The sequence below is a fragment of the Nostoc sp. C96 genome, assembly GCF_059384975.1.
This window is the reverse complement of record NZ_CM182020.1, coordinates 425,172-540,514: the sequence shown is the minus strand read 5'-3', so window position 1 is coordinate 540,514 and position 115,343 is coordinate 425,172. Positions and strand designations below refer to the sequence as shown.

109 protein-coding genes, 1 tRNA gene and 1 pseudogene (2 of these 111 cut by a window edge) are annotated in these 115,343 nt (G+C 40.4%); 54 read left to right on the top strand and 57 right to left on the bottom strand.

Annotation, left to right across the window (positions count from 1 at the left end):
* A protein-coding gene (locus tag AC504W_RS02365; protein ID WP_494876039.1) for a GTP-binding protein crosses the window boundary here: on the top strand, positions 1–890 show its 3' portion. The gene continues 559 nt to the left of window position 1, outside the view; only the last 890 of its 1,449 coding nucleotides appear in the window; its start codon lies beyond the left edge, outside the window; it ends in the stop codon at positions 888–890.
* Positions 891–1,294: 404 nt separating this feature from the next.
* On the opposite strand, the gene AC504W_RS02360 is transcribed toward AC504W_RS02365, so the two are convergent.
* Entirely contained in the window at positions 1,295–3,154 is a 1,860-nt protein-coding gene (locus tag AC504W_RS02360) for a DUF1565 domain-containing protein (RefSeq protein WP_494876038.1), read from the bottom strand.
* Positions 3,155–3,430: 276 nt separating this feature from the next.
* Between AC504W_RS02360 and AC504W_RS02355 the strand changes: the two genes are divergently transcribed.
* The gene (locus tag AC504W_RS02355) at positions 3,431–4,546 is read left to right on the top strand and encodes a thiamine phosphate synthase (RefSeq protein WP_096584299.1); all 1,116 of its coding nucleotides are present in this window, start codon (positions 3,431–3,433) and stop codon (positions 4,544–4,546) included.
* A 104-nt stretch (positions 4,547–4,650) separates the two neighbouring features.
* Positions 4,651–4,863, top strand: a complete 213-nt coding sequence (gene thiS / locus AC504W_RS02350; RefSeq protein ID WP_494876037.1) for a sulfur carrier protein ThiS — start codon at positions 4,651–4,653, stop codon at positions 4,861–4,863.
* Here thiS and AC504W_RS02345 read toward each other — a convergent pair.
* On the bottom strand, positions 4,860–6,071 hold the full coding sequence (locus AC504W_RS02345) for a glycosyltransferase family 4 protein (protein WP_494876035.1): 1,212 nt from the start codon (positions 6,069–6,071) through the stop codon (positions 4,860–4,862). The genes thiS and AC504W_RS02345 overlap by 4 nt on opposite strands.
* An 878-nt stretch (positions 6,072–6,949) precedes the next feature.
* On the opposite strand from AC504W_RS02345, the gene AC504W_RS02340 reads away from it, so the two are divergent.
* Both AC504W_RS02340 and AC504W_RS02335 read left to right on the top strand, forming a co-directional pair.
* Positions 6,950–7,108 (top strand): hypothetical protein, encoded by a 159-nt coding sequence (locus AC504W_RS02340; protein WP_494876034.1) that lies wholly within the window; start codon positions 6,950–6,952, stop codon positions 7,106–7,108.
* Positions 7,109–7,420: 312 nt separating this feature from the next.
* Positions 7,421–8,401, top strand: coding sequence for a DUF1517 domain-containing protein (locus tag AC504W_RS02335; protein WP_494876033.1), 981 nt, complete (start codon positions 7,421–7,423; stop codon positions 8,399–8,401).
* An 80-nt stretch (positions 8,402–8,481) separates the two neighbouring features.
* On the opposite strand, the gene AC504W_RS02330 is transcribed toward AC504W_RS02335, so the two are convergent.
* Entirely contained in the window at positions 8,482–10,128 is a 1,647-nt protein-coding gene (locus AC504W_RS02330) for a mechanosensitive ion channel (protein ID WP_494876032.1), read from the bottom strand.
* Between the two features lie 295 nt (positions 10,129–10,423).
* Here AC504W_RS02330 and AC504W_RS02325 point away from each other — a divergent pair, with 295 nt between their 5' ends.
* The 3 genes from AC504W_RS02325 to AC504W_RS02315 all read left to right on the top strand — a co-directional run bounded on the left by AC504W_RS02325 (position 10,424) and on the right by AC504W_RS02315 (position 11,573).
* Complete coding sequence (locus AC504W_RS02325) at positions 10,424–10,876, top strand: SRPBCC family protein (RefSeq protein ID WP_494876031.1); 453 nt, start codon at positions 10,424–10,426, stop codon at positions 10,874–10,876.
* Positions 10,877–11,074: 198 nt separating this feature from the next.
* Complete coding sequence (locus AC504W_RS02320) at positions 11,075–11,320, top strand: hypothetical protein (RefSeq protein WP_015113319.1); 246 nt, start codon at positions 11,075–11,077, stop codon at positions 11,318–11,320.
* Complete coding sequence (locus AC504W_RS02315; RefSeq protein ID WP_494876030.1) at positions 11,301–11,573, top strand: hypothetical protein; 273 nt, start codon at positions 11,301–11,303, stop codon at positions 11,571–11,573. Before AC504W_RS02320 ends, AC504W_RS02315 begins: the two co-directional genes overlap by 20 nt.
* Before the next feature lie 245 nt (positions 11,574–11,818).
* On the opposite strand, the gene AC504W_RS02310 is transcribed toward AC504W_RS02315, so the two are convergent.
* Together AC504W_RS02310 and ileS are read right to left on the bottom strand one after the other, a co-directional pair.
* Entirely contained in the window at positions 11,819–12,007 is a 189-nt protein-coding gene (locus AC504W_RS02310; protein WP_494876029.1) for a hypothetical protein, read from the bottom strand.
* Between the two features lie 513 nt (positions 12,008–12,520).
* Positions 12,521–15,403 (bottom strand): isoleucine--tRNA ligase, encoded by a 2,883-nt coding sequence (gene ileS / locus AC504W_RS02305; RefSeq protein ID WP_494876028.1) that lies wholly within the window; start codon positions 15,401–15,403, stop codon positions 12,521–12,523.
* Between the two features lie 179 nt (positions 15,404–15,582).
* Here ileS and AC504W_RS02300 point away from each other — a divergent pair, with 179 nt between their 5' ends.
* From AC504W_RS02300 to AC504W_RS02290, 3 genes are all read left to right on the top strand, one after another.
* Positions 15,583–15,858 carry a DUF6883 domain-containing protein gene (locus AC504W_RS02300; protein WP_494876027.1) on the top strand — a complete coding sequence of 92 codons (276 nt, stop codon included), beginning with the start codon at positions 15,583–15,585 and terminating at the stop codon, positions 15,856–15,858.
* Positions 15,859–15,934: 76 nt separating this feature from the next.
* The gene (locus tag AC504W_RS02295; protein WP_494876026.1) at positions 15,935–16,183 is read left to right on the top strand and encodes a DUF4926 domain-containing protein; all 249 of its coding nucleotides are present in this window, start codon (positions 15,935–15,937) and stop codon (positions 16,181–16,183) included.
* Positions 16,184–16,206: 23 nt separating this feature from the next.
* On the top strand, positions 16,207–16,341 hold the full coding sequence (locus AC504W_RS02290; protein WP_494876025.1) for a hypothetical protein: 135 nt from the start codon (positions 16,207–16,209) through the stop codon (positions 16,339–16,341).
* Between the two features lie 91 nt (positions 16,342–16,432).
* On the opposite strand, the gene AC504W_RS02285 is transcribed toward AC504W_RS02290, so the two are convergent.
* The gene (locus tag AC504W_RS02285; RefSeq protein ID WP_494876023.1) at positions 16,433–17,125 is read right to left on the bottom strand and encodes a Ycf66 family protein; all 693 of its coding nucleotides are present in this window, start codon (positions 17,123–17,125) and stop codon (positions 16,433–16,435) included.
* Between the two features lie 334 nt (positions 17,126–17,459).
* Here AC504W_RS02285 and gnd point away from each other — a divergent pair, with 334 nt between their 5' ends.
* Positions 17,460–18,890 (top strand): NADP-dependent phosphogluconate dehydrogenase, encoded by a 1,431-nt coding sequence (gnd, locus tag AC504W_RS02280; protein WP_494876021.1) that lies wholly within the window; start codon positions 17,460–17,462, stop codon positions 18,888–18,890.
* 110 nt (positions 18,891–19,000) lie between these two features.
* Here the strand turns inward: gnd and AC504W_RS02275 are convergent.
* From AC504W_RS02275 to hisF, 3 genes are all read right to left on the bottom strand, one after another.
* Positions 19,001–19,073, bottom strand: a tRNA-Ala gene (locus tag AC504W_RS02275).
* Positions 19,074–19,169: 96 nt separating this feature from the next.
* Positions 19,170–19,361, bottom strand: a complete 192-nt coding sequence (locus AC504W_RS02270; RefSeq protein WP_015113328.1) for a hypothetical protein — start codon at positions 19,359–19,361, stop codon at positions 19,170–19,172.
* Between the two features lie 104 nt (positions 19,362–19,465).
* Positions 19,466–20,239, bottom strand: a complete 774-nt coding sequence (gene hisF / locus AC504W_RS02265; protein WP_494876020.1) for an imidazole glycerol phosphate synthase subunit HisF — start codon at positions 20,237–20,239, stop codon at positions 19,466–19,468.
* Positions 20,240–20,395: 156 nt separating this feature from the next.
* Between hisF and ruvB the strand changes: the two genes are divergently transcribed.
* Positions 20,396–21,496, top strand: coding sequence for a Holliday junction branch migration DNA helicase RuvB (ruvB, locus tag AC504W_RS02260; RefSeq protein ID WP_494876019.1), 1,101 nt, complete (start codon positions 20,396–20,398; stop codon positions 21,494–21,496).
* Positions 21,497–21,682: 186 nt separating this feature from the next.
* Entirely contained in the window at positions 21,683–21,847 is a 165-nt protein-coding gene (locus AC504W_RS02255; protein ID WP_494876018.1) for a DUF4351 domain-containing protein, read from the top strand.
* Here the strand turns inward: AC504W_RS02255 and AC504W_RS02250 are convergent.
* The gene (locus AC504W_RS02250; protein WP_494876016.1) at positions 21,844–21,966 is read right to left on the bottom strand and encodes a hypothetical protein; all 123 of its coding nucleotides are present in this window, start codon (positions 21,964–21,966) and stop codon (positions 21,844–21,846) included. The two genes, AC504W_RS02255 and AC504W_RS02250, sit on opposite strands and share 4 nt — an antisense overlap.
* Positions 21,967–21,978: 12 nt before the next feature.
* Between AC504W_RS02250 and AC504W_RS02245 the strand changes: the two genes are divergently transcribed.
* Positions 21,979–22,785, top strand: coding sequence for a tetratricopeptide repeat protein (locus tag AC504W_RS02245; protein WP_494879524.1), 807 nt, complete (start codon positions 21,979–21,981; stop codon positions 22,783–22,785).
* A gap of 165 nt (positions 22,786–22,950) precedes the next feature.
* Here the strand turns inward: AC504W_RS02245 and AC504W_RS02240 are convergent, their stop codons facing one another.
* Positions 22,951–23,739, bottom strand: a complete 789-nt coding sequence (locus tag AC504W_RS02240) for a TIGR01548 family HAD-type hydrolase (protein ID WP_494876014.1) — start codon at positions 23,737–23,739, stop codon at positions 22,951–22,953.
* Between the two features lie 198 nt (positions 23,740–23,937).
* On the opposite strand from AC504W_RS02240, the gene AC504W_RS02235 reads away from it, so the two are divergent.
* Positions 23,938–24,237, top strand: a complete 300-nt coding sequence (locus AC504W_RS02235) for a 30S ribosomal protein PSRP-3 (RefSeq protein WP_015113334.1) — start codon at positions 23,938–23,940, stop codon at positions 24,235–24,237.
* A gap of 379 nt (positions 24,238–24,616) precedes the next feature.
* Positions 24,617–25,405 carry a hypothetical protein gene (locus tag AC504W_RS02230; protein WP_494876012.1) on the top strand — a complete coding sequence of 263 codons (789 nt, stop codon included), beginning with the start codon at positions 24,617–24,619 and terminating at the stop codon, positions 25,403–25,405.
* 43 nt (positions 25,406–25,448) lie between these two features.
* Here AC504W_RS02230 and psb29 read toward each other — a convergent pair whose 3' ends face one another.
* A complete protein-coding gene (psb29, locus tag AC504W_RS02225) occupies positions 25,449–26,156 on the bottom strand; it encodes a photosystem II biogenesis protein Psp29 (protein WP_494876010.1) in 708 nt (235 codons plus the stop codon).
* Positions 26,157–26,481: 325 nt separating this feature from the next.
* Between psb29 and AC504W_RS02220 the strand changes: the two genes are divergently transcribed.
* On the top strand, positions 26,482–27,099 hold the full coding sequence (locus AC504W_RS02220; RefSeq protein ID WP_096584356.1) for a chromophore lyase CpcT/CpeT: 618 nt from the start codon (positions 26,482–26,484) through the stop codon (positions 27,097–27,099).
* A gap of 83 nt (positions 27,100–27,182) precedes the next feature.
* On the opposite strand, the gene AC504W_RS02215 is transcribed toward AC504W_RS02220, so the two are convergent.
* Both AC504W_RS02215 and hemF read right to left on the bottom strand, forming a co-directional pair.
* Complete coding sequence (locus AC504W_RS02215) at positions 27,183–27,551, bottom strand: STAS domain-containing protein (RefSeq protein WP_015136575.1); 369 nt, start codon at positions 27,549–27,551, stop codon at positions 27,183–27,185.
* Between the two features lie 401 nt (positions 27,552–27,952).
* A complete protein-coding gene (gene hemF, locus AC504W_RS02210) occupies positions 27,953–28,996 on the bottom strand; it encodes an oxygen-dependent coproporphyrinogen oxidase (RefSeq protein WP_494876008.1) in 1,044 nt (347 codons plus the stop codon).
* Positions 28,997–29,437: 441 nt separating this feature from the next.
* Between hemF and AC504W_RS02205 the strand changes: the two genes are divergently transcribed.
* The 8 genes from AC504W_RS02205 (at position 29,438) to AC504W_RS02170 (ending at position 39,146) form a co-directional block, all read left to right on the top strand.
* On the top strand, positions 29,438–29,962 hold the full coding sequence (locus AC504W_RS02205) for an SRPBCC family protein (RefSeq protein ID WP_096584362.1): 525 nt from the start codon (positions 29,438–29,440) through the stop codon (positions 29,960–29,962).
* Between the two features lie 175 nt (positions 29,963–30,137).
* Positions 30,138–31,211, top strand: coding sequence for an Mrp/NBP35 family ATP-binding protein (locus tag AC504W_RS02200; protein WP_494876007.1), 1,074 nt, complete (start codon positions 30,138–30,140; stop codon positions 31,209–31,211).
* A gap of 275 nt (positions 31,212–31,486) precedes the next feature.
* Positions 31,487–32,869, top strand: a complete 1,383-nt coding sequence (gene rodA / locus AC504W_RS02195) for a rod shape-determining protein RodA (protein ID WP_494876006.1) — start codon at positions 31,487–31,489, stop codon at positions 32,867–32,869.
* A 113-nt stretch (positions 32,870–32,982) separates the two neighbouring features.
* Positions 32,983–33,183, top strand: coding sequence for an NAD(P)H dehydrogenase subunit NdhS (locus tag AC504W_RS02190; protein ID WP_096584371.1), 201 nt, complete (start codon positions 32,983–32,985; stop codon positions 33,181–33,183).
* Positions 33,184–33,369: 186 nt separating this feature from the next.
* Positions 33,370–34,026 (top strand): HAS-barrel domain-containing protein, encoded by a 657-nt coding sequence (locus AC504W_RS02185; protein ID WP_096584374.1) that lies wholly within the window; start codon positions 33,370–33,372, stop codon positions 34,024–34,026.
* 146 nt (positions 34,027–34,172) lie between these two features.
* A complete protein-coding gene (locus AC504W_RS02180; RefSeq protein WP_494876004.1) occupies positions 34,173–36,308 on the top strand; it encodes a cation:proton antiporter domain-containing protein in 2,136 nt (711 codons plus the stop codon).
* Positions 36,309–36,654: 346 nt separating this feature from the next.
* Positions 36,655–37,590, top strand: coding sequence for a UDP-glucuronic acid decarboxylase family protein (locus AC504W_RS02175; RefSeq protein WP_096584380.1), 936 nt, complete (start codon positions 36,655–36,657; stop codon positions 37,588–37,590).
* 164 nt (positions 37,591–37,754) lie between these two features.
* Positions 37,755–39,146 (top strand): UDP-glucose dehydrogenase family protein, encoded by a 1,392-nt coding sequence (locus AC504W_RS02170; RefSeq protein ID WP_494876003.1) that lies wholly within the window; start codon positions 37,755–37,757, stop codon positions 39,144–39,146.
* A gap of 73 nt (positions 39,147–39,219) precedes the next feature.
* Here AC504W_RS02170 and AC504W_RS02165 read toward each other — a convergent pair whose 3' ends face one another.
* On the bottom strand, positions 39,220–40,947 hold the full coding sequence (locus tag AC504W_RS02165) for a fasciclin domain-containing protein (protein WP_494876001.1): 1,728 nt from the start codon (positions 40,945–40,947) through the stop codon (positions 39,220–39,222).
* A 608-nt stretch (positions 40,948–41,555) separates the two neighbouring features.
* Between AC504W_RS02165 and AC504W_RS02160 the strand changes: the two genes are divergently transcribed.
* The 4 genes from AC504W_RS02160 (at position 41,556) to AC504W_RS02145 (ending at position 45,475) form a co-directional block, all read left to right on the top strand.
* Positions 41,556–42,329, top strand: coding sequence for an MlaE family ABC transporter permease (locus AC504W_RS02160; protein ID WP_494875999.1), 774 nt, complete (start codon positions 41,556–41,558; stop codon positions 42,327–42,329).
* Between the two features lie 155 nt (positions 42,330–42,484).
* Positions 42,485–43,216 (top strand): hypothetical protein, encoded by a 732-nt coding sequence (locus tag AC504W_RS02155; protein ID WP_494878533.1) that lies wholly within the window; start codon positions 42,485–42,487, stop codon positions 43,214–43,216.
* Positions 43,217–43,528: 312 nt separating this feature from the next.
* Entirely contained in the window at positions 43,529–44,296 is a 768-nt protein-coding gene (locus AC504W_RS02150; protein WP_494875998.1) for a DUF1350 family protein, read from the top strand.
* 42 nt (positions 44,297–44,338) lie between these two features.
* The gene (locus AC504W_RS02145) at positions 44,339–45,475 is read left to right on the top strand and encodes a PP2C family protein-serine/threonine phosphatase (RefSeq protein WP_103125835.1); all 1,137 of its coding nucleotides are present in this window, start codon (positions 44,339–44,341) and stop codon (positions 45,473–45,475) included.
* Here AC504W_RS02145 and AC504W_RS02140 read toward each other — a convergent pair whose 3' ends face one another.
* From AC504W_RS02140 to AC504W_RS02125, 4 genes are all read right to left on the bottom strand, one after another.
* Positions 45,476–45,802 carry an STAS domain-containing protein gene (locus AC504W_RS02140; RefSeq protein ID WP_096585757.1) on the bottom strand — a complete coding sequence of 109 codons (327 nt, stop codon included), beginning with the start codon at positions 45,800–45,802 and terminating at the stop codon, positions 45,476–45,478. It abuts the gene before it with no gap.
* Between the two features lie 504 nt (positions 45,803–46,306).
* Positions 46,307–46,969 carry a nucleotide exchange factor GrpE gene (gene grpE / locus AC504W_RS02135; protein ID WP_494875997.1) on the bottom strand — a complete coding sequence of 221 codons (663 nt, stop codon included), beginning with the start codon at positions 46,967–46,969 and terminating at the stop codon, positions 46,307–46,309.
* A 77-nt stretch (positions 46,970–47,046) separates the two neighbouring features.
* Complete coding sequence (locus AC504W_RS02130) at positions 47,047–47,538, bottom strand: Dps family protein (protein ID WP_494875996.1); 492 nt, start codon at positions 47,536–47,538, stop codon at positions 47,047–47,049.
* A gap of 103 nt (positions 47,539–47,641) precedes the next feature.
* A complete protein-coding gene (locus tag AC504W_RS02125) occupies positions 47,642–47,905 on the bottom strand; it encodes a ParB N-terminal domain-containing protein (protein ID WP_015113358.1) in 264 nt (87 codons plus the stop codon).
* A gap of 115 nt (positions 47,906–48,020) precedes the next feature.
* Here AC504W_RS02125 and AC504W_RS02120 point away from each other — a divergent pair, with 115 nt between their 5' ends.
* Positions 48,021–49,688: a SpoIID/LytB domain-containing protein gene (locus tag AC504W_RS02120; protein ID WP_494875995.1), complete on the top strand. Its 1,668-nt coding sequence runs from the start codon at positions 48,021–48,023 to the stop codon at positions 49,686–49,688.
* 203 nt (positions 49,689–49,891) lie between these two features.
* Here AC504W_RS02120 and AC504W_RS02115 read toward each other — a convergent pair whose 3' ends face one another.
* On the bottom strand, positions 49,892–50,191 hold the full coding sequence (locus tag AC504W_RS02115; protein WP_494875993.1) for a ferredoxin: 300 nt from the start codon (positions 50,189–50,191) through the stop codon (positions 49,892–49,894).
* A 296-nt stretch (positions 50,192–50,487) separates the two neighbouring features.
* Between AC504W_RS02115 and AC504W_RS02110 the strand changes: the two genes are divergently transcribed.
* From AC504W_RS02110 to AC504W_RS02100, 3 genes are all read left to right on the top strand, one after another.
* The gene (locus tag AC504W_RS02110) at positions 50,488–51,462 is read left to right on the top strand and encodes a Gfo/Idh/MocA family protein (protein ID WP_494875992.1); all 975 of its coding nucleotides are present in this window, start codon (positions 50,488–50,490) and stop codon (positions 51,460–51,462) included.
* Between the two features lie 5 nt (positions 51,463–51,467).
* The gene (map, locus tag AC504W_RS02105) at positions 51,468–52,253 is read left to right on the top strand and encodes a type I methionyl aminopeptidase (protein WP_494875991.1); all 786 of its coding nucleotides are present in this window, start codon (positions 51,468–51,470) and stop codon (positions 52,251–52,253) included.
* Between the two features lie 139 nt (positions 52,254–52,392).
* Positions 52,393–52,956, top strand: a complete 564-nt coding sequence (locus tag AC504W_RS02100; protein WP_494875990.1) for a hypothetical protein — start codon at positions 52,393–52,395, stop codon at positions 52,954–52,956.
* Positions 52,957–53,193: 237 nt separating this feature from the next.
* On the opposite strand, the gene AC504W_RS02095 is transcribed toward AC504W_RS02100, so the two are convergent.
* Positions 53,194–53,493, bottom strand: a complete 300-nt coding sequence (locus tag AC504W_RS02095; RefSeq protein ID WP_494875989.1) for a hypothetical protein — start codon at positions 53,491–53,493, stop codon at positions 53,194–53,196.
* 362 nt (positions 53,494–53,855) lie between these two features.
* Here AC504W_RS02095 and pruA point away from each other — a divergent pair, with 362 nt between their 5' ends.
* Positions 53,856–56,834, top strand: a complete 2,979-nt coding sequence (gene pruA, locus AC504W_RS02090; protein WP_494875988.1) for an L-glutamate gamma-semialdehyde dehydrogenase — start codon at positions 53,856–53,858, stop codon at positions 56,832–56,834.
* A gap of 303 nt (positions 56,835–57,137) precedes the next feature.
* Here pruA and AC504W_RS02085 read toward each other — a convergent pair whose 3' ends face one another.
* Positions 57,138–59,591 carry an ATP-dependent helicase gene (locus AC504W_RS02085; protein WP_494875986.1) on the bottom strand — a complete coding sequence of 818 codons (2,454 nt, stop codon included), beginning with the start codon at positions 59,589–59,591 and terminating at the stop codon, positions 57,138–57,140.
* A gap of 212 nt (positions 59,592–59,803) precedes the next feature.
* Between AC504W_RS02085 and AC504W_RS02080 the strand changes: the two genes are divergently transcribed.
* On the top strand, positions 59,804–61,459 hold the full coding sequence (locus AC504W_RS02080; protein WP_494875983.1) for a glycosyltransferase family 39 protein: 1,656 nt from the start codon (positions 59,804–59,806) through the stop codon (positions 61,457–61,459).
* Positions 61,460–61,539: 80 nt separating this feature from the next.
* On the opposite strand, the gene AC504W_RS02075 is transcribed toward AC504W_RS02080, so the two are convergent.
* Positions 61,540–62,625, bottom strand: coding sequence for a RuBisCO accumulation factor 1 (locus AC504W_RS02075; RefSeq protein ID WP_494875982.1), 1,086 nt, complete (start codon positions 62,623–62,625; stop codon positions 61,540–61,542).
* Positions 62,626–62,867: 242 nt separating this feature from the next.
* Here AC504W_RS02075 and AC504W_RS02070 point away from each other — a divergent pair, with 242 nt between their 5' ends.
* The 3 genes from AC504W_RS02070 (at position 62,868) to AC504W_RS02060 (ending at position 65,945) form a co-directional block, all read left to right on the top strand.
* Positions 62,868–63,824, top strand: a complete 957-nt coding sequence (locus AC504W_RS02070) for a response regulator (protein WP_494875981.1) — start codon at positions 62,868–62,870, stop codon at positions 63,822–63,824.
* 80 nt (positions 63,825–63,904) lie between these two features.
* Entirely contained in the window at positions 63,905–64,597 is a 693-nt protein-coding gene (ubiE, locus tag AC504W_RS02065; RefSeq protein WP_494875979.1) for a bifunctional demethylmenaquinone methyltransferase/2-methoxy-6-polyprenyl-1,4-benzoquinol methylase UbiE, read from the top strand.
* Positions 64,598–64,709: 112 nt separating this feature from the next.
* The gene (locus AC504W_RS02060) at positions 64,710–65,945 is read left to right on the top strand and encodes a DUF445 domain-containing protein (RefSeq protein WP_096584435.1); all 1,236 of its coding nucleotides are present in this window, start codon (positions 64,710–64,712) and stop codon (positions 65,943–65,945) included.
* 64 nt (positions 65,946–66,009) lie between these two features.
* On the opposite strand, the gene AC504W_RS02055 is transcribed toward AC504W_RS02060, so the two are convergent.
* From AC504W_RS02055 to topA, 7 genes and pseudogenes are all read right to left on the bottom strand, one after another.
* Positions 66,010–66,834 (bottom strand): hypothetical protein, encoded by an 825-nt coding sequence (locus tag AC504W_RS02055; RefSeq protein ID WP_494875977.1) that lies wholly within the window; start codon positions 66,832–66,834, stop codon positions 66,010–66,012.
* An 89-nt stretch (positions 66,835–66,923) separates the two neighbouring features.
* Positions 66,924–67,500, bottom strand: a pseudogene (locus AC504W_RS02050) (Uma2 family endonuclease).
* A gap of 78 nt (positions 67,501–67,578) precedes the next feature.
* The gene (locus tag AC504W_RS02045; protein ID WP_494875976.1) at positions 67,579–70,290 is read right to left on the bottom strand and encodes an HD family phosphohydrolase; all 2,712 of its coding nucleotides are present in this window, start codon (positions 70,288–70,290) and stop codon (positions 67,579–67,581) included.
* Between the two features lie 202 nt (positions 70,291–70,492).
* Positions 70,493–71,431, bottom strand: a complete 939-nt coding sequence (locus tag AC504W_RS02040) for an ADP-ribosylglycohydrolase family protein (protein WP_494875975.1) — start codon at positions 71,429–71,431, stop codon at positions 70,493–70,495.
* Positions 71,432–71,563: 132 nt separating this feature from the next.
* Positions 71,564–72,016 (bottom strand): type II 3-dehydroquinate dehydratase, encoded by a 453-nt coding sequence (gene aroQ / locus AC504W_RS02035; protein ID WP_494878531.1) that lies wholly within the window; start codon positions 72,014–72,016, stop codon positions 71,564–71,566.
* 24 nt (positions 72,017–72,040) lie between these two features.
* On the bottom strand, positions 72,041–72,178 hold the full coding sequence (locus AC504W_RS02030; RefSeq protein WP_015113375.1) for a hypothetical protein: 138 nt from the start codon (positions 72,176–72,178) through the stop codon (positions 72,041–72,043).
* Positions 72,179–72,498: 320 nt separating this feature from the next.
* Positions 72,499–75,153, bottom strand: coding sequence for a type I DNA topoisomerase (topA, locus tag AC504W_RS02025; RefSeq protein WP_494875974.1), 2,655 nt, complete (start codon positions 75,151–75,153; stop codon positions 72,499–72,501).
* A gap of 438 nt (positions 75,154–75,591) precedes the next feature.
* On the opposite strand from topA, the gene AC504W_RS02020 reads away from it, so the two are divergent.
* The 3 genes from AC504W_RS02020 (at position 75,592) to AC504W_RS02010 (ending at position 77,942) form a co-directional block, all read left to right on the top strand.
* Entirely contained in the window at positions 75,592–75,885 is a 294-nt protein-coding gene (locus AC504W_RS02020; protein ID WP_494875973.1) for a DUF8820 family protein, read from the top strand.
* Entirely contained in the window at positions 75,872–76,942 is a 1,071-nt protein-coding gene (locus AC504W_RS02015) for a DUF6745 domain-containing protein (RefSeq protein ID WP_494879521.1), read from the top strand. Before AC504W_RS02020 ends, AC504W_RS02015 begins: the two co-directional genes overlap by 14 nt.
* 94 nt (positions 76,943–77,036) lie before the next feature.
* A complete protein-coding gene (locus AC504W_RS02010; RefSeq protein ID WP_494875970.1) occupies positions 77,037–77,942 on the top strand; it encodes a DNA-methyltransferase in 906 nt (301 codons plus the stop codon).
* Between the two features lie 43 nt (positions 77,943–77,985).
* Here AC504W_RS02010 and AC504W_RS02005 read toward each other — a convergent pair whose 3' ends face one another.
* Positions 77,986–78,198, bottom strand: coding sequence for a hypothetical protein (locus AC504W_RS02005; RefSeq protein ID WP_015113380.1), 213 nt, complete (start codon positions 78,196–78,198; stop codon positions 77,986–77,988).
* Positions 78,199–78,872: 674 nt separating this feature from the next.
* On the opposite strand from AC504W_RS02005, the gene AC504W_RS02000 reads away from it, so the two are divergent.
* Together AC504W_RS02000 and AC504W_RS01995 are read left to right on the top strand one after the other, a co-directional pair.
* Positions 78,873–80,015, top strand: a complete 1,143-nt coding sequence (locus AC504W_RS02000; RefSeq protein ID WP_494875969.1) for an SGNH/GDSL hydrolase family protein — start codon at positions 78,873–78,875, stop codon at positions 80,013–80,015.
* Positions 80,016–80,020: 5 nt separating this feature from the next.
* Positions 80,021–80,383 (top strand): DUF4864 domain-containing protein, encoded by a 363-nt coding sequence (locus AC504W_RS01995; RefSeq protein WP_494875968.1) that lies wholly within the window; start codon positions 80,021–80,023, stop codon positions 80,381–80,383.
* A 25-nt stretch (positions 80,384–80,408) separates the two neighbouring features.
* Here the strand turns inward: AC504W_RS01995 and larE are convergent, their stop codons facing one another.
* Positions 80,409–81,239, bottom strand: a complete 831-nt coding sequence (gene larE / locus AC504W_RS01990) for an ATP-dependent sacrificial sulfur transferase LarE (RefSeq protein ID WP_494875967.1) — start codon at positions 81,237–81,239, stop codon at positions 80,409–80,411.
* Between the two features lie 71 nt (positions 81,240–81,310).
* Positions 81,311–83,113: a hybrid histidine kinase/response regulator HrmK gene (hrmK, locus tag AC504W_RS01985; protein ID WP_494875966.1), complete on the bottom strand. Its 1,803-nt coding sequence runs from the start codon at positions 83,111–83,113 to the stop codon at positions 81,311–81,313.
* Between the two features lie 190 nt (positions 83,114–83,303).
* Between hrmK and AC504W_RS01980 the strand changes: the two genes are divergently transcribed.
* Positions 83,304–84,170 (top strand): branched-chain amino acid ABC transporter permease, encoded by an 867-nt coding sequence (locus AC504W_RS01980; protein ID WP_096584466.1) that lies wholly within the window; start codon positions 83,304–83,306, stop codon positions 84,168–84,170.
* A 20-nt stretch (positions 84,171–84,190) separates the two neighbouring features.
* Here the strand turns inward: AC504W_RS01980 and AC504W_RS01975 are convergent, their stop codons facing one another.
* Positions 84,191–84,328 carry a photosystem I protein PsaX gene (locus tag AC504W_RS01975; protein WP_096584468.1) on the bottom strand — a complete coding sequence of 46 codons (138 nt, stop codon included), beginning with the start codon at positions 84,326–84,328 and terminating at the stop codon, positions 84,191–84,193.
* Positions 84,329–84,470: 142 nt separating this feature from the next.
* Positions 84,471–85,376, bottom strand: a complete 906-nt coding sequence (gene lipA, locus AC504W_RS01970) for a lipoyl synthase (RefSeq protein ID WP_494875965.1) — start codon at positions 85,374–85,376, stop codon at positions 84,471–84,473.
* Positions 85,377–85,710: 334 nt separating this feature from the next.
* On the opposite strand from lipA, the gene AC504W_RS01965 reads away from it, so the two are divergent.
* From AC504W_RS01965 to AC504W_RS01925, 9 genes are all read left to right on the top strand, one after another.
* Positions 85,711–86,361: a response regulator gene (locus AC504W_RS01965; RefSeq protein ID WP_494875964.1), complete on the top strand. Its 651-nt coding sequence runs from the start codon at positions 85,711–85,713 to the stop codon at positions 86,359–86,361.
* A 535-nt stretch (positions 86,362–86,896) separates the two neighbouring features.
* Positions 86,897–92,521, top strand: coding sequence for a trifunctional serine/threonine-protein kinase/ATP-binding protein/sensor histidine kinase (locus AC504W_RS01960; RefSeq protein ID WP_494875963.1), 5,625 nt, complete (start codon positions 86,897–86,899; stop codon positions 92,519–92,521).
* A gap of 28 nt (positions 92,522–92,549) precedes the next feature.
* Positions 92,550–93,701 carry a DNA cytosine methyltransferase gene (locus AC504W_RS01955; RefSeq protein WP_494875962.1) on the top strand — a complete coding sequence of 384 codons (1,152 nt, stop codon included), beginning with the start codon at positions 92,550–92,552 and terminating at the stop codon, positions 93,699–93,701.
* Between the two features lie 179 nt (positions 93,702–93,880).
* Positions 93,881–94,561: a deoxyribose-phosphate aldolase gene (gene deoC / locus AC504W_RS01950; RefSeq protein ID WP_494875960.1), complete on the top strand. Its 681-nt coding sequence runs from the start codon at positions 93,881–93,883 to the stop codon at positions 94,559–94,561.
* Between the two features lie 128 nt (positions 94,562–94,689).
* Entirely contained in the window at positions 94,690–95,601 is a 912-nt protein-coding gene (gene recO, locus AC504W_RS01945) for a DNA repair protein RecO (RefSeq protein ID WP_096584480.1), read from the top strand.
* The gene (locus AC504W_RS01940; protein ID WP_494878529.1) at positions 95,588–97,171 is read left to right on the top strand and encodes an MFS transporter; all 1,584 of its coding nucleotides are present in this window, start codon (positions 95,588–95,590) and stop codon (positions 97,169–97,171) included. Before recO ends, AC504W_RS01940 begins: the two co-directional genes overlap by 14 nt.
* A 338-nt stretch (positions 97,172–97,509) precedes the next feature.
* Positions 97,510–98,658, top strand: coding sequence for a glycosyltransferase family 4 protein (locus AC504W_RS01935; RefSeq protein ID WP_494875959.1), 1,149 nt, complete (start codon positions 97,510–97,512; stop codon positions 98,656–98,658).
* A gap of 102 nt (positions 98,659–98,760) precedes the next feature.
* The gene (locus tag AC504W_RS01930; protein WP_494875958.1) at positions 98,761–98,928 is read left to right on the top strand and encodes a hypothetical protein; all 168 of its coding nucleotides are present in this window, start codon (positions 98,761–98,763) and stop codon (positions 98,926–98,928) included.
* A gap of 66 nt (positions 98,929–98,994) precedes the next feature.
* Positions 98,995–99,336, top strand: a complete 342-nt coding sequence (locus AC504W_RS01925; protein ID WP_494875957.1) for a hypothetical protein — start codon at positions 98,995–98,997, stop codon at positions 99,334–99,336.
* Positions 99,337–99,364: 28 nt separating this feature from the next.
* On the opposite strand, the gene AC504W_RS01920 is transcribed toward AC504W_RS01925, so the two are convergent.
* The 22 genes from AC504W_RS01920 to rplO all read right to left on the bottom strand — a co-directional run.
* Entirely contained in the window at positions 99,365–99,601 is a 237-nt protein-coding gene (locus tag AC504W_RS01920) for a hypothetical protein (RefSeq protein ID WP_494875956.1), read from the bottom strand.
* Positions 99,598–100,029 carry a putative toxin-antitoxin system toxin component, PIN family gene (locus tag AC504W_RS01915; RefSeq protein WP_494875955.1) on the bottom strand — a complete coding sequence of 144 codons (432 nt, stop codon included), beginning with the start codon at positions 100,027–100,029 and terminating at the stop codon, positions 99,598–99,600. Before AC504W_RS01915 ends, AC504W_RS01920 begins: the two co-directional genes overlap by 4 nt.
* Before the next feature lie 10 nt (positions 100,030–100,039).
* Positions 100,040–100,822, bottom strand: coding sequence for a peptidase (locus AC504W_RS01910; RefSeq protein WP_494875954.1), 783 nt, complete (start codon positions 100,820–100,822; stop codon positions 100,040–100,042).
* A 10-nt stretch (positions 100,823–100,832) separates the two neighbouring features.
* Positions 100,833–101,066, bottom strand: a complete 234-nt coding sequence (gene secG / locus AC504W_RS01905; protein ID WP_494875952.1) for a preprotein translocase subunit SecG — start codon at positions 101,064–101,066, stop codon at positions 100,833–100,835.
* Positions 101,067–101,243: 177 nt separating this feature from the next.
* Positions 101,244–102,842, bottom strand: coding sequence for a 2,3-bisphosphoglycerate-independent phosphoglycerate mutase (gene gpmI, locus AC504W_RS01900; protein ID WP_494875951.1), 1,599 nt, complete (start codon positions 102,840–102,842; stop codon positions 101,244–101,246).
* Between the two features lie 213 nt (positions 102,843–103,055).
* A complete protein-coding gene (locus tag AC504W_RS01895) occupies positions 103,056–104,750 on the bottom strand; it encodes an ABC-F family ATP-binding cassette domain-containing protein (protein WP_494875950.1) in 1,695 nt (564 codons plus the stop codon).
* 133 nt (positions 104,751–104,883) lie between these two features.
* Positions 104,884–105,699, bottom strand: coding sequence for an Rpn family recombination-promoting nuclease/putative transposase (locus AC504W_RS01890; RefSeq protein WP_494875949.1), 816 nt, complete (start codon positions 105,697–105,699; stop codon positions 104,884–104,886).
* Between the two features lie 34 nt (positions 105,700–105,733).
* Positions 105,734–106,234 (bottom strand): hypothetical protein, encoded by a 501-nt coding sequence (locus tag AC504W_RS01885; protein WP_494875948.1) that lies wholly within the window; start codon positions 106,232–106,234, stop codon positions 105,734–105,736.
* Positions 106,235–106,395: 161 nt separating this feature from the next.
* Positions 106,396–107,496, bottom strand: a complete 1,101-nt coding sequence (gene prfA, locus AC504W_RS01880; protein ID WP_494875947.1) for a peptide chain release factor 1 — start codon at positions 107,494–107,496, stop codon at positions 106,396–106,398.
* A gap of 96 nt (positions 107,497–107,592) precedes the next feature.
* Complete coding sequence (rpmE, locus tag AC504W_RS01875; protein WP_096584508.1) at positions 107,593–107,832, bottom strand: 50S ribosomal protein L31; 240 nt, start codon at positions 107,830–107,832, stop codon at positions 107,593–107,595.
* Between the two features lie 218 nt (positions 107,833–108,050).
* Entirely contained in the window at positions 108,051–108,467 is a 417-nt protein-coding gene (gene rpsI, locus AC504W_RS01870; protein ID WP_096584511.1) for a 30S ribosomal protein S9, read from the bottom strand.
* Positions 108,467–108,922 carry a 50S ribosomal protein L13 gene (rplM, locus tag AC504W_RS01865; protein WP_096584514.1) on the bottom strand — a complete coding sequence of 152 codons (456 nt, stop codon included), beginning with the start codon at positions 108,920–108,922 and terminating at the stop codon, positions 108,467–108,469. The genes rpsI and rplM overlap by 1 nt, the downstream gene beginning before the upstream one ends.
* A gap of 64 nt (positions 108,923–108,986) precedes the next feature.
* Complete coding sequence (gene truA, locus AC504W_RS01860) at positions 108,987–109,808, bottom strand: tRNA pseudouridine(38-40) synthase TruA (protein ID WP_494875946.1); 822 nt, start codon at positions 109,806–109,808, stop codon at positions 108,987–108,989.
* A gap of 60 nt (positions 109,809–109,868) precedes the next feature.
* A complete protein-coding gene (rplQ, locus tag AC504W_RS01855) occupies positions 109,869–110,219 on the bottom strand; it encodes a 50S ribosomal protein L17 (RefSeq protein WP_096584519.1) in 351 nt (116 codons plus the stop codon).
* A 33-nt stretch (positions 110,220–110,252) separates the two neighbouring features.
* Positions 110,253–111,200, bottom strand: coding sequence for a DNA-directed RNA polymerase subunit alpha (locus AC504W_RS01850; RefSeq protein WP_015113408.1), 948 nt, complete (start codon positions 111,198–111,200; stop codon positions 110,253–110,255).
* Positions 111,201–111,516: 316 nt separating this feature from the next.
* The gene (gene rpsK, locus AC504W_RS01845) at positions 111,517–111,912 is read right to left on the bottom strand and encodes a 30S ribosomal protein S11 (RefSeq protein ID WP_015113409.1); all 396 of its coding nucleotides are present in this window, start codon (positions 111,910–111,912) and stop codon (positions 111,517–111,519) included.
* Positions 111,913–111,966: 54 nt separating this feature from the next.
* Positions 111,967–112,347, bottom strand: a complete 381-nt coding sequence (gene rpsM / locus AC504W_RS01840; protein ID WP_096584522.1) for a 30S ribosomal protein S13 — start codon at positions 112,345–112,347, stop codon at positions 111,967–111,969.
* Between the two features lie 125 nt (positions 112,348–112,472).
* Complete coding sequence (gene rpmJ / locus AC504W_RS01835; RefSeq protein ID WP_015113411.1) at positions 112,473–112,586, bottom strand: 50S ribosomal protein L36; 114 nt, start codon at positions 112,584–112,586, stop codon at positions 112,473–112,475.
* A 135-nt stretch (positions 112,587–112,721) separates the two neighbouring features.
* On the bottom strand, positions 112,722–112,946 hold the full coding sequence (gene infA, locus AC504W_RS01830) for a translation initiation factor IF-1 (RefSeq protein WP_006276978.1): 225 nt from the start codon (positions 112,944–112,946) through the stop codon (positions 112,722–112,724).
* Between the two features lie 202 nt (positions 112,947–113,148).
* Positions 113,149–113,703 (bottom strand): adenylate kinase, encoded by a 555-nt coding sequence (locus tag AC504W_RS01825; RefSeq protein ID WP_103125860.1) that lies wholly within the window; start codon positions 113,701–113,703, stop codon positions 113,149–113,151.
* Positions 113,703–115,016 (bottom strand): preprotein translocase subunit SecY, encoded by a 1,314-nt coding sequence (gene secY, locus AC504W_RS01820; RefSeq protein ID WP_096584527.1) that lies wholly within the window; start codon positions 115,014–115,016, stop codon positions 113,703–113,705. Before secY ends, AC504W_RS01825 begins: the two co-directional genes overlap by 1 nt.
* Before the next feature lie 70 nt (positions 115,017–115,086).
* Positions 115,087–115,343: the 3' portion of a 50S ribosomal protein L15 gene (rplO, locus tag AC504W_RS01815; protein WP_015113414.1), read on the bottom strand. Its footprint extends 190 nt past the window's final position; 257 of the gene's 447 nt are visible here — the last part of the coding sequence; its start codon lies off the right edge, out of view; its stop codon occupies positions 115,087–115,089.

Below are 115,343 nucleotides of genomic sequence, written 5' to 3'. Positions count from 1 at the left end.
AAATCGAACACCAAGCCCTTTCTCAGTTGCGAGAAGCTGGGAAACCGATAATTTTGGTGTTTAACAAAGTAGACCAATATCCCGCAGCCGATCGCCTAGCAATTTATGAAAAAATTCGAGATGAAAGGGTCAAGGAATTACTCACGCCTTTAGAAATCGTCATGTCAGCCGCCTCACCATTGGTCAAGACAGCGGTAATTCGCCCTGATGGTAGTAGAGGCTTGCAGATGCGGACTGGGAATGCCCAAGTAGAAGAATTGAAGCTGAAAATATTAGAGATTTTGCAGCGTGAGGGTAAAGCTTTAGTCGCCCTTAATTCAATGTTGTATGCAGATACAGTCAATGAGCAACTGGTACAACGCAAACTCTTGATTCGGGAACAGAATGCCAATCAGTTGATTTGGAAAGCTGTGATGGCTAAAGCACTGGCGATCGCTCTCAATCCAGTCACGATAGTAGATATACTGAGTAGCATAGTGATTGATATTGCTTTAATTTTAGGTTTATCCAAACTCTACGCTATGCCGATGACCGAAGCTGGTGCTGTCAGATTACTGCAAAAAATTGCCCTGAGTATGGGCGGTATTGGTGTCAGTGAATTACTCGCCAACTTGGGTTTAAGTGGTTTGAAAACCCTACTTGGCATTTCTGCACCAGTTACAGCAGGCGTTACCCTTGCGCCTTACGTCACAGTTGCATTGACCCAAGCTGGTGTAGCTGGTGTATCTTCTTACGGCATTGGTCAAGTTACTAAAGCTTATTTAGCCAATGGCGCAACTTGGGGGCCAGAAGGGCCAAAAGCAGTCATTAGTAAAATTTTGGCTAACCTTGATGAAGCCTCTATTCTCAACCGCATTAAAGATGAGTTGCAATTGAAGTTGAAAGTATAACAAAGGGCAGGGAGCAGGGAGCAGGGGGAAGAAGAGTTTTGTCTTTCTGCACAGGTATGCTGAATCATAACTGATTTGCCGGACATGATATGAGTCGTTCATAGAACTTTTATTGCCTAATGATGTCCTTACCACCTTGTCTATAGCTACATAGTAAAATCAGGACTCATCGACTTATACCAACTTTGCACTCCTCTGCGCTTATACCGTTTCACGAAAAAAATGATACAAATTTATGGGTTTTTCATTCTTTCCCCCTGCTCCCTGCCCCCTGCGGTTTATTTGTATCAAACTTAAAGTGAAATGGTATTACCTTTGCGCCACTTTGCGTAGAAATTTTAACCATTAATTCGCCACAAATTGATGAAATCAGGTGGATATTGCCCACCCTAAAGTTATTGAGTTTAATTCAAAGGCTCAATAATAGTTCGCAAACCATTGCTGGTGAGATTTTTTAACATCTCATCAGCGTTAGAGCGATTGCTAAATACTCCTGCTTGCATAACTTTGCGCCCTTGCCAGATGGTAGAAAATGCACCTGGGGCAACATATCGCACTAATTCCTGTTCTTGTTCGTTTGCTACTTCGACAATGACGCGGTAACGTATGCCACTGACAGGTTGTAAATAACTTTGAGTGTAAGCAGTTGTATCCGTTTGAGGAACTGGGACTTTTCGCAGGTTACGCGTATCGCCAAGGGGAACATTGCCGTTGGGAACTGGTAAAAGGGCTGCGCTACCTGGAGAAATCAAGGCTGATGCTTGACCTCGACTGGGTAATGTTGTACTTGGTGTTTGTATAGAGTCGGGTGCAGCAAATTCAATGGTGTTAGGTTCAATCTGCACGTAATTGAACTGTCGGGATGATGGTTGCTGGACTGGTAGGGTTGTAATTTTAGCTGTGGGAGTAACTTGAGTGTTGGTTGGTGGTTGTTGTCCAACTAAGCTGCTGGGTATCGGGAAGCCGCCAGGGGGAGGAGTTAATTTTTGTTGTGGAGATTTCTTGGGCGTAATGGGTTTTGTCGGTAATGTGGCGACAGGATTAGGTGCTGGAGGAACTTCGGTGGCAGAAAAGGTAATTTCTTGATTAGTAGGGATTGCCGAGATAACTGTGTTTGGTGTAGTTGGTGGAGGGTTATCAGTAATAGCAGCAGTTTGAGCGTTAAAATCTACTTTACCTGCGATGCGGTTATCAATTAAAGTATTGCCTGTAGCTGCGATCGCTTCTTTGGCCGCACTAGCGTTAATATCATAGCGAGTATTATTGCGAAATTCGTTACCACCAGCTTCTGTAATAGTACCTAAATCTGGCATCGCTTGGGCGATCGCCACTAAACCATCTTCTTGACTACCTGCAATTAAATTATTGCGAACAATTGGACGCGCCTTTCCTTGGACTAAAATTCCCGAACGATTGTTTTGAATTTGATTACCTATAACTACAGGTGCGGCATTTTGGGTGATATTTACCCCATAACCTGTTTCTTGAAAAATATTTTCCTGTACCTTAGCCTGAGAACTACCACTGAGGGTAATACCGTTGGCTCCATTACGATAAAAATAATTTTTACTAATTATCGGTGTGCCATTACCACTGACAGCCACACCATCTTGGGTATTTCCTGTAAATGTATTGTTGGAAATGACGGGGTTGCTTGATTCTATCCACAAACCATAACCGCGGGGATTAGCATTGGTGACTGTCACCCCAGTTAACTCAGCTTGGTTTGCAGCCACAATCGTCACATTCTGCCCACCATAGCTACGACTTAGATATGTACCACCACCTTGAATCGTAATTCCACTGCCTTTGTTACTTGCATCACCTTGAATGGTAATTCCAGAGCGTAGTATTAAGGGGAACATTTCTCCAGTTTCGGCACTGTAATTACCAGGTGCCAGCATAATTACTGTATTGCCTGAAGAAACTCGTATTGCTTGAGTAATAGTTTTAAAAGGAGTGCGATCGCTGCCATTACCTGTAGTGTCATCCCCGATACTTGGGTTGACAAATAGGACATTAACCTGAGAAAGTGTTCTTTCACCAAGGGGCATCGGATCTGGTATAGATGGCATCTGAGCAACAGCGCTACTGTTGATTGCCAGCAAAGTTAAGCCTGCCAATCCCATACCAAGCACATACAGCATAAATGAATAACTAAAAGCTATAGGTATACCTAACTCCAGAGATGGATGCGGTTGATTAAGGGTTACTCGCTTAAGCGCCAGTCGCCGATGTTGACCAGACACATTGGGGGAAGCCATTTTTACAATACTCCTGAGAAATAACAATAAAGTCTTATACCCTTAGACAGTATTATGTCGATAATGTTACCCACAATATTGACCGATTGGCTATTTTGAAGACAAAGTAATTAATGAAGAGATTATCAAAGGTGAAAGGTAAAGGCTGAAATATGAAATTACCCTCCGGGAAGCTTACCCAAAGAGTATCTACATACTTCATACTTCACACTTCATACTTTTATGTTCTTCAGACCTCTTGCTTAGTAAATTAACGATGCTAAAAATATTGCATATATGAAAGAGGCTGACTATTATGAAAGCACTAATGGAGTTGTGGTAATGGTCGAGCCGTATAGCCAAAAAGAGCAAATACAGCAAGTTGTTTACCGCATATTAGATGCTAATTTAGACCGCACTCGTGAAGGCTTACGCATCATTGAGGAGTGGTGTCGTTTTGGGTTGAATAATGTCCAGTTAGCAGGGGAATGCAAATACCTACGACAAGAGTTAGCTAAATGGCATACGGCGGAAATCCGGGCGGCGCGAGATACAGTAGGAGATATCGGTACTGAATTATCCCATCCTCAAGAAGAACAACGTTCTGGGATTAAGTCGTTATTGCAAGCTAACTTTTGCCGTGTCCAAGAAGCATTGCGAGTATTGGAAGAATACGGTAAGCTGCATAACTTAAACATGGGCAAAGCTTTTAAGCAGATGCGCTATCGGGTTTACACCCTAGAAAGCAATTTGATGGGTTATCAGCGTCATCAATTATTGTGGCGATCGCATTTATATTTAGTCACATCCCCATCAGATACTTTGTTAGCTACGGTGGAATCTGCACTCAAAGGCGGATTAACCTTATTGCAGTATCGGGATAAAAACGCCGATGACACTGTACGGCTAGAACAAGCCACTAAACTCCGGCAACTATGTCATGCTTACGGCGCTTTGTTTATTATGAACGATCGCGTAGATTTAGCTTTAGCCATAGATGCCGATGGCGTACATCTGGGACAACAGGATATGCCAATCGCTATGGCGCGACAATTATTGGGGCCACAGAAGATAATTGGTCGTTCCACCACTAATTCTGAAGAAATGCAAAAAGCCATTACCGACGGTGCAGATTATATCGGTGTCGGCCCGATTTATGAAACTCCCACGAAAGCAGGTAAGGCCGCAGCCGGCTTAGAATATGTCCGGTACGCTGCTCAAAATAGTCCTATACCTTGGTTTGCCATTGGCGGCATTGATGCCAATAATATCAATGATGTCATTGATGCGGGAGCCGAAAGGGTGGCGGTGGTGCGATCGCTCATGCAAGCGGAACAGCCTACTTTAGTTACCCAATACTTGCTATCTCAGCTAAATCGAGTCAAACCACAACAAGAAAGCATTCAAAATTGAGTGGGGAGTCAATGGTCAATAGTCAATAGTCAATAGTCAATAGTCACTAGGAGTCAATCAGATAATATTTCATACTTCATACTTCATAGTTCATACTTGATTTTATGTCCGAGCAAATTACCCTTCAGGTAAATGGAGAAACCCGCGTTTGTTTCTCTCCATCGTTGTTACCTGATTTATTACAGCAGTTGGGTTTTAACCCGCGCTTGGTGGCGGTGGAGTATAACGGGGAAATTTTGCATCGCCAATTTTGGTCACAAACTATAGTACAGCCAGGCGATCGCTTGGAAGTTGTCACCATTGTTGGCGGTGGTTAATTTTCTTGATAAAGCATCCGGTGAAGAGTTTTGCGCCTTGCTAATTCTTTACCCTTGCGACCAAGTTGTTCGCGCAATTGCTGGTCTTGACACAAGCGTTTAAAGGCTTGAAAAACTTCATAGCCAGATTTAGGGTTAACTAATAGACCGTTCTCTTCGTGACTCACGACCTCAATTACAGAACCTAAACGCGAAGCAATTACAGGCTTACCAAAGTAACTTGCTTCTAAATATGTCACACCAAAACCATCAATAAATCTCGCTTTGGGATCATGCAAAGTCAGCATGGCAAAGATATCACAAGCCGCATAGTAACCTGCTAACTCGTTGTCAGGTACTTGGCCAGCAAAGTGTACCCGCTGGTCTACGCGCAAACGTTGCGCTAGAGTTTTCAGTTGTGACTCACAAGCACCTTGACCACAGAGTATGTAGTGAACATCTATCCCAATAGTTAGCAATAATGGCAGATTCTCAATCACCCGTTCAAAGCTTTTATGTTTTACCAGTTGTCCAACTGAAAGAATGACAATTGCTGTTGGGGGAATATTGTAAGTTTGACGCACTTTCATGCGTAAATCATCGAGATTGCTGTGGTTTGTCCCGACACTAAATTTCTCAGGTCTAACTACAGGATGAATTACATGGGTAGGAGTTTGCAGGCGGAACGCGTTTCTGAGGTAATCTCTGGTAAAGGCGCTGTTACAAACAATTCCTGTGGCGCGTGACAATGTTAATTTAAACAGCGATCGCCACACTGGGTTGCCTAAAACAGGGCGAATATCATGACCATGCAAATAAATAAAAAAGCGGATAGGTAACAGATAGCTTAATAATAATAGGGCAGGAAATTCGTAAGTGTGTCCCCATTCTATATAACGATAGTGATAACGAAAATAGAGTTTGACTGCTAATACAAATGACCAAACTAGATTTATCAAAGGGTTGAGAATATTTCCCCAAAATCCTCCTAGCCAGTATTGTGAGCTTGGCCAGCGATAAATAGGAAACTGTTGAGTCTCATCAAATTTTTTATCACCTGCACAACTAGCAGTTAAAACAATAATTCGTTCGGGATCTTGAAGACAACGATTGTAGAGATATTCACTAATAACCGCTTCTTTTGGTAAGAATAGACGCGATATAACTAAAATATCGGGACATGATGTTTTTTCTCTAATGTTTGTTGTGAGTTGAGAAATATGTTCCATGTTAACTTTGGTAACTTTAAGTAAAAAAGTTTGTGATTTTGCATACTAAAGTTAAGTAAAAAAGCCGCTTATAAGTTAGCTCTAACCCATGATATTCCCCAACTCGTAAGCGCTCTTGCTTTTTAAGATTAATGTCAGCCAGATTTATCCTCATTCTGAATATCCCAGCACAATTGATTGCTTAACAGCAGTTATAATCACCAATAACTTACTGAAGTTGAACAAGGTGAAAACCACTACTGTAAGTTGTTTTGGTAACAAATTTGCTTTGATAATTCTGCTTAAGCTTGTTGTTATTTCCACTATATGTGGAATCTCAATTTATTTCTATCTTGCCATTAGGTAAATTATGAGTTATGTATCTAATTTTCCCTTTAAGTATATTTTAGCTAAACGAGATTGGCACAAGCACAGCGTCATCTACTTGTAGCAGTTTGTACTGGATAATTTTGGTATTCTATAACCTAATATTTGCTGATTTATCGTTGAGCTAAATTCAAAATTTGGATGGAGATCAACGTTAAATAGCTATAATTTTTGTCAAAGTGGTGTTTACAAATTTTAATTAAATTAGACTGATACAAGATATTAGCATTCCAAATTACCACTCTCTAGTTCTAGGCTGTGAGAAACATTATTCTCAATTCTGTTGGTTTTGAGTGAATGTATTAACAAGCCTTAAAAAATATTTTAAAACATTAAAAATAGAGATTGGCTTGTTATTTGTGTGAAGTGTTTGTTAATTATAGATTTTGGTAACAATTGACTCTATTTAGACAATTTCTCTTTAGGCAATAGCCAAAAAAATTGCGCCCAGAAGCTACAGAAAGTCAGAAAAATCTTGGTATGTGATAGTTTAGCTGAGATTATGGCTGATAATGAGCCAAAATGCCACAGAGTTTTTCAATCAAAACTATAGATATTTAGCCAGCGAACCTGACAAAGAGATTTTTTGTGTTGATGGTGTGGGAATAAGTATAGTCTTCGTTACAAATAATTCAATTGAAAATCTGTGCGATCGCAGTAGTTTGTCTTAACTGGAGAATTAAATTCTGCCGTCTACCTGTAGCCTGATTTGACGGCAATTATTAATTGATCCCAAAGTTCCTACTATCAAGCATAAGTTCCAAGGTACGGTAATCTACTACAGAAATCCCCCCTCCGTCTGCTGTGTACCTGGGATAAGTCGCGGTAAATTGAAGATGTAGCAACAGTTAATGATGTTACAAAAAGCTACTGCCAATTAAATACTCGCTTACTAGTCGCGGGCTGGCATCAGCTACATACCGCAAAAATCCTACCAGCTTAGGATGCAATATCAGCAATAAAATTTTTCAAGCGACTGTGTTATGCGTAAAAAAATACAACAAACCATCAAACCGCTGTTAAAAACGTTCTTTGTCCTCAGCCTAGTTTTAGCTTTAGCACTAGGTCATGCTGACGGCGCATTAGCTGCCCGCAGTGGTGGTCGTATTGGCGGCGGTTCTTTTAGAATGCCTTCTAGCAGCCGTACCTATACACCGCGTACTTACGCACCTCCTGGCGGTGGCGGCTACTATGCTCCTTATCCTGGCGGTGGTTTTGGCTTTCCTTTCCTACTGCCTTTGTGGGGTTTTGGTGGCGGATTTGGCGGTCTGTTTTCGATTTTAATTTTTATTGCGATCGCTAACTTTCTCGTCCAAAGTTTCCGCCGTTCTAACAGTGACGGAATAGAAGACGTTGGTTATAACAGCAACCCCAATGTTTCTGTAACTCGTTTGCAAGTTGGTTTGTTAGCGCAAGCCCGTGATTTGCAACCAGAACTCAACAAAATTGCCGAAATTGCTGATACCAACTCACCCGAAGGTAGAGCCGCAGTTCTGCAAGAAACTAGTCTCGCTTTACTCCGCCATCCAGAATATTGGGTATATGCAGGCGGTGGTACACAACAAGCGAAGTTAAGCTCTGCTGAAAGTCAGTTCAACCGTTTAGCATTAGCAGAACGCAGCAAATTTAGCGAAGAAACCCTCTCTAACGTCAATAACCAACTCAAAGCGGCTCTGGCTAAAGAAGCTTTACCCGCTAGTGGTGAACTGGACAACCCAACTAAGCTAATTAGCGAAGGCCCTGGAGAATATATTATCGTTACCTTGTTGGCGGCAACTCTAGGGAAATTAGAAACTCCCGCTATTAACTCTACAGAAAGCTTGCGTCAAGCTTTGCGGCAAATTGGGAGTATTCCAGGTGAGCAACTGTTAGCCATTGAAGTTTTGTGGACTCCTCAAGCTGAAGGTGATACCTTAACTTCCGATGATTTGTTAGCAGAGTATCCTGATTTGACACTTGTGTAACACAATCACAATAATTGCATTTTAAAACCCGCCCAAGATGGAGAATCCATGCCTGCAAGCGGGTTTTTCAATTGGTGAATTTAGCTCTTACTTTTAAAAGAATCCAACCACTCTTTAACTTGTTCGCGGGCAATATCGCGGCCGCCCAGACCAAAAGCCAGAGCAATAGCCACAGCGATCGCACCTAGCAATAAACCAAATGCTAAATTGACAATATCGCTGGCAACACCAATTTGTTGTAATGCCATTGCCGAGACTAAAGTAATAATGGAAATTCTCGCTACTTGAGCTAAAATTTTAGCCTGGCGCTCGCCGGAACTGCTAATCAAACTAAAAGCTAGATTTGCCAGAAATAATCCGACAGCAAACACAATTAATCCCGACAAAATCCGCCCCAAAATAATTAAAATGCCAGTTACCAATGTTGTCAGGGCAGGAATATTTAAAATATTCACTGCTGCCACTGTGGCAAATAGCATAATGCCGACTAAAGTAATAATGCCAGCAATTTCTGAGGGTGTGCGGAGTGGTGCTAGTGGTTGTGTTTCGGTATAGACTTCTTGCCTAGCAGGTGATGGCAAACCAAGCACCGCAAAAATATTGTTAAAGCCTAAACTAGTCAAAATACTAGTAACTAAATCTCCCACAAAGCGCCCAACAAAAAAGGCAATAATTAAAATTGCTGCGGCTGTAAAAATAGCAGGCAAACTATTTAAAATCTGTTGCAGCATAGTAATTGCTGGTACAGATATCGCCTCAATTTTTAAAGCATTCAAGGCGGCGATCGCCACAGGAATCAAAATTAAAACATAGACAATTGTGCCGATAATTGTCGATAAAGACTGTGCGCCCATTGCTGAGGAAAGCCCAAACCGACTACCTAAATAATCTACGCCAGTTGTGGCTAAAAGATTAGTCACAATTCGTCGGACAATATTAGCTAAAAACCATCCCAATACCGCAATTAAAATTGCTGCCAAAATATTGGGAAGAATTGAGAGAATTTCGGTAATCAGTGCTTGTACTGGTAAAAGAGCTTGCCGCAGTCCCAGAGTATCGAGAACTGGGGCAAGAAATAGTAAAAAGATAAACCAATATAAAGCACTGGCGATCGTCTCACTCAAAGAAATGCGATCGAGACTAATACTATCTTCGGGCGAGTCTTGATTTAAACGCTCATCTAGCTTGAATGCTTGCAATCCCCGCAAAGTAACAATTTTGACAATACTGGCTAAAACCCAAGCAACTCCTAACAGAATTCCTGCACCCACCACTTTTGGCAAAAAGCCAATCAGTTGATCAAGAAAACTATTGAGTGGTCGAGAAGCTACCTCTAGTCCTAGTGCTTGTAAGACAGCCACTACTGTTAGTAAGATAATGCTCCAAAAGACCAAACTAGAGATTAATTTCTCTACCTGGGGAACATCTCTGCGTCCCGTTACCCCTGCCGCAATACGATTATCAATGTTCGTGCGATTCAAGATACCGCGCGTCACTGCGGCAATGCTGGCAGCAATCAGTAAACCTACTAACAAAATTGCCACTGCCCCTAGCAATCTTGGTGTATACAGAATTACTTGTTGTCCAATTCCTTGGAGTTCTGCAATTCCTTGGTTTACACTCGGTTGATCTAATGGCAGATTGGGCGATTGTCCTAAAAATTGCTGTCCCTTTATCGACAAACCCATGTCTATCAACCGGGATATCCCTGGCCAAGTTGTGTTCATGGTTTTTTGGAATTTAGCTTATGTGTTCGTTAAAAATACTGTGAACTCAGTAGAGTAGATTTGATGATGCAAAATTACACTCTAGTAAGTTTACGCGGATTTTGCGTAACAATTTACCAGTAAATATATATAGGCAATTGATAGATAGGCTAATTTGTTACAAATAAAAAAATATTTTGTATTTTCACTGGGATTTTGCTTGAGTAAGAACAGGTTTTTTGTCACATAAATGTAGCTTGCAGACAACAGCCAATTTTGGGTTAATCTAAGGGCAGCAACAGGATTACTAATTGGCATGACCCAAATTTTTGAACAATCAATTCAAATTAATGCCACAGCAGCGGTTGTCGAGCGCTGTATTACGGATTTAGCGCTGATGTCTCGCTGGCTCAATCCTGTGCTACGCTGCGAACCGGTGGGTGAGATTTGGAGTACGGATATAGGTAGTGAAAGTCGCTTCATAATTCAAATTCCCCTAGTTAAGCCAACGCTCAAAAGCATTGTGGTAGAACGACAACCGGGTTTAGTCGTTTGGGAATTTCAAGGATTTTTTCAAGGACGCGATCGCTGGGAATGTCAACCAGTAGAAAAGGGAACACGCTTAGTCAATCGTTTTGAGTTCACTATTCCTAATCCCCTAGTTAGTTGGGGATTTAACAATTTTGCTGCATCCTGGACAAAGGAAGATATGCAAGCCCAACTGCGTCGCCTCAAACGCGTTGCGGAAGAAGTGCAAATTAGTCAGTAGATACTCTCTGTGTTTACGTACGGGTGTGATTACAAGTCTTTGTTTATTCTTGCTCATCTCCGTATTCTCTCATCTGCTAATTACGCAAATGCGCTGATATTCAAATTGGCGATCTTCATAAATTCAGCAAAATCACGGTTACGTTGAATTGGGGTTCTGATCAAAACTGCCAATATCCAGTTTATTAGGGTGCAACTTATGACTAGCCCTGCGATGAGATTTATTAGAGTCAATCTGGAAATGGCAAAAGAAGTAGCTCATAAATGGGAGCAAGCTTCTTACAGTCAAACCAGTGCTTACTGTTTGGATATTTTAAATGAACTAGGATTTCCTAGTGCTGAACTACCTGTTAACTTGCAAACTCGTGAAGAACAGTTAAATTTCATCGCAGGCTTTGCTTCTTATGCTTTTGGGGAGGTGCAAAATGTCCAAGGCGCTAATTAAAGACATTTTTAATGAACCAGAATGGGCAGAAGAAACTGCTGTTCCTGCAACAGATGGGGAATTATTAATGCTAACAGAAAGAATTTCTAGCTTTGAAATTCCCATTCAGGTTTTTTTGCAAGCTGTAGCGATTGCGGCTTACGATTGTGCGGCAGCTTTTCGTTACGCTGATAATTATTTAATCAGTCATCAAAAGAATAAGCGGAAGAATTTACGTGTTTTCAGGTCTTTGCGTAGTTTTGAAAATAATTGAATTTATACATACCCAAATCTTGCCCCTCTCTGCGTCGGAGAGGGGTTAGAAGAAAGGTGATTTCTGAATTCTCAATAGTTTTTTTGTAATCATAATCTACTCAGTCAAAGTGAATAGTCTTCTTGTATATTCTTCTAATCAAAAGGAGTCAGAAAAATATTCTGGCTCCTTCATTGTTCGTATTTCGTAAGTATATTGAGTCTGTTTAGCATTTCCAGTTTGACCTGATGCCGATATCAATTAATTTATTCTTTACTTGGCATTTCAGCTTCATGAATTGCTTGCTCTAAAAAAATCTTGGCATCATCGATTTGCCCAGATTCTATGCAGGCATGAACAATTTTGCACCATTCTATTAAACCTGTCAGCTTTTTTGTCCGATTTTCGGGAATCCATGATTTGGAAATTGTGGAGTTAAGACGAAAATTCTGCATTTTAATAGCTCCTAAAAAATTTACGTGTATCTCCATATTTCATCGACTATTCTATTTATTTACTTACACCTGAGATAGATATATTGAAATACTTAAGGCTTTTTTAAGTATTTAACTGATCGCAATTTTGAAAGAGCGATCGCTTTTCTTTTTAACTTGAATAAGCAGATAAATACTTATGCAAATCAATACGTTAATTTACTAATGCTGGGAAAATTCAAAATTAAAGCAATAAAAGCAAAAATTGATGAGATTTATGGCTGTAATCATAATTATTTGTGAATTTCTGCCATATTTTTGCTGAATTTCTGGGTGATGGAAGATAACAGAGATGGGGATCGCATTTCTATTTGATATCAGAACGCGAAACATAGCTAGATTATCTGCTAGTTATCGCGATCGCCTGACTTTTCCCAAAACCACAAATATTTAAACCCCTCTCCAATATGGAAAGGGGTTAAGTTAATCAAATTCACTGCTCAAGAAGCAACAAAGCTTCCTACAATGCAAAAATTAGAATTCACCAGCTAAGGCAGAAACGCACCTTTCGCACAATAAGGGATGCTTTGCTGATTCTCCCACATGAGTTGAGTAGTTCCAGCAGCGATCGCATTTTTCGCCATCTGCATTCACTACCCCAATTCCCCAGCTATCAGACTGCAAGTTATATTTCACATCTTGCAATTTCTCAGGCGAATCTAATAACTCTACCTGAGAAGTGAGGAATAAATAGCGCAGTTCATCGATACCGTTACCGCTAACAGGATTTAAAGTTGCAATGATGGTGCGAGATTTTTCATCCTTAACATAAATCAAAGCTTTAGCTTCCAAGGAAGAACCGATTAGCTTTTCTATCCTAGCTTGTTCTAAAACCTTGTTTACATCAGTACGCAACTGGCGTAATTGTTGCCAAGATTCTGCCAACTCTGGATTATCCCATTTATCCTCTAGTTTCACCCAACCAGCTTGAAACACTGATTTGTAGGGTGTTTTGTAGGGGAGATATTGCCAGATATCTTCAGCGGTGTGGCAAAGAACAGGTGCGATCGCTCGTGCTAAATTCTCTAAAGCGATGTGTATTACTGTCTGACAACTGCGGCGACGGAAAGCATCCAGCGCACTGATATATAGCCTATCTTTGGCGATATCTAAATAGAAGTTAGATAAATCCACCACACAGAAATTCTGCACTGTTTGGAAGAAACGGAAGAATTGGAAACTATCAAATGCTTCCGTCACTTCTTGAAACACCTCACGGATGCGGTGCAGCATATATTTATCTAACTGTGGCAAATCCTCGAAAGGTACTGCATCTTTTTCGGGATCAAAATCGTGCAAGCTACCCAACAAGAACCGCGCCGTATTACGAATCTTACCGCGCACATCGTTCAGTTGCTTGATGATGTTTTTCCCAATGCGGACATCACCGGAATAGTCTACCGAAGATACCCACAATCTCAACACATCTGCACCATAAGCTGGGTCTGATTTTTGATTTTTCCCACCTTCAATGATGGCATTGGGATCAACCACATTCCCTTCTGATTTGCTCATCTTCCGCCCTTGCTCATCCAAAGCAAAGCCGTGAGTTAACACAGTTTTATAAGGCGCAATGTCATTTACCGCCACACTAGTCAGCAAACTCGACTGGAACCAACCACGATGTTGGTCTGAACCTTCTAAATATATATCAGCGGGGTAGCGTAACTCTGGACGCTGCTTAAGTACAGCTGCCCAAGATGAACCAGAATCAAACCATACGTCCATTGTGTCTGTACCTCTGCGGTAAGACCGACCATTATTTCTATAGGACTCTGGTAATAATTCCGCAACTGATAATTCCCACCAAGCATCAGAACCTTTTTCGGCAATGATAGCTTGAACGTGGTTGATAGTTTCCTCGTTTAGCAGAGGTTCGTTTGTTTCCTGATCATAAAATACGGGAATTGGCACACCCCAAGCACGCTGACGAGAAATACACCAGTCAGAACGTTCCGCCACCATTGGTGTGATGCGATTTTCACCTTGGGCTGGTATCCATTTTACCGATGCGATCGCCTTTAATGCCTCTTCCCTAAATCCTTCCACTGAAGCAAACCATTGTTCCGTCGCCCGGAAAATCGTTGGTTTCTTCGTCCGCCAGTCATAAGGATATTTGTGGGCGTAAGGTTCTTCCTTCAACAGTGAACCCGCCGCCGTTAGCGCATCAATTACCGCCTGATTACCATCACCCAACACATTTAACCCAGCAAACTGTCCCGCTTCCTCGGTAAAGTTGCCATTGTCATCCACTGGCGCAAGGATAGGCAAACCGTAACGCTGACCCACAATGTAGTCTTCTTGACCGTGACCAGGGGCAGTATGTACCAACCCAGTACCCGACTCAGTAGTGATGTAATCACCACCCACTACAACCGGACTTTCGCGGTCATATAAAGGATGACGGTAAGTAGTATGTTCCAACTCCTTACCCTTAAAAGTAGCCTTCACCGTCAACTGGGCTGAGATAGTCGCCGCTAGACGTTCCACCAAATCAGCCGCAACGATGAGATATTTAAAATTACTTTGCGCCTCTGCGTCTTTGCGTGAGACTTCCACCACCGCGTAATTCAAATCCCCATTCACCGCCACAGCCAAATTACCGGGAATTGTCCAAGGCGTAGTAGTCCACACAGCCACGCCCAATTCTGGCAGATATTCTCCCAAAGTTGATTTTGCTGACTCCGACAACCCAGTGACAGGGAACGCCGCATAGATACTGCGCGAAGTATGCCCTTCAGGATATTCCAACTCTGCCTCAGCCAACGCCGTCTTAGAACTCGGACTCCAGTGAACCGGCTTCAACCCGCGATAGATGTATCCTTTTAACACCATCTGCCCGAATACACCAATCTGCGCCGCTTCGTATTCCGGCTTCAGCGTCAGATATGGGTTATCCCAGTCACCCCAAACACCGTAGCGTTTGAAACTTTTACGTTGTTCATCTACCGTTGCTAAAGCGAATTCTTTTGCTTTTTGGCGCAATTGTAAAGGCGTTAAACTTTGCCGTTCTGCCGACTTGAGATTTTGCAAAACCTTCAGTTCAATTGGTAAGCCGTGGCAGTCCCAACCAGGCACATAACGAACCTTACGCCCTTGTAACAACTGGTAGCGATTAATAATATCTTTGAGAATTTTATTTAAGGCATGACCAATATGCAGAGAGCCATTTGCGTAGGGAGGGCCATCGTGCAGTATAAATAATTTGCCTGGATTTTCTTGCGATAGGCGTTCAAAAATTTGATTGTCTGCCCAAAACTTTTGAATTTCTGGTTCCCGCTTGATGGCGTTAGCCCGCATTTCAAAATTAGTTTTAGGTAGATTTACAGTGTCTTTGTAGCTTCCAGTTTCCGTCACAGCTTCATGCCTAAGAATATATGTGCAGGTTTTATCAATTATAGAAGATGGCAGGAAGTCTAAAATTACCTGTTTTGCTCATTTGTGTGGGTTCCGGTAATCCATAGCACTTTAACTATGAGAAATTGAAACAATACAGATTCAATCTCACAGAAATTATTAGATTATCCTCAGTTAATATGCTGCCAAATGCTGAAAATGCAGTTGTTGATATTCGTAAACTACGAGATTACTGTCTTAATCCAGAGCATCCGTCAGGAAAGAATAAAGCTCGTCTGTTTTTATCAATACTGGGTATGACTGCTGATAATGCAGCAAAATTACGCCAGATTATTTTAGAAAAAGTTAAAACTCAAGAAGCCGTTTTAAATCGATGTGATGAATTTGGACAACGCTATACAGTAGACTTTACTTTAGAATGGCAAGATAGAAATGCAACTATTCGCACTGGTTAGATTATAGAAAATAATTCTGATTTTCCAAGGTTAACAAGTGGCTATATTAAGTTATAAAATCTGAAAATTATACCCGATGAGTACAAGTAAACCGAAGTTGTTAGACATAGTGGCACTCACAACTGATCTACTTGAATATAATTTGTTGCGTGGTCAAGTTGGTACAATAGTTGAAATATTGGCTGATGGTGCTGCATTTGAAGTAGAATTTAGCGACCGCCACGGTCAAACCTACGAATCTATTGGTCTACGTCCAGAGCAAATTATGGTGTTACATTTTGAGCCAGCATCACCTAGTTCAGTAGCAGAAATGGTTACAGCGTAATTGAGTTTAGGCGAGTTTTAGACATGAAGCCTATAGTTATTGCAACAAAAGAATATGATCGCACTCTAGAAACTGTTGAAAAATTAAGAGCAGTTAGTAAAGCTCAAGCAAAAGCATTAGGAGAATTTTTTCATGTCTCCCCAGCATTGTTTATCTAGTAGATAGTTTAATTTGTGCGATCGCCACTTAGATACAAAAAAACCCAACATGATCATAAAATCAAGCTGGGTTTCACAAAATTTAACTAACTTAACTATTTGGCGGTATTTGTTCTGGTGGTGCTTCAGCCGGGGGAGCAAGCACCGCATCAGGCGCAATTTCTTCTACAGGAATATGTGGTTTTTCTTCAGATTCTATTTGTGCTGCTTCCACCAATTCCGGGGATGGCGGATGTGGAGGAATTACTTGGGGTACACTCTCGGTTGTCGGTGCTACATCTGTAGGTGCAGGAACTTCTTCAGCAGCAGGTTCTGGGATGGGTGTAGTTTTGTCAATAATCTCAACAGCAGGTTTCTCTACTGGTACATTTTTACTGACAGGTGGTTGTACTTTATCTTTTACACCCCCCAAGGTGCTACTCAACCCTTGTTGCAACTTGCCAAAACGTTCTGAAAGAGATAACTTTGTCACCTGTTCTTGAAGAGAAGTTTTCACGGCTTCCGAACTAGGTACTGGAGTTTGTTGTAATAGCGGAGTGACTTGTCGCCGCAGTGATAAAGTTTGCCAGCCAAACCAAATTAAAAGAGCCACACTCGCCACATGACCTAGTAATAATCCTCCGCCAATATGTGGCGCAAACACCCATAAAACTAAAGCGTAAAACAGCCCAATGCCACTCCAAATAAAATCATTCTTGCGATGGATTTCGGGGAAAAAGAAAGCTGATAGGTAGAGTAATAAACTACCAAGACCGACCACCAAAGCTAGGACGTATGCCAGCATTTTTGGTTACTCCTTAACTATTTTTCATTGGGGTTGAGTATTGAGTATTAGGTACTAGGTACTAGAAAAATTAATCTGAATTTAAGGAAAAATTATGCTGAATTTAATCCCTAATTCCTAATCCCTGTGCCTCATCCCTCAACTAGATATTCCAATTTTGCAAATTTTGCAGCACAATTGTTGACTTAGATACAATTTAAAACTTGTTATATGTGATGTTAGTTCTGAGCTTTTACTAATGACAGTAACTCTTAATGTCTTCTTTAGGGGATAAGAGAAACTCTCGGATTACCCTAAAAGATGAAAGAATCTGCAAGAGTTAGCCAAACTAGTTATGACACTACAAAGTTTTGGTGTGATTGGATTAGCCGTTATGGGCGAGAATATCGCTCTTAATGTAGAACGTAATGGTTTTCCAATTGCAGTATACAACCGCTCCCGCGAAAAAACCGATGCTTTCATGGCCCAGCGTGCGCCAGGGCGGAACGTTAAAGCAGCCTTTACTTTAGAAGAATTCGTTGCAGCATTAGAACGTCCCCGCAAGATTCTAGTAATGGTACAAGCTGGTAAACCCGTGGATGCGGTGATTCAGCAGCTAAAACCTTTGCTGGCTGAAGGCGATATCATTATTGATGGTGGCAACTCTTGGTTTGAAGATACCCAAAGACGTACCGAAGAATTAGAACCTCTGGGTCTGCGGTTTCTCGGTATGGGTGTGAGTGGTGGTGAAGAAGGCGCGCTCAACGGCCCTTCTCTGATGCCTGGTGGAACCCAAAGTTCCTATGAGTATCTCTCACCAATTTTCAATAAAATTGCTGCCCAAGTTGATGATGGCCCTTGTGTTACCTACGTTGGCCCCGGTGGTTCCGGTCACTACGTGAAGATGGTACACAACGGTATTGAGTACGGCGATATGCAGCTGATTGCTGAAGCCTACGATTTGTTGAAAAATGCTGGTGGACTTGACCACAATCAGCTTCACGAAGTGTTTGCTGAATGGAACACCACTGACGAACTCAACTCATTTTTGATTGAGATTACAGCTAATATCTTCCCTTACATTGATCCAGACACAAGTTTACCTTTGGTAGATTTGATTGTGGACGCAGCAGGTCAAAAGGGTACTGGTCGTTGGACTGTACAAACTGCTTTGGAATTAGGAGTTTCGATTCCTACCATCACAGCAGCTGTAAATGCTCGGATTATCTCTTCTATTAAAGATGAACGGATAGCTGCATCCAAGCAACTCACAGGCCCCAGCGGCAAATATGACGGTACTACCAAAGAGTTTATTAACAAAGTTCGGGATGCTTTATATTGCTCCAAGATTTGTTCTTATGCTCAAGGGATGGCTTTATTATCTACAGCTTCCAAAACATATAACTGGAATTTGGATTTGGGTGAATTAGCCCGGATTTGGAAAGGTGGTTGTATTATTCGCGCTGGCTTCTTGAATAAAATTAAGAAGGCATTTACCGAAAATCCTGCATTGCCTAACTTGCTATTGGCTCCTGAATTTAAGCAAACAATTCTCGACCGACAAGCAGCTTGGCGGGAAGTAATCATAACTGCGGCGAAATTGGGTATTCCTGTACCAGCATTTAGCGCATCTTTAGATTATTTTGACAGCTATCGCCGCGATCGCTTGCCCCAAAACCTCACTCAAGCACAACGCGATTACTTCGGCGCACATACCTATCTACGTCTAGATAAACCAGGTAGTTTCCATACTGAATGGGTTCCCATCACAGAAGCTACAAAGTAAACTTTCACTCCTCTAAGTTATGAGCATCTTGTGAAAGTTTAAATTCCTGTTATCTGAAAATTAGAAAGAGGCTCTGAAGTTCAGAGTCTCTTTCTTTTGAACAATCATTATGGAGCTAAGCGGGTTCGAACCGCTGACCTCTGCAATGCCATTGCAGCGCTCTACCAACTGAGCTATAACCCCGAAAACCCATCGTTAATTCTGCCTTAATAATTTCTTATTTGTCAAGTCTTGTTTAGGCAATCAATATAAATACTTAATCTATTACACAGAACTATACTATGAAACTTGTAATAAGTAAGTCATGCAGTGACCCATAAGAAAGTAAACTACTAACATAGCAGCAGCGGCAAGCGCTACCAATGTCCCTGCCAACATCAGAGAAAATTCTTTATTCTCGTAGGCTTTTTCCATAAGATGTAGTGACCATGCCACCAGTGCTACATCAAATAATAAAATAGGAATCAACATATTTCTTAATATATATTAATACTTGTAAACTAATATTAACACCGTTTTCGAGAACTGGACTCAATTTGGATGGCGGTCACTAGGATTTAATAATATCTTTCGGCTTATGGGTACAAACGTACTGGTATGTGGCGATCGCGCAAGTAATTCTTAATTTCTGAGACGCTTAATTGCCCGTAGTGCAGTAATGACGCTAATAATGCGGCTTCGGCTTTACCTTCTGTTACAGCTTGATAGATATGTTCACAATTACCTGCACCCCCAGAGGCAATTACGGGGATTTGTACTGATTGAGCGATCGCTTTGGTTAACTCCAAGTCATACCCGGCTTGAGTTCCATCAGCATCCATACTTGTAACTAATAGTTCTCCTGCACCGCGTTGTTCAACTTCAGCCGCCCATTTAAGGGCATCTAAAGCTGTGTTTTCTCGACCACCACGCACGTACACATCCCAGCCAGGGTTTTCAGTATCAACTCGCCGTCTGGCATCAATTGCAACTACTATGCACTGATTACCAAAGCGATCGCTCGCCCGATTTATCAAGTCTGGGTCACGTACTGCCGCAGAATTAATACTAACCTTGTCTGCCCCAGCCCGTAACAAAGCTTTAACATTTTCTAAGGTTTGGATACCGCCGCCTACAGTTAACGGAATAAAGACCTGCTCTGCCGTGCGGTAAACTACATCGAGAATTGTATTTCGGTCTTCATGAGTGGCTGTAATATCCAGAAACACTAACTCATCTGCCCCAGCATCGTTGTAAACCTTTGCCAACTCAACCGGATCACCTGCATCTTGGAGATTGACAAAGTTAACTCCTTTTACAACCCGTCCCGCCTTCACATCCAAGCAGGGTAAGATCCTTTTAGACAACATAGTAAATTCTCAACTCCTGAGTAATTGTCCGGAATTTAAATTTTAAATTGGTACGTGTCTTTCCAACCCAAAATTTTCGCATTTGAGGTTTATTCTCAAGTATTGCGATGTCGATGGCGCTCAACCAGTCCTCAAGTCAAAGTTAATAGCTGAATTATGGCGATAATCTCCTCGAAAAAACAGCCTCCTGAACCCAACAAACCACCCAAAGAGCCGCGGGAATCAGTAAAAGCATCTTCCCAAGAAAATATATTGCAGCCTGAAGCCGCTTTTGATGAACAAGGAAAGCCAGAAGAGAGTATCCGACCACAGCGATTTGCCGATTACATTGGGCAGAAAGACTTAAAGGATGTGCTGGAAATTGCTATCAAAGCCGCAAAATCACGGGGCGAAGTCCTGGATCACTTGTTGTTATACGGCCCGCCAGGATTGGGTAAAACGACAATGGCAATGATTTTAGCATCAGAAATGGGGGTCAACTATAAAATTACGAGTGCGCCAGCGCTAGAACGTCCACGAGATATTGTCGGGCTATTAGTTAACCTTAAACCCGGAGACATCATATTTATCGATGAAATCCATCGTCTTTCCAGGATGACGGAGGAAATTCTCTATCCAGCTATGGAGGATTATCGCTTAGATATTACCATTGGCAAGGGTACAAGCGCTCGCATTAGAAGTTTACCCTTGGCGAAATTTACCTTAGTGGGAGCGACAACCCGCGTTGGTGCTTTGACTTCACCTTTACGCGATCGCTTTGGCTTAGTGCAGAAGTTACGCTTTTATGAAGTGGATGAACTTAGCCAAATTGTTCTCCGCAGTTCTCAACTACTACAAACCAACGTCACAGCCGATGGGGCAACGGAAATCGCCCGCCGTTCACGAGGTACACCACGAATTGCTAATCGGTTACTTAAACGAGTACGTGATTTTGCGGAAGTCAAAAAACTAACAGAAATTACAGAAAGTATAGCTGCTGAAGCACTGCAACTCTTCCAAGTAGACCCCTGCGGCTTAGATTGGACAGACCGCAAAATGCTAAGTGTGATCATTGAAAATTTCAATGGTGGCCCTGTGGGTTTAGAAACCATCGCCGCCGCCACAGGTGAAGATACCCAGACAATTGAAGAAGTATATGAACCTTACTTGATGCAGATTGGCTATTTAAGCCGCACACCGCGCGGTCGCATTGCCACAAAAGCTGCATATCAGCATTTGGGATTTAAGCCACCTAATGAGCAGTTGTCTATTTTGTAAAGTGGCAGAGTGCGATTAATTACTAATTCGTAATTCGTAATTGTGACTTTTAATTACGAACTACGAATTATCAATTACGAATCATTTTGTCGATCTGAGGTAGAGTCGATGTTAGAAATAACACTGCAAGAAACGGGAGTGTATTGAGAAATCAAGGAAGAAGGACGAACAGAAGAAGCTGTTAACTTGATTATCCGAATTTTAACTAAGCGGTTTGGAGAGTTATCAACGGAAATGCGATCGCACATTTCCTCTTTACCCCTGTCTGTTCTGGAAGATTTGAGCGAAGCATTGTTAGATTTTAGCAACCTTGCAGATGTGCAGGTTTGGTTAGAGGCGGTGGAAAATTAATTTAGTAGCGATTGTCTGGCTTTAATTTTATCGGCTGGGGCGAAAGTGAGAATTCCGGCTTGCTGTCTGAGACAGTTTTCGCCATGATAAATGGTGGAATCTCCACCGCAGATAGACACAGGTAAACCCAGATGATTAAGTTAATTAGTGTTGTTCTTTGTCTGTTACTTGTGTTTGGCTGGGGTCAACCAGTTATGGCACAATCTCAACAACTCAACTTCACGCCAGAAGAACTGCAACAAGGGGAAGAATGGGCAAATCAAGCATTCACAGCGACAAATCAGGGTGACTTTGCCACGGCTGAAAAATATTGGACAAAAATTATTGAGAAATTTCCGACGAATGCAGGTGCATGGAGTAATCGCGGAAATTCACGGGTGAGTCAAAATAAGCTGCAAGAGGCATTAGCAGACTACAACAAAGCTGTAGAATTAGCTCCGAATGTGACAGATCCCTATTTAAATAGGGGTACAGCTTTAGAAGGTTTAGGAAAATGGGATCAGGCGATCGCAGACTATAACCACGTTTTAGAATTAGATCCAAAAGATGCAATGGCCTATAACAATCGTGGTAATGCCAAAGCAGGTTTAGGGAAATGGGACGATGCGATCGCAGATTATAAAAAATCTACCGAAGTTGCACCCAATTTTGCCTTTGCTCGTGCTAATTATGCGATCGCTCTATATGAAACTGGTCAAATAGAGCCAGCAATCCGCGAAATGCGAAATATTGCCCGTAAATATCCCAAATTTGCTGATGTGCGTGCTGCTTTAACCGCCGCTTACTGGGTAAACGGCCAGAAAGGTGAAGCCGAAAGCAATTGGGTAGCCGCTTATGGTTTAGATCAACGTTACAAAGATATTGACTGGGTGAAAAATATCCGCCGCTGGCCGCCTACTATGGTGGCTGCTTTAGATAAGTTTTTGAAACTTCAGTAATCTCAAAATTTCCAAACTGCATCCCTTGATGGGTGCAGTAAATCCAAAATCTCAAATTGGTTGACGATTGATTGCCATAATTAACTAAATTTTGAGCGATTGGGAATAAAAGCGATCGCATTCTCATCTGAATATTCCCAAGGCCAGCTAGTTAGTATTTCATCACTACAATAGTTCTGCAATCTTGGCAGGATTTAACTCTTCAACATTACTCAAAACTACTGCTGCTCCAGCTTTTTGGAGCATTTTACTATACGCTTGAGAGCGTGTTGCCGTCTCCTGCACATGGGGTGGTAACACTCCAACACCAATCCAAGTCCGGCGCGGCTGTAATTCTCGCGCTTTACTGACTGTGTACATATCAGCTACAGTATCGCCTACATAGATGACCGCGGTGTTGCTTTGCCCATTCTCTAACTTGTCAACGGTAGCAAACAATCCTGTAGGATCTGGTTTACCGGGTGCGTCTTCCATCGCAATTAACACTGGAGATTGCAAAGCCAAACGTTTTTCTAAAATGTAATTAGCAGAACCGCGAGTCGCACCGCTAAAAAATCCCCAAGCAATCCCTGCCTGGGTAAGCTGCTGGAGATACTCTGAGCTTAACAATAAAGGTTCATCACAAATATATCCCGTGAAATTATTCGGGTCTGGGCCACGGTAACGAGCTTGAAAGAAAGCAACAATAGTGTTGTAGTCTAGCTTTTTTTGATCTCGTTGTTGTCCTTGAGACTCACAGTAGCGGTAAATTAATTCTTGGGAGGCTTCCCAATCATTATTCCAAACACCTTCAGATTTGAGTCGGTCAATATCTAACGGTGTAGGACGATATGCAGCGTTAGTAAAATACTCTACAGTATCGGCGATCGCGCGGCGATAAGAACCGCTGACATCGCGCACAACACCATCAATATCAAAAACAACGAGCGATCGTGCTGAAGCTTGTGCCGTCATGGTTGCGTAGATAAAGAAAGATTTAAGCTTTTCAGATTTTAAATTGGATAAGTATTCATAATAAACACTTCTTTTCTATTCCCCACTCCTGGAAATACCTAATTGCTAATTACGGTTTAGTCATTGAGTTAGATATTAAGTTACAATAAGCAATCGCAAACTTAGTAAGTAATGCCCGGATATTTCCCGGAGGTGTGATTGACCAAGTTCATTCTAAAAATTCTTTGGTTGGAAGATAACGTTGCCCTAGCAGTTGACCAAGTTGTAGGTAAAGGTACCAGTCCTTTAACGAAGTACTTTTTCTGGCCTAGAAATGATGCTTGGGAAGAGTTAAAAAAGGAACTCGAATCCAAGCACTGGATTACTGAGCTAGATCGCGTTGAATTGCTTAACAAAGCAACAGAAGTGATTAACTACTGGCAAGAGGAAGGTAGAAACCGTCCAATGGCAGAAGCTCAATTGAAGTTTCCCGAAGTTGCTTTCACAGGTAGTGCTTGATACTGCATAATTAGCTGTTTTGCTACTTTTCAGATGTTCACAATTTGCTGCTCTTGTCCCTGCTGTCACAATCCAAAAATTGGGCAACAGGGTTTACAAACAGCAGCAAAAAATGTTGATTCTATCTACTTAATTTTTACTGCTCTTTACTTTGTTGAGCAAATTGGTATTGCTTCCCCAACCTAAAAAAGAATGGGACAGTAGATTATCTGTAGAGACGTGATTAATCGCTTCTCTACAGCTGATGAGCTTTTTTTATTCATACACTCCAGATAAATTATTTGTATAAAAAACAACTTATAAATTATTTAAAATCACCACTATATACAAGTAATATTGCATACAATGGGTTGACCATAAGTGCGAAAAATAGCCCAGTATGCTGTTGCGATTTTCTTACCAAGCTTTAATTACCCCTTTAGTAGCCTGTTTGAGTGTATTAGGAGTCAGCGCCCTTCAATTCCCGCGATTACAATCACTGTTAATTAACAAACAAGCGGCCTCTTTAGAAATTTTAGAACAAGACATTCAAGCTGAACATGTGCGTCTGAGTTTATTAAAAAAGTTACCTAGTTTTGGCTATGACAATTTTATGGCTAATTGGGTGTATTTGAATTTCTTACAGTACTTTGGAGATGACGAAATTCGAGAAAAAACAGGTTACAGTCTTAGTCCAGAGTATTTTGAAATTATTATTAAACATGACCCACGATTTTTAGGGGCTTATATAAGTCTTTCTACTAGTACTTCTATGTATGCTGCGATGCCAGAACGCTCTATCAAATTGATTCAGGAAGGTCTGCATTCTATCACGCCCCAAGTTCCTGAAAAATCATACTATATATGGCGTTATAAAGGTACTGATGAATTATTATTTTTAGGAAATTCTCAAGCCGCGCAAAACTCTTTCAATACGGCTGCAAATTGGGCTAATCAATATTCAGATCCTGAAAGTAAATATATGGCTCAGAATTCTCATCAAACTGCTGTATTCTTGAGCCAAAATCCTGATAGCAGGTACGCACGAATTGCCACCTGGGCAATTGTATTAAATAATGGAGTTGATGAAAAGACTCGGAAAAGAGTTGTAAAAGAAATTGAGACTTTGGGAGGAACGGTAATTAGTACCCCAACAGGAAACAAAATTACTTTTCCTCCCAAGGATTGAATAAACTACAGATTTTTAGCAATGAACTATTGATTACTGTTAATTATTCGTTAGCAGTAGGGGGAGTTACTGGTGCGGTAGATTGTTGTTGGCGTTGTTCGCGTTTTTTACGGTCGGCTGAGATCATATCTGCCATTACCACCAGTGCTTGCGACATTTTCTCTAGATTAGAGCGATATAACTCTAAGTCTTTGCTGAGTTTATCCTCAGATAAATGTAGTCCAGCCGCAATAGTGTTGATTGCGTCAGTACGTTGCTTTTCATCTTTAACCAAGTCTGGGTCAGACTGCTCCAGTAAGGAGAATAGACCAATAGCAAACAAGCGATTGTATTTAAATTGAGAATTGTTAGCGATCGCTTGCAACTGTGATTGTAAATCAGGATCTTGATTTAAATGATTAGCTTGACTCAACCAAGCAATTAAATCATTAGCTGCTAAACTTTTTGCCAAAGTTTGCAATCTTTCAGCATCATGTCTATAGCGTTGTGCTTCTTGCTCTACAGCCTGACAGATAGCATGAAAAATTGATTCTTTGTCTCGTTCCGGTTGGTAGCCTTGCATAAAGCGGTCAAAAGTTGTGACAACGCCCAAGGCATAAATTGGATTGTAACTAAAATCAACATTTACTGATAGCAGGTGCATTTCCACCATCAACTCTTCTACTACCCGACGATAGATTGTGTTGATGGGACGGGTATGTAAGGAGTAGAAAGTTCGCTTTGTATCAGAGACAGTACGGACGTTATTCACAAAGAAAATATTAAGAATGTTAAGGGCGAAGTTATTTTATTGTCTCCCTTAAAGGCTACTTTGCCAAGTTCGGGTTTCTCATCAGAATCTTTGGTTAATTTGGTAGCATAAAGGGGATCAATTTTATTTGTGCAGTCTAGAAACAGAATCCTGAAGTCTGAGTACTCTACCCCAACAGCAGAGAGTTGGAATAAAAAATGTGTATGAAATTAGTTTTACCCACCAAGGTTAAGCATTTAAAGCAGTCTTGATGAGCCAATTTTACACATTTCATATTGAATTCTTGTTAATCAAATATTTTTAATTGTGCATCTCAATTTAATTTATGAGCCTTTCACCTCTTCTAATTACTCTAGGTAAATACATCGCTGGGGAATTTGACAATCGGGAACAGGCTTTAGCAGAACCTGCTTGGTATGTCCACCTACGTATGTGGCAAAGACCAGTTAACTTATTCACAGAAGACAGTATTACCTTGTTTGCCGAGCAAGCTAATATTGTCAACTTAGACCGCCCTTATCGCCAACGAATATTGCGGTTAATGGCAGGTAAGGATGTTGATGCAGCTTTGCAAATCCAGTACTATATGCCTAAAAATCCAAGTGCTTTAAGTGGCGCAGGCCGTAATCCTGCTTTACTCAAGACACTCACAGTCGAACAATTGGATTTATTGCCAGGGTGTATACTCACGCTGACCCAGCAAGAATTGACTCCTAAAAATTACAAGTTTATCGCTACTCAACCAAACGAGGCTCGTTGCTGCTTTAGTTATCAAGGCAACAATGTACAAGTTTCCTTGGGGTTTGCCGCCACAGCAGCAGAATTTTATAGCTACGACAAAGGCATTGACTCGGAGACAGGTAAAGCAACTTGGGGAGCGATTTTAGGGCCTTATCGCTACACTAAACGAGAACATTACTCAGTTTTGAGTGGGGAGTGCTGAGTGTGAAAAATATTTACTAACAACGCACGAGAAAACAGCTTAAAGCTGAAAGTTAGTCTTTTTACTCAGCACTTAGTACTCGATTAACTAGCGATACTCCGAGGAACACCTTCTAAAGCTTCCTCTTCTGTTTCAAAAATTTCAAATACTGTGTCCATCATCGTAACTTCAAACACGAGTTTGGCTTCTGGGTGTACGTTACAAATGCGGAAACTGCCTTTGACTTTATCCGCATCACGCATCCCAGCTACCAAAGACGTGAGACCAGAACTATCAATAAAATTTACTTGACCAAGATTCACTACTACATGGCGACTGAGCTTGGAAATACATTCCTGCAACTTCAAGCGGAATTGCCAAGCTGTAGTAATGTCTAAACGACCAGCTGGTGTTAAAACTATGACGGTATTACCGTCCTGGGTTGTATAGGTTGTTTGTTCTATTTGTATCACTAAAAATCCCCGTGGCACTCATTTTCAAATTGACTATTGCTGGATTGACCCTGAGATTGGTGAGTCAAAGAACTTACTTTTTTGGTAATCTTGACTTTCGTTGGCACGAAAGCTTGCCAGAAACTTGGTAAATTAATTGACTCACCACTTGAGCAGACTATCCAGTGCTGACACTTGAGATAAACAAGTTATAGCTAAAATAGTCACCTATTTACTAGGTGCTTACCTTTAGTAGTGTAACTCACTAAAAAAGTGCAGAGTGCTAATGAAAGTGCTGAGTTGAAAGCGCTGAGTGCCAAGTAACGAATATGCAAAATTTTATATTCCTATACAACGCACCCAACACTGAAATTGCCAAGCAAATTAATCTAACCCAGGGGGGATTACATTGTATGTGATCTTTAGTGGCTTGCTTTCCAATTGATCCAGTCTTGGGGCTTGAGGAAAGTATTGTACAATTCGGCTTCGGGGGAATTGGGTTCAGGCTGATAACCATATTCCCAACGCACTAAGGGAGGTAAAGACATGAGAATAGATTCGGTGCGGCCGTTGGTTTGGAGTCCAAAAATTGTGCCTCGGTCGTAAACCAAATTAAATTCAACATAGCGTCCGCGGCGGTAGAGTTGGAAATTTCGTTCGCGATCGCCATACTCTGTTTCATGTCGCCGTTGGGCAATTGGCACGTAGGCGGGCAAAAAGGTTCGACCACAACCTTGGATAAAAGCAAATAAATCTTCCCAAGTTCTTTGTTCTACTACTCCTACTTGGTCGCTGTAATTAGCTGCTGGGCCTTTGGGGTTAGGGCCACGATATAAAGTACCTTGACCATCTTGATAATCAAAGAATAAACCGCCTACACCCCTGGTTTCATTGCGATGTTTTAAATAAAAATATTCATCACACCACAGCTTAAACACTGGGTAATACTCAGGATGGTGTTGATCACAAGTCTGCTTAAAGGTTTTATGGAAGTGGGCAGCATCTTCAGCAAAAGGGTAATAAGGTGTCAAGTCAGCACCACCACCAAACCACCAAACTGGCCCTGCTTCAAAATAACGGTAGTTTAAGTGAACTGTGGGGACATAAGGATTACGGGGATGTAACACCAAGGAAGTGCCTGTGGCATAAAATTGGTGTCCCTCGGCTTCGGGACGTTGGGCTAAAATCGAGGGCGGCAAGTGAGAACCCCAAACTTCAGAAAAATTTACACCTGCTTGTTCAAAGATTTTGCCCTCACGCAGTACACGCGATCGCCCACCACCACCCTCCGGACGTTCCCAAGCATCTTCTTGAAACTCACCCACACCATCTAATTCGGTCAATGCTTGGGTAATTTCGTCTTGCAGCTGTTTCATAAACTGACTCACCCTCGCCTTAGCATCCTTTGGTGGTAAGAACTTGGACGATACTGCTTTTACTGTTGGGGTGTGCGAATTAGTCAACATAGAGATTCCCGAACCTTAATTACAATTGCCAAAAAGCCAGAAATTTTCAGTTAAAAATTTGTAGACAATCCGAACTCATTTTTTAGCTCGACTTGCTCAAACTAATGTTTTTTTGTCACGCTTTTACACTATTGATGTGTATGACTAGAGTTATTTTCCCTCAAATGCGTATAGGCTTGTATATTGACTCAGTTTTTTTTGTACTTCTTGATGGGAACATTCTGGTGTTATATCAACTTCTGGCAAGTTAGTATATGCCGTACTGATGATGGTGATGCCCCGCAAGCCTCGGTTTTCAGCCTTAGCAACCTTGTTGCCATCTGTGCCTAATCGTTACTTGCTATGCCACAACCAAATATTGAGAAATGTTAAGTAAGGGCAACTAGGATTGCTCACCATACCAGAGTTACCAGCAAGTCTGTAGCGAGGAGGATAAGGCAAATGCGAGGTTGGTTATCGAAATTCATCCACCGCAAACGTCGTCGGTTTTGTGCATCTTTAGTACGGACGTATCGAGAGATTAGTGATGCTTCTGTCGATGAACTATGGCAAAAGGTAGTTGACTTAACAGATGTTTCTTGGCATCCCCTACTAAAAAGTACCAACGTACCCTACGGATTAGTACCCAAACCTGGATTAATTTACCAAGCTGTCACACGCTTTTCACCCTTTCCTATTCGCATCTTTGTCGAGCGAGTCAATCCTAGAGAACTTTTGAGTGTGAGAGTTTTGGCTATTCCTGGCGTGGAAGAACGAATTACTTATCAAGTGGAATCTACGGTTTGTGGTACTTGTTTATCTTATTCTGTGACCCTAAAAGGCTGGTTATCCCCGCTAATTTGGTCATTTTCCCGTCCTTATGCAGATCGAGTAGCACGTTCTTTAGTTGAATCCGTAGAAAATGCCGCAGTCCAAGCGGTATCTAGTAAGAAAAAATCTCTTAATGATAGTTGTTTTGATTTTTAGAGTCTAGATGTGACAGGTTACAGGTTATAGGCTACGGATAAAACAGGTACTGCCAAAATTGTTTTTTAATCCATAGTCTCTAGCCTCTAGTTTGCTATTCCCAAGAAAGTTAAGATTCTATTAGCTAAGAATAAAAATTTCTTAAATTTTTTACGGCGGTAATGCTGAAAACACTATGTACGATGTCCTTGATTCCCGTTCTGTCTTAGAAGTATTGCGACCTGTACAAGACCCAGAACTCCGCAAGAGTCTGGTAGAACTGAATATGATTCGCAACGTTAACATTGACGGTGGCAAGGTGAGCTTCACTTTAGTTTTGACCACACCCGCCTGTCCCTTACGTGAATTTATTGTCGAAGATTGTGAAAAAGCTGTGAAAAAACTACCTGGGGTGACAGAAGTTAAGGTAGAAGTCACAGCCGAAACACCACAGCAAAAAAATGTACCCGATCGCAATGGTGTTCCTGGGATAAAAAACATTTTGGCAGTTTCCAGTGGCAAAGGCGGTGTCGGTAAAAGCACGGTAGCTGTGAATGTTGCCGTCGCCCTCGCGCAAACAGGGGCAAAAGTCGGCTTGCTAGATGCGGATATTTACGGCCCCAACGATCCCACTATGCTAGGACTGGGTGATGCTCAAATTACCGTTCGTTCTACAGACAAAGGCGAAGTTTTAGAACCTGCATTTAATCATGGTGTCAAATTAGTCTCTATGGGCTTTTTGATTGATAAAGATCAGCCTGTAATTTGGCGTGGGCCAATGCTAAATGGGGTGATTCGCCAGTTTCTTTATCAAGTGGAATGGGGTGAACTAGACTATTTAATTGTGGATATGCCGCCGGGAACTGGTGATGCCCAGTTAACTTTAACCCAAGCTGTGCCAATGGTAGGAGCCGTAATTGTGACTACACCACAAACGGTCGCTTTATTAGATGCTCGTAAAGGATTACGGATGTTTCAGCAAATGAACGTCCCTGTTTTGGGAATAGTAGAAAACATGAGCTACTTTATTCCCCCGGATATGCCAGATAAACAGTACGATATTTTCGGTTCTGGTGGTGGTGAAAAAACCGCCACAGAGTTGGGAGTTTCTTTATTGGGCTGCGTACCATTAGAGATTTCCACGAGAGTTGGTGGTGACAGTGGTGTGCCGATTGTTGTGGCTGAACCAGATTCGGCTTCTGCCAAAGCATTAAAAGCGATCGCCCTGACCATTGCAGGTAAAGTATCAGTCGCTGCACTGACGGCATAAATTTTAATTTTTGTCTGATTCCTGGGCAGTTGCCTAGGAATACAGATTATGAATCGAGAATTTAGAAGTTAAAATTCAGAAGTCAGAATTTCTCGTAGTTTCAGTATGAGGATTCTATGTAGGAAAAATATTTTATTTTGAATAATAAATTCAAAGGTTTGTGAACTCAATTACTCATACAATCTCAGAAAATTTCTCCTGAATTCTACTTACTGTCTCCTAAATTCTTTTACTCAGTAAATTTATCTCTTCAAATTAAATTCTCAAATTGCACAATGTTGTTAAAACGTTCGCTCCCCAAAGTTCGCTGGAAATCTTGGGTCAAGCCTTGGCAGCAAATAGATTGGTTATTATTTTGTTTACCTGTTGCTGTCAGTATTTTTGGCGGCATTATGATTCTGAGTACAGAACTCAAACAGCCAGTTACAGATTGGTGGTGGCACTGGTTAGTAGCTGGGATTGGTGTTTTCATAGCGTTGTTTTTATGTCGAATTCGCTACGAAAATTTACTTCAGTGGCATTGGATTACATACGGTCTGACCAACTTCAGCTTAATTGCGGTGATGCTGGCTGGTACTAGTGCTAAAGGCGCACAGCGCTGGATTAGCGTTGCGGGTTTTAATGTTCAACCGTCAGAATTTGCCAAAATTGGGATAATTATAACTCTAGCGGCTTTATTACACAAGCGGACAGCTTCTTCCCTAGATAATGTTTTTCGGGCTTTGGCAATTACAGCAGTTCCGTGGGGATTAGTATTTTTGCAGCCCGATTTGGCGACATCCTTGGTATTTGGGGCGATCGTTTTAGGGATGCTGTACTGGGCTAATGCCAATCCCGGCTGGTTAATTTTGTTAATTTCTCCAGTCATTTCTGCCATTTTGTTTAGTATTTACTGGCCTTTATCTGAGCCAATAGACTTAACGAAGGTACTAGCTGTTGGGCTGGGGTTTTTAGGATTTAAAGAAATAGGTTTTGCGTCTTTAGGATTTCTGAAAGAAATAGCTGTAACTCCTTTAGGCATTCTTTGGGCATTTGCAATGGCATTTGTTGGCTGGCTAACACTAACTTGGCGGCGATCTGGTCTTGCGGCGATTGGTGCTTGGACTCTCAATATTTTGGGTGGTGAACTTGGAGTTTTTGCTTGGAACCACGTCTTAAAAGAGTATCAAAAAGACCGACTTACTGTGTTTATTAACCCCGATCATGATCCTTTGGGTGCTGGCTATCACCTGATTCAATCACGCATTGCCATTGGTGCTGGCGAAATTTGGGGATGGGGTTTGTTTAAAGGGCCGATGACTCAACTCAATTTCGTCCCTGAACAGCATACAGACTTTATTTTCTCAGCGGTAGGTGAAGAATTTGGGTTTGTGGGTTGTTTAGTAGTGTTGTTTGTTTTTTGCTTGATTTGCTTCCGTCTGTTGCACGTAGCGCAAACAGCCAAAGATAACTTTGGTTCGTTATTGGCGATTGGTGTTTTGTCGATGATTGTGTTTCAGTTAATTGTCAATGTGGGGATGACCGTTGGTTTAGCCCCTGTAGCTGGAATTCCGCTACCTTGGATGAGTTATGGACGTTCTGCAATGCTGACTAATTTCATCGCATTAGGAATAGTAGAATCAGTGGCAAACTTCCGACAAAAGCAGAAGTATTATTAATGAGTCAATAGTCTATTAGGATAAAAACTATGGACAATAAACTCTAAACTATTGACTTTGGACTCTTGACTCTTGACTATTGACAAGTATGTAAACCAGCGAGGGTAAAAATCATGATTCTGCCTGGAGCAACTGTTCGCGTCAAAAATCCCGCAGATACCTACTATCGCTATGAAGGACTCGTACAACGGGTAAGTGATGGCAAAGTAGCTGTGTTGTTTGAAGGTGGCAACTGGGATAAACTAATTACCTTTCGCCTGTCAGAGTTGGAACCTGTAGACACCACCGCAGGACGTAAAGCAAGTAAGAAGTAAAAAGTGAGCCACTGCGGTGGACGGGTTTCCCGGCATAAAGGAGACAGTGCCGTGGGCGGGTTTCCCGACTTGAGGCAACTGTCGGCAAGTGGCGAACCCGAAGGGTAAAAAGGCAAAAGAAAAATAATTAATCTCTTTTGCCTTTCGTCTTCTACCTTTTGCATTTTGCCTTTTAACCTTGATTCTATGCGTCTTCCTCTACCACAATTTGCGACCAGCGATCGCCACCCCAATCATATTGCGGAGGTGATTGAGACTAACACTACTGAATTTCTGGCACAATGCTTGGAACCAGAAGACTTGAGCTTTCCCGCGATGCCACCTTTTGGTAGTTGGGTTTGTGCTGTAGATGAAGAATCTGGTAATCAAGTGTATGCTGTGGTGTCTTATGCCACAACCATGCCGATAGATTCTATACATCGGGCTGTGGCGCTGGGGTTGTCATTGCAAGATTTACGCGAGGAACAACCCCAGATATTTGCTATGCTCAAAACTGAATTTCGGGCGGCGATTGTTGGTTTTGCACCGCCTTCCCCAAATTCCCACGAAATTTCCAGAATATATCAGTATCTACCACCCCGCCCGCCGCAAATTCATCAAGCAGTTTATCGATGCGAAGCGGAAGCAATTATTAAATTTACAGAAGAATTAGATTTTTTACGGACATTATTGTCTGTAAATGGTGCGCCAGTTGAGTCTTTAACCGCAGCAGCCATTCGAGATGTTTACCAGTTACGCAAAGCTGACCGAGAATGGCTTGTTAAGGCAGGACGGATGCTGAGTGTGCTTTTAAAAGACGATTATGATCGCTTACGGTTTATTTTAAGTCAAATCCATCCATAGGTAGTTATTTTCTCAACAATTACCTCAGTAGTTTGAAATAAACTGTTTTGTCATTTGTCAGGGTGGCTTTTATAATTATTTATTTTGATTGAGCGATCGCCTTTGAGGATATCGCTACTTTGCCGTCGCCCCTTTAAGTATTTCCTATGGAACCAGTATTACAAGTTCTTGCTCTAGAACCAACTTCCCAAGTTCTGGGTCAGGAACCAATCGTTCCCTTAGCAATTTTGTTGCTGGTTATTTTAGTCGTCCCCATCCTGTTTGAGCGTCTCAGACTACCAGGGTTAGTTGGTTTAGTAGGTTCTGGAGTTGTACTAGGCCCATCAGGTTGGAATCTATTCCATAGTGATTTATCAATCATTAACCTACTATCTGACATTGGCTTAATTTATTTGATGTTTTTAGTAGGTTTAGAACAGGATTTCAGACAATTAAACCAGAGTCAAATACGCTCTTGGGGATTTGCTGGTTTCACCTTTGTCATCCCTTTGTTGATGGGAATCTTACTAGGAAGGATTTTTGGTTTTGCGATTAATACATCTATATTAATAGGCAGCTTATTCACTTCTTATACTCTTTTAGCTTATCCCATTCTTAGCCGCCTAGGAGTTATTAATAATCCAGTTGTTAGTGCCACCATTGGAGCGACGATATTTACTGATATTAGCGCTGTTCTGATTTTAGATGTTTGTTTATTTAGTTTACAAGCAGATGTATTGAGTTTATCTTACATACTCACCTTGTTAGGTAGGCTAATTATTTACACAACAATTATTTTGCTGGGTTTTGATTGGGCTGGGCAAGAATTTTTCCGCCGTTCTGGAGATGATGAAGGGAATAAACTTTTATTTGTATTGTTATCAGTATTTATTGCCATAATTAGCGCTAAACTCATTGGAATCGAAAAAATCGTCGGAGCATTTTTAGCAGGTTTAGCGGTTAATACAGTAGTAGGTGAAAGCCCCACTAAAGACAAGCTTGTCTTTGTTGGTAGTGTGCTATTTATTCCCGTCTTTTTTGTTAAGCTTGGTTTGCTAATTGATTTACCTGGGTGGAGCAGCAGTATTACAACTTTAAAGTTAATGCTGTTAGTTGTTATTGGTGTAATTGTTAGCAAATTTTTAGCAGCGTTGTTAGCAAAAATCTGTTATCGTTACAACTGGCAAGAAATGTTAACTATGTGGTCTATATCACTGCCCCAAGTCAGTACGACCTTAGCTGGTACTTTTTTAGGGTATCGTGCTGGCTTGCTGTCAATGGAAGTATTACATAGTGTTGTGGCATTGATGCTGATTACATCAACTTTAGGGCCGTTGCTCACCAATGGCATAGCTGTTGCGGTCACACCTACACCCCTGCTAGAAGCACTAACAGTAAATTTGCCTGAACAAAAAAGTGCAGAAAAACACAGTAATTTTACTATAGTTGTACCTATATATAATCCTCAAACACAGCAATACTTAATGGAAATGGCGGCATTATTAGCTCATCCAGAAAAGAGCAAAATTATCGCGTTAAGTATTGCTACTGCTGCGGCTCGAATGGATGCACCACAGTTAGAAGCATCTCTGCAAAAGAGTGAACGCTTATTAGCAAAAGCTCACGACCAGAGTCGTAATTTGGGCATAGAAACATTATCACTACTGCGAATTGATAATGCCTTTGCGTCAGGAATTACCAGAGCCGCACGAGAGCAAAAGGCGAGTTTAATTGTAATAGGTTGGGATAAACGAACTGGGTTGCGATCGCGTTTATTTGGCAATGTAATTGATACTGTACTATGGGCATCTCATTGTTCTGTAGCTGTGACTCGGCTGGTGGAATCACCCCAGAAAATTCAACGCATTCTCGTACCATTAGAAAATTTAACTTCCCCTGTATTGCCTGCTGTCCAGTTTGCCCAAATGCTGGCAGATACAAACCAAGCCCAAGTTACAGTTTTGAATGTGTGCGATCGCCGCATTAGTTCTAGTAAAATCGCAGCAAGGCGATCGCAACTTGCTGTTTTAGTGTCGCAATTAGCTCTGGCAAATCCCCCAGAAATTCAAATTATTGCTCATGAAAATGTTGCCCAAGCAATTTTACAGGCAGCACGATTGTATGACTTAGTAGTGTTACCCTTCGTACGCAATTATACTATCCCTGGTGGTTTAGTTATGAGTGATCTCACCACTCAGATAGCCAGGCAACTTACTTGCTCTATTGTCATTCTGAGAGATGCACAAAATACTCAAATCAGCGCCACACCAAAAAGTGTTGCTAACACTACCTCTACTGTTTAAGGCATTTGCGAAACTCACAACTTAAGATGGGTAATTTGGCAACTTCAGCTAGATCAAAAGTTAGTACTGATTATAATTAGTGTTTTACTGTAAACTTTATTTTGTTGAAGATTTCATGAATTCTAGGGCAGAAACGCTCAACCCTTAAGTGATGTTTGCTATTTTGCTAGATGAATTGTCCAGCAACTAAGTGTCAATGTAACAAAATTGCATACATAACAAAATAATCAATCCCAAAATACATTACTAATTTAGCTCTGTGCGCCCTGCATTTTTGCATCTCGGCTGGGTACTCTAAAAACAAGCTAAACAGCCACTACTAGTATCTGTAAATATCAGGAAAACTATGAGAATTTTGGTGACGGGCGGCGCTGGGTTTATTGGTTCCCATCTTATCGACCGATTAATACCTCAAGGGCATGAAGTAATTTGCTTAGATAATTTTTATACGGGTACTAAACGTAATATCTTCAAGTGGATGGGGAACCCCAACTTTGAGTTGATCCGCCACGATATTACTGAGCCAATTCGTTTAGAAGTCGATCAAATTTACCATTTAGCTTGTCCAGCTTCACCAGTACATTATCAGTACAACCCAGTGAAAACCGTTAAGACTAACGTTATGGGAACACTGAATATGTTGGGGTTAGCAAAGCGTGTAAAAGCAAGATTTTTGTTAGCTTCAACTAGTGAAGTTTACGGTGATCCGGAAGTTCATCCCCAAACCGAAGACTACAGAGGTAACGTTAATCCTATTGGATTGCGTTCATGCTACGACGAAGGCAAAAGAATTGCCGAAACTTTGGCATTTGACTACTACAGACAAAATAAAGTTGAGATTCGGGTAGCACGGATATTTAACACCTACGGCCCACGGATGTTAGAAAACGATGGTCGGGTAGTCAGCAACCTGGTTGTCCAAGCACTACGGGGTATTCCCTTAACTGTGTACGGAGAAGGTACGCAAACACGTAGTTTTTGCTACGTATCAGATCTAGTAGAAGGGCTGATGCGGTTGATGAATTGTGAATTCACTGGGCCGATAAATTTAGGTAATCCTGACGAATACACCATCTTGGAATTGGCACAGGCTGTGCAGAAGCAAGTAAATCCCGATGCCGAAATTAAGTTTGAACCTCTACCTTCAGATGATCCTCGCCGCCGTCGCCCTGATATTACCAGAGCAAAAACTTGGTTAAATTGGGAACCTACCATTCCTCTGCAAGAGGGGTTAAAACTGACAATAGAGGATTTCCGCGATCGCATAAACAGCGATACCTAGGATTGAAGCTTCACAGCAGTTGCTAAAACTGCTCTGAACTATAGTACAAGCTAACTTTTAGCCATAGCTTGCACTGGAATGATTAGTTAATAGACGATGCGCAGATGTCATATTAACGACTTCATTTTTGCAGAATAACCCCAAGAAAGCGAGGAGATAATAAAATGCGTGTTTGCGTAATTGGTACTGGGTACGTTGGTTTAGTTACAGGTGCTTGCTTGGCTCACATTGGGCATGATGTAGTTTGCATAGACAACAACGAAGAAAAAGTCAAACTCATGAAGTCTGGGCAATCGCCAATTTTCGAGCCTGGTCTTTCAGAAATTATGCAATCTGCCATTCAATCTGGCAAAATCGAGTTTTCCACAGATCTTGCTGCTGGGGTTGCCCACGGTGAAATTCTGTTTATTGCGGTAGGTACACCACCTCTACCCAACGGTGAAAGCGATACCCGTTATGTTGAAGCTGTAGCTCGTGGTATCGGAGCTAACCTCAATGGTGGCTATAAAGTTGTCGTTAACAAATCTACAGTACCCATTGGTTCTGGTGACTGGGTGCGAATGATTGTTTTAGATGGAATTGCGGAACGTCAAAAAGCACTGGTACCAGCAGGTGGTGTGCCTAGCGATGACAAATTGCCAGAACTAGCCGCACATTTTGATGTTGTCAGCAACCCAGAGTTTCTGCGTGAAGGTTCGGCAGTTTTCGATACCTTTAACCCTGATCGCATTGTCCTAGGCGGTAATAGCTCAAAAGCGCTCGCTATGATGCAGGAACTTTATGCACCAATCGTCGAGCGCAAGTTTGCGGCTGATCAATCTTTGCCACCTGTACCTATACTGGCTACAGACCTCAGTTCGGCAGAGATGATCAAATACGCTGCTAATGCTTTCTTAGCCACCAAGATTAGTTTTATTAACGAAGTTGCTAACATTTGCGATCGCGTTGGTGCTGATGTCACTCAAGTAGCCAAAGGTATTGGTTTAGACTCCCGCATCGGTAACAAATTCTTGCAAGCCGGCATTGGTTGGGGTGGTTCTTGCTTCCCCAAAGACGTTTCAGCTTTGATTCACACTGCTGATGATTATGGTTACGAAGCTCAATTACTCAAATCAGCCGTTAGTGTTAACGAACGCCAACGTTTGATTGCTTTGGAAAAACTTCAGCAAGTCCTGAAAATCCTCAAAGGTAAAACAGTTGGCTTGCTTGGTTTAACCTTCAAACCAGATACCGACGACTTGCGCGATGCACCTGCACTCAACTTAATTGAGCAACTCAACCGCTTAGGAGCCAAAGTTAAAGCTTACGACCCAATTATTTCTCAAACCGGGATGCGTCATGGTCTTTCTGGTGTTTTAGTAGAAACTGATGCTGAAAGACTAGCCGATGGTTGTGATGCTTTGGTACTCGTAACCGAATGGCAACAATTCAGCCAGTTAGATTATGCCAAAATGGCACAACTCATGAATAATCCTGTCGTGATTGATGGTCGTAACTTTCTCGACCCTGAAACAATGGTGAGAGCAGGCTTCCAATACGTTGGTATTGGCAGATAGATCTTAATTCTTGATTTTTCAAATAAACAGCCGCGATAATTTGCGGCTGTTTATTTGAGATTAAGGGAATTAATTAAAAGTTGTAACCAACACCGAAGAGTAAACCAACATCAGTCTGATCTAAAAAAGCAGCATTGACAGTACCATTAAGGGTAAAGCGATCGCCTAAAGGTACATCCACACCACCAGTTAACAACAGTCCAACGTCAGCATCATTACTAGTTTCGATAGCGACACCAGCACCAACAAAAGGAGATACTGGAAAGCGTTGCTCACCTGTAGGATTCACTGAACGAGGTAGAAAATCAAAAGTTACGGGTACTAGAACTACAGTATCGTCGCCAAACACTGCGGAAGGGCGTACAGAAATGTAGTTAGTTAGACCAACTTTGCTAATTACCGCAATATTTCCTTCGCTTAAAGCTGAGTCTCCACCCAAACCGATGTTACCAGCAACTCCAATGTAGCTAGAACCACCACGAGTCGCTCTACCAGCTTCAATATTAGTTGTACCAGTTCCGCCAGGAGTAGTTTGATTGTCTCCTGGTTGTTGACTAACATTCAAGTTAGGTGGAATCAGAACTTCATTAATAACGTGAATTACACCATTACTAGCTTGCACATTTGGTTGGATAACTCTGGCATTATTGACAGCAATTTGATTATTAGCGCTATCCACCTTGATATTTACAGATTCATCTTCCGATGTTCTCAGTTCACCAGCCTGAAGTTGACTTGCAGTTAATGAACCAGGAACCACATGATATCTGAGAATTTTCAACAACAGTTCTCTATTTTCTGGCTGTTGTAATTGCTGTACAGTACCAGCCGGCAAAGCTGCAAACGCCTGATCTGTAGGTGCAAAGACTGTATAAGGGCCTGGTTGTTGTAAAGTATCAGCTAAACCTGCTGTCCGTAATAAAGTAGTTAAAGTGCTAAAAGAATTATTAGACGCGGCGATGGAAACAATATCATTACCAGTTTGAGTGCTGCCAGTTTGAGTATTGCCAGTATTGCCTGCAACTATATAATTAGCAGCCGTCACATTACTAGCCAGAGGTTGCGCCTGTCCTTGTCTGACTAAGGCTTGATACAACAAACCAGCGGCTTCAGCACGAGTTAAGGGAACTTGGGGATTGAGTTGTTTAACATCTGGGTAGTTGACAACAATGTTAGCTTGAGTTGCCGCAGCTACATTGTTCACTGCATAGTTAGGAATTGCCGAAGCATCAGTGTAATAAGTGTTGAGAACATCTGATGCAGTGCCACTACTATTTAAATTTAAACCACTGGATAAAGCTGCGATCGCCTGAACTTTGGGAATTTGCAAATTTGGCTGAAACACATTACCAGGATATCCCGTCATAAATCCTGTTTCATAAGCTTCTTGAATCGCTGAAGCAGCCCAATAGTTAGCCGGTACATCTGTAAATCCACCTGAACTAATTTGCCGAACTGGATTTTGATTAAAAGCTTTTTGAATCATCGTCGCAAATTCGGCGCGAGTGACAGCTTGGTTAGGTTTAAATGAACCATCAGGAAATCCCGAAATCACATTTCTAGCGGCTAATGCTTGAATAAATGGAGTTGCCCAATAGTCGGAACTGACATCAGAAAAGTTACTTGTAGCAGTTGGAGATGAAGAAGGTGTAGCAGATGGAGAAGGTGTACTCGATGGCGCAGGTGTAACAGATGGATCTGTAGTTTGTGCCGAAACGATGTTCTGGCTAACTGTAGCAGTTGTTACGCCTAAAACCAGCAAAGTTATATGTGCTAATGACCAACCAAATAAATTATTCATGAAAATTTCCTCCAGAACAAAGTAGAAATATGGAAAATCTAAATATTTCCAGACATGGCAATTTCAGCCCCTGCTAAAAACCATGTATTAATCAGATAATTTACAGTGGTCTTTAGTAAGTAGGAAGCTCATCTCAGTTCATGACTTTGATAAGGATACTTTTTTTAAGTAGTTCCGTAATCTTCCTGCTGCATGATATTTAGTAATATTTAGAACGGGAAAATCGATAGTATATCTATAGTTAATAATTTCAAAAATTTCTAGGTTTCAACAACTAGCTAAAAGGTTACATTTATTAAATAAATTATCTTACTTTAGATAGTTGCCTATTTGTGAGAATTTGCTAGTTTTTTCGCCTAAAACAGCAATTCATCTGCCATAATTAGAGTATAGCAACCATCAAGCTGCCAGCTTTTCAAGATGTATCGCAGTAGGCAAAATAGTTTTTTGGTGTGTTTTGCGAAATTTCAAAACAAATAAAAAATCCATTGGCTGGGAATATTAGTGCAGAAGTACTCAAAAGTACTTTGCTACCAACAAAGTGCATCCTTATGTATTTATATTTCCTATTATTTGGTGTAAGAAACTCAGTCTTCAGGAAGGGAAAGTTGCCACTAAAACAAAATCTAGAGCAATTGTGGATTGTACGTTGTGGTGCTGCTGTGTTGCTGTTTGGTCAAGTATTACTCCATTTATTCCAGGGAAAAGCTTACTATCGCAAAATTTTGGAACACATGGTGACGGCTGGGCCTGGTTCTATTTCTCCAGTTTTGCTTGTCAGTGGTTTTGCTGGCATGATTTTTACTATTCAAACAGCCAGAGAATTAGTCCAGTTTGGTGCTGTTAGTGCGGTGGGGGGAGCTTTTGCCTTAGCTTTTTGCCGAGAATTAGCTCCAATTTTGACAGCTAGTATTCTGGCTGGACAAGTTGGTTCTGCTTTTGCCGCAGAACTGGGTGCTATGCGCGTCACAGAGCAAATTGATGCACTTTACATGCTCAGAACAGATCCCATAGATTATTTAGTACTTCCTAGAGTCATCGCCTGCTGCTTAATGATGCCTTTCATGATGATTTTTGCTGTGATGATAGGCATCACTGGTGGTGTATTTGCTGCATGGCAATTTTACCAGATTGTTCCAGAAGTATTTTTAGAATCAGTCAGAACTTTTTTAGCACCCTCAGATTTAATGATTATTTTGTTAAAAGGATTCATTTTTGGAACGCTAGTTGCTGTTAATGGTTGTAGTTGGGGACTAACTACCAAAGGTGGAGCTAAAGAAGTAGGAGAATCAGCAACAACAGCAGTTGTTACGACCTGGGTATCAATTTTTATGATGGATTTTGTGCTAACTGTGCTGCTATCTGGACAGCCAAACTTTTAATAATTATGAAGAGATATGGTAAGTATTTATGCGTAAATATTTTAATAGTTTTTATACACGTTTTCAGAAGTTAAAAATTCTTGCCAAAATGCCATTTGATTCAGCAATCTCTAAATTTGGTTGTTATATTGTATTAAATAACTATGTAGCTGATGATGGGGAAAGCTGTGCGTGATGATTTACATGGTTTAGAAATTAGCCAAAAAGAATTACAACAACTGACTAATTTGCCGGTCAAATATCAACTAGTTTTAATTACTAATCCTCTAAAAGAATTTAGTAAACAGCTTATATATAAAATGAAAGGCTCAGAAGGAGCGACAGTAGTTTTTATTAGCTTTTCTATATTTGTTTTTAGTTATTTAATTTTTGATATTATTATTAAGTTATTTGCCAACTGGTTAACCCTGCCATCTTGGATACTATTATTAATAGTATGTTTTGCTGGTAGTGCTACAATACAGATAATTTTTTATTTACTATGGCGCAACATTCGGAAAATCTTAAAAGAGAATATGACTAACTCCCTAGAAATTCTCTTAGAAGATGTTGATCGATATAATGCAGTAATAAAAGCAATAGATATTAATGACCAAATAGAAGCGGCTGGTAATCCCGAAGTTAGTATTCAAAAAAGAGAAAAAGTAATTGCCGCATTACAACTAACTAGAGCAGATTTAGTCCGAGCTTTGAAGACAGAAAGAATTTTGCGAGAAAATCAGAATTTTATTATTAGCAACACTGAGTTATTTGCCAATAATTTAGCAACTTTAACCACAATGCAAGTTACAGAAAAAGCGACGGAGCATGGCAAGTTATTAAATGAAGCCTTGCAGATTGCTTTAGATGTGCAGTATGAAATGAAAAGATTACAAAGTCCAGGCTGAAATTTATAGACAAGATTGACTGATAAATCTTATCTGTTAAAACTGGGTTGAGATAAATAATTAACCGCCAATTAATCAAGGTGTAAAATAAATGTTATTGAGTCATCAATGAGGATGGCGATCGCTAAAAATTCATCATTTCAGTAACTTTCTCAGAGTTAGATTTGAGTGCTGAACAAGTTTTGGTGGGAAGGAACTGGATGAAACTGGTGTAGTAAATCTGCGATCGCATACTTTTTCTGTTTTGATTTCCCACTGTCCCAATTCCCAGTCTAATATAAAGAAGTGTAAATTAAGCGATCGCCTACAGGCATGGACTGGAAAGAAATTAGAGGTAACTGGGTACTCATTCCCAAAAATCCTATAGGTATTATCCATTTTTTGGGCGGTGCATTTGTGGCGACTGCACCCCACCTAACTTACCGTTGGTTACTCGAACAGATAGCCAGTAAAGGATATGTTGTGATTGCGACTCCCTTTGTGAATACTCTAGATCATATAGCGATCGCCCAATCTGTTTTATTAAACTTCGACCGCACTCTAGAACGCTTACATGACTCGGCTGTATTGCGGAAGCTTTATCTTCCTACTTATGGTATTGGACACAGCATGGGTTGCAAACTTCATTTGCTCATCGGTAGCTTGTACCCTGTAGAAAGAGCCGGAAATATTTTAATCTCGTTTAATAATTATGCGGCTAAGGATGCTATTCCCTTAGTTGATCAATTAAATTCTACTTTAGCAATTGAGTTTACCCCCTCGCCATTAGAAACCAATAAAATTGTCCAAGAAGGCTATAAAATCCGCCGGAATTTATTAATTAAATTCAATAATGATAACCTCGACCAATCAGCTGCTTTAACCAAAATATTACAGCAACGCTTTCCAGATATGGTAACAGCACAAACCTTACCTGGAACTCATACAACCCCGCTAGGACAAGATATCAAATGGCAAACAGGAGCTTCGTTTACTCCTTTTGACGCTTTGGGACAATGGTTTAAGCAAGAGGTATACCGCGATTTAAACCAACTCAAACGTGCTATCCTCTTGTGGATGAATCCTTTATCACCACCGTAATTTTTGATGAGATAGAATAATTATTAATGATTTCGACTTTTTATGTTCCAAATATTAGTAATTGACGATGACTCAACAATACAAATATTTCTGAAAAGACTGTTAGAAAAACAAGGTTATGAGGTAATTACCGCTAGTGATGGAGAAGAAGGAATTGCGAAGGCGATCGCCACTCATCCGGCACTCATTATTTGTGATTGGATTATGCCTGTATTAAATGGGCTAGAAGTATGTAATTACATTAAAACAGATCCTAATTTATCCACCAGTTTTTTTATTTTATTAACATCTTTAGATTCTGTCTCTGATCGTGTTAAGGGATTAGATGCGGGGGCTGATGATTTTATCACTAAACCTATTGAGCAGAATGAATTAAAAGCTAGAGTCAGAGCAGGATTACGGCTACATCAATTGAGTCGAGATTTGCAAATCCAAAAGCAGCTTTTAGAAACAGAATTGGCACAAGCTGCTGAGTATGTGCGTTCACTTTTACCTTTACCAATAACTGAACCACTACATATAAATTCTTGTTTTATTCCTTCACGTCAACTTGGTGGTGATTGTTTTGATTATTATTGGTTAGATGATGATTATTTGGCAGTTTATTTATTAGATACAGCCGGACATGGACTCAAAGCGACTCTCCCATCAATTTCTGTATTAAATTTATTGCGATCGCGGGCGCTGAAAAGTTTAAATTACTATCAACCAAGTGATGTACTGCGGGGATTAAATGAAACTTTTCAGATGAATTATCAAAATGATAAATACTTTACTATTTGGTATGGAGTTTATCATCGAATTACCCAGCAGTTAGTTTATGCTAGTGCTGGTCATCCACCAGCCGTATTAGTATCTGGTAAATCTCCTAAAAACACAGAAGTTCAGCTATTGAGAACTCCTGGGATGCCAGTTGGGATGTTTCCTGAAGCCAAATATGTTGATGCTTGTTGCCAAATTGAAAAATTTAGTAATCTCTATATTTTTAGTGATGGGGCTTACGAAATTACAAAAGCAGATGGAACTCTTTGGAGTTTAGATGGTTTAATTCAGATATTAGTCAGCTTACAAAATACGCTTGATTGCCCATTAGAACAAGTATTGAATTACCTTATCGCTTTAAACTCCAAAGAGACTTTTGATGATGACTTATCAATCTTACAAATTCAATTTGATTAATTAATTTTTGGAAAGCACAACTTGATGAAATTCATCTTGGCTAGGAAAAATTTCAAAAACTTTGTCCATACCAGTCAATTCAAATAAAATTCTCACTTGTTCATTAATAGAACAAAGAACTAGTTTGGTACCTGTTGCTCTTAATGCTTTGAAGGCTAATACTAAGGCACCTAACGCTGAACTATCCATAAATGTGACATCTTGACAATCGACTAGCACAATTTTTGCGCCACTTTCTTGAAGTTCAGTAATATTATCTCTAAGATTTTGTGAATTGTTTGTGTTGATAATGCCGTTGAGTTTAACAATTTGTACTTGGTTATCCATACTATTTTCTCCCATTGTTATATGAAAAAATCCAGATTTTGTTAGTATTATATACTAATAGCTATTTTGAGCAAAAAAATAGCAAAATAAAAGTCATTAATTACTAGAAATCGCTAGATTTATGGCAATCTTTTCAAGATGTGATTGTAGATAATACCTTTTCAAGCCTAATTAAGAAGTATCCATAATTTCATTTGCCAGATTTATCAATACGCAAATTTTTTTTTATTCATCTTGCCGTAACGTAAATTACAAAATTAAATTTTGGCAACGAATTTTTTCAAAATTTTGGTACAAGCGGTAGATATATGAACATAACTGAGAACCAAAAGTAATTTTTGTATCAATCACACCAGAATCTAGTTAGCATTATGGTGATTCCTTGAATAAATTTATTCAGGTTTTCAGAGGCGATCTCCTCGACCATATTATTATTCCCAATATCTATAATTCTTTTCACACAAATTAGTCCAGCAAAAAATTAGAAATTTAAATACAGTCTCGTCAAACTGGCTCAATTAAACTCACTTTAGCTCTATAAACCAGTTTCTCGCCTTGCAAGTAGCCACTGTAGCGGACTTTGACTAATTCTCCTGGCTGTACTGTTCCTGTCATTAATTGATGGATTTGGGGATCGTAGGGTATTTCTGCACCTATTGGTGCGATCGCTTCTATCCCCCAAGCCTGTAACAGTTTTTTCAGGGGGTTCTCCACTAATGGAAGTATCTTCACCGCCTCAAACTGCGGATTTTCCCGCGCTTTCTGGGCGGCGGCGGGAAATTGCAATAATAAAGATTCCAGCAGTTGTAAACTCGACTGCTGGAATTCTTGGAGTAATAACTCTCTCTGTTGTGCTATTTGTAATTGCGATCGCTGGTATTCTTTTTTTAAATCTGCAATCTCCTGTAACATCTGTTGAGTCGATACTTCATTACCTTTACTCAACTCTAGTAATGAAAAAGTTGTGACTAATTCGTTCAACGACATTTGGAGAACGGAAGACAACTTTAACAGTACATCCACTCGCATCTGCTCTACCTCTCCCCGCCGCAACCGCAATATTTGTCTCTCTGAGACACCAGCGGCTTTACTCAAAGCTTTAAAACTTGTAATTCCCACTTTTTGGGCTAAATCTTGCAGCTTTTGGGTGAAATCAGGATTTGGCATTGGCTACTCAAGATGAAGAATTCAGGTTGAAGGATGAAATTGATAATTTAGACTTCACACTTCATCCTTCATATTCCTTATTCTTCCAGCAAACTTCTCAACATCCAAGCTGTCTTTTCATGGACTTGCATCCGCTGAGTTAATAAATCGGCGGTGGGTTCGTCGTTAACTTCATCTACCACAGGAAAAATCGACCGAGCAGTTCGCACTACAGCTTCTTGTCCCTCAACAAGTAACTGAATCATCTCCTTGGCTTTGGGAACTCCGGGAGTTTCGGGAATCGAACTGAGTTTGGCATATTCGCTATAAGTTCCAGGTGCGGGATAACCCAAGGCTCTAATTCGTTCAGCAATTAAATCTACAGCTAAAGCTAGTTCTGTATACTGGGTCTCAAACATCAGGTGTAATGTTTGGAACATTGGCCCCGTAACATTCCAGTGGAAGTTATGGGTTTTTAGATACAGTGTATAAGTGTCAGCCAATAGGCGAGACAATCCTTCGGCAATTTTTGTTCTATTTTCTTCGTCGATGCCAATATTTACATTTTTTACTGTTGCTTGGGATGACATAATTTTCTCCTAAACTTATTATTTGAGGATTAGGGACTAAGAATGATGAAGTTAAAAGCTGAATTATGAAATTTCATACTTCAAACTTCACACTTCATACTTTTTATGCTAAGTGCATCTTGAGAACGCTGCGAGGAGCTTTACGGACTCTGGCTAATATGGTTTCTTGGCCTAAACGCTGGCAAGCTTCATAACGATGGCAGCCAGAAAAGCCATAATACTGTCCGTCTACTTCTAGAATATCGATGGGTTCTTGCTGCCCAATTTCCGCAATAGATTCCATTAAGGCTCTTACCTTCTGTGGATCGTTGATACGGGGCAAGGGACGTTTAATTTGATTTAATGGAATTTCTTGGACTTTGGCCATAAGGAGTTGATCCAACTAATTCTGTTTTGTGCCTATAGGTAAATCATAGTCGTTATGACTTTGATTTGCAAGTGATTTAGGTAGCTAAATTGGGAATGGTACTATTGGAGCGTTCATGCGACAAAACCACTACGCTACAAAGCAAATGGTAACTCTGCCCCAGCGCAATACGAAAAGGCAGAATCAAGTCACGATTGAATTTTCGTTTTGGCGTTTGTCTTACACAGTAGTAACGACATTTTGCTTATTGGGGCTGACAGCCGCATCAGGGCCTGGGAGCAACAGCACAGACGTAGAATTGAGAGTAGGAATTGTACAGAGATTTGGCGAAAAATCCACGGCCAAGCTGCAACTAGAACCGACAAAAGGCGATCGCTTGCGGTTAAGATTTCCAGTAGGCAACAAGCAACAAACCATCGTCACCGACAAGCCTGTCAAACTCGAAACAGTCATGCAAGCTTTGGCAAAACCTGTCGTTGAGGAAGTGGTGGTTTTAGGGACATATCGTACCTTTGAAACAGCAGAAGATAGTGCTAATAAATGGCGTTCTCAAGGGATAGAAGTTGAAATTTCCCAGCCAGAACGCTGGCAAGTGTGGGCCAAGCGAGATGTTTACAGTACACCTTTATTACGTCGATTGCTATTCCAGAACTTGCAAGAATCTGGTGCAAAAATGGCATCCATCGATACCAAGATTCAGAAAGAAGTACCAAAAGTTAGTTGGGTAGTCAATGGTAAACGTTACAGTCCCACAAATTTAGCCATCAGTGCCGATAAAAACTTAATTCGCCTCAACAAAGGTGAAAAACCTGGAACTGGTCGTTTATATGCTGGGCGAATGGTATTGCAGCCCAATGCTTACGGTACATATACATTAGTCAATGAAGTATCGTTAGAAACTTATTTACGTGGTGTTGTCCCCAACGAAATTGGCTCAAATGCGCCCAAAGCCGCCTTAGAAGCCCAAGCAATTTTAGCCCGGACTTATGCTTTAAGAAATTTGCGGAGATTCGCTGTTGATAACTACCAATTATGTGCTGATACCCATTGCCAAGTTTATTATGGGCTGAGTGGCGCAACCAGTAAAACAGATCAAGCGATCGCTGCTACTAGAGGTATGGTAGTAACTTATAACAACCAGCTAATTGATGCTTTGTACTCTTCTACAACTGGTGGTGTCACCGCCTTCTTTAGCGATGTCTGGAATGGCGAAGATCGTCCTTATTTGCAGCCAGTGGTAGATGCGCCGATTAATTTTTGGAACTTATCACAACAGAGTTTGGCAGATGAAGATAACTTCCGCAAATTTATCAACATGAAGCAAGGTTTCAACGAAAGTGAATGGGATGTATTTCGCTGGAACAAAGAAACTTCTCTCGAAGATATTGCCAAAGATTTACAAAAATTCTTGCGCGTCAAAAATAGCCCATACTCCAAATTTAAAACAATTGAAGCGATCGCTGTTACCAAGCGTAGTCATAGTGGGCGTATTCTTGACTTAGCCATCAAAACTGATATTGGCGTATTTACCCTACATAAAGATGAAGTACGTAGTGCCTTTGCTGCGCCTGTAAGTACATTATTTTACTTACAACCTTTAAACAAAGGTACAGCCGAATTGTGGGGGTATGCCTTTATCGGTGGTGGACTGGGACATGGTGTTGGTTTGAGTCAGACTGGCGCACAAAATTTAGCCAAGTTGGGCTGGGAAACACCCAAAATTCTCCAATTTTACTATCCTGGTACAAAAATTCAAATCTTTAATGACAAAATCAAACGCTAGATAGTGCTGAAGCCCAATAATGAAGCAGGAACACAGATAATTGTTGTGTTCCTGCTTAGGGTGACAATACTCAATTAAATTTTTTGTCAACTCAAGTTGAAAAAGCACATTGAAGAAGGAAAAAACTTTTCCTCGATGTGCTGCTTTAACTTTTTCAACTTTAATCACTCTTGCAAGAGATTTTTGATTAAGACACCTAAGCCTTAGTAGAGTTCTTCTTCTTTGTGAGTTTCGATTGTGCAGTCAGAGCTTGGATAAGCAACACAAGTTAGTACATATCCAGCTTCGATTTGATCATCATCTAAGAAAGACTGATCAGATTGATCAACGGTACCAGACTTGATTTTGCCAGCACAGGTGGAGCAAGCACCAGCACGGCAGGAGTAAGGCAGATCAAGACCAGCTTCTTCAGCCGCGTCTAAAATATATACATCATCATCAACTTCAAGGGTTTGGTTCAAACCTTCAGCTTCGTTGATCAGTGTAACTTTGTAAGTCGCCATGTCAGTATTCCTCTCTTTTGTAAACGGCAGTATAAGTTATGCTAAAGCAATACTTACGGCTTAACTTATAGGATTAGCCGCGCATGAAAATTTACTTCAATTCTGATACTACGGGAAAAACTAAATCATGTAACTTGAAATTGACCGCGATTAGTAATGAAATTTAGTTACATGGAAATAATAAGTTTAAATTATACTTCGAGGTGAGAAAATCGGATGTTGGGGGGAGAATAAATCATGACCAATGACCATTGACGATCATGTATAATTCAGAGGCAGTTTTAGGACAAGCATAAGTGCGCGTCGGCTTGGTAGGTACTGGGTATGCAGCAAAACTCAGAGCAGCAGCACTGTTGCAAGATGAGCGAACGCATCTCGCCGCAGTTGTTGGACATACCCCAGAAACAACAGAAATTTTCGCCAAAGAATACCAAACCTCATCTGTAAATTCTTGGCAAGAGTTAGTAGAACGGGAAGATGTGGATCTGGTAGTGATTTCCACAGTGAATCGAGATCATGGAGAGATCGCCCGTGCTGCCCTTACCCACGGCAAACATGTAGTTGTAGAATATCCCTTGTCTGTGGATGTCACAGAAGCAGAAGAACTGATTGCTTTAGCCAAAGCCCAAAATAAATTGCTGCATGTCGAACATATAGAACTTCTGGGTGGCTTACACCAAGCTTTAAAACAAAACTTAGACAAAATTGGGGATGTGTTTTATGTCCGTTACAGCACCATCAACCCCCAAAATCCCGCACCACGCAAATGGACTTATAATCATGAATTATTTGGCTTTCCTTTGATTGGGGCAATTTCTCGATTACATCGTCTGGTTGATTTGTTCGGTAAAGTCTTTACAGTTAACTGCCATCAGCGATATTGGGCATTAGAATCGGAATACTACCAAACCTGTTTGTGTACAAGTCAGCTATGCTTTAGCAGTGGGCTGTTAGCCCAAGTAATTTACGGCAAAGGTGAGACACTTTGGCAGCCAGAGCGAAAATTTGAAGTTCATGGCGAAAAAGGCGCTTTAATTTTTGATGGTAATACTGGATACTTGATCCAATCAGGGGAAACTACACCAATAGATGTGGGAACGCGTCGGGGTTTGTTTGCCAAAGACACAACTATGGTGTTAGACCGTTTGTTTGATGGAACGCCCTTATATGTCACCCCAGAAGCAAGTTTATACACCCTCAAGGTGGCTGATGCTGCCCAAAGAGCAGCAAAAACAGGGTTAACTATGTTTTTGAATGATGCTGTAGATTAACATCAATGAAAACCGAACTAATCGTTATTTTATCCACAAGAGAAATCGACAAAATGCGTCGGGCAGGACGCTTGGCGGCTAAACTACTAGAGCATCTTGAGCCACTAGTGAAACCTGGCGTGACTACACAGGAACTCAATGATGAAGCTGAACGTTGGACACAGGCGCACGGTGCAAAAAGCGCCCCCCTTGGTTATAAAGGTTTCCCCAAGTCAATCTGCACCAGCGTGAATGAGGTAATCTGTCATGGCATCCCCAATGCTAAACAAATCCTCAAAGAAGGTGACATTATTAATATCGATGTTACGCCGATTGTGGATGGCTACCACGGTGATACATCAAAAACTTTTATTGTGGGTGAGCCTTCAGAGAAGGCAAAAAAATTGGTAGAAGTAACTCAAGAGTGTCTTTATCGGGGTATTGCTGAGGTGAAACCAGGAGCGAAGATCGGGGATATTGGGGCAGCAATTCAAGAGTATGCTGAGTCTGAAGGTTTTTCTGTGGTACGAGATTTTGTCGGACACGGTATCAGTAATATTTTCCATACTGCCCCAGATGTGCCGCACTATGGTACTCGTGGTAAAGGTAAGCGCCTGAGACCGGGAATGGTATTTACCATTGAGCCGATGATTAATGAAGGCACTTGGGAAGTAGAAATGTTAAATGATGGTTGGACAGCTGTGACGCGCGATCGCAAGTTGTCGGCGCAATTTGAACATACAATTGCTGTAACAGAAGATGGCGTAGAAATTTTAACTTCACCAGAATTTGGGGAAACTGTTCAAATTTAATGGGAAATTATGAATAATAGATGAAGACGGGCAAATCTATTGAAAATTTAGGTAACTCATGGTATATCATCCGTTGCATATCAAGTTGATACACTGATTAAACCAAGATTTTACCTAATTTATTTTTCCCTAGGCTCTTATGAAGAGTTTCGTAAAAACTGTTTCCAATACCGTTCTGCCCTATACCTTCTCGTATCGTCTGCGCCAATTGTATCGTCAGCAGTTTGGTAGATTAAAGCACGATCCGTCTGAGCAAGATATTGTCATCTATGAAATTCAACCCAAAGTGCTAATCAAGGTTTATTGGAAAATTCTGCCAATTGGCAAGGGGCCTGCTTTAGAACTGATTGTTTCAGGTGATCACATCTTGCGTTTTGATTGCTTTGGTGAAAATGACGGACATTATCATATTTTCTCTGGTTATGAATATCCAGACAGGGATAGAATTTATTTACCAGAAAAAACCGTAACAGAGCAAATAAATCGGACAATCTTTGAGTTGAACCACAATTTAGGCTGCTTCTTACAACTGCATCGTAGTCGTGATATTCGGAATCTGAAGATTGATGCCGTTGCACTTAAACGTATTTGTGAGCAAGCACGTCAGCAGATGCTCTATTATCTTTTGACAGTTCCGCAATTTGATGATTTGCGTATACCAAACTCTCAGAATAGCGAACCGCTGCAAATGAAAACAGCATAAGTATGAAAATTTATTTCAGCGATCGCTTCGTCTTTTTCTGTTAACTTTACAGCTTTATCTACCAATTTCAATGAGAATAATTCTGGTTAAGATAAGCTTTTAATCACTGATTCAGTCACCAAAATTCAGCAGCTATATTGCTTTGTCAGCCCTTCAATGCGAAAGGCGGTATTTACTGCATCACAAATGACTGGAGAATCAATGCAGCAAGGTAGCTAATTAGGTGATAAATATCACCTAATTAGCTACCACAAACTGTTGCAATAGTGCTGACACAGGCACACCATGAAAATCAAAAATCTCGTTAGAATGCAAGATATCCAGAGGATCAGTTGTTCTTACACGATTGGTTGCTAAAGCCTGTAACTTTTGCCAATTTAACTTGAGAGATTTGCTAATTTCTGTTTCACCTTGAATAACCAAATTCCACTGACTTTGCTGTGCTTTTTTGGCGTTATCTGCCACAATTTTCGCATTGCGAGCGTAGACGCGTTCGCAATGCGTCTCCGATAGGAGAAGCGACTTGTCCTTGGACATCGCTTCCTTGCTCCATACTTCCAGTGGTTCATCTGTTGGCTGGTTTGTGCAACCTCTCAACCAGATGATTGCAATGGTTAAAGGTGTTAAGGCTGAATTTTTCCAAATTGTTTAGTGCTGAGTAACTTACCCCTAGGGATTTCCAGTCGCCCAGTGCAATATACAAATGTTTTACACTGTGTGCCAAAATGTCCTAAAAAAACTTAACTATTCTAACTTTCTATAGCTTTAGCCCAACTCAGCACGGTCTGAACGCCCCGCGATCGCTAACAGCACTTTGCTACAAGCAAAATCTAAAAGCCACAATAGAAGACGCAGACTGTAAACAACCAGTTATGCACTAAATTAAGGAGATTATATCTGTGGTGTTACAAGTACAAACAAGCATCTACGAACCTAAAACCCAGGAAATTGCTAAACAACTCTTAACCGCTAGCCAAGAAAATCGCTCGTTTTTAGCTTCCTTGCGCGACCAAATGCGCTGGGATGATAAATTACTGGCTTGGGCGATGAGTAATCCTGGTTTGCGGGTGCAACTTTTTCGCTTTATTGATACTTTGCCAGCGTTACGCAGTAAGCCAGAAATTGCTGCCCATTTACAAGAATATTTAGGCGATGAAACGGTAGAATTACCAGCCGCCCTCAAGGGTATGCTCAATTTTGCTAATCCTGATTCTATGCCAGGACAAGTGGCTGCAACAACTGTCTCGACGGCGGTGGAAACCTTAGCCCATAAATATATTTCTGGGGAAAATATTAAACAAGTCATCAAAACAGTTGAACGCCTGCGGAAAGAAAAAATGGCGTTCACAATTGATTTACTTGGTGAAGCTGTAATTACAGAAGTAGAAGCGCAGTCTTATCTAGAACGCTATCAAGAATTAATTGCCCAATTAGTAGAAGCATCGAAAAATTGGACGCATATTCCGGCAATTGATGAAGCTGATGGTGAAAGACTACCAAAAGTCCAAGTTTCTGTTAAATTAACGGCGTTTTATTCGCAATTTGACCCATTAGATGCTAAGGGTAGTGAAGAAAGAGTGAGCGATCGCATTCGTAATTTATTACGTTATGCCAAAGAGTTAGGCGCAGCTATCCATTTTGATATGGAACAGTATGCGTATAAGGACTTGACTCTGAATATTTTGCAAAAGTTATTGTTAGAAGATGAGTTTCGCCAACGTACAGATATAGGGATCACAATCCAAGCATACTTGCGTGATAGTGAACAAGATGCCAGAAATGTGATTGCTTGGTTGAAGCAGCGCGGATATCCGCTAACTATTCGGTTGGTTAAAGGTGCTTATTGGGATCAAGAAACTATCAAAGCTGCTCAGAAGCATTGGCCGCAACCTGTTTACAATGACAAAGTGGCGACAGATGCGAATTTTGAAGCGATAACCCAGTTGTTGCTGGAAAATCATCAATATGTATATGCTGCTATTGGTAGTCATAATGTGCGATCTCAAGCACGGGCAATTGCGATCGCAGAAAGTTTGCAGGTTCCCCGCCGTTGTTTTGAAATGCAAGTGCTGTACGGGATGGGGGATAAGTTAGCTAAGGCTTTGGTTGATAAGGGTTATCGAGTTAGGGTTTATTGTCCTTACGGTGAATTGTTGCCGGGGATGGCGTATTTAATTCGGCGGTTGTTGGAGAATACGGCTAATAGTTCGTTCTTGCGGCAGAATTTGGAGAATCGGCCGATAGATGAATTACTAGCACCTCCGGATATATCTCACGCAGAGGCGCGGAGACGCGGAGAGGAAGAGGGGAGATTTGAGGGTGCGGCGGATACGGATTTTGCGGAGGAGGAGAGAAGGAAAAAGGCGGCGCAGGCTTTTGAGGGTGTGCGTCGGGAGTTTGGGAAGACTTATTTACCTTTGATTAATGGGGAGTATGTTAATACTCAAGAGGTGATTGATTCTGTTAATCCTTCTAATTACAGTCAGGTGATTGGCAAGGTTGGATTGATTAGTGTGGAACAGGCAGAACAGGCGATGCAAGCGGCGAAGGCGGCGTTTCCTGGGTGGAGGAAAACGCCTGTGAAGCAACGGGCTGATATTTTACGCAAGGCGGCGGATTTGTTGGAACAACGTCGTGCAGAAATGGCGGCTTGGATAGTTTTGGAGGTGGGTAAGCCTGTTAAGGAAGCTGACGCAGAGGTTTCGGAGGCGATAGATTTTTGTCGCTACTATGCCGATGAGATGGAACGGTTATATCAAGGTATTAATTATGACGTACCTGGAGAAACAAACCATTATATCTACCGAGCCAAAGGAGTTGCGGTGGTGATTTCGCCGTGGAATTTCCCGTTGGCGATCGCCTGCGGAATGACTGTGGCTGCTTTGGTTACGGGTAATTGTACGCTGCTCAAACCTGCGGAAACATCTTCGATTATTACTGCCAAACTCACAGAAATTTTGGTTGAGGCGGGGATTCCCAAGGGTGTTTTTCAATACGTGCCAGGTAAGGGTTCGCAAGTTGGGGCTTATTTGGTGAGTCATCCTGATACTCATGTAATTGCTTTTACTGGTTCTCAAGAGGTGGGCTGTCGCATCTACTCAGAGGCGGCAACTCTCAAGCCTATGCAAAGACACATGAAGCGAGTTATTGCAGAGATGGGTGGTAAGAATGCCATTATTGTGGATGAAAGTGCTGATTTAGACCAAGCTGTTGTGGGCGTTGTGCAGTCAGCCTTTGGTTACAGTGGGCAAAAATGCTCGGCTTGTTCGCGGGTGGTGGTTGTGGAATCAATCTATGAAACTTTTGTGGCGAGGTTGGTTGAGGCGACAAAATCCTTGAATATTGGCGAGGCTGAGTTACCTAGTACTCAAGTAGGGCCTGTGATTGATGCTAACGCCCGCGATCGCATCCGCGAGTATATTGAAAAAGGTAAGGCTGAAGCAAAGTTAGCCCTAGAGTTACCATCGCCAGCACAAGGATATTTTATCGGCCCAGTTATCTTTAGTGAAGTCCCACCAGATGGGATTATTGCCCAACAAGAAATATTCGGCCCTGTGTTAGCTGTAATTAAGGTGAAGGATTTTGCTGAAGCCTTACAAGTTGCCAACGGTACAGATTATGCCTTAACTGGTGGTTTGTATTCCCGCACACCTTCCCATATTCAGCAAGCGCAGGAAGAATTTGAAGTCGGCAACTTGTACATTAATAGGAATATTACGGGAGCGATCGTAGCTCGGCAACCATTTGGCGGCTTCAAACTTTCTGGCGTTGGTTCTAAAGCAGGCGGACCTGACTACTTGCTACAGTTCCTCGAACCGCGCACAATCACAGAAAATATCCAACGCCAAGGTTTTGCACCCATCGAAGGCGCAGATTAATCTCATAAAAGCTCTCCGCGCGGCAGTTGCGTCTCCGATTAGGAGACGCTGCACGTAGCTTGCTTCCCCATAGGAATACAAGTCGGCAGAGCCGCCCAATGCCTTGCCTTTGCGCCTCCGCGTGAATTTTAAAGCATAAAAATCAGGTGACGATTACACACCTGATTTTTTATTTAAATAGACAAAAATATCGGGAATAAACGTTAAGAAAATTTAGTTAAAAGCTGATCTTTCCTATCCAAATACTAGGCGATCGCATACTTATTGAAAATCATTCATCAATCCACGGGGAAGTGTCAGACTTTACACTTCAATTGACTCAGGAAACTGGCGTTTTAAAGCTGGAAACACGGGACAAGGAGCTTGTTCTTGTAAATTGTCTGGTTTACTCCAAGTAAAAGGTGCTTTTTGCGCCGCAGACATCCATAACAAACGTTTGGCGCGTGTCATCGCCACATAAAGTAAACGATATTCTTCCGCAGTTTTTAAGTGTTTGGCTTGTTCCCAAGCTTGGCTAACATCCGGTATACCCGATTCTCCGTGGAGGGCGGCGCGAATTTGGGCGCGGGCTACTTCTGATAAGGTGAAGTCTCCTAAAAACTGGCTTTGTGGTGGAACCCAAAATCTCCCAGGAATCAAATTCTCATGCAGAAAGGGAATGAAAACATAGTCCCAATCTAACCCTTTGGCTTTGTGCATGGTAATAATAGTCAGTTGATTAGGACGGGTGTAATGTGCTTCTAAATCTTCGGTTTCCACAGGTTCAAAGCGTTCGGAATTGACAATTTCGCTTAAAGCCGCCAGCATTGCACCCATTGAACTACCCCCAGCTATTTGCTGATTGACTCGTTCTGCAAGTTTGTCAGCAGTGGCTAATTCTGCTTGGTCGTAATTCAACGCCAAAGCGAGAAAGGAAATTAATTGGTAAAGTGGTAATTCCAAACGGGCGCGGAGTAAGCTACGACAAAGGTGAGCCGCTTTTTCCGCTGGTTCTGCTTGGGGGGCGGCTAAGGGGCCGGGATATAAAAACTCTTCTGGTAAACTAGCCAGGGCGTTGAGGTCTTGGGTAGGAATTAATTGTCTTTGTACCAATACCTCTAAGGCAGCTTTTAGGTAATCTGGTGAGTGGGGTCGATCGCAAAATTGCAGTAATCCCAATATTTCTTGCGGTACGTGAGAACGGCGATCGCGCTCACCCACATCGTAAAGTGTAATTTTATGCTCTTTGCATACAGGAGCCAGCATCTCTGCTAACCATCGACCTTGACGGTTTTCTCTCACCAACACAGCCGCACGGGTATTTGCTGGGTCTGATGTGAATAATTCCACTACTCTTTTAGCCAATAGTTCGACTGTGTGGTGAATATCACGGGGGGTATATAGTTCCAATCCTTTACCTTCTGGTGCTGGGTTGGCATTTTTTTGCGGGTCATTCGTACTTACTGGGTAAATTGTCTGCGAACGGAAGGGAGAAGAAGTGGTGATATGTGGCGACTTGCGATTTTTAGCACCATAAAAGCTATTCACCCATTCCAGCGCAAAGTTAGCCGCAGCAATAATAATTCTCGTACTGCGCCCAGCTTGATTCATTGTGGCTAATTTTTCCCCGCGATCGCACTCTTCACAAAATTGCCGAAAATAAATTGGATCGGCTGGTGTAAAAGTGGAGTTAATCGCTTGATTCGGATCACCGACTCTGACGAGATTAAGTGCTGAGTGCTGAGTGCTGAGTGCTGAGTGCTGATTGCTGAGTAAAATTTTCTTCCCTTGCTCCCTTGCTCCCCTGCTCCCCTGCTCCTCTGCTTCCTCGGCGGAATCAGTAGCTAATATTTCTAACAGTTTCGTTTGAAGTGGGCTAGAATCTTGGGCTTCGTCTTCAAAGACAGCGAAAACTTGATTTTGTTCGATGCGACGGGCGCTGTGATTTTCTAATACGCGCAGGGCGGCGAGAATCATGTCATCGTAGTCAATGAAGTCGCGCGATCGCATTAAGTTTTGGTATTGTTCGTATAACCCTGCCGCTATGCTTAAAATGGCGTATTGATCTGAGGTTTGCTGACTCCACTGTTCTAGTTGTTCTGGGGATATTCCCGAACTTTTGGCTTCGTGTATGACGGTGGTTGCTAAATCTGGTAAAACTTCTGTTCGCAATACAGATTGACGACGCAATCTTTCTGTTTCTTCGCCGTCAAATTGTTGTCCTTCGAGTAAACAGAAATATTTTTCAGGATTGTTATTAATCCATTGTTCTACTGCTGTGCGAATTAAGCGATGGCTTTGGCTTGGGGTAATTAATGTCAGATTTTCTAATTCTAAACCGGATAAATCAGGATAACGACTGGCAATATTTAACGCCAAGCCATGTAATGTATAGACAGCAAAACCTGTTTGCGGTAATGATAAACCGTCACGGAGATATTGTCGAATTTTCGCTTTAATATTAGCCGCAGCCGAACGTGTAAATGTAACAACTACTAATTGACGGTGAACCGAGGAACGAGACTGCGCCAAACGTTCATACTGACGGGCGATCGCGATCGCCGCCGCTGCCGCCATCCCCGTCGATTTCCCCGCACCCGGAACCGCAGAAACAGCTAATGGCCCAGACTCCCAATCTGCCATTTGTTGTTGTCCCTGGCGTAAGCTGTTGCGGATGGCTAATATTTTTTCGCCCAAAGACAAAACAGCCGATGAATGAGATAATTCCGTTTGGGCAGATTCTAAAGGTACAGTTGCAGTAAAGTTTGTGTCTGACATAGTAAATTTTATACTTTGGGCAGATAGACAACAACTAGCAGATTGATGTTAAGAAAAATCAAGTCTATTAATAATGTGATTTTCTGCCTCCTACCTAGCCCAAAAATAATTATTGATATCTCAACAATATGAACGTAATTATTCAACTACAAAGACGAATAATAGTTTGTATTTATTTACCTTTACTGTAAAAATTTTTCATATCTCAACTAATGATCAATAGCAGAATTTCTCTACATTATGTCAGTTTATTTGGGGCGATCGCCCTCGGTGCTATTTTGCGATTTTGGCATTTAGATTTAAAACCTTTATGGATGGATGAAGTAATTACTTCTATCTTTAGTTTAGGCAAAAACTATCATGATTTGCCATTAGATCTGTTATTTCCCATAGAAAGGGTACAGGAAATTTTTACTTTCCATCCAGGTGTGAGTTGTTCGCAAATAGCCACCAATGTTGATACACAATCAACCCATCCACCCTTATTTTTTTGTGGGATGTACCAGTGGCTAAGTTGGATGACTCCTTTAGGAACAGAGTGGGTGACAAAATTGCGATCGCTTCCTGCTTTATTAGGTGTCGCTACAATCCCGGCGATGTATTACCTAAATCGCCTTGCTTTTTCTCAGTCATCGGGAATTATCGCAGCCTTAGTCATGGCGACTTCGCCCTTTGCTGTCTACCTTTCCCAAGAAGCAAGACACTATACTGCGCCGATGTTCTTGATTGCTTTATCGTTGTTAGGACTAATCCAAATTCAGCAGGATATATTTGAGCGATCGCGTTTCAGATTTTGGGTTTGGCTATTGTGGACTATTATTAATAGCCTTGGGCTTTATGTTCACTATTTTTTTGCTTTAGCATTCATTGCCGAAATTGCTACTTTAATCTTACTAATTTATAAATATAAGTTAAATATTTTAATTATCCACAAAACCTGGTTATTTCTATTTATTTCCATCACTACAGTTTTTATTAGTTTCATTCCCTGGATATTAGGAATATTCAATCATATTCAGCGTAACGAAACAAATTGGTTACCGACTCCTAACTATATTTCACCCTTGTATCAAACTTTGATTAACTGGGTATTAATGGTAATTGCTTTACCTGTAGAACACCAACCTCTTGCAGTAGCCATTCTCGGTGTTTTGATCATGGTAGGATTTTTTATTTGGCTATCTCGACAAATACTTCAAAGTATAAAAATTTTATTATCTAATTCCAAACATAATCTATCGACAACGGCTCTTTTAACTTTTACTATTTTTGTAATTTTAGAATTTTTAATTATTATTTATATTTTTGGTAAAGATATTACTGTTGTTCCCAGATATAACTTTGTTTATTATCCCAGTTTTTGCACCCTGTTAGCAGCAGGGATTAACTCTAGCGTAAAGAAGCCAAAATTAATCCCTGTATTCTTAATTATTAGTATTATTAGTTGTATTTTTGTTGTTAATAATCTAGCTTTTCAAAAGCCTTTTCTACCAGAAAAAGTTGCTCAAAATATGAATTTAGAGCCATCTATTCCAGTTATGCTAGTTACAGGATATGGTAGTTATCAAGATGTGGCACTAGGATTAAGTTTTGTTTTAGCTTTAGAACCACTGAGAGATACCAACAAATTAGATAATTTTGCCTTTATTAATCAAAACTCTAATACCATTTCTTTTTGGCATAAACTCTCACAATTACCTATTCCAGATCAATCTCAGCTAAATTTATGGATAGTCGCCCCTGGCTGGCGACGACGTGATTATCAACAGCAAGTAATTTTATCTGGGCAAACAGTTTGTAATATAGATCCTAAACACCACTATCGGATAGGAATTCCCTATCAACTTTATCGCTGTAGGAAAAAATGATTTAAAACGCAAAGGTAAGCGGAGGTTAGCGCAGAGGTAAACAGCGGTTGTATATGTGTTCTCTGCGCCTCAGTGGTTGCTTATTCGTCAATTAGCCAAGGTTCTTTGGTGACTTCTTCGTCAAAAATTCGCTTCGGACGTACAATGACAATCACTTTCCCCAAAATGGCAATGTCAGGTTCAGTTTCTAACCATTGAATATCTAATTCACCAGCTTGCTCCACGACAAAATAACTAGAAGCATCCCATTGCCTTTGAGCGCGATCAACAACTATTAATACTTCTTCTTGTCTGTTTTTCGGTTGATTGGGGAGGCGATCGCTATTTGCCAAAACCACTACTGGATCTTCTGCATTTAACAGTACTTGCCAACCAGGTAAGGGAACCCAAGCTTGTTCCCCCGCAAACTTGACTATTTGAAATGGTTCACTAGCTGTAATCAGCGGTACAGCCTGTAAATCTTGTGGTGTTAAGGGGAACTTACCCACAACAGGTAGGATGCGCGGGAGTTCATCTTCTGAGTCAAAGCGGTAAAAAGGCAGAAGCGGAGCCGGACGCTTAGGGACGACGGTAAAATCAACCAGCAGTTGTTCTAGTTGCTTCCTGGCTGAGTCGGAGTGAGCAAAACGCAGTCCTTTGGCAATCAAACGCGATCGCTCGGCCAAATCAGAATTTTGCCGAGCTAATTTCCATGCTTGGTAAGCCACTGCATCCCCGACATTATCCGAAAACCCATCTGGTAAATTGCGTAACCAAGAGTAATCTTTAATTGCTTTGGCGACTTCTCTCGCCCCATCTAAATCGACTTTGTGAATAAAAGTTAATTCTGCCGCCGCCGCCCGTTCTTCGTGGTTAAGCAAGCGTAATTCATATAAAACATCACTGCCTCGTATAGAGTAGTGCGATCGCGTCGCTTCTGATGCTCCAAATTTTTCTAGAGAATTGTAAACTTGAGCGCCAACCATTACCTGATTTTGTTGAATTGGCTCAAATCCAGTTGCTTCAAAAATTTCTTGAGGATTATGTCCAGACTTTTGCAAAGTAGCGATCGCAGTTCCCCATTCTACCCAATTACCTTGTTTTTGCCTTAGCTTACGCAGTAACTCCTGTGCATTGTCGTTGCCAGTGGTGTCAGGGTTGTGGGCGTTGGGTGGTAAGTCAGTCATAATCTGGAGTAGCGGCTTGAACTAGAGAAAAGTACCGATACCTGATCGGCAAGTCTTATTCTAATCTTTAACAGCGAACTATCTATCACTCTACCGTCAAACAAAATTATAGGTTATCAATAGTACACACAAGTTCTCCATTGGAACTGATCAGTACCTTCACGCAAGGCTTACGCACCATATATCAACTAAGCTTGGTGTGGAATATAACAATATAGTGAATTATTTACAGGAATTATCTCATGGATAATCCCACGCTTGAAATAAATACAAGTCGTCGGCAAACAGCTACTTTAGAAAGAGCAAAAAAACTCAAAATATTGGTGGTCGATGATGAACCAGATAATCTCGATTTGCTTTATCGGACTTTTCGGCGCGACTTTCATGTTTTAAAAGCTGATAGCGGTATCAATGCCTTAGAAGTTTTGGCAACGGAAGGAGAAGTAGCAGTTATTATCTCCGATCAGCGAATGCCAGAAATGAAAGGCACGGAGTTTCTGAGCAAAACTGTGCCGCAGTTTCCCGATACAGTCAGGATTATCCTCACTGGCTTTACTGATATTGAAGATTTAGTAGAAGCAATTAATGCGGGACAAGTCTACAAATATATCACCAAGCCTTGGGATCCAGGAGAACTAAAGGCGGTAGTCCAAAGAGCTGCAGAAACCTATGACTTGTTAAAGCAACGTACAGAAGAATTACGCCGCGCTAATGCTCAAATGGCGTTATTGTCTGTGTTAGTACAAGTCACCCAAGCCACAGATACTTTAGAGTCAATTCTCGAACCAATAGCTACAGCCTTTAGTGATAGTTTCGCTGCTGAGGGCTGTATTTTGCATCTGGTAGAAGGAAATGAATTAGCTAAGGTTCAAGGTTCCTATAGCCGTACTGCTACTACTGTCAACTGGCTAGATAAAGACCCCTTGGTAAGTGAAGCGATCGCTACAGGAAAAGTCCAAACCGCTTTAAATGTGGCTAAAGAGCCTAAACTTGCTGATATATCACACTATCAAGATACAGGTGTCCAAGCACATTTAGTTATTCCAATTACCTACCGCAATGGTATGTTAGGTGTGTTGTCACTCCAATGGCAACAACCTTGCTCTTTGCGAGAAGATGAACTGAACCTGATTAATTTATCGGCTCAATTAGTAGCGATCGCCCTTACTAGCAGTCGTTGCTATCAAGGGCAAATTTAGTCAAGCGTCCATAGTCCATAGTCCAGAGTGAGGTTATGTTGACTCTTGACTATTGACCATTGACTTTTGACTATTCACCAATGACTAATGAAATTCGCGCCATTTTCGACAGTATTGCTCCTGTATATGACCAGCTAAATAATTGGTTGAGTCTGGGACAACACCTGATATGGAAGGAAATGGCGATTAAATGGAGTGGTGCTAAACCCGGCGACACTTGTATCGATTTGTGTTGTGGTAGTGGTGATTTAGCTTTGCGTTTAGCAAGGCGTGTCGGCAACACAGGACAAGTGTATGGCGTAGATTTTTCACCTAACCTACTGGCGACTGCTCAAGAACGCTCTCAACAACAATATCCCCAACCTGCCGTAACTTGGGTAGAAGTTGATGTTCTCAATTTGCCTTTTGAGGATAACCAATTTGATGCGGCGACAATGGGTTATGGGTTAAGAAATGTGACGGATATTCCCCAAAGCCTGAGAGAGATTCACCGGGTGCTAAAGCCAGGTGCTAAGGCTGCAATTTTAGACTTTCATCGACCGAATAATCCGCAGTTACGAGCTTTTCAACAATGGTACTTGGATTCTATGGTTGTACCAATGGCTGAAAATCTGGGATTAAAAGAACAGTATGCCTACATTAGCCCCAGCTTAGATCGTTTCCCTAGAGGAGATGAACAAAAAGAACTAGCCCTGCAAGCTGGTTTTGCATCAGTTACACACTACCCCATTGTGAACGGTATGATGGGAGTACTGGTAGTCAGTAAATTTTAGATGAGAGATGAGAAATTTGGCATTGGCTCTGCTGGCAAAGAAGCACAAGTCGTCCAGAAATTAACATCTTTGTCTAAATTTTCACATTCAAAATTGGCAAGTCCAAAATCCTGTGGATTGGTCTCATCTTTGGCTTTATGTCTCTCCCCCGATATTGGGCGGGGTAATTGGCTATTTCACAAATGATATAGCCATCAAAATGTTATTTCGTCCCTACCGAGCAATTTATATTGGTGGACGACGAATGCCTTTCACACCTGGTTTGATTCCTCGCAACCAGGAACGTTTGGCTAAAAATATTTCGAGTACTATCATGGGGTCGCTGCTCACCCCAGATGAATTGCAAAATCTGGCACGGCGCTTGTTACAAACAGAGCGAGTCCAATCAGCTATTTTGTGGTTGTTACGTTTGGCAATTGACCAAATAAAAGCAGATAAAGACCAAAAAAGTGCCAAAATTGTGGCAGGAATTTTGCGTGATTTGTTAGGCGAATCTTTACCACGATTGTTAAAAGTTTTAGCAAGGCGGGAAGACTTTTTAGAAGCACAAATCAATCAAATTTTTGATCAAATCCTGCTAGATTTACAACTAACGGATGAACAAGCTACGCGTTTAGCTGATTGGTTATTGCAGACAGTTTTACCTCCAGATGTGTTGCGTCAGGCAATAATTGATTTTTTAACCGATCGCACAATTCAAATTATCGATGAAAGCTTCCGCGAAAAAACTAGCGGTACTTATTGGGTAGTAGCTAATTTGTTTGGCTTACGCAATACCCTCACCCGACTGAGAACTTTTTGCTTGGATGAGAAAGAAGCGACTAATGCTCGTTTGCAAGAATTAACCCAAGATTTGCAAGTGCGCGATCGCCTGAAAAAAATTCTGCAAAATTTATCATTACAAAACTTACCAATTGGTACAGTCAGACAGTTACGTAAAACCACCCGCGAAACTGTCCGTCAATATATTCAAACTAGTGGTAGTGATTTATTACAAGGATTCACTGATTCTGTGAATTGGGAAAATATTGCTACACTGCTGCTAAATCGGCTGAGTGCTTCACCTGTTGTCAGTTCTTCTCTAGAAGTTGTCAGCTTAGAATTAGCTTTGATTTTAGAACGTTATTTAGAAAAAGATTTAGAAGCGATTGTGGCGCAAGTGATTCCTATCTTGTCAATCGACCAAGTAATTATTGACCGAGTAAAATCAACTTCTCCCGCTGATTTAGAAGCAGCAATTGAGGGGATTGTCAAAAATGAATTACAGGCGATCGTAACTTTAGGAGGAGTATTAGGTTTTGTGGTCGGTTTATTCCAAACAGTATTTTTAATCTTGAGTCAGCAGTGAATACCTGTTGAATAAAGAATACCCAACAAACTAAAGCTATCAATTTATGTATTGATTAGTTAGGTTAAGATTTATCAATTACTGTAAGAGATGAAGATAACTCTTCTTCTTCAAATGTATCTGAATATAGCTTTTTAGTAAAAATTTTCAGAAAGTCTTTGACTGCAACTTCTTTGACACGAATTCCATCAACATCATATAATTCCCTGCTGTAATTCTGAGTAATTATCCATACTTGACGATTTTTACCCTGAATTTGCAAAGTTTTTTTCCTAGAACCACCATCAGTTAATCGAACATCAATTGTTAGTTGAGAATTTTTTAATTTATTCACATAATTCTCAATTTGTTCTTTCTTATAATCTTCAAACTTATCTCTAAGAGTACAGTCATACATAACTGCTAGACTCCCAATAATAAAAAAACCATCTGCTCTACCAGCTTGATTTTTTTTGTCATATTGATATAAATTATGGATGCCAAGCAGCCGAAGAATCATAAATACGTAATCCTCAAACTCTCCTGCATCTGAAATTGACAAACTATTACTCAAGTATGAACTAATTTTGTCTTTCATACCTTTGACATCATTAGAATCTTCTGTTTTACTTTGAGGTCTAGGTTTTGGTGTCAATCGGATGTTTTCTTGAAATAGGCAAACTTCTACAGCTACTTTTTCTCTTGAGCCATCTCTTCTTCTCCACTCATTAGTATTAAATTGAACTAAGTCACCGATTTTCAAATCTTCAATATTTATATCAATTAACTTATCTCCAAAAAAAAGTATTTCACCCTCATGTCCTGATATTCGTATATTGGGAATGATATATCCATACGGTGCTTTACCTTCTTTAATACTGATACTCCTAATTTTGCCTGTGAATTTCATACTGTATAACTGCTATTACCTGTGTGTTTACCAATCATAGGATTCCCTAGAAAATAAAATTTATAACAGTTGCTAGTTTATGCGCTCGCCTAACTCAAAATTTGGGCTAAATCCAGAATAAACCCTGGCAAAATATCTTCTCCACTCAAGCTAGTCGGAGATTGTAAAACCTTAACTTCTTGCCCTAATTGGTAAATTTCTACCCGTTGATTTTGCGGATCAATCAGCCAACCTAGACGCACACCATTCTCAATGTATTCTTGCATTTTGCGTTGTAGTATTTGCAGGCTGTCTGTAGCAGAGCGCAACTCTACCACAAAATCGGGAGCCATAGGTAAAAACTTGGCAGGATCGGGATTTAAAGCGGTGATTCTTTCCTTTTTTACCCAAGCCGCATCGGGAGAGCGTGTTGCACAATTAGGCAGAATGAAAGCTGTGGAAGAATCAAACACTAAGCCGGTACCATCAATATCTGCCCAGTTACTCAACCTTTGGTTTAAACGGCTATTGCGATTTCCACTTTCCCATCCTGTGGGCGGCATAATAATTATTTCTCCTTGGGCTGATCCGTTCAAAACGTAAGTCTCGATTATTTTGACAAATTTCAAAAAACTGATCGTCTGTTAACTCAATAGTGGGGCTGAGGTTGAGAATCAAAGCAGTCATATTTGTTCCTCAATCTTGATAACTTTAGCCTAACAGTAAATTATTGCTAATATGGTCATTTGCCATTTTGAGCATTGACTACTTATTGCTAACTTTTAACTTGGGATAAACAATGCGTTTATGATGAAATTGCTGCCAAACTTCCACAAAAATTTGGGCAATTTGGGTCATTTCATCTCGTGTTAGTCCTGAGTCTTGTAGTTGATTGTCCTGCCATCTGGCACGCAAAATATTATTGAGTGTGGTTAAAGCTTGTTCTGGTGTAACTTCTTTGAGCGATCGCAGTGCGGCTTCACAAGCATCTGCTAACATGACAATTCCGGTTTCTCGTGACTGGGGAATTGGGCCGTTGTAGCGAAAATCAGCTTCATCTAATTTGATACTGGGGTCGGCTTGAGCTTGCTGCTGTGCTTGATGATAAAAATAAGCAATCAGCATTGTACCCTGATGTTCGGGAATAAATGCTTGAATTGCAGTCGGTAACCAATGTTTACGTGCCATCACTAACCCTTCACTAACGTGCTTTTTAATAATTTCGGCACTTTTCCAAGGGTCTTGAATTTCTGTTTCATGTTTATTTGGCCCTCCCATTTGGTTTTCAATAAAACCTAATGGATCGTGCATTTTACCAATATCATGGTACAGAGTCCCAGCCCTGACTAATTCAACATTACACCCCAATTTTTTCGCAGCGGCTTCGGCCAGAGTCGCTACAAATAGGGTATGTTGAAAGGTTCCTGGGGTTGCTGTGGCAAGTTTTTTTAATAAGGGGCGATTGGGGTTAGCTAATTCAGCTAACCGAATGGGAGTAACTAAATCAAAGAGTTTTTCTAAATAGGGACTTACGCCCAAGGCGACGATACTCCAAGCTAAACCTGATAAAGTGAATAATCCGGCTGCTTGAAAGACCATGTACCAGCCTGTACCAAATGCTCCACCAAAGAATAAACTCAAAATTAGGTAAAGGCCACCTTGAGTTGCTGCAATAGCTACACCTAATATTGCTAATTCTTCCCGCGATCGCAATCTTTGAGCAATGCAACTACCTAATATACCTCCAGTTGCACCAGCAAACAACGCTATCTTACTGACTTCCAAACTTGTGGGTATAACTAGCAACAACAACCCGATAACTGTTGCACCCAAAATCGGGCTATAAAAACTCCCTAATAGTAAACCAACAGCACTCCAGGTAGTATGAACTATCCCCATTGCGATCGCGCCTGGGGTACTCAAAGTTAGCAGTAATATTAATAGGCGATCGCGTTGTCGTAATCGATGTTTATTGTGCTTTTCTACCCACACAAAAATCCCGATTGCACCTGTAATTATGACTGCTAACTTCGTTAACCCTAGCCAATTATTTTCCCGACGAATTAATTTATACTCTTCTAATACATCAAACTGCCAATCAGTAATTTTTTGTCCTTTACGGACAATTACCTCACCTTGCTTCACATTGACTATTACAGGTAAAACTCCTTCCATTGCTTGTTGCGCCTGGATGCGAGTTTTTGCTTCATCTTTTTTTAAATTGGGTTTTAAGACTGTCAATAACAGCTTCGATGCTAAAGCTTCAGCATCTTTTGGCACCAAATCTTGGATATGTATACTTACCGCCTTTTGTAAAATCTGATCTGGTAGTCCTTCGGGAATACCTTGAGTCAAAATGCGATCAGCAATTTGGCGAACTTGCGTATATGTAGATGACCAATCATCATCTGATAAATCTAAGATGACAGTTTGTTGATAAATTGTTTGTGGATTAGCAGTTTCTAACTGTAAAAGTTGCGCCTTTGCTTGGATATATCGTTGGCGGACTTGAGATATTTGCTGCACCAATGACAGTAAGTTTTGTGCTGAGGTGGTGATTCGGTAAGCGTCTAACTCTCCTACTACTAGTTGAAAGTCTTTACTTTGGGTGGTATTACTAGGTTTAGGTTGCTCAGAGGCTAGAGACTGGGTCAGGTTGAGAGAATTAGGTTCAGTCAGTGAGTGGTTTTGCTCAATGGGTGAACCTGTTGCTGATGGAAATAAAGGAAGATATTTGACAGATTTCTGTTTTTGCCTAGTTTGATTTTTTGGTAAAAGCTCTAATTTCTGTTTACTCTGATTTTCGACGGCTGCTAGTAGTGCTTTCCATTCGGAGTCAGAACAAGCACGTAAATATTGCTGGGTAGGTAAGGATAAAGCTGCGGTGTCCAAAAAAGGAAAAGAGCCAGCAACAGAGCGAATTTCATTACCTTGGTCGAGAAGTTGTTGCAACTCTTGGTTAATCTTGGCGGTGGTCGAAGTATCGACCATTAACACTGATGTAGAACTTTTACTAACAGCTTTACGTCTAGCTTCAGTTTGTTGTTGATTTTCAATATTGATAGAGTAGGGGGCTTTGAAAGTTTGTGGTGCGTAGGCTCCTATTTGCAGTTGGGGTTGGTTGTATAACTTATGGCCTAGCACTCCCGTCAGAGATACAACTGCGATCGCAAAAACCACAGAAGAACGTTGTTCATGTACCCAGCCTAAACCGACTGCATTAATTCCAGTCTGAGTTTTGATCGATTTTGCCATTGATCTGGATACCGTTGCTCGTTTATGTTGTTTGCTGTGGTGGCTGAATTTGCACAAAAACCGAGGAAAATTATGGAGAATATTTGTTTGAGGTTGGCCTCGGCCGCTTTGGCTATTTTGACGTTGCTTAACTAGCCAACCCACTGGGCGATATCTAGCTGTAGAACGCCGCCAGTCAGTTAAGTGCTGGGTTAAGGACTGAAAAAATGGCTGCTTTTTCATTACCTCTGGCTGCTGACTTTGATAGGTCAGAACAAAGTTTTTTTAATAAACGTTTAAGCTTGAGTCGGAATTAGTTGACCAAGATAATTTGAAATATCTGCTGACAGAATCAGGTTGAGGTAAAAACTGAAATAAAATTAGAAAAACAATCAGTATTAGTGTTGCTGAGATTGATCAGGATTAATTGCTGTTTGGCGCTAGATTAACGTGTCCGAATAACCCGTGGGGCTGCAAAGACAGAAACAGAATTTTGTTTGTCAAGGATTATATATCCTTCTTGGGGAAATTGTTTTGAATGTAGGGATAGGTTATACACTCCTGACCATACAGCTAAAAGTGCATCGGTCAATTCTAACATTTGTGGATAATTGACCAGTATCCCAGTAGAGTTATCGGTTGATAAGTGCAGAACTCCCAACTGCGGAGGAATCCCAGCTGTACTGTTGTAGGCTCCAGATAAACTACCTGCGATCGCACCGATAATTGGCGCAGGTAAAAGTCTTAGTGAATTGTGATTTGCCCGCAAGACTGTCAAACGGAAGTCTTCTATGGTACTCAGAAAGCAGTAAAATGCTATGGCGATCGCCGTACTAGTTTTGTCTTCTGTACTTAACTCTGCTTTGACTTTTTCTAAGCCTGCATGATTTGTTAACAAATCATTAACTTGTAATAATTTTTTTGGGAATAGTGTTGGTGTCTCGCCAACAAAACTAATTATTTGGGTTATGAGGGTTTGAGGATTTAATTTTTCAGTTAAAGATAGAGCGATCGCATATCCTACTGCTAATATTCCATCTCGTACAACTGGGTCATTTCCCCAAAGTTGGTACGTATACAACAACTGAGATCGCAACTTTAGCGGATTGTCATGAAAAAAAAGTGCCACTGGTAAAGTGGCTAAAATAATTTCTGAAATGATACTCTTACTAAGATTTAAGTTAGGTAGTTCTTTTTGCTGACGCTGTTTCCAGTCATCTAAATCTAATTTGCCTAATGCAATGAGACTTTCAGTCCCCAGAACCATTAATTTGCCAATCTCAGAGAAAGCTTGAGGTGTTTGCTCTCCAGATTTGGCTAAATTTGCACCTAATAAAGCCCCTAATAAAGTACCTCTAAATCGGCTGAACAGTGAATAGCGCATATCTAAAGTATGAAGTATAAAGTGTGAAGTCTGAAATTTCAGCCTTTACAATTTATAGCAGTCGCAGCATAAATTAGGGCATTTTTAATTACTCAAAACTTAGCAGCAACTGAATTTATACTCAGCGCTTTGCTATATTTCATCCTTTCGCAAATGATGCACTAAAGCCTGTAAGCCTAACAAATAGCTTTGTTCGCCAAAACCGCTGATTTGTCCAATAACGACAGGCGCTATATAAGAATGATGGCGAAAATCTTCTCGACGGTAAATATTGCTGAGGTGTACTTCAACTGTGGGTAGATTAACTGCTGCGATCGCATCTCGTAATGCCACACTCGTATGTGTATATGCTCCAGCATTAATCAAAATTCCCTGGTATTTACCTAAAGCTTCATGAATCGCATCTACCAAAGCTCCTTCATGATTAGACTGCATGGTAAAAACACTTGCTTGTACCTGTGCCGCTTTTTCTTGCAGTAAACGGTTAATTTCAGCTAAAGTTACAGCACCATAAATTCCTGGCTCTCGCTGTCCCAGCAAATTTAGGTTTGGCCCATGCAGTACCAAAATGCTTAAAGGTTGCACCCTCAATTTTCAGTCCCTTCCGGTTTAACGACGACGGGAGCGTTCATTGACAGGAATCGGAATCAGTTCCGGTTCCGGTTCAGCTTCTGGCCCAAGCAGGGCTTCAATCAGCTTGCGTGCCATTTCCTTCAGCTTTTCCAGTACCTTTTCTATATAGTCCATGAACTGACCGCTCCTGAGTTACTACCTATTGTAATTAAAAGCCATGCGGAAATTGGCTTTATCTTACACGTTTTGCTGCTAAATTGGCTAATCCAGAATTTTTGATTACTGGCGTTAGCCATTTTGAAAATTTCCAGTTGTGATTTCCCTTACTTTTTAGAGTATCACATCAGCAACCTAATGAACTGCATTTAGCTAAGGATGGGTATGTTGTAGAAATAGTCAAGGGTCATTAGTCAATGGTCAATGGTCAAGAGTGATTGATCATTAGTTATGATTTCTAGACTATGGACTATAGACTTTTGACTCTTGGCTAATAACTAATTGGATGAATCATTCTTTTTGGCAGCAGTCTTGGATGACTTGGCGGTTGATTTAGCTCCTGAGCTAGTTGTTTTGCTGGTTTTGCGGGTAGATTTTTTAGATGAGGAAGTTTTACTAACTAACAATTCCAGAGCTTTAGATAGTGTCATATCTTCCACCGACTGTCCTTCTGGCACACTCACATTAGTTTTGCCATGCTTAATATAAGGGCCGTAAGGGCCATCGTAGATATTCACGGGTGAATCATCTTCTGGATGGTTCCCCAATTCCCGTAAGGCTGCTTTAGATTTGCTGTTAGCAGAACTGCGCCCTTTTTTGGGTTCTGACAACAATTCCAATGCTCTTTCTAAAGAAACTGTTAAAACATTATCCGCTGCTTTTAACGACCGATAATCTTTACCTTCTTTTCCTTGGTCATGAACTATGTAAGGGCCATAGGGGCCGATACTAGCTTGGATTCTGCCACCTGTAGCTGGGTGGGTTCCCAAAACGCGGGGAAGGGCTAAAAGACCAACAGCTATTTCTAGAGTGACATTTTCTTTCGGCACATTTTTGGGAATGGAGGCTTGTTTTGGTTTAGGATTTTCTTCTGTTTTGTCACCCAATTGGACATAAGGGCCGTAAGTGCCAATTTTGATATAAATCGTCTCACCTGTTTCTGGATGGCGACCGAGTTCGTCAGGGCCTGTAGTTTTTTGCTTCAGCAAAACTTCTACCTGTTTGGGGTCGAGGTCAGCTGGCGTTAAATCTTTCGGAATGGATGCGGTGACTACACTTTCACCATTTTCCACTTCTATATAAGGCCCATATTTGCCGATGCGGACTTTCGCGTCTAAATTTTCTAATTCTACGGTTCTAGCTTTAGTCGCATCAATTTGACTTTTCTGTTCTTTGACTAGGGTTTCTAAACCTTTGTCACCTAAATAAAATTCCCGCAGGTAAGGTAACCAGTTAGCTTCACCGTCAGCAATATCGTCTAAGGTTTGCTCCATTTTGGAAGTAAAGCTGGGGTCGACAATATCCGGGAAGTGTTTTTCTAATAAGCTGGTGACTGCAAAGGCGGTAAAGGTGGGAATTAAAGCATTACTCACCAATTGGGCATAACCTTTATCAATGATTGTCCCAATGATGCTGGCGTAGGTACTCGGACGACCAATACCTTCACTTTCTAAGGTTTTTACCAAAGTTGCTTCGGTGTATCTGGCTGGTGGTTGAGTTTCGTGATCAACTGCTTCCAGTTCTTTACAGTTTGGATGATCCCCAACTTTGAGGTTTGGCAAGATAATTTCTTGGTCTTCTAGTGCGGCTTCGGGGTCGTCAGAACCTTCGACGTAGGCGCGTAAGTAACCAGGAAAGTCGATGCGTTTACCAGAGGAACGGAAACCAGCATCTTCAACTTGCAACTGTACAGTAATTTGAGTTTGGCGGGAGTCGGCCATTTGACAGGCGACGGTACGCTTCCAAATTAAGTCGTAAAGAGCCAGTTCTCGACCGCTTAAACCTGTTTCTTGGGGCGTGCGGAAGGTGCTACCTGCTGGGCGAATGGCTTCGTGGGCTTCTTGTGCGCCTTTAGATTTGGTGGTGTATTGCCGGGGTTGGGGGCTGAGATATTGCTTACCGTAAAGCTTTTCTACACAGTCACGGGCAGCTGCGATCGCTTGTTCTGACAAATGCACCGAGTCTGTACGCATATAGGTAATATACCCTTGCTCGTACAAGTTTTGAGCAATCCGCATGGTGTCCCGTGCTGAAAGGCGTAGCTTGCGGTTTGACTCTTGTTGCAAGGTTGAAGTGGTGAACGGTGGCGAAGGCTTACGAGTGACTGGGCGTTCTTCGATGTCTGTGACATTCCAGGTTTTGCCAGCCAGTCTTTCTTTCAGCGCTACAGCCTCCGCTTCTTTAAGCAATACAACATTGCGTCCAGCCGTAATTTGCCCTGTGTTGGGGTCGAAATCACTGCCGTTAGCTACTTTTGTGCCGCCCAATGTCACTAACTGGGATGTAAACGGTGCTTTGCCCTGTTCTAAGTACGCTTTTAGATCCCAATATGTCCCTTCACGGAAGGCGCGGCGTTGGCGTTCTTTTTTCACCAATAACCGCACGGCTACCGACTGTACCCGCCCAGCAGATAATCCCCAGGCGATTTTTTCCCACAGTAAAGGAGAAAGGGTATATCCAACTAAGCGATCTAAAATCCGCCGTGTTTCTTGGGCGCGGACTAACTGCTCATCGATATTTCGGCAGTTTTTCAAAGCTTTTTTAATCGCTTCTTGAGTGATTTCGTGAAAAACCATCCGCTTGGTAGGAACCTTGGGCTTAAGCAACTGGTATAAATGCCAACTGATGCTTTCTCCTTCGCGGTCTTCGTCAGTTGCCAGGATGAGTTCAGTTGCCTCTTTCAGGGCATCTTTCAGCTGGGTAACAATTTTCTTTTTGTCTTTGGGGACAACATACACCGGTTCAAAGTCTGCGTCTACATTTACCCCTAACTGCGCCCATTTTTCACCTTTGATAGTGGTGGGGATTTCACTTGCTGACTGGGGTAGGTCACGGACATGACCCATAGATGCTTCTACCCGATAGTCTTTTGGCAGGTAGTTACGAATGGTACGAGCTTTTGTGGGAGATTCGACGATGACGAGAGTTGACATGGAAATTTTTTAAAAAAGATAGCTGTTAAGCTAAACAGTCAAGTTGGGGCAAGTTCTGTGAAATGTCAAGAGAAAATTTCGAGCTTGAGGGCTTTGATTTCATCCTTACACAAACTGCCTGTGAGTGCGAAAATCGCCAAACTTCAGGTGCAGTCTTTCCTAAAGCATAGGATAAAGAAACGTTGGATATAAATTTCCAACTATTTCCATCTTTAACTTATCTCAGGCATAATTGGCGACTACTGTGGGCAAAATACCGCTGAAATGTAATGCTACTCTACTTTTTAGAGTTCCTTGAGTTTGAAGCATTAGTATTGATAGTAATTGATTTTCTCTGAGTGGTATGCTGCTCCCTTTATATTTTTATAGGTTATGCCAAAATCAGACTTGAGATGAAAACAAAGTAGGGTTAATGCTCTGTTACTAAGAGTTAAGACTATGAAAGCGATTCGTCAAGGTGATGTTATTTTACTCCCTGTGCAGCAAGTTGATGGGCAAAAACTACCTCATTTAACTTTGGCAGAAGGGGAAGTGACCGGACACAAGCATCGAATTAGTCAAGGACTGGCAGAATTATCGCAAAAGGATGGCAATCTTTATTTACGTGTTGTGTCGGAGACAGCGTTGTTGACTCACGAAGAACATCAGGCAATTCCTATCCCTCAAGGTAACTGGATAGTTAAAATTCAGCGTGAGTATGAGCCGGAAGGTTGGCGATATGTCGCTGATTGAAAAACTCACACCTGAGCAAGAGGCTTTGATTCCAGTTTATCGAGAGAAGTGGCGGAAAATTGCGCTGTCTACGGAGCGGATTGATAGAGAGAAAGCGGCTGAAGCTGTGAAAGCTGTTTATCAATTTATGGGCTTCAATGAGCCGGAAATTGTATTTTTTGATAGCCCTTATGCAGCTTTAAAAGAATTTGCACGGCAATTAGATAATTCTTTATTTCACCAAAGCTCTTACAAAATTGAAGAAAAAATAACTGATTCAATCAAAAATCAGATACATTTTCAAATAAAAGTTAAAAAACTAGATATTTTACTTAACCAAGAAGAAATTAAGTATTTAAGAAATAATATAGGTCAAATATTTTTTAGCGGCATTTTAACGATAAAGCTCAATCAAGATATTTATGGTATTTATAATACAGAGTTTAGTGTTTTTGATTTAAATTATATATCATCAGAAACATGGGTCTTCAAAGCTAGTTATATTGATTTTTTTATATCTGAATTGAATTGGGATTTATCTCAACAAGATTGGTTTGTATTAGAAAATCTAATTAAAAATTGTGGTTGGATATTTCCTGATGAAGATATAGCGATTATATGCGATCGCCCGCTTCATCTCCGCTTTGATAACGAAAACCGCCTCCACGCTGAAGGTGAACCAGCAATTGAATATGCTGATGGCTATAGCCTTTATTCTTATCATGGTGTTACCTTACCTGAAAAATACGGTAATATTCATCCTCAGCAATGGGAAGCTCAATGGCTATTAACAGAAACCAATGCTGAACTACGACGAGTACTGATTCAAGGTATTGGTTATAGTAGCATTTGCCAAGAGTTACAAGCTATCGAATTAGATAATTGGGCTGGATATACCCTTTTAAGAATTGATAATGATTTTATTGATGTTGAACCAATTTTGTTATTAAAAATGACTTGTCCCAGTACAGGTTTTATTCATGTTTTACGTGTTCCCCCAAATATGGTGTCAGCCCGTGAAGCAATTCGCTGGGTTAATTGGGGACTTGATCCAGATGATTTTATAATAGAAACTTGAAAGTAGTTATTTTATTCGTGAATAGAAGATCCCCGACTTCTTAAAGAAGTCGGGGATCTGAATCCCTCTAATTTATTTTTAATATTTATAAATCTTGGAAACTGAACCAGAAAATACACCACAATCTATTAATTTCACACCTGACTACACTCAAAATTATGGCTCAATTTATTTAGGCGATAGTCGAGAACTAATTAAATTTTTGCCAGAAAGCAGCGTTAACCTGATTTTGACATCGCCTCCCTTTGCTTTGACTCGCAAAAAAGAATATGGCAATGAAAGTGCGGAAAAATATATTGAGTGGTTTCTACCTTTTGCTGATGAATTCAAAAGAGTTTTAACAGATAATGGCTCTTTTATTTTAGATTTAGGTGGTGCTTATCTTCCTGGTAATCCTGTACGGAGTCTTTATCAATACGAACTATTGCTGAGATTGTGTAAGGAAGTCGGCTTTTTTTTGGCGCAAGAATTTTACCATTACAACCCATCACGATTACCTACCCCGGCTGAGTGGGTGACAATTAGAAGAATTCGGGTAAAAGATGCGGTTAATGTTGTTTGGTGGTTGTCTAAAACAGCAAACCCCAAAGCAGATAATCGAAAAGTTTTAAAGCCTTATAGCCAAAGTATGCAGAGATTACTCAAAAATGGCTATGAAGCGAAAATGCGCCCCAGTGGGCATGAAATTTCGGATAAGTTTCAAAAAGACAATCAAGGTGCAATTCCACCAAATTTATTAGAAATTCCCAACACAGAGTCAAATAGTCTTTATTTACGTCGCTGTAAAGCTGGAGGAATTCAGCCCCATCCGGCACGGTTCCCTCAGGGGTTTGCTGAATTTTTCATCAAGTTTCTAACTGATGAAGGCGATATGGTTTTAGATCCATTTGCGGGTTCAAACACAACTGGTTTTGTGGCTGAGACTTTAAAACGCCAATGGATTTCTTTTGAAATTAATCAGGATTATGTTGTGGGGAGTCGTTTTCGGTTTGTTGAGTAGCCAAATCTATTGAGAGTCAAAGTTAAAACTTATTAATTTTTACTTAAATCTCTCCATCTACTTGCATTTTATGAACCTGATCTGCCAATTCTTGACGGTTTTGATCGTCAAGCTTATCAATCGCTAACATCCCCATGAGGATGACTTCTTTGAGAGTTAAACGAGTTGAATGTGCCTGTTTTTGCACAATCTCCTTAATAATCGGACTAACACCGATCGCTGTACTAGCTCTAGCCACAGAACAAATATATAACATTCAAGACACCGCCTAAATCTTAGCATTTCCCTCTAAGTTGTTCTATATATCTGTTATTCGATTTAACTTGACTCAAAAGAATAATTACTTATTTAAACGTAACTCCGCTATTTTAAATAGGTTTTACCTTTATTTTTAGCTGTTTTTGCAGCCTGCTTTTTCAATTTATAAGTATATATTTATTAATGGCTAAATTTTTAACTCAGTACAAAAATAGCGATCGCTGGCAAAAAACTCTAACAACCTGATTAAATACATCTCTCTGAACAAACACTTAGGCAGAATACTGTCATCCAGCAGTAGAATCAATTTACGTGTATTTAATTACGTTAAAATCTTGGTATACTTAGATAAAATATCGTAAGCTACAGTAAATATATTGACTGATTAAGTCACAATATAAAGTATCTGCAAAGAGCTAACCTAACCAATTAACTAATTTCTAGAAATCCTGTAATGCTGCGGTAAATTCATTGCAATTACTCAGAAACTTCTGTTTTTAGAAAAAGTTGCGTTAAAGAGATTATGAATTCCAAATGTAATCTTGTTAAACTGCTTTACAGTACTACTCAGTGTAAATAAAAATAATAACTTAACCGAGAGAAATTCATCCTGAACACAGGTAACAAATGCTGTCATAAGGGAAAGTACTAAGTATGAGGAGATACAAAGCGATGAGGCACAATTATCTGTTGGCAGTAGGCTTGTTAACAGGATTGGCAATACCAGCATCGACGCTTCCACCTCTATTAAACATATTGTCAGTAAATTCTAGTTACCTGTGGAATTCAAAACATCATTCGCTGTTAACAGTAGATCAAAAAAATCTTCCCAGTGTTGATACATCTTTACCAGAATTCCGCTACCAAGTTTTACAACATATAAAAAGTTCGCACTCAACAGTGGGTGAAAAAACTATTCCCAGTGTTGATATCTCATCAGAAAATTCGCCGTTGACAGTTGATGATAAAAACGTTTCCAGTCTTGATGAATCTTTACCAGCAATTAGTGAACCAGGATTTTTAGCACCAATAGAATCACTATTTAATCGCAGTCCCCAATCACCAAATCTGCCCCTAACCTCTGGTTATCAACTGTATTATCAAAGATTAGCGGCCTTGAAAACTGGTCAAATTTATACACGTAGATATGATGACTCCCCATCTTTTTCCGAGTCGAACAAACAGCGCCAATTAACTTACGAAGATTGGAAAAGTTTATTAGCTTTAGAAGCTAAAGCTGTGACCAAGGGTCAAGGTAACAATCATCTAAGTATTATGGTTGGGGATTCTTTAAGTTTGTGGTTTCCCCCTGAAAAACTACCAAGTGGTAAACTCTGGCTAAATCAAGGTATATCTGGCGATACATCTGGTGGAATTTTAAAAAGATTGACAGCTTTTTCAGCTACCAGACCAGAAATTATTTACATCATGGCGGGGATTAACGATTTACGCAAAGGGGTAAACGATGAAACTATTTTGCAAAATCACCGCCAGATTATTCGCCGTTTGCGAAAGGAACACCCAAAAACGCAGATAATTGTCCAATCAATTTTGCCTACAAGCTTACCAACAATTTCTAATAGCCGAATTCGTCGGCTTAATTTTCAACTTTCCCTAATTGCTAAACAAGAGGGAGCGAATTATTTAAATATTCATGATTGGTTTACGGATTTTGAAGGCAATTTACGTTTAGAGTTAACCACAGATGGGTTACATCTTTCCCAAGAGGGGTATGATGTTTGGCGCTCGGCACTAGAACAAGTCGAGTATAAGCTGACTCAGGGTAAATATGAGAGATTGCGATCGCAGTTTTAAAATTTATGGAAATTAATGATAGTGATGCTATTGCCATCCGTGCTGTAATTGAAAGCCAATTAGCAGCTTTTCAAAAAGATGATGCTCAAACTGCTTTTACTTTTGCCAGTTCGGGAATTCAAGAACAATTTCAAACCCCAGAAAGCTTTCTGCGGATGGTAATGCTGAATTACCCGGCTGTATACCGTCCTCGCTCAGTAGTTTTTGAAAAAATTACTACTATTCAAGAAAATATTACTCAGCCTGTGTTATTGCTGAGTCCTCATGGTGTACCTTTGAGAGCATTGTATTTTATGGAACAGCAACTTGATGATACTTGGAGAATCAACGGTTGCATTTTAGTATCGGTAGAAGCGGAAATTATTTAATTATTAGTCAATAGTCAAACCCGGATTATATTTTAGCTCCTAAAATTTCTTTATTTAAGACTTGATTTAACTTGCCGCTGCGATAACCTTCTAAGTCAAGGGTGACGTAAATAAAGCCAAATTCTTGAAATGCAGAAACCAGAATTGGTAAATCAATTGCTAAAACAAAATCTTTGATTTTTTCTGGTGCTAATTCAATACGTGCGGTATCACCTTCAGAACGTACACGCAAATTCTCCCATCCGAGTTTTCGTAGATAAATTTCGGCTCTACCAACTCTTTGTAATTTAGCTACTGTAATTTCCTCACCGTAAGGAAAGCGGGAACTTAAGCAAGGTTGAGCAGGTTTGTCCCACCAAGGTAAACCAAGGTGTTGTGAGAGTTGGCGGACTTCTAATTTTGACACACCAACTTCTGCTAAAGGCGATCGCGCACCGCGTTCTTTAGCGGCTTGAATTCCCGGACGATAATCGTGTAAATCATCAGCGTTCACCCCATCCACTACGTAGGGGTAGCCGAACTGGATAGCTAATGGTTTGAGTGTGTCGTGCAATTCACTTTTGCAAAAATAGCAGCGATTGACAGGATTGGCTGTGTAATTAGGATTTTCCATCTCGTGTGTTTGAACAATTTGATGAGAAATCCCAATAGTTGCGGCTTGAATTTTTGCGTCTTCTAATTCTTCTGGTAACAGCGAAGGCGAAACTGCTGTTACAGCCATTACGCGATCGCCTAAGACATCATAAGCAATTTTGGCAACCAAAGTGCTATCCACACCACCAGAATAGGCAATTAAGGCGCGTTCCATTTCACCAAATAAGGCTTTTAATTGCTCTAGTTTTTCAGTTAATTTCATTTTGAATTCCTGACAAAAGCTTTACATTTCCCCACAAATTCCATTTTAGGGGTGTAAAGAAAATCTGTGTTTTAGCTGTTCTCAGTTGCCGACTCTTGAGGTGGTAATTTAATATACTTAGCTACCAAAGCCGCCAAAAGTGGTAAGTCCAGAGGTTTGGAGATATATTCATTTACTCCAGATGCTATGCAAATTTCGCGATCGCCTTTCATCGCCATTGCAGTTTGAGCAATTACCGGAATCATTTGATATTCAGGCTGTTGTCGTAGTTGCTGCACAACCTTCAGTCCATTTTCATCTGGTAACTGAATATCAATTAAAATTAGTCCTGGTTTTTGTTGTGAAAGAATTGCCCTCATTTCTGTAGCATTTTTAATCCAAGTTACCTGATAACCCAACCTCTCAAGAAAAGTTTGCATCAACTTACCATTAGGTAGATCATCTTCCACTAACAAAATGCTGAAGTTAGAACTAGGAACGACATCCAAAGATACAGGTGTAATATCTTCTGCATCTATTTGAGCTTGCCTATTGTCCTCCACTTCTGGGAGTGGTCTAACAGGAAGGATAATAGTAAAACGCGAACCACAGTTAACATCCGATTCTACTTCCACAGAACCGCCGTGAATTTCTGCGAGTTTCTTCGTCACAACTAAACCTAAGCCTGTACCTTCATCACGAGTAGTTACAGAGTTAGCAATCTGAAAATAAGGTTGAAAAAGTTGCGCTTGGTCTGTTTTAGAAATTCCAATCCCCGTATCCCAAACTGTGAAACTGACCAATTCACCTTGAGGTACAACTTGTAAACCCACTTCTCCGGTACAAGTAAACTTAACGGCATTAAATAGTAAATTTAACAGCATTTGCTTGAGCCGTAAGGGGTCAGCAATTAAAGTTTTAACTGTAGAGTCTAGTTCTAAGTGCAGTTTTAAACCTTTGTTAGCCGCTTTCTCTTTGACTAATGCCAAAACATTACGACACAGTTCTGGTACATTTATTTCTTCTTGTTGTACTTCTAACTGATTGGCTTCAATTTTGGAGAGGTCTAAAATGTCATTAATCAGTGCTAACAAGTGTTTGCCACTAGACTGAATGATATTTAAATATTCTTGATGGCGTTCTCTGGTTGGTTCGTAACCTTGAGCTAACAATAAATGGGTAAACCCGATAATAGAACTCAATGGTGTGCGAATTTCGTGGCTGGTATTGGCCAGAAATTGATTTTTGAGTTGATTTGTCCTTTCTAGTTCTTGATTAGAACTACCAATATTTTGAGAGAGTTGCTGCCAAGATTGTATTTGTTTAAGTTGTACCAGAGCATCAGTACACTGTTGGGCGACTCTGGTGAATAATTGTGACTTAAGTTGTATCTGTGATGCTGTTAGCAGTTCACGCGGTGCTTTAGCAATAATTAACCAGCCAATAATGTCAGAATCGATGGTTAAAGGCCAAGCACTAGGCGGTTGCTGATTTGCAAGATGTTGCAAATCCTCAATTTCCATCACCTGTGTCAATTTTAATTGCAGTTTTTTGCCTTTTTGAGGCATGACTTCTACGACTGGAGATGGAGAAGAAGAAATATAACCAACTTTAACAGATGTTGTTTGTGGTTGAGGTAGAGCGATCGCTACTCTACTATTGTTCAAAGCAATGTCGAGTTCATCGACCACTGTTTGAAAAATCTCGGCTTCTGTAGCTTCTACCTGTACAGTAGACGCAGAAGCGGAAAGTAGGTAATCATTCAGGCGACTTTGCAACTTGTTCAAGCTGCTCTCTAACCATAACTCCGCACGGAGTTGTTGAATTGTTGCCAACAGTGTTGGCGATGTATCTACCTGTGAGTTTTGTTCTGGTAAGCTTGAATACTGCTGCATGGTCAACTAGACCGCTGAACAAGTTTAGCCTGGCGCAAAATTGCGAACAAGATTCTATGTATATTAGCTCACAAATCTTTATTGTTCACAAACTCTAACTTTTACTGTTTATGGTAACAGACGTAACAATAGTTTTTGAATAAATCACTCAAGTCTAATTTTTTTAGAGGAACTTATTTCGTAAAAAATCATGGATACACAAGTTATACAACTAATTGTTAATGGTATTGCTTTGGGGAGCATTATTGCTCTAGCTGCTGTTGGTCTGACTCTTACCTACGGGATTTTACGGTTATCGAATTTTGCTCATGGTGATTTTCTGACTTTAGGAGCTTATTTGACTTTGTTGGTAAATGCTGCTGGAGTAAATATCTGGCTATCAATGATTTTGGCAGTAGTAGGAACAGTTGCTGCAATGCTGTTATCAGAGAAGTTGCTGTGGTCAAAGATGCGCTTGATTCGTGCTACTTCCACAACACTGATCATTATTTCTATTGGTCTAGCCTTATTCCTCCGCAATGGCATTATCTTGCTTTGGGGAGGCAAAAACCAAAATTACAATGTTCCTGTCACTTCTGCTTGGGATTTGTTTGGTGTCAAAATCCCACAAAATCAATTGTTGGTGTTAGGTCTAGCCGTTTTAGCAATTGTAGGGCTGCATTATCTCTTACAAAACACGAAGATTGGTAAAGCAATGCGAGCCGTGGCAGATGATTTAGATTTAGCCAGAGTTTCGGGTATTAATGTTGAGCAAGTTATCCTTTGGACTTGGCTGATTGCTGGGACGCTCACATCTTTGGGAGGCAGTATGTACGGTTTAATTACAGCTGTGCGCCCAAATATGGGATGGTTTTTGATTTTGCCTTTGTTTGCTTCAGTAATTTTAGGGGGAATTGGGAATCCTTACGGAGCGATCGCCGCAGCTTTTATCATTGGTATTGCTCAGGAAGTTAGCACTATTTGGCTGGGTTCTCAATACAAACAAGGTATTGCCTTACTGATGATGATTTTGGTGCTGCTCATCCGTCCTAAAGGTTTATTTAAAGGCACAATTTGAGCAGCACCAACTCATTCTGACTATTGAATGATGTTGAAGTAGTAAGCTGCTACTAAGAAGTTAACAGCTAAAAGCAGCAATGCCCAACCTGTACGAAATGGGTAGGGCGGTTTTGCTCCACTGTCTGCAACGGGGGAATTCTTGCTTTGAGTAGCCATAAAGGGTTCTCCTAAATGTCATGACTTTTTCAGAAATACCAAATAGCTGCACCAATTAGCCACATTCGTTAAAAATATTTGTCTAGCGGGGGAAAAGTGCTGTTAGCGGTAGCGGGGCGTTCAGCCCGTGCTGAGTGCTGAGTTAAGTATCTTCTCCTGCATGGTAGGAACTGCGAACCAGCGGCCCGGAACGGACATGGCTGAATCCCATTTTCCATGCTAGGCTGCCCAGATGCTCAAATTCCTCTGGAGTCCAGTATTTTTGTACTGGCAGATGATCTAAAGAAGGACGCATATACTGACCAATAGTTAAGCGATCGCATCCTACAGTTCTTAAATCTGCCATTGCTTGGATGACTTCTTCTATTGTCTCTCCATGTCCCAGCATTAAACCAGATTTGGTGGGAATAGTCGGGTCAATTTCTTTAACTATAGCCAAGACTCGCAGTGAGCGATCGTATTTTGCCCCCCGACGCACTGGGCCTGTTAACCTTTGTACTGTCTCAATATTGTGATTAAAACAAGCGGGTTTAGCTGCGACAATTATGGCAATTCGTTGACTTTGTAATCCCTCTGTTGCACCTGCGCCACCCCAAAAATCAGGTGTTAATACTTCAATTTGGGTTTCTGGGTTTAACTGCCTGATAGTTGCCATTGTTTTGACAAAGTGTCCAGCACCTTGGTCTGGCAAGTCATCTCGTGCCACAGAAGTCAGAACTACATAACGCAATCCCAGAAGCTGCACTGCCTCTGCTACCTTTTGTGGTTCTTCTGAGTCAAGCGGCATTGGTGCATGGCCTTTATCAACTTGACAAAAAGCACAAGCACGGGTGCAAGTTGACCCCATTAGTAAGAAACTAGCCGTTTTTTGGGCATAGCACTCTCCCCGGTTAGGGCAACGTCCTTCTTCACAGATTGTATGAATTTGGCGCTGCTTAATAATATGTTGAACGGTGGAAATTTCGCTGGCTTTGCCAATAGGGCGACGTAACCAGCTAGGCATGGCTATAATTTCTGACTTAAATTGGCCTGGTTGTAACGAAGTCATAAATCCTAAGTAAATTCCAAGATAAGCTGAGGTAGGTTTTTCTACATTCAGGCTGATGTTTCCGGGTTTTCCTCACCGATAATCTCACAACCCTGGATTTTTCGTCTCACTGCCTCAGTTTTATCAATAAAACAAATTTCCAGGTTTAAATATCACCATGACATAAACTACTCCAACTACGGGAGCAAGTTTTAGAAAATACTGTTAACAAAGCTATTTATACCGAAATATACTATTCCCCAATCCATAAAAAATTTAGATATAGTGGGATGACTCTCAAGGTCAAGCGGCATAGCCGTGATTAAACTTAAAGTTTCTGTTAGAGAAATCAGTCGTGGCCAGCAACAAAATTTTAGTTATCGATGACACTACCGTTGTCAGGGTAAAAGTACGAGAAATGTTACCTCCGGGTAATTTCGAGGTATTAGAAGCTAAAGACGGGGTGGAAGGTCTCAATTTTATTCGTCAAGAAAAACTCAGCTTGATCATGTTAGATTTCCTACTACCAAAAATGAGTGGTTGGGAAGTTTTTCAACAAATTCAAGCCCATCCTGATTTAAGAAAGATTCCCTTAGTGATCATGTCTGGTCGTAAGGAAGAAGTTACCGAAAAAATCCCGGAACCATTTGAATACTTTGATTTTCTGGGGAAACCATTTGATAAAAAGCAATTGATTGATGCAATTAAATCAGCTATGGCTAAGGCCAAGCTACCGCGTCAAGAACCAGCTTTAGTGGGAGCCGTTGCGGCTAAAAATGGTGTTAATACAAGTGTAGCTAGTACAAGTGCGATCGCTGATCATGACACAATAACTACTGTTAATGTTAACAACTCTCCTTTACCAACAACACCTAATGTTGAAACAGCTTCCTTAGCAGAAATTCAAGCCCTGAATGAGAAAATAGTTCAAATGCAAGCTGAAATCGATGGCTTGAAAAAGCAGTTAGCTCAGGTCGTAACCTTTATTAAACAGAAAATTAAATAAAATTCAGGTTGAATTTTATCTCTGTTACATTTAATAGTTTGTTGTCAAAATTCTCATTCAATTTGGGTTAAAATAGCAGTCTTTTCTAGTTAAAAACTGGAATAAGTACTAGCAATGCGTAGATTTCTTGAAAGTAATAACATTACTAGTAGCGAATGCTTGGGATTCTTAATTTAGTAGAGGTATTACCATACCCTATCTCTACTAAATTATATTTTTGAAGCTAAAAATTTATTTTATGCTGGTTTTATTTTAACTTATACTCTTAATAAAGATGCAATTTATCAGTTGTTGTAGAGACGTTGTATACAAATTCTCTACATGATTTATCTGGTACAGTCTTATATTAAATTAGTATTACAAATATTATTAAATAATACATATTTTTTAGTTTTTATTAATAGTTTATATGTTTATTGCATAACCCAGAATTTTTTTAATTAATTTAAAGAACAATTTTGCTTTCTCTATGAGATTAAGAATTGATTTATGGGAATACTGAAATAATAGTAATTAAACTTAGGCACAAGCTGAGATGTTAACAGTATCAGACACAATATATCCTATAGTTGGCTATCAAATTACTGAGCAAATATACTCTGGTAGCAAAACCATAGTTTATCGTGGTGTTAGAGAACAAGACCAAAAAGCTGTTATTCTCAAACTGATGCGGAATGAATATCCGACATTTACAGAAATTGCTCAATTTCGTAATCAATACACTATTACTCAAAATCTAGAAATTCCTGGAATAGTCAAACACTATAGCCTCGAAAACTACCGTAACGGCTATGTTTTGATCATGGAAGATTTTGGTGGTATATCTCTCAAAGAATGGCGTTCAAAAAAATATGCAATTGGTGAGATTTTTCTTTCATTAAACGAATTTTTTAATATTGCTATTAAAGTCACAAAAACTTTAGAACTACTCCATCGCCATCGGATTATTCATAAAGATATTAAACCTGCTAATATTTTGATTCACCCAATGACTGGAGAAATCAAAATAATTGATTTCAGTATCTCTACACTTTTACCAAAAGAGATTCAATCACTTACTAACCCTAATATTTTAGAAGGTACTTTAGCTTATATTTCTCCCGAACAAACGGGACGGATGAATCGAGGTATTGACTACCGTAGTGATTTTTATTCTTTAGGTATAACTTTTTTTGAACTCCTGACTGGAAATTTACCATTCATCAGTTCTGAACCGATGGAACTAGTTTATTCTCATATTGCCAAAGAGCCACCAAAAGCAAATACTATTAATGCCAATATTCCATCAATTCTCTCTGAGATTATTAGTAAATTAATCGCTAAAAATGCCGAAGATCGCTATCAGAGCGCTCATGGACTCAGACATGACTTAGAAATCTGTCAAAATCAATGGCTAGAGACTGGAAAAATTTTGCCTTTTACATTAGCACTTAAGGATATATTTAGTCAATTTATTATTCCAGAAAAACTGTATGGACGACAACGTGAAATCGAAACTTTACTGAGTACTTTTGAGCATGTAGCTAGGAATCAAACAGCAATAATTTTAGTCAAAGGGTCGTCTGGTATTGGTAAAACTGCGGTAATTAATGAAATCCATAAACTAATTGTTCGGCAACGTAGTTATTTTATTAAAGGTAAATTTGATCAGTTTCAACGTGATATACCATTATCAGCTTTAATCCAAGCATTACGAAATTTAATTGGGCAATTATCGGCAGAAAATGATGCCCATATTCAAGAATGGAAAGATAAAATTTTGTCAGCACTAGGAACACAAAGTCAGATAATCATTGATGTGATTCCTGAATTAGAAAGAATTATTGGTAAACAACCACAGATTGTAGAGCTATATGGCAGTGCAGCCCAAAATCGTTTCAACTTATTATTTCAAAGATTTATTCAAGTTTTTACTACAAAAGACCATCCTCTAGTCATATTTCTAGATGATTTACAATGGGCAGATAATGCTTCTTTAAAATTTATTCAATTATTAATGAGTGCCAATAACTCTTCAAATATTGTTAGTGAAACACATGATATAGATGAAAACCAAGGTAATATCTTACTAATTGGTGCATATAGAGATAATGAAGTTTCTAATATACATCCTTTAGTTTTGGCATTAAATGAAATTAGCGAATCGGGAACCACACTTAATCAGATTCAACTTTTACCATTAAATCAATCTAGTTTAAACTATTTGATTGCTGATACGCTTCGTTGTTCTGAAGCCTTATCTATACCCTTAACACAAATGGTGTTTACTAAAACTCAAGGAAACCCATTTTTTGCTACGCAGTTTCTTAAAGGATTATATGATGATGGACTTATAAGTTTAAATTTTGAACTTGGATACTGGCAATATGATCTAGTAAAAATTAAACATCTAATATTTACAGATGATGTCGTAGAGTTTATGGCAATCCAAATAGAGAAATTACCACAAACTACTCAGAATATTCTAAAGCTTGCTGCTTGTATTGGTAATGAATTTGATTTAAAAACTCTCGCAATTGTCTTTGAAAAATCTGTTATAGATACTGCATCAGATTTATGGCCATCATTAATCGATGGTCTAATAATACCTCAAAATGATGGATATATTTTTTTAGCGAATGATGATTATCATAAATTAGATATAATTAATCATTCTAATATAAATAAATCAACAATTAATGATTACCAACTTCCTAAATATAAATTTGTTCATGACCGTGTACAACAAGCAGCTTATTCTTTAATTGCCAAGGAACAAAAGCAATTAACTCATCTAAAAATTGGCTTGCTTCTATTAAAAAACATCCCAATAGAAGAAAGAGAAGAAAAGATTTTTGAACTGGTTAATCAATTTAATATGGCAGTAGAGTTTATTACCAATCAGACTCAGCGTGATGAACTAGCCATAATGAATCTTACTGCTGGGCGTAAAGCTTTAGCTTCAACAGCTTACTCAGCAGCATTTAAATATTTAGATACAGGAATTAAACTGCTGATAGACAATAGTTGGGCTAATCAATATGAACTAACTTTAGCTCTATGCGAAACAGCCGCAGAGGCGGCATATCTAAATGGTGATTTTGAACAAACAGAGAAACTTGTTCAAATAGTTTTGTTAAATGCTAAAACAATATTAGATCAAGTAAAAGTAATTGACATTACTATTCAGGCATACGGAGCGCAAAACAAAGCATGGGAAGGTGTCAAAGCTGGACTAGATTTTCTGAAGTTATATGGAGTTGAATTTCCAGAAGACCCTAGCACGTCAGATATTGAACAAGCAATCAATAAAACAGCCACATATTTTATTAATAGAAGTATTGATAGTTTAATAAATCTGCCAAATATGGAGGATGCAGAAGCCCTGTCAATAATGCGTATTTTATCTAGTATTATTGCATTAGCCTACACTGTAATTCCTGAACTTTTTCCCTTAATGGTTTTGAAACAGATACATTTATCTATTAAATATGGTAACTCTTCTTTCTCTACCTATGCGTATGTTTGTTACGGACTCATACTATGTGGCGTAATAGAAGATATTGAATCTGGCTATAAATTTGGGGAATTAGCTACAAAATTATTATCTAAATTAAATAACAAAGAAATAAAAGCTAAAGTTATTCAGACATTTTATGCCCATGTCAGACACTGGCAAGCTCCTGTTCGTGAATCTTTAAAACCTCTTTTAGAAGCTTATTCTGCGGGTTTAGAAGTAGGCGATTTAGAATTTGCGGCATATTCTTTAAAAGCATCTTGCTATATTTCCTACTTTAGTGGTAAAACACTAAATTCTCTAGAAAAGGAAATAGCAAACTACAGTTATGCCTCCAAGCAAATCAAACAAGATAGGGTATTTTACTGGATTGAAATTTATCGACAAACTATTTTAAATTTAAAAGATAATGTTCAAAATCCTTGCTATTTAATTGGTGATGTTTACAATGAAGAAAAATTAATTTCTATTCATGTACAGGCTAATGATATCAATGCTCTTTTCTATTTATATTTATGTAAGCTGCATTTATGTTATTTACTAGGAGAATATACTCAAGCAATTGATCATGCTGTAAATGCGAAACAGTATTTAAGTGGGGGAATAGGTCAATTTGCATTGCCTCAATTTTTCTTTTATGATTCTCTAGCTTGGTTGGCTACATATCATGATGTTGAGCTATCTAAACAAACCCAAATATTGACTAAGGTTTCAGCTAGTCAAGAAAAAATGCGGAAATGGTCGCTCAATGCTCCAACAAATTATTTAAATAAATTTTATTTAGTAGAAGCTGAGAGATGCCGAGTTTTAAACCAGTATCTTGAAGCAATAGATTTCTATGATCTCGCTATTTCTCTATCTAAAGAAAATGAATTTATTCATGAAGAAGCTTTAGCGAATGAATTGGCTGCTAATTTTTATTTGGTTTGGGGTAAAGAAAAGATTGCTAAACCTTACCTGATTGATGCTTACTATGGTTATGTGCGCTGGGGAGCATTAACTAAAGCTCAATATTTGCAGAAACGCTATCCTTATTTACTTGCTGCCATTATCCAAGAAGAAAAACTCAGCCAATATCTCAACCAACATAGCGAAGTAGAGTTATATACATCTCTAACTCACAATATACAAACTTCTCTCAGCAGTAATGAAACTGTTGTTAGTTCTAACACTAGTATTTCAGATATGCTAGATTTGGCATCTGTCATTAAAGCTTCGCAAGCGTTGTCAGGAGAGATTAATCTTAAAGATTTGTTGTCAACTTTGATGACAGTTGTAATGGAGAATGCAGGTGCTTCTAAATGTGTTTTAGTTTTGAATGAAGCTGATAACTCAGGCTTTACTGTTAGTGCTATCAGTTCTCTTACTAATTTAGAATTTATTCATACAGAATTTCCTTTAATTTCTTTAGAGTTTTGCAATGATGTTCCAATCTCTGTAATCAACTATGTTAAACGTAGTCGAGAAATATTAGTGATTGATGATGCTATAACTCAAGCATTTCTAGCAACAGACCCATATATTCTCCGTGAACAACCTAAGAGTCTGTTGTGTATTCCTATGATTAATCAAAATCAATTGCTGGGGATACTTTATTTAGAAAATAATTTGGCTACTGGTGCATTTACAAATAATCGCTTAGAAGTTCTCAAACTTTTAACCAGCCAGGCTACAATCTCTCTTGAAAATGCTAAACTTTATGACAATTTAAACCAAACTAAGCAGCAATTAGAAGAATATAACCATAATTTGGAAGATAAAGTTGCAGAAAGAACAAACGAACTTAAAGATAAAAACTATAGCTTACAACAAGCATTACAGGAGCTACAAAGAACTCAGGCACAATTAATTCAAAGTGAAAAAATGTCTTCTTTAGGTCAAATGGTAGCAGGCATTGCCCATGAAATTAATAATCCAATTAATTTCATTCATGGCAATATTATTCATACCAGTGACTATGTTGCTGATTTACTTGAGTTAGTAGATATATATCAACAAGAATATCCTCATCCAACACCAATTGTTACTGAAAAATTTGAGGAAATAGATTTTGATTTTTTAGTAGAGGATTTACCAAAAACTATCGATTCTATGAAAATGGGAAGTTCGCGCATTCGTGATATTATTTTAGGCTTGCGTAATTTTTCTCGTTTAGATGAAGCAGAAATGAAACCTGTTGATATTCATGAAGGTATCGAAAATACTTTGATGATTTTGCAAAATCAATTAAAAGAAAAAAGCAACTTACCCGAAATACAATTAATTAAAGAATATTCATTTTTACCACAAGTAACTTGTTATGCAGGTCAATTGAATCAAGTATTTATGAATATTCTGAGTAATGCGATTGATGCTTTAAGAGGTAGTTTCGCAAATAATCAAAGTAAGCAAAATCATGATGATCCTCAAATTAGGATTTGTACAGAATTAACAGAATTTCAGACTATTAGAATTAAAATTGCTGATAATGGTAATGGCATACCAGAAGATATTCGTCAAAAAATATTTGACCCATTTTTTACCACTAAAGCTGTAGGAAGCGGTACTGGTTTAGGTTTATCCATTAGTTATCAGATTGTAGTTGATAAACATCAAGGAAATTTAATTTGTAATTCTGAATTAAATCAAGGAACTGAGTTTGTAATTGAAATACCAATGGGATAAATTTAATGTGTACTAATTAAAATAGATCATGACTAGCGATCGCCCTGCCATTTTCTCATTTTTTGCTGGTGCAGGTTTCCTGGATTTAGGCTTTGAAGCTCACGGCTTTAATATTGTTTATGTCAATGAAATTTCTTCCGCTTTCATGGCATCATATCGCTATTCCAGAGAATTACTCAAATTACCCTTGCCAGAATATGGATATCATCATGGGGAAGCAGGAGACGTAAGTCAGCTTGTTGAAGGAGTACAAGCACAAAGTTTATTAGAACTAGTCCATGATTGTCGCAAGTCTCATCAGATTGTAGGTTTTATTGGTGGGCCACCTTGCCCAGATTTTTCTATTGGGGGTAAAAATAAAGGATATTTGGGAGATAATGGTAAACTTTCTTCTATTTACATTCAACTTATTTGTCAAAATCTGCCTGATTTCTTTTTATTTGAAAATGTTAAGGGTTTGTGGAAAACAAAAAAACATCGGATATTTTTTGAATCATTAAAAAGACAGTTAGAGCAAGCTGGTTATTTTTTAACTGAACGCTTGATTAATGCCATTGAATATGGAGTACCACAAGATAGAGCCAGAATTATTCTTGTAGGATTTCACAATCATTGTATTAAGAAAATCGGGATAAAACATTATCAAAATATTTTTGATTGGCACAAACAAATTATCTATTCTCAAGCAAAAGTTTTGGCTGATTATTGGCCGCGATCGCAATTATTTCAAGAAAATTCTATATTGCCTTGTCCTGATAACATTCTTCAAGAATTAACAGTGGAATTCTGGTTCAGAAAAAATAATGTTCTGCATCATCCTAATGCTGAACATTATTTTCAACCAAGAGCCGGCATTCAGAAATTTATAACTGTGAATGAAGGAGATGATTCTAAAAAATCTTTCAAACGTCTGCACAGATGGCGTTATTCTCCGACGGCTTGCTATGGCAATAATGAAGTACATTTACATCCTTATAAAACTAGAAGAATATCTGTAGCAGAAGCTTTAGCTATACAATCTTTACCAGAAAATTTTGTATTTCCTGAGCAGATGTCTCTGACTAATATGTTTAAATCAATTGGCAATGGTGTACCGTACTTGGTATCCAAAGCATTAGCTAAAACTATTCTTGATTTTTTTGAAATTAACTCAGACAAAACTGTTGATTTACCTCAATAGCAAACTGCCTCAAGGTTAATGAATTAGTTACAATAATTAAATAAACTTGAAATCACTTTACTTATTGAGCTAGATAATTAGCCTAGCTTGGGGATCAATTCGTAGTCAATGTGGTTTAATATATAATAAATGTCTTAATTTTTTATAAAGCTTAATAATCATTCATAGGCAAAAGCTCAATGGCAGCAGACTATCCAGATATTGATATTGCGCCATTTATCGATCACGCCCTGTTAACGCCAACGGCTACTCCAGAGCAGGTTGAGCAATGGTGTGAACAAGCATATAGATTTAACTTTGCGGCGGTTTGCATTTACCCCACCTATGTTAAGCAAGCAGCAGAACTTCTCAAAGGGAAAACGCCAAAAGTTTGTACGGTGATTGGCTTTCCTCATGGAGCAACAACTTCAGCCGTTAAGCTGTATGAAGCTCAAGAAGCGGTGGAAAATGGAGCTACTGAGTTAGATGTTGTGCTTAACTTAGGTTGGTTGAAGGTGGGAAAAACCAAGGAAGTTCACCAAGAAATTGCCGAGATTTGTGAAGAAACTGGGCAAACAGTCAAGGTGATTTTGGAAACCAGCCTGCTGACAGATGCCGAAAAAAGACTAGCGGCAGAAATATGTATGGATGCAGGTGCAGCATTCCTCAAAACAAGTACAGGTTGGAATGGTAGTGCCACAGTAGCAGATGTGGGGTTTTTGAAAGAAGTAGTCCGAGAAAGGATAGGAATTAAAGCTTCTGGGGGTATTCGGACTCACGAGCAAGCCCTAGACTTAATTCTAGGAGGTGCTACAAGATTAGGGACATCTCGTGGTATCGATTTGATCCGCCAGCGAGATAATCTGGAGAAAGGGGAATAGTCATTTGTTTTTTGTCATTTATGAGCCACTAGATTAGACGGGTTCCTCAGCTTGTAGCAAGTGGTGTCCTCCTCAACTAATGACTAATAACAAATGGCTCATGACTAATGACTGATGGCTAATGATTCATGAGTAAAACTTATAAAGCAACTGGTATTAATCTAAAAACTCAGGTGCTAGGAGAGTCAGACAGAATAGTGACAATTTTGACACGAGAGTTCGGTTTGATTCGAGCTGTTGCGCCTGGCGCACGCAAACACAACTCTAGCCTTGGTGGTCGGAGTGGAATGTTTGTGGTCAATGAACTACTGATTGCTAAAGGGCGATCGCTCGATAAAATTACTCAAGCACAGACGTTAAAAACATATCCCGGTTTAGCTAAAGACTTAGGGAAATTAGCCGCAGGTCAGTATCTAGCAGAAATAGCCTTATGTCAGGCTTTAAGTGAACAACCTCAAGAGGAACTTTATGAGTTACTCAATGAACACCTTCACCAGTTAGAAATTCTCCCGAAAGCCGAAACATCAGCTATTTACGCATCCCTGGCTCTTGGAGTATTTCAACTTTTAGTCTTAGCGGGACTAACTCCTCAAATCCAAGTATGTTGTTTAACTCAAGGCTCCCTAAAGCCAGACTTTGCCAATCCCAACTGGCAAGTGGGATTTAGTGTTCCTACTGGTGGGGTGATTTGTTTGGAGGCGTGGGAAAGTTTACGCCGAAAACGGGAGATAGAAAAATGGGAAAATAAAGAGTATTCCGAGTTTTCACCATCAGTAAATTCTTCTATCCCTAGCTACGAGACTGTTGTTCATCGACAAGAAATCCCAGTGATTTCTTATCGTCTGAGCGCCAGAGAATTCGCTCTGCTCCAACAACTGCCACAACCAGAGATAATGCAAATTGATGGAATTAGAGATAATGGCTGGTTATCTATTGAGCAGATTTTACGCCAGTATGCTCAGTATCATTTAGGTCACTCTATTCGCTCCGCAACCCTGATCGATTCTTATTTTGCTGCCAACCATGATGCAACCATCTGATTTGGATAGAAAAATCCTACCTTTATCACCAAGCCATACGAAAAAGCAGAGTAGGCCAACAACTCCTGCTGTGACTAATCATTTGAAATCGGTTCCTTCATCTACAAATAGTCAAATTTACAATCACGAAATTTCCAAACCAGATATTTCGAGCAATGGTCAACAGCGGACATCTGAAAAATTAATTAATGTTGCTCCTAGCAACAAAGAGCATAGTTTGCCAGTAGATGCTGCACCAGAAAAAGCAGCGTGGAACGGCTCTGGTGGAGAAGCGAAATCAGGCAAGGTACAACAGGGATTCTTCCCTGTGTTAAAAAACCCTAATTTCCTCGCACTTTGGGGTGGCCAAGTATTTTGCCAACTGGCTGATAAAGTGTATTTAGTATTGATGATTGCTTTAATTAATACTCACTTTCAAGCAGGTAGTCAAAGCATTAGTGCTTGGGTATCAACTTTAATGATGGCATTTACAATCCCAGCCGTATTATTTGGTTCTGTAGCTGGGGTATTTGTAGACCGTTGGTCGAAGAAAGCCGTTTTGGTAGCAACAAATATTTGGCGTGGTCTTTTAGTTTTAGCAATTCCTTTTTTGTTGTGGTTAACTCATGATTGGCAACCCATTGGAGTTTTGCCAGTAGGTTTTGCAATTATTTTGGGTGTGACTTTTTTAGTTTCTACACTGACACAGTTTTTTGCCCCAGCAGAACAAGCGGCAATTCCTTTAGTTGTGGAAGAACAGCATTTACTGTCGGCTAATTCCCTTTACACAACAACGATGATGGCATCGGTGATTATTGGATTTGCTATAGGGGAACCCATTTTAGCGATCGCAGATAGTATATGGGCGCAGTTTGGTGGTAACAATGGGTTGGGTAAAGAAATTTTAGTAGGTGGCAGTTATGCGATCGCTGGCATAATTTTAATGTTGTTGGCCACAAAAGAAAAACCCCATGCACCCGATACCGAATTTCCTCACGTTTTCTCAGATTTAAAGGATGGTTTTGCTTACCTCAAAGATAATCATCACGTTCGTAATGCGTTAGTAAGACTGATTATTTTGTTTTCTGTCTTTGCCGCTTTAACTGTTTTAGCAGTGCGGATGGCAGAAGTAATTCCTAACTTGAAAGCCTCACAATTTGGCTTTTTACTAGCAGCAGGTGGCGTGGGAATTGCTGCTGGAGCGACAATTCTCGGACAGTTTGGGCAACGCTTCTCCTATTCTCAACTGGGCTTGTATGGTTGTTTAGGAATGGCAGCATCTTTAATTGGTTTGGCCTTATTTACTACGCAATTATGGCTAGTCTTATTATTTATCGCGATATTAGGGATTTTTGGGTCATTAGTGGGAATTCCGATGCAAACGGCGATTCAAACAGAAACTCCCCCAGAAATGCGTGGTAAAGTTTTTGGACTGCAAAACAATGTAATTAATATTGCTCTGACCTTACCTTTAGCACTAGCGGGTGTAGCAGAAACTTTTGTCGGATTGAAAGCTGTTTTTTTAGGACTAGCTGCGATCGTCTTTTTTGGTGGTATCTTAACCTGGTATAACTCCCGTCAGTATTTATAAACAAATTGCTGCATTACTTGACAAAAGCAAGAATTTATTATTGACTTTGATTTCATGGTAAACTGAACTCAGCAATAATTTAGTGCCTAACTCGCTGGGAATAAACCTGAGATTACACCGAACTAAGTTGTATTCCAAGTTAAAAATTAGCAACTTATTCATTAAAATAAATCAAACCGAAAATCTATTGTTTTCATTAGCTGATAGGCAGTTTGAACAATAGCTTATATCGGTATTTTTGAGTTCAGCATCATCAAGTAAAATCAGGCTCAAGTCAAATACAGCCAAGGCGCAAAACTAATAAATAAAACTAGCTTTCTTATAACTAACTTTAAAGAATGCGTATAGCCTGGATTGGAAAAAAATCACCCTTTTGTGGCAATGTCACCTACAGTCGAGAGATAACGAATGCTTTGCTAGACAGGGGACATGAAGTTAGTTTTCTTCACTTTGCCCAAGAAGAACCTGAACCAGATAACTGGCCAAAATTCCAAGAAGTATCTTTACCCTTCATTTATAAATCTCAGGTTTATACAATTCCGGCGCTAAAAGCGACAAAAGTTTTAACAGAATCTTTAAGAGAAATCAAGCCGGATATAGTTCATGCTTCCTTAACTTTATCGCCGCTTGACTTTGTTTTACCAGAAATTTGCGAACAACTTAATTTGCCTTTAATTGCCACTTTTCACACACCATTTGCCGGGAAAGGTGCAAAACTCATATCAGGAACCCAACTGATAGCCTATCAGTTGTATGCACCTTTTTTAGATAACTATCATCGCGTGATTGTATTTTCGCAAATTCAGCGAGAACTACTTGCACGTATGGGTGTACGGGAAGAAAATATCGCCGTCATTCCCAATGGTGTAGATACAGTTAAATATTCTCCAGGATATTCCACCATTAAAACGGAATTTAAAGCTGAACGCTTATTTGTCTACCAAGGAAGGATAGCCCCAGAAAAAAATGTTGAAGCTTTACTGCGGGCTTGGAAGCAGTCAGATATGGGTTCAGAAAGTAAGTTATTAATTGTCGGAGATGGCCCTTTAAGACCTTCTTTAGAGCAATTTTATGGTGCAGAATACGGTATCTTTTGGTTAGGTTTTGTGGCTGAAGAAGAACGACGTATCAATATATTAAGGGGTGCAGATGTATTTATTTTGCCTTCTTTAGTAGAAGGACTGTCCCTTTCTTTATTAGAAGCAATGTCTAGTGGACTAGCTTGTATAGCTACAGATGTAGGTGCAGACGGAGAAGTATTGGAAAAAGGGGCTGGTATAGTATTAAGTACGAAAACAGTGCGATCGCAATTAAAAACCCTTTTACCACTGTGTCAAGATCATCCAGAGTTAACAACTTTGCTAGGAAAAAAAGCAAGAAATCGTGTCTTAGAACGTTATACTCTCGATAAAAATATCACCCAGTTAGAAGAATTGTATAAGGAAGTTTTATTACAGCAACCTGTACATCTTAGCTGGGGTGCTTAAAATAATCCATAATCCATAGACTATAACTTCTTGAGCGTAAAACAATGTCTTTTGCCGGAATACTATTCGAGTTGCTGAATATTATTTCAATAAATTCATACTATGTCGCTACTTACACAAGCTCTAGAAAGAATTTTGGTGTGGCTGCAAGCTAACTGTCCATCAGTTGCGTCATTTCCATATCCAGGATTGACGAATGAACAAATTCAAGAACTAACCAAAGATTTACCTTTTAAACTACCAAGAGAAGTAAAAGAACTTTATCAATAGCGTAATGGTACTTTGCATGATCAGGGCTTCTTTCCTTTTTCAGTCTTCTACTCTTTAGAAGAATCTTTGGATTTTTACTATAAAACTATAGAGTATGAGCCAGCCGAAAGTCTGTTAATGAGTCCTCGTAATAGCCTGATTCTTTTTAGTACAGACAAGTCATTTTTCTTTGTAGTTGCTGATGAAGAACAGAATGATAATTCTCAAGTGTGGGTAGTCCATACTAGTGATGACCCGGTAATCTGTTACACTAGTTTGACAAATCTAATGTTAATGATTGCAGATTGCTATGAAAATGGAGCTTACTATGTTAGCTCTTCTGGGTTTTTAGAAGAAGACAGAAGCAAATCTGATTCTTTTTTATATAAATACCATTCTGAAATCAAGAATATACCTGACTTAAATTGATTCGGATTTCTATCACATTTCCCGAATTCTAAAGTTTATCGTATTCTTCTGGTTCTACGTCAGGAACTTTACTCAAAACTTGCTGAAATCTCTCCCAACTACCACGTTTAGCTTTTTCTTCTAAATAGTCTTTGGTCATCCATGCGGAAACCTGTGCTGATAAGGCAATAGCTACCAGTTGTTCAATAGAAATATTTTCTTTGACAGCTAAAGCTTCAATTTGTTTATATAAAGATTCAGGTAGCTGTACGCTCAAGTTAGTCATAGCATTTCTCCTACTATTTGTAAGAATTCTTTGGGTGAAACTATCCTGATACCAAATTTTTGTGCAGTTTGTAAATCTTTTTGATTGTAAGTAATGATAAAGTCGGCTTGGCATTCAACAGCTAAATCAATGAGAAAATCATCATCAGGATCTTGTGCTATTGGTCGCCATAGATAGAAAATACTACATTTATTAGCGATACTACAAATAGCTTCAATAATGGTGTCAATATCTTCATTACTCAATTTAAGCTGCTCTTTTTCTCTTTTGAGAATTTCTTCGTACTCAAATACTAAAGTAGCAGAAACATTTAACTGCCAACGGTTATCGTTCAGCATTGTGAGTAGCTTATAAGATGCCCCTTTGTTAGACCGTAAACCAGTAAGTAGTATATTTGTATCCAGTACAATTTGGTACGGCTTTTTCATTATTTAACTATTAGTAGCCTTTTGACTTGAATAATCTATCTGTTGATAAATTCATCTTTGAATTATCCTTTAAAGTCCATCCTAAACTTGTTGGCTGTTGATAAACTCGCTGTAAAGTATTCACATCTCTAGCTGAAATATTCGGGGGGTTGCGGACTTGGGAAAAATATAAAGCATCAGTTTGTGATGGACTATGACCCCAAATACCTAAAGCGTGGCCAAGTTCATGGCGTGCAGCAGCGAGGACATAATTACCTGTCTGACTAGGACTCAAGAGAATAGTAAAACGGTGCAATAAAACTTTGTTTTCGGTATACAACTGGTATGTAGTTAAAGCAGAACGCGCACGGGAAATTTTTCTATCTAGTGAAAGCTGTAATGGCGGTGCTTTTCGCTCAATTGTAATATCAGCAGTTTCTGGATTTTCTACTACTTTTAAAGGTAAGTATTGATTCCATTCCTGTATAGCCTGCACAACATTGTTAACCCAGTCTTCCGCCTGTTGATTACTAATAGTTTTTGGTCTTTCTATATATACTTGAACTGGAAATTGTGACCAAATTAAATAACCCACTTCAGTGGTTGCGATTTGAGAAAAGTAATCACCACTATTTTGACTATCTTTCCACTGAAGCAGTGTAGCTGGTAGGGGATGAAGTCTTGGGGTAGGTAGAGATACGGCGCTGGATGGAAAATTCGCCAAAATAATTAACAGCCCTGTACTTATAGTTAAGACAAGGGCTGTTAGAAATTTTCTAATATTTAGCATTGGGTGTAGGGTATTTTTCCCCATTTCCCTATCCTTATTTAGGTAGCCAACCTGCACTTAAAACCACTGTTAAACCAAGAAAAATGACTGTCAAAGCCCAAGTAATTCGGTTTAAGGTGTTTTCTGCACTCTTGGTACTGCTAAATAATTGGGCTTGTCCACCAATAGCACCAATACCATCACCTTTAGGACTGTGCAGCAATACTAAAACAATGAGTCCCAGGGCGGCTAATGACCAAACAATTTGTACGATATTTGTAACTGTCATGTTAGCAATCTCATTTATAACGGTTTGAAAAAAGATGTGGGAAGTTATGGGTTAAAAAGATTCTATTGTATTACTTTTAACTCTTAACTCCCAAGATTCTTGCCATAATCAGCAGTGCGGAATAAAGCTGAGTGAAGTCACATGACTCAGCACTCAGCACTTTCAACTCAGCACTTTTTACAGACCAATTGGCATAGGGGTACGATCGCGTTTTAAGTCAAATTCGATTGGTTTGACGAGCGATCGCCCGGTCATTTCTGGTGGCTGAGGCAGCTGTAAAATATCCAGAATGGTAGGTGCAATATCGGCCAGCTTGCCATCGCTACGTAGTTCGACATTCGTACCATGTCCAGGAATTTTTGCTTTTTCGCCTTCCACCAAAATCAAGGGTACTGGGTTGGTAGTATGCGCCGTCCAGGAATTACCCTCTTCATCTAGCATATACTCAGCGTTACCGTGGTCGGCGGTAATCATTGTTGTCCCGCCAGCTTTGATAATGCTTTCTAAAAGGCGACCCACGCAGCGATCAACTTCTTCAATTGCCGTGATTGTGGCTGGTATTTGACCAGTATGCCCTACCATATCTGGGTTAGCATAGTTAATCACAACGAGAGAGTATATACCTTTTTGAATGGCAGTGATCGCTACATCTGTAACGGCGGCGGCTGACATAGTTGGGGCTTTGTCGTAAGTCGCTACCATTGGACTACTAACCAGTTCTCGGTCTTCGCCAGGAAAAGGTTCTTCTAAACCACCGTTAAAGAAATAAGTAACGTGGGCGTATTTTTCTGTTTCGGCGGTACGTAACTGCTTCAGACCATGATTAGCAATGACTTCACCGAGAATATTAGTTAAATTCTGCGGCTCAAAAGCTACTGTGACTGGTAGGTCTGAATCGTACTGGGTAAAAGTAACAAAGGATAGTGGCTGAATTTGCTGTCGTTCAAAGCCTGTAAATTCAGCACTGACAAAGGCTTGAGTTAATTGTCTAGCACGGTCAGGACGGAAGTTGAAAAATATTACCCCATCTCCTGGTTCAACGGCACCAGGAGCAATGCGAACTGGGTTAATAAATTCGTCTGTCACCCCTTCGGCGTAAGATGCTTGCAAGACTTGTACGGCTGTACGCCCATCGCCTGCACCATCTTGGGTCATGACATCATAAGCCCGTTTGACTCGATCCCAACGGCGATCTCGATCCATCGCGTAGTAACGGCCGCTGAGGGTAGCGATGCGTCCAATTCCCACGCGATCGATGTAATCTTGCAGTTGTTGAATCGCTTTTATCCCTTCGCTGGGGGAAGTATCCCGACCATCGGCGATCGCATGAATACAAACTTCTGAAATTCGCTGTTCCTTGGCTAAGTCAAGTAGTCCGAACAGGTGGGTAATGTGCGAGTGTACCCCTCCATCAGAACAAAGACCCACTAAGTGCAACTTGCCATTTTGAGAACGAACTTCCTGGCAAATTTTGACCAGTGCAGGGTTACTGAGGATTGAACCGTCTTCCACTGCATCGGAGATGCGTACAAGCTCTTGTGGAACAACTCGCCCAGCGCCGATATTCAAATGACCAACTTCTGAGTTACCCATTTGACCATCTGGCAAGCCTACGGCTTTTCCTGATGTGCGGATGAGGGTGTGCGGGTACGCCACCCACAAGCTGTCCATAATCGGCGTTTTCGCCGCCACAATAGCGTTTCCTCGCGTCTCCTCGCAGTAGCCCCATCCGTCTAAAATGACTAGCACCACAGGAGCAACAGGTGCCTTGGTCATAATAAAATTGCCCTTTACTTTTTGTAATACCCGAATGATACCACTGCTAACCACAGCTGCAAGTGAATTTCTGCTTATTAACTTGTTTTATAACTTATTGACAGATTTTTTAGATTTTTTTTACTTTTTGCAACTGTTACATATATTTTGTGATATTCCATGTTGGTTAATTAGTTAGTAGTAAACCTAGGATGCTACTACTAACTTGATATTTTATTTTTTCTTACTACCAGCCTTGCCTGCTTTGGCTGCTTTCTTAGCAGCTTTTTCCGCAGCTATCGCATCTAATTTGGCTTGTTCTTTCTCCTCGGCGATTTTATCCAGGTAGTAGTGATAATCGCCTAAATAAACTCGGAATTCACCATCCCGAATTTCCACAATTTTGTTAGCTACCTGAGAAATAAAATAACGGTCGTGGGAAACTACAATTGCCGTCCCATCATAGTTTTGCAGCGCTTCTTCCAACATCTCTTTTGCGGGAATATCTAGATGGTTGGTAGGCTCATCTAAAATCAGTAAATTGGCTGGACGCAAGAGCATTTTTGCCAATGCTAAACGCGCTTTCTCTCCCCCACTTAAGGCCTCAACACATTTAAATACAGTGTCGCCAGTGAATAAAAACTTGCCGAGGAGGGTGCGGACTTCTTCGTTTTTCCAGTCAGGAACTTCATCATGAATAGTTTCCATAACTGTCTTTTTCAAGTCCAAAGCTTCGGCTTGATTTTGCTCAAAGTAACCAGGAATCACATTATGATCGCCTAAGCTAACAGTACCTTCGGTGGCTGGTTCCGTACCCATAATTATTCGCAACAGGGTAGATTTTCCCGCACCGTTGGGGCCTAAAAAGGCAATGCGATCGCCTCTTTCAATCAGCAAATTTGCACCCAGAAATAAAATTTTATCATCGTAGGTATGAGTTAAATCTTTAATCGTCACAACTTCCCGTCCACTGCGAGGTGCTGGGGGGAAACGAAAATGCAGGGTTCTGACTCCACCAATGGGTGCTTCAATGCGCTCAATTTTGTCTAGTTGTTTTTCCCGGCTTTTGGCTTGGGTACTGCGGGTAGCACTGGCGCGGAATCGATCAACAAAGGCTTGCTGTTTCTCCAGTTCTTTTTGCTGACGTTCGTAAGCACTCAGTTGTGCTGATTGATTTTCGGCTTTTTGTTGCAAGTAAGCCGTGTAGTTACCCAGGTAGGTGCTAGAAACGCCGCGTTCAGTTTCCACAATTTGCGTGCAGAGGCGGTCTAAAAATTCGCGGTCATGGGAAACTATCACCATCGGCGTTGTTAAGCCTTTGAGGTAAGTTTCTAGCCACTCAATGGTTTCTAAGTCTAAATGGTTTGTCGGCTCGTCTAACAGCAGTAAATCGGGTGCTTGCAGCAGAATCTTACCTAAACTCATCCGCATTTGCCAACCACCAGAGAAAGCACTAACTAGGCGATCGCCATCTTCTTGGTCAAATCCCATCTCTGGTAAAATCTTACCGATGCGTGCTTCTAAACCGTAACCATCCAAAGCTTCAAACTGACGCTGCAAACGATCCAACTTGTGAATCAGTCGATCCAATTCCTCTGGTGTCGCAGTTTGCATATCGTGCTGTACATCTGTCAGAGATAGCTGTACTTCGTTTGCTTCTTTAAATACTGTCCAAAATTCTTCTCTAACTGTGCGGCTGGGATCGACTTCAAACTCTTGATTGAGGTAAGCGATATGTAAACTAGCAGGACGAATGATTTCGCCAGCGGTAGGTTCCATTTCCCCAGAGATAATTTTCAACTGGGTAGATTTTCCCGCACCGTTAACGCCGACTAAGCCAATGCGATCGCCTGGTTTGACTTCCCAGTTGATATCCTTGAGGACTTCGCCTGTTGGATAAATTTTACTGATATGTTCGAGTCGCAGCATCGAGTTTCTCTCAGGTAGGAAATAGATGGTTAAGGACGAAGTACCAACACCGTGTCCAATATTAACAAAAATTAACCAAGAATTCCTCCTAGTAAGTTGTAATTAACCTCAACTACCACTGAATTTTGGTTACTTACAAATTTTGTGCAGCTTGCTTTACTTCTTCAATACTTAAACTAAGCTCCTCCGCTACTTGTTCTACTGTCAAACCCAGTTTCAAAAAACGAGTGACCATTCTTAGCTTTTCTTGACGCTGACCTTCTTCGATTCCTTCTGGCTTACCTTCTTCCTTCCCTTCCTGAAAAACATCCTGAAAATATCTGGTATTTTTTAATTCACTGATGCTAAACATTTTTTCCATCTCCTCTTTAGTCATCGTGGGAAACTTGTATAACAAGATAGTCTCTATTAATTGTAATGATTGCTGTTGTTTTATTGGTGAGTTTATTTCTAATCTTGTCCTTTCTACTAACTCTCTAGCCTCTATGATTGCTGTGTCTTCAGATGTGACAATTAATTTAACAGTTGCAATGCCAATTGGTAGTGATGATTCAGAGCTTAATTCATTAAGATAAATATGCCTAACTCGCTGACTCAGAAAGAATTCTCTGTAGTGTTTGATATCTCCTGTGTCTACACTTCTGCTTGGATATAAAACAACAGCACTCCAATCATTGACAGGTTGATTTTGACGCAAATACAAGCAGATTTCGGCAATCAAGCGCGAATAAATCTTTGTATCTGCTTGAAACTGCACTTCCACAAAGTAAATTGGCTGATCAATTTCAACATTCGGAACAAATAAACCATCAATTCTGAATGCTGTTTGTTTAATTTCAACTGACGAAAATTGGTAAATACTAGCAGTATCAGGAGAATCTCCAATCAGTTCAAAGAAGATATCGGGAAATTCTTGAAATAAGCGATAAAATACGCTGTCTGTTTTCACAGATGGATAAGAGTAGATAATTTTACATAAATAATTATGTCCCTGTTTGCGCTTCTCCACCATCCCTGACTTCTTGGACTCTCTCTTTGGATATCCCTAATACTCGTGATATCGGCGCTAACAAATTATCATCAATAGCTTCTCCAGCATAAATATTATTGAGTTCTGTAGGAGAAATTTTAAAGGTATCGCAGAATTTAGCAAATTCCTGATTGTTGAGGTCAAGTTCTTTTTGTCGCTCTTGGAGTAAAAGTGCAATCGCTCTCGTTCCAAACTTAGGACGTTCACTAACTTTTATATATTTTTGTACTAAATAATTAACCTTACTTGTATCGCCACCAGTCTTTTTTAGTAAATCACCACAAGCTTTTTTTAGAGCTTTTTTTAAAACTTCTTCTTCATTTAAAAAATAAAGAATTTCATTCACATATTCTTGCTTAAAGAAACCAACTAAACTACCTTTATGATAAATAGGTATATAAGATGTTTCTGTATGAGATTGCCAATCTGAAGGTTCATTACGTAACAAGGACATAGCTGCACCTATAAAAATTTAATGCTCACCATTTTAAAACTATTTATATGTGTGTAACTATGTATATTTGCTGAAACAAGTTCAAATTAAAAAACCGTCTGTGGATTAAAGATAAAAACACACCAGACGGTTTTAAGTTAAATTAATTTTCAAAACAAAGATTAATTCATCGCACCAGAAGTCGCTAACTCTGCTAAACGTTCTTGTTGATCTTGAGAGATGCAAGATTGAATCACAGTTTCTAAATCACCTTCCAGAACAGGATTTAAGGAGAAGTTTTGACCTAAGCGGTGGTCGGTCACACGGTTATCTTTATAGTTATAAGTGCGAATCTTTTCCGATCGCGATCCTGTACCAACTTGCGAGCGCCGCATGGAAGTTACTTCTTCTTGTTGTTCGCGTAACTTCATTTCGTACAGTTTCGCCCGCAGAATTTGCATCGCCCGTTCTTTGTTTTGCAACTGGCTGCGTTCTTCTGTACAGAAAATTCGTATTCCTGTCGGTTTGTGCATTAAGTCAACGGCTGTTTCCACCTTGTTGACGTTTTGTCCACCAGCACCGCCAGAACGAGCCGTGGTCATTTCAATATCTTTGGGGTCAATGTGAATTTCCACGTCATCCACTTCTGGCATAATTGCGATCGTGGCTGTAGATGTGTGAACCCGTCCTCCCGCCTCGGTGACTGGTACACGCTGTACGCGATGCACTCCAGCCTCAAACTTTAACTGGCTGTAAACATTGTCACCTTTAATTTCTAAAATGACTTCTTTCCAACCGCCCATCTCTCCCAAAGATTCGCTGACGAGCGAAACTTTCCAACCTTGAGTTTGAGCGTAACGAGTATACATCCGCATCAAGTCGCCAGCCCAAATACTCGCTTCATCACCACCAGTCCCAGCACGAATTTCCAACATGATATTTTTCTCATCGTTGGGGTCGCGGGGCAGTAATAATATTTTTAAGCGAGCCTCTAAGTATTCTATTTTTTCTTCTAATTCACTAACTTCCAGTGCTGCCATTTCTTGCATTTCTGGGTCACTGGCTGCTTCTTTATAAACTTGACGCGCTCCCGTTAAGTCTTCTTGGGATACTTTCCAAGTTTCATAGGTATTCACTACCTCTTCCAAAGAAGAACGAGCCTTAGCTATTTGTTGATACTCATCAGGGTTTTTTGCGGTATCTGGGTCAGCAAGGCGGCGTGTCAGTTCATGAAAGGTTTGTTCAACAGATTTTAATTTCTCCAGCAGGTATGATTCAGCCATGACGAGTGCGATCGCTCCTTAAAATAACAACTTGGCTCAAAAAATGACAATCGACCCAGCATTCGCAGGGTCGTCGTTAACAGCAGAGCCAAACCGCTACTTTTTCTTTTTCGTGCCGGAGTCTTGCTCGCTTGACTTGCCGTATTTCCGCAAGAAGCGTTCTACGCGACCTTCTGTGTCAATAATTTTTTGAGTACCAGTATAAAAAGGGTGATTTCCAGACCAAAGGTCTACGTGTAATTCTGGTTTAGTAGAACCCACGGTCATCACAACTTGACCGTTACAGTAGACTTTAGCTTCTGGATACCACTGGGGATGAATATCAGGTTTAGCCATTGTTCCTTTTGTGGTGAATCTATATAAATTATAACTTTTTGATCGAGTTAAAGATGAGGGCGCGGAAGTCAAAAGGGAAAACGCTTTTGGCTTTTAACTCTGAAGGAGTTCGCTACTTGCTTCTCCTAATCGGAGACGCTGCGCGAACAAGTCGGTCAACCCGCCTAACGCAGTGGCTCACGGCTGACTTTTGACTTTTCCATACCCAACCCAGTAACTTATCGTTTTGAGTACTGAGGAGCTTTCCGAGCTTTGTGCAAACCATATTTTTTGCGTTCTTTAGCTCTAGGATCACGAGTTAAATAACCTTCGGTTTTTAACGGTGAGCGATTTTCTGGGTCTAGTTGGCACAAAGCGCGAGCAACACCCAAACGGATGGAATCAGCTTGACCAGTTAAGCCACCACCTTCCGCTTTGACCAAGATGTCATATTCACTTTCTAGGCCCAGCGTTTCTAAAGGGGCTTTAATGACTCCCAAGTAATTAGCATTGAATTGGAAGTATAAATCCCCTGCTTTGCCATTGACTGTCAATTGACCGCTACCAGGAACAAGGCGTACTCTTGCTACTGCGGATTTACGACGGCCAGTACCCCAGTACACGGCACGGCCGCTATTGGCTTCTGCTACTACCATTAGCTTTCTTCTCCAGGAATTGTACTAATCTTTAATTCTTTAGGTTGTTGAGCTTCGTGGGGATGAGTCGGCCCAGCATAAACTTTGAGCTTGGTAAACAACTGTCGACCCAAGCTATTTTTAGGTAGCATACCTTTAATCGCGTGTTCTATAATCCTTTCGGGTACACGCTGTTGCAGCTTGGCAAAAGTTTCGGTCTTCATCCCACCAGGACGACCAGAATGGCGGCGATAAAGTTTTTGAGTCCGCTTTTTACCCGTGACTGCGATTTTTTCGGCGTTAATCACAATCACAAAGTCACCTGTGTCTATGTGAGGTGTATATTCAGGTTTCTTTTTGCCTCGGAGAATCATAGCGATTTCGGTAGCGAGGCGACCAAGACGTTGGTCAGTAGCATCTACTACGTACCAATCATGCTCAAGAGAAGCTTGAGGAGGAAGGTAGGTTTTACTCATGTTTGTTTGTCCTTTGTAATTCGTCCTTTGTCTTTCGTCATTACCAATGACCTATGACTATTGACTAAAAACTAAATTTTGGCTGGGTATCGTACCAAATATCTGGAGAAAAAGGAAAATCATGATAGCCGACTCGCAACAAGCACAAACCCTGAGCAGGTGCGGCATATTTTACTTCTTCTCGGCGTTCTTCTTGCCAAATTTCGGCGAAGTTAGCCAAGGTTCGCTGTCCAGTCCCTACTTGTACTAGCATTCCCACAAGCAGCCTGACCATACCGTATAAAAATCCATCTGCTTGAATTTCTATATTGAGCAATGATTCACTACGATGGCATTCTGCGGCTTGTACTTCTACCCAAGAATGCGATCGCTTGGAGCCTGCCCGATGGAAGGCCGCTAAATGATGCTTACCCAGCAGAGGCTTCATAGCAGACTGGATTAATAATTCATCCAGAGGCTGATGATAATAATGCCAACTGAAGGGCTTAACGAACAAATTTGGTCGTTTTTCAGTGTATATCGTGTAGCGGTATCGCCGATAAGCTGCGCTAAAACGCGCGTGCCAGGCGTTACTTACGGCTGCTGAAGCCCTGATGATGATGTCTGGCGGCAGATAACTATTGAGAACTGCTGACCATTTGTGAGCCGGGATTAAACCTGTAGCATCAAAATGGGCTACTTGTGCAGCCGCATGAACTCCAGCATCAGTACGTCCTGCTCCATGCAGTGTGACATGATAACCAAGAATACTCGCGATCGCTGTTTCTATTTCTTCTTGGACTGTACGCTGACTATTTTGTCGTTGCCAACCATGAAAATGAGTACCTAGGTATTGAATTACCAAGGCTACTCGTTGAGTGTGTTTCGGCTGGTCAGTTTCTTGCATACAGATTTTGTGTCATTCGTCATTCGTCTCAATCATTTTGACTTTTGACTTTTGACTTACTTACACCAGTTCAATAATTGCCATTTCGGCATTGTCTCCGCGCCGAGGCACAGTATGGAGAATCCGGGTGTAACCACCACTGCGATTACCATACCGAGTAGGAGCTTGCTCAAACAAAGCATGAACCAGTTGTTTGTCATATATGTAACCTAAAGCTGCTCGACGTGATGCTAAGGAGCCGTCTTTAGCTAAGGTAATCATTTTATCTACTTCACTTCGTAAAGCTTTCGCTCTGATCAAAGTGGTGGTAATTCGACCATGACGAATTAGCTCAGTGGCTAAGGTACGCAGCAGAGCGCGACGCTGGTCAGCTGGTTTACCAAGTTTTTTAACCCGACAACGGTGGCGCATAATAGTGGACTATGAACTATGAAAGGTTTTGCTTTAGCTGTGTTTGGAGCTTCTTTCTTGCGGTAAGGTAATTCCCAAGCGTCGTTGTAGGGCTTCTACAACTTCTTCCGCAGATTTTTGACCAAAGTTTTTGATTTCTAACAGATCTTCTTGGGTAAAATCCAATAAGTCTGCCACAGAATTAACTTGTGCGCGTTTGAGACAGTTATATGCCCGCACAGAAAGTTGCAATTCTTCGATGGGAATCTGAGCAGTTGGATCGTCTGGAACGTCAGAACCAATATCTGTTGGTTCTAAAGAAATATCTTTCAGTGGGTTGAACAAATCTACCAAAATACTGGCAGCTGAGGATAGTGCTTCTTGGGGAGAGACACTGCCATTCGTCCAAACTTCTAATAACAATCTGTCTTTTGTAATCGAGCCATCAGCACGGGCTTCTTCAACGCTGTAGTTGACTTTTCGTACTGGCATAAATACCGAGTCGATTTGCAAGAAGTCCAAAGATGTGGCTTCTTCTCTTCCTCTTTCTACAGTGCGATAACCCTTACCTCTTTCGATCCGAAATTCCATTTCCAGCTTCCCGCCTTCTGCTAGAGTAGCGACATACTGGGTAGGATCAACAACTTCTACTTCACTTGGCAAATCAAAATGGGCTGCTGTGACTGTTGCTGGCCCAGTAACAAGTAATCTGCCAATTTGGGGTTGAGAAGAATAGCTTTTGAGAATGACTTCTTTCATTCTCATCAAAATTTCTAGCACGTCTTCTCGCACACCTGGAACTGTGGCAAACTCGTGTGTAACACCAGCAATTCTGACTGCGGTAACGGCTGTCCCTTCCAAATTAGACAGTAACACTCGCCTTAGTGCATTACCAACAGTTGTCCCTTGACCACGCTCTAGGGGTTCTAAGACAAACTTGCTGTAATGGCTCCGACTTTCCTCTGTACTAGACTCTACACATTCAATTTGAAACTGCGCCACGGAGTAGCCTCCCTTAATTAAGGTGCTGCTAACAATTAATTGCCTATTCAATTTGCTTTTGCTTTAAGCTTTCTGTAGGTTGTTCAAACTGCCAACACTATGATGGCAATGTTTGATTTCCTAATTTTGCCTACGGACGATTATCCATAAATATGGCGTTTGAGAAAATACAGCAGCTCTCCCCCTGGGAAGAGCTAACTGGCTTTTTCCCGCTCAAGCCATCAGAAGTTATTTTGTCTTCACATCAAAGCTTTGGTAGCTATTACAGGTGAATTTTTGATTAAACTTCTTGTTTTTGTTGCCCTAAAAGTTCTATCTAGACTCGGCGGCGCTTTGGTGGACGGCAACCATTATGAGGAATTGGAGTAATATCCCGAATAAGTGTAATTTCCAGTCCTGCTCCTTGAAGGGCGCGAATTGCAGTTTCTCTACCTGCACCAGGTCCACTGACCATCACCTCAATTTGACGCATTCCTTGATCAATAGCTCGTCGGGCTGCGCTTTCAGCAGCGGTTTGTGCAGCAAAAGGAGTTCCCTTTTTAGCTCCCTTAAAACCACTGGAACCAGCACTTGCCCAGGAAATGACATCGCCATTTTGATCGGTGATGGTGACAATGCTATTGTTGAAGGTAGATTGGATATAAGCAAGTCCGTTGGGTACGTTCCGCTTTTGCTTTTTACTCCCAGTTTTTTTAGTTGGTTGTCTCGCCATATTTGTTTAGTTAATTTAAGGAAAAACTTGCTCTGATGAGCAAGCAATGAACAATTATTTGCCAGGAGCCTTCTTCTTACCAGCCACTGTCTGCCTTCTACCACGACGGGTTCTAGCATTAGTACGGGTTCTTTGTCCTCTGACTGGTAAACCCATCCGGTGGCGACGACCTCGGTAGGTGCCAATGTCAATTAAGCGCTTGATGTTCATACCTTCCAAGCGCCGCAAGTCACCTTCTACTTGATAGTTACTTTCTATTTCTGCACGTAGGGCTGCGACATCGGCATCACTTAAGTCTTTAACACGGGTGTCTGGATTGACACCTGTAGCCGCCAGAATTTCTTGCGACCTTGATAATCCAATTCCATAAATGTAAGTCAGACCAATCTCAACGCGTTTATCGCGTGGCAGGTCTACGCCGGCAATACGTGCCACAATGAATTTCTCCCTGTTGTTCTCGCAAGTTCTCTTGGTTAAGATGTGGGTGATTGATACGCCACATCTAGAATTTTTTTGGTGATTTTTTCCTAGTCGCGGTTAACTCTCCAATACTGAGAGTGTTATCCTTGACGTTGTTTGTGCTTGGGGTTAGAGCAAATCACCATAACGCGACCACGACGGCGAATCACGTTACACTTTTCACAAATTTTTTTGACAGAGGCTCGGACTTTCATGCCTTTTGTAATTGACTCCAAATATAAAATTATAGCATTTCTAGAAAAATATTACAGTTAAGTAAATGAGAATCTCCCAACAAGTTGATTTTATGGTAAGATCCTTCACATATAACTAATTTTTTCTGGATTTAATTATTTTTTCCGCAATCTATAGGTAATTCGGCCTTTTGTCAGGTCATAGGGAGTGAGTTCAACCTTGACGCGATCGCCTGGCAAAATTTTGATATAGTTGCGGCGGATCTTTCCAGAAATGTGTGCTAGTACATTAAACCCATTGTCCAAATCAACGCGAAACATCGCATTGGGTAAGGACTCAGTAACTGTACCTTCCATTTCAATCAAATCTTGCTTAGACAATTTTTTTGTTCCTCAACTCAACAATTTCCCATTCGGTTGCAGTATTCACCTGCAAAAGAACACAATTTGAGAAATATATCAACAGTTTATTAATATATCTTAGCTAAAATTGATCCGCATTCTGTTTTAAAACGGGAGTGAGGAATTGGGAGTAGTAGCTGATCAATTCCATACATCCCAATTACTACTCCTTAATCTCAAGCTAGGGAGCGAAAATGTTTTTCAATTCACTAGTGACTTCTTCTTGGGATTGATTACCATTAACTGTCAGCAGCCTTTCTCGCTGACTATAGTAATCAATCAATGGTGCTGTTTCATTGCGATACACTTCTAGACGACGACGAATTACCTCTTCGGTATCATCTTTTCGTCCTCTAGCTAGTAAACGTGAGATCACAATGTCATCTGGTGCATCTAAGTTAACTACCCTTTCGCCACCTTGAGCAGTCTTAGCCAGCAATTCTTCTAAAAAAGCTGCTTGTGTGACTTTGCGGGGAAAACCGTCTAAAATCCAGCCAGGTTTGGCATCTGATTGAGCTAAACGTTCTTCTACTAAGTCTTGCACCAACTGATCAGGAACTAACTCACCACTATCAACATAACTTTGAGCTTTAATTCCCAGAGGAGTTTGCTCTTTCATTGCTTGCCTCAATATTTCCCCAGTGGAAATATGAGGTATTTGCAGGTGTTCTGCCAAAACTTGAGCTTGAGTTCCTTTACCCGCCCCAGGTGGCCCCAAGAAGATTAATCGCGTCACTATTGTTTCACCATTCCTTCATAGCGCTGAGAGATAACGTAGGTTTGGACTTGTTTTGCTGTATCAATTGCCACACCAACAAGGATTAATAGTGAAGTAGCACCCAATCCCTTAAAGGTTGGTACTTTCAATGCACTTTCCACTGCTGTAGGAATAATCGCCACCAAGCCTAAAAATATCGCTCCCAAAAAAGTTAATCGGTTGATTACTCGTTCGATATACTCACTAGTCGCTTTACCTGGGCGAATTCCTGGAATACTAGAACCCATTTTTTTCAAGTTCTGAGCTACATCAACTGGGTTAACAATCAATGAAGAGTAGAAGTAGCTAAAGAAAACAATCGAAGTTAAGTAAACCAGAGCGTATACCCAAGGTGCAGAACCACCAGGACTGAGATAAGTATTGACGATATTCGCCAACTCAGGATTTTTTGTAAAATTGGCAATTAACAGAGGCAAACTGAGGATGGCAGCGGCAAAAATAATTGGCATGACACCACCAGAATTCAGACGCAGTGGTAGATAGCTACGCTGTTCTGCCAAAACTCTCCGGCCTACTTGACGACGAGCCGAAATAATTGGGATGCGGCGAATGCCTTCTTGCACAAATACAATCCCAACAATAGTTGCTAGGAATACCACCACTAGGACAATTACCCGACCCACAATTTCTCTACCGCCAACTTGTACTAAGTCAATGGTGTCCCCTAGAGATTTGGGTAGCGAAGCCACAATGTTGACAAAAATCAACAGTGATGCACCATTACCAATGCCACGTTCTGTGATCAGTTCAGATGCCCACATAACGAACATAGAACCTGCGGTAAGTGCGATCGCAGTTTCAGCTACAAATATAGGGCCTGGAGTTAAAGCAAATTGTTGGAGAAAAAAGGCAGAAAACGCTGTACTTTGGATAATTGCCCAACCTACAGTCACGTAGCGTGTAATTTGCGAAATTTTCCGTCGTCCTGCTTCGCCTTCGTTTTTCTGTAAATTTTCTAAAGATGGAATAGCCGCCGTCAGCAATTGGATAATAATGGACGCATTAATAAAGGGTAAAATCCCTAAAGCAAAGACTCCCAAAGTAGAAAGTCCACGCCCAGAAAAGATATCCAATAAACCAAATATTGAATTATTGCCGGAAATGGCTTCGTGGAATCTAGTTCTATCAATTCCTGGTACAGGTAAAAAGATACCTAGGCGAACCAAAATTAAAATACCGACAGTGACAAGCAGCCTGCCTCTAAGCCCAGCTGCTTGTGCCATCTGCATAAAAGTTTCTTGAGCCGTTGGGGCTTTATCTCGACTGATCATAGAGTGCTACCTTTGTCGTGAACCAGGCACTGGAAGCAAGTTGGCAGGTATTTAAGTGCGCGGTTGGGCTTCACCCTAAAACTTCACAACTTCCTCCAGCCGCCTCAATTTTGCTACGAGCTTGACCTGTGAAAGCTGCCGCTTTGACGTTGAGCGCAACGTTTAATTCCCCATTACCCAAAATTTTCAATGAACCCTTGACAGAGGTTAGAATACCTGCTGCTTTTAAGGAATCCAATGTTACTTCTGTATTGGCAGGAAGAGAGGCGAGCTTCTCTACATTTATCGTAGTGTAAATCTTACGATTCACAAGTGGAAAGCCTTTCA

What these genes read in the sequence shown, in the direction of transcription:
- AC504W_RS02360 (WP_494876038.1), bottom strand. Translation starts at nt 3,154, where the DNA reads ATGGCTTCCCCCAATGTGTCTGGTCAACATCGGCGACTGGCGCTTAAG.
- AC504W_RS02355 (WP_096584299.1), top strand. Translation starts at nt 3,431, where the DNA reads ATGAAAGAGGCTGACTATTATGAAAGCACTAATGGAGTTGTGGTAATG.
- thiS (WP_494876037.1), top strand. Translation starts at nt 4,651, where the DNA reads ATGTCCGAGCAAATTACCCTTCAGGTAAATGGAGAAACCCGCGTTTGT.
- AC504W_RS02345 (WP_494876035.1), bottom strand. Translation starts at nt 6,071, where the DNA reads ATGGAACATATTTCTCAACTCACAACAAACATTAGAGAAAAAACATCA.
- AC504W_RS02340 (WP_494876034.1), top strand. Translation starts at nt 6,950, where the DNA reads ATGAGCCAAAATGCCACAGAGTTTTTCAATCAAAACTATAGATATTTA.
- AC504W_RS02335 (WP_494876033.1), top strand. Translation starts at nt 7,421, where the DNA reads ATGCGTAAAAAAATACAACAAACCATCAAACCGCTGTTAAAAACGTTC.
- AC504W_RS02330 (WP_494876032.1), bottom strand. Translation starts at nt 10,128, where the DNA reads ATGAACACAACTTGGCCAGGGATATCCCGGTTGATAGACATGGGTTTG.
- AC504W_RS02325 (WP_494876031.1), top strand. Translation starts at nt 10,424, where the DNA reads ATGACCCAAATTTTTGAACAATCAATTCAAATTAATGCCACAGCAGCG.
- AC504W_RS02320 (WP_015113319.1), top strand. Translation starts at nt 11,075, where the DNA reads ATGACTAGCCCTGCGATGAGATTTATTAGAGTCAATCTGGAAATGGCA.
- AC504W_RS02315 (WP_494876030.1), top strand. Translation starts at nt 11,301, where the DNA reads ATGTCCAAGGCGCTAATTAAAGACATTTTTAATGAACCAGAATGGGCA.
- AC504W_RS02310 (WP_494876029.1), bottom strand. Translation starts at nt 12,007, where the DNA reads ATGCAGAATTTTCGTCTTAACTCCACAATTTCCAAATCATGGATTCCC.
- AC504W_RS02300 (WP_494876027.1), top strand. Translation starts at nt 15,583, where the DNA reads ATGCTGCCAAATGCTGAAAATGCAGTTGTTGATATTCGTAAACTACGA.
- AC504W_RS02295 (WP_494876026.1), top strand. Translation starts at nt 15,935, where the DNA reads ATGAGTACAAGTAAACCGAAGTTGTTAGACATAGTGGCACTCACAACT.
- AC504W_RS02290 (WP_494876025.1), top strand. Translation starts at nt 16,207, where the DNA reads ATGAAGCCTATAGTTATTGCAACAAAAGAATATGATCGCACTCTAGAA.
- AC504W_RS02285 (WP_494876023.1), bottom strand. Translation starts at nt 17,125, where the DNA reads ATGCTGGCATACGTCCTAGCTTTGGTGGTCGGTCTTGGTAGTTTATTA.
- gnd (WP_494876021.1), top strand. Translation starts at nt 17,460, where the DNA reads ATGACACTACAAAGTTTTGGTGTGATTGGATTAGCCGTTATGGGCGAG.
- AC504W_RS02270 (WP_015113328.1), bottom strand. Translation starts at nt 19,361, where the DNA reads ATGTTGATTCCTATTTTATTATTTGATGTAGCACTGGTGGCATGGTCA.
- hisF (WP_494876020.1), bottom strand. Translation starts at nt 20,239, where the DNA reads ATGTTGTCTAAAAGGATCTTACCCTGCTTGGATGTGAAGGCGGGACGG.
- ruvB (WP_494876019.1), top strand. Translation starts at nt 20,396, where the DNA reads ATGGCGATAATCTCCTCGAAAAAACAGCCTCCTGAACCCAACAAACCA.
- AC504W_RS02245 (WP_494879524.1), top strand. Translation starts at nt 21,979, where the DNA reads ATGATTAAGTTAATTAGTGTTGTTCTTTGTCTGTTACTTGTGTTTGGC.
- AC504W_RS02240 (WP_494876014.1), bottom strand. Translation starts at nt 23,739, where the DNA reads ATGACGGCACAAGCTTCAGCACGATCGCTCGTTGTTTTTGATATTGAT.
- AC504W_RS02230 (WP_494876012.1), top strand. Translation starts at nt 24,617, where the DNA reads ATGCTGTTGCGATTTTCTTACCAAGCTTTAATTACCCCTTTAGTAGCC.
- AC504W_RS02220 (WP_096584356.1), top strand. Translation starts at nt 26,482, where the DNA reads ATGAGCCTTTCACCTCTTCTAATTACTCTAGGTAAATACATCGCTGGG.
- hemF (WP_494876008.1), bottom strand. Translation starts at nt 28,996, where the DNA reads ATGTTGACTAATTCGCACACCCCAACAGTAAAAGCAGTATCGTCCAAG.
- AC504W_RS02205 (WP_096584362.1), top strand. Translation starts at nt 29,438, where the DNA reads ATGCGAGGTTGGTTATCGAAATTCATCCACCGCAAACGTCGTCGGTTT.
- AC504W_RS02200 (WP_494876007.1), top strand. Translation starts at nt 30,138, where the DNA reads ATGTACGATGTCCTTGATTCCCGTTCTGTCTTAGAAGTATTGCGACCT.
- rodA (WP_494876006.1), top strand. Translation starts at nt 31,487, where the DNA reads ATGTTGTTAAAACGTTCGCTCCCCAAAGTTCGCTGGAAATCTTGGGTC.
- AC504W_RS02190 (WP_096584371.1), top strand. Translation starts at nt 32,983, where the DNA reads ATGATTCTGCCTGGAGCAACTGTTCGCGTCAAAAATCCCGCAGATACC.
- AC504W_RS02185 (WP_096584374.1), top strand. Translation starts at nt 33,370, where the DNA reads ATGCGTCTTCCTCTACCACAATTTGCGACCAGCGATCGCCACCCCAAT.
- AC504W_RS02180 (WP_494876004.1), top strand. Translation starts at nt 34,173, where the DNA reads ATGGAACCAGTATTACAAGTTCTTGCTCTAGAACCAACTTCCCAAGTT.
- AC504W_RS02175 (WP_096584380.1), top strand. Translation starts at nt 36,655, where the DNA reads ATGAGAATTTTGGTGACGGGCGGCGCTGGGTTTATTGGTTCCCATCTT.
- AC504W_RS02170 (WP_494876003.1), top strand. Translation starts at nt 37,755, where the DNA reads ATGCGTGTTTGCGTAATTGGTACTGGGTACGTTGGTTTAGTTACAGGT.
- AC504W_RS02165 (WP_494876001.1), bottom strand. Translation starts at nt 40,947, where the DNA reads ATGAATAATTTATTTGGTTGGTCATTAGCACATATAACTTTGCTGGTT.
- AC504W_RS02155 (WP_494878533.1), top strand. Translation starts at nt 42,485, where the DNA reads ATGGGGAAAGCTGTGCGTGATGATTTACATGGTTTAGAAATTAGCCAA.
- AC504W_RS02150 (WP_494875998.1), top strand. Translation starts at nt 43,529, where the DNA reads ATGGACTGGAAAGAAATTAGAGGTAACTGGGTACTCATTCCCAAAAAT.
- AC504W_RS02145 (WP_103125835.1), top strand. Translation starts at nt 44,339, where the DNA reads ATGTTCCAAATATTAGTAATTGACGATGACTCAACAATACAAATATTT.
- AC504W_RS02140 (WP_096585757.1), bottom strand. Translation starts at nt 45,802, where the DNA reads ATGGATAACCAAGTACAAATTGTTAAACTCAACGGCATTATCAACACA.
- grpE (WP_494875997.1), bottom strand. Translation starts at nt 46,969, where the DNA reads ATGCCAAATCCTGATTTCACCCAAAAGCTGCAAGATTTAGCCCAAAAA.
- AC504W_RS02130 (WP_494875996.1), bottom strand. Translation starts at nt 47,538, where the DNA reads ATGTCATCCCAAGCAACAGTAAAAAATGTAAATATTGGCATCGACGAA.
- AC504W_RS02125 (WP_015113358.1), bottom strand. Translation starts at nt 47,905, where the DNA reads ATGGCCAAAGTCCAAGAAATTCCATTAAATCAAATTAAACGTCCCTTG.
- AC504W_RS02120 (WP_494875995.1), top strand. Translation starts at nt 48,021, where the DNA reads ATGCGACAAAACCACTACGCTACAAAGCAAATGGTAACTCTGCCCCAG.
- AC504W_RS02115 (WP_494875993.1), bottom strand. Translation starts at nt 50,191, where the DNA reads ATGGCGACTTACAAAGTTACACTGATCAACGAAGCTGAAGGTTTGAAC.
- map (WP_494875991.1), top strand. Translation starts at nt 51,468, where the DNA reads ATGAAAACCGAACTAATCGTTATTTTATCCACAAGAGAAATCGACAAA.
- AC504W_RS02100 (WP_494875990.1), top strand. Translation starts at nt 52,393, where the DNA reads ATGAAGAGTTTCGTAAAAACTGTTTCCAATACCGTTCTGCCCTATACC.
- AC504W_RS02095 (WP_494875989.1), bottom strand. Translation starts at nt 53,493, where the DNA reads ATGTCCAAGGACAAGTCGCTTCTCCTATCGGAGACGCATTGCGAACGC.
- AC504W_RS02085 (WP_494875986.1), bottom strand. Translation starts at nt 59,591, where the DNA reads ATGTCAGACACAAACTTTACTGCAACTGTACCTTTAGAATCTGCCCAA.
- AC504W_RS02080 (WP_494875983.1), top strand. Translation starts at nt 59,804, where the DNA reads ATGATCAATAGCAGAATTTCTCTACATTATGTCAGTTTATTTGGGGCG.
- AC504W_RS02075 (WP_494875982.1), bottom strand. Translation starts at nt 62,625, where the DNA reads ATGACTGACTTACCACCCAACGCCCACAACCCTGACACCACTGGCAAC.
- AC504W_RS02070 (WP_494875981.1), top strand. Translation starts at nt 62,868, where the DNA reads ATGGATAATCCCACGCTTGAAATAAATACAAGTCGTCGGCAAACAGCT.
- ubiE (WP_494875979.1), top strand. Translation starts at nt 63,905, where the DNA reads ATGACTAATGAAATTCGCGCCATTTTCGACAGTATTGCTCCTGTATAT.
- AC504W_RS02055 (WP_494875977.1), bottom strand. Translation starts at nt 66,834, where the DNA reads ATGAAATTCACAGGCAAAATTAGGAGTATCAGTATTAAAGAAGGTAAA.
- AC504W_RS02045 (WP_494875976.1), bottom strand. Translation starts at nt 70,290, where the DNA reads ATGAAAAAGCAGCCATTTTTTCAGTCCTTAACCCAGCACTTAACTGAC.
- AC504W_RS02040 (WP_494875975.1), bottom strand. Translation starts at nt 71,431, where the DNA reads ATGCGCTATTCACTGTTCAGCCGATTTAGAGGTACTTTATTAGGGGCT.
- AC504W_RS02030 (WP_015113375.1), bottom strand. Translation starts at nt 72,178, where the DNA reads ATGGACTATATAGAAAAGGTACTGGAAAAGCTGAAGGAAATGGCACGC.
- topA (WP_494875974.1), bottom strand. Translation starts at nt 75,153, where the DNA reads ATGTCAACTCTCGTCATCGTCGAATCTCCCACAAAAGCTCGTACCATT.
- AC504W_RS02020 (WP_494875973.1), top strand. Translation starts at nt 75,592, where the DNA reads ATGAAAGCGATTCGTCAAGGTGATGTTATTTTACTCCCTGTGCAGCAA.
- AC504W_RS02015 (WP_494879521.1), top strand. Translation starts at nt 75,872, where the DNA reads ATGTCGCTGATTGAAAAACTCACACCTGAGCAAGAGGCTTTGATTCCA.
- AC504W_RS02005 (WP_015113380.1), bottom strand. Translation starts at nt 78,198, where the DNA reads ATGTTATATATTTGTTCTGTGGCTAGAGCTAGTACAGCGATCGGTGTT.
- AC504W_RS02000 (WP_494875969.1), top strand. Translation starts at nt 78,873, where the DNA reads ATGAGGCACAATTATCTGTTGGCAGTAGGCTTGTTAACAGGATTGGCA.
- AC504W_RS01995 (WP_494875968.1), top strand. Translation starts at nt 80,021, where the DNA reads ATGGAAATTAATGATAGTGATGCTATTGCCATCCGTGCTGTAATTGAA.
- larE (WP_494875967.1), bottom strand. Translation starts at nt 81,239, where the DNA reads ATGAAATTAACTGAAAAACTAGAGCAATTAAAAGCCTTATTTGGTGAA.
- hrmK (WP_494875966.1), bottom strand. Translation starts at nt 83,113, where the DNA reads ATGCAGCAGTATTCAAGCTTACCAGAACAAAACTCACAGGTAGATACA.
- AC504W_RS01980 (WP_096584466.1), top strand. Translation starts at nt 83,304, where the DNA reads ATGGATACACAAGTTATACAACTAATTGTTAATGGTATTGCTTTGGGG.
- AC504W_RS01975 (WP_096584468.1), bottom strand. Translation starts at nt 84,328, where the DNA reads ATGGCTACTCAAAGCAAGAATTCCCCCGTTGCAGACAGTGGAGCAAAA.
- lipA (WP_494875965.1), bottom strand. Translation starts at nt 85,376, where the DNA reads ATGACTTCGTTACAACCAGGCCAATTTAAGTCAGAAATTATAGCCATG.
- AC504W_RS01960 (WP_494875963.1), top strand. Translation starts at nt 86,897, where the DNA reads ATGTTAACAGTATCAGACACAATATATCCTATAGTTGGCTATCAAATT.
- AC504W_RS01955 (WP_494875962.1), top strand. Translation starts at nt 92,550, where the DNA reads ATGACTAGCGATCGCCCTGCCATTTTCTCATTTTTTGCTGGTGCAGGT.
- deoC (WP_494875960.1), top strand. Translation starts at nt 93,881, where the DNA reads ATGGCAGCAGACTATCCAGATATTGATATTGCGCCATTTATCGATCAC.
- recO (WP_096584480.1), top strand. Translation starts at nt 94,690, where the DNA reads ATGAGTAAAACTTATAAAGCAACTGGTATTAATCTAAAAACTCAGGTG.
- AC504W_RS01940 (WP_494878529.1), top strand. Translation starts at nt 95,588, where the DNA reads ATGCAACCATCTGATTTGGATAGAAAAATCCTACCTTTATCACCAAGC.
- AC504W_RS01935 (WP_494875959.1), top strand. Translation starts at nt 97,510, where the DNA reads ATGCGTATAGCCTGGATTGGAAAAAAATCACCCTTTTGTGGCAATGTC.
- AC504W_RS01930 (WP_494875958.1), top strand. Translation starts at nt 98,761, where the DNA reads ATGTCGCTACTTACACAAGCTCTAGAAAGAATTTTGGTGTGGCTGCAA.
- AC504W_RS01920 (WP_494875956.1), bottom strand. Translation starts at nt 99,601, where the DNA reads ATGACTAACTTGAGCGTACAGCTACCTGAATCTTTATATAAACAAATT.
- AC504W_RS01915 (WP_494875955.1), bottom strand. Translation starts at nt 100,029, where the DNA reads ATGAAAAAGCCGTACCAAATTGTACTGGATACAAATATACTACTTACT.
- AC504W_RS01910 (WP_494875954.1), bottom strand. Translation starts at nt 100,822, where the DNA reads ATGGGGAAAAATACCCTACACCCAATGCTAAATATTAGAAAATTTCTA.
- secG (WP_494875952.1), bottom strand. Translation starts at nt 101,066, where the DNA reads ATGACAGTTACAAATATCGTACAAATTGTTTGGTCATTAGCCGCCCTG.
- gpmI (WP_494875951.1), bottom strand. Translation starts at nt 102,842, where the DNA reads ATGACCAAGGCACCTGTTGCTCCTGTGGTGCTAGTCATTTTAGACGGA.
- AC504W_RS01895 (WP_494875950.1), bottom strand. Translation starts at nt 104,750, where the DNA reads ATGCTGCGACTCGAACATATCAGTAAAATTTATCCAACAGGCGAAGTC.
- AC504W_RS01885 (WP_494875948.1), bottom strand. Translation starts at nt 106,234, where the DNA reads ATGTCCTTGTTACGTAATGAACCTTCAGATTGGCAATCTCATACAGAA.
- prfA (WP_494875947.1), bottom strand. Translation starts at nt 107,496, where the DNA reads ATGGCTGAATCATACCTGCTGGAGAAATTAAAATCTGTTGAACAAACC.
- rpmE (WP_096584508.1), bottom strand. Translation starts at nt 107,832, where the DNA reads ATGGCTAAACCTGATATTCATCCCCAGTGGTATCCAGAAGCTAAAGTC.
- rpsI (WP_096584511.1), bottom strand. Translation starts at nt 108,467, where the DNA reads ATGGTAGTAGCAGAAGCCAATAGCGGCCGTGCCGTGTACTGGGGTACT.
- rplM (WP_096584514.1), bottom strand. Translation starts at nt 108,922, where the DNA reads ATGAGTAAAACCTACCTTCCTCCTCAAGCTTCTCTTGAGCATGATTGG.
- truA (WP_494875946.1), bottom strand. Translation starts at nt 109,808, where the DNA reads ATGCAAGAAACTGACCAGCCGAAACACACTCAACGAGTAGCCTTGGTA.
- rplQ (WP_096584519.1), bottom strand. Translation starts at nt 110,219, where the DNA reads ATGCGCCACCGTTGTCGGGTTAAAAAACTTGGTAAACCAGCTGACCAG.
- rpsK (WP_015113409.1), bottom strand. Translation starts at nt 111,912, where the DNA reads ATGGCGAGACAACCAACTAAAAAAACTGGGAGTAAAAAGCAAAAGCGG.
- rpmJ (WP_015113411.1), bottom strand. Translation starts at nt 112,586, where the DNA reads ATGAAAGTCCGAGCCTCTGTCAAAAAAATTTGTGAAAAGTGTAACGTG.
- secY (WP_096584527.1), bottom strand. Translation starts at nt 115,016, where the DNA reads ATGATCAGTCGAGATAAAGCCCCAACGGCTCAAGAAACTTTTATGCAG.